The sequence below is a fragment of the Cupriavidus sp. 291-E7 genome (assembly GCF_057798835.1).
The window spans coordinates 335,727-448,391 of sequence record NZ_JBYOJV010000003.1; the positions used below are offsets into that span (position 1 = coordinate 335,727).

Here is a 112,665-nt window from a genome sequence, read left to right on the forward strand (position 1 = left end):
GCCCGAGCGTGACGTGGCGAATCGCCAGCCGGTTGTCGGCGCCCACTACCGCCACGGCAGGGCCGCCGGCCGGGAACATCAGCGTATTGGCTGGCAGGTCCAGGCCCGTATGCGCGCTGCCGATCTCCAGATGCACCTGCGCGTAGGCGCCGGGCAGAATGTGGCCGTCCTGGCTGTCGACATCGAGTTCGACGCGCAGGCTGCGCGTGACGGGATCGATGGCGCCGGCGGTGCGCGCCACGGTGGCTGGATAGCGTTGCGCGGGCGCCTGCGGCAGCGTCAGCCAGGCGCGGGTGCCGGGCTCCAGTGCGGAACTGATGTCCTGCGGCACCTGGGCGTAGACGCGCAGGCGCGTGCCGGCCGAGATGTGAAACAGCTCGCGGCCCTGATTGGGCGCGCTGCCGGCGTCGATCAGCGCGCCGGTGTCGACATTGCGTGCGGTAATCACGCCATCGAACGGCGCGCGGATCTGCGTGTAGCTCGAAAGCTGGGCCAGCCGCGACGTATTCGAGCGCGCCGCCGCCAACAGCGCGGCCTTGGCGTTCATGTCGGCCACCTTCTGGTCGGTTTCCTGCTGGGCCACCGAGTTCGTCGCCTGCAAGTCCTGCCAGCGCCGCGCCGTGGTGTGTGCCAGCGCATAGTTGGCGGCGGCCGTTGCCTCGTCGGCGCGAGCCTGGCGCAACTGGTCGGCCACTTCGGGTGCATCGATCTCCGCCAGCAACTGGCCGGCCTTGACCGGCGTGCCGATATCGACGTACCAGCGGCGCAGGTAGCCACTCACGCGCGCGTGGATGGCGGCATCCTCATAGGCGCGCACGTCGGCCGGCAGCGTGACGTCACGCGCGGCCGCCGCGGCGTGCGGCTGGACCACGCTGACGATCGGCGTTTGTGCCGCCGCCGCGCGTTGCTGCAGGACGCCGTGGCTATGCCAGCGCGGCACGATGCCGGCGGTCAGGGCCAGCGCCGTCAACGCGCCGGCCATCGCCAGTGCCATGAGGCGTGGATGACGGCGCGGGTCCTGCCGGGTATCGGGCTGCACGCGCGGGTTGTCGGGTAGGTTCGGGGTCATGCCAGGCCTTCGTGAAGGGTGGAGTGGTTGTCAGGGCGGGCGCGGCGGGCCATCCAGCCGTGCAGGACGGCAAAGAACACCGGTACCAGCACCAGCGTTGCAGTGGTGCCGAAGGCCAGGCCGCCGATCACGGTGCGGCCCAACGGGGCGTTCTGTGCACCGGCGCCGCCTGATCCGAGCGCCATCGGCACCATGCCGAACAGCATGGCCAGCGCGGTCATCGCCACGGGGCGGAAGCGGCTGAAGCCGGCTTCCCATGCGGCTTCGAGAGGGGGCTTGCCGGCGGTCAGCCCGTCGCGCGCATGGCTGACCACCAGGATGCTGTTGGCCGTGGCGATCCCCACGCAGATGATGGCGCCCGTGAGCGCGGGCACGCTGATCGTCGTGTCGGTGGCAAACAGCATCCATGCCATACCGGCGAGCGCCACGGGCAACGCGCCGACAATGGCCAGCGGGTCGAGCCACGACTGGAAGTTCACCACCATCAGCAGGTAGACCAGCACGATGGCGGCAGCCAGCCCGGTAAGCAGGCCCGCGAACGACGCATGCATGGTCTGCACCTGCCCGCGCACCACGATGTCCGATCCGGCCGGCAGTTGCGTGCGCGCCTGATCGACGATGCGCTGCACGTCGCCGGCCACCGCGCCAAGGTCGCGGCCGCGCACCGCGCCGAACAGGTCGAGCACTGGCTGCACGTTGTAGTGCGAAACCACGCCTTGCTGGCTGGAGCGCGCGATGGTGCCGAACTGGCCAAGCTGGCCGGCGCCACCCTGTTGCGCGGTGTCCGCGCCCAGCCCGAGCGGAATATTCGACAGCGTTTGCAGCGAGTTCATCGCGTATTGCGGCACCGACACGGCCAGCGGATAGCTGACGCCGTTCTTCGGGTTGAGCCAGAAGTTCGGCGCGGTCTGCCCGCTGCCCGACAGCGCGATCAGCAGGTTCTGCGCCACTTCGCGCTGAGACAGCCCGGCCTGCAGCGCGCGCGTGCGGTCCACATTGACGGTCAGCGCGGGCTGGTCGGCCGGTTGCTGAAGGTGCAGGTCGGCGAGTCCCGGCACACCGGCCAGGTTGCGCAGCAACTGGTCGGCCACCTTGCGATTGCCATCGGCATCCTTGCCGACGATCTGGATGTCGATCGGTGCGGGCAGCCCGAAGTTGAGGATCTGGCTGACCATGTCCGCCGGCAGGAACGAGAAGCTCACGCCAGGAAATGCTTTCTGCAGCGCGGCGTCAAGGCGTTCGATCAGCACGCCGGAGCGGCCGGCATCGGGCTTCAGGGAGACCAGGATCTCCGCGTCGCCGGTGCCGATCGGCAGCGCGGAATCGTAGGTCAGGTTGATGCCGCTGACCGGCAGGCCGATGTTGTCGACGACGCCAGCCACATGCGCCGGTCCCACGACCCGGCGGATCTCGCCCTCGACTTCATCGACGATGCGGGCGGTTTCCTCGATGCGTGTGCCGGTTCGCACGCGCATATGCAGCCGGATTTCGCCACTGTCCACCGCCGGGAAGAAATCCTGGCCCAGGAACGGCACCAGCGTCATCGATCCCGCGCAGACCAGCGCAAAGAGCACGACGGTGCGGCGTGGCGCGGCCAGCGAGGCGGACAGCAAGCGCGCGTATGCGCCGCGCACGCGCTCGAATGCCGCCTCGAAGCGCGCATGGCCCGTGGCAAACCAGCGGGCCACGCGGCCAGCGGCGGGGCGCTGTGCGTTTTCGCCGCGCAGCAGGTAGTGCGCCAGTGTCGGAATCAGCGTGCGGGACAGAAAGTACGAGGCCATCATGGCGAACACCACCGCTTCGGCCAGCGGCACGAACAGGTAGCGCGCCACGCCGCTGAGCAGGAACATCGGCAGGAACACGATGCAGATGCACATCGTGGAAACGAGCGTGGGCAACGCGATCTCGCCCGACCCATCGAGAATGGCTTGTTCCAGCGGCTTGCCTGTTTCGCGGTGGTGGGCGATGTTTTCGATTGCCACGGTGGCGTCGTCCACGAGCACGCCAACCGCCAGCGCCAGCCCGCCGAGCGTCATGATGTTCAGCGTCTGGCCCAGCGCCGCCAGCGCGATCAGCGCGGCCAGCACCGACAGCGGGATCGTGATGGCGATGATCAGCGTGGCCCGCCAGCTGCCCAGGAACAGCAGGATCATCGCGGCCGTCAGGCAGGCCGCGACCAGCGCCTCGTGCAGCACGCCGTCGATGGCCGAGGTCACGAACACGGACTGGTCCGAAAGCGGTTGCACCTGGAGCGACTTCGGCAACCCGGCCATGATGTGCGGCAGCAGCGTCTTGATCTGCGAGACGACGGCCAGCGTGGACGCGCTGCCGGTCTTTTCGATCTCCAGCAGTGCGGCGCGCTTGCCGTCGTGCCGCACGACATTGGTTTGCGGCGCATAGCCATCACGCACCTGCGCCACGTCGCGCACGTAGACCGTGCCGTCGGGACCGCTGCGCACCGGCAGGTCATTGAGCGCGGCCACGGTCTGCGTGCTGCCGTTAAGGTCCACGCGGTATTCCAGCGCGCCGATCTTGGCGGTGCCGCCGGGCAACACAAGGTTCTGGGCATTGATGGCGTTGACGACGTCGAGCGGAGACAGACCGCGCGCCTGCATCGCGGGCACGTTCAGATCCACCATCACCTGGCGCACCTTGCCGCCATAAGGCAGCGGCACGGAAGCACCCTGTACCGTGGCCAGCTGCGTGCGGATAAAGCTGTTGCCGAGGTCGTACAGTTCCTGTTCCGGCAGTTTGTCGCTGCCCAGCGCCAGCCGCAGAATCGGCACGGTCGATGCGTTGTAGCTCAGGATCAGCGGTGGCGTGGCGCCGGGCGGCATCTGCTTGAGAATCGACTGCGCGCCGGCGGTGGCTTGCGAAATCGCACGATTGATGTCGGCGCCGGGGTGAAAGAAGACCTTGATCACGGCCACGCCCGCCAGCGACTGCGACTCGATGTGCTCGATATTGTCGACATCGGTGGTCAGCGAGCGCTCGTACCCGGTGACGATACGTTGCGCCATGTCCTGGGCCGACAGGCCGTTGTAGTTCCAGACGACGCTGACCACGGGGATATCGATCGACGGAAAGATATCCGTGGGCATGCGCAGAATGGCGACCGGTCCACCCAGCAACAGCAGGATGGCGAGTACGACGAAGGTATAGGGCCGGCGCAGGGCGAGCCTGACAATCCACATGCTTTGCTCCCAGGCGCCCCTTGGCGCGGCAGACGTTCAGGAATGGAGCCGATTCTAAAAACCGGCCACCCTGTGCAATCCGGTCAAAACGATTACAGTCTTGTCATCCCAACCGGTTGCGCCGCTCGCTACCATCCTGCTGGCAGTGCGGCGGGAGGCGCCGCTGGTGGTAAAGGACTGGACCCATGAAGATCCTGGTGATCGAAGACGAGCCCAAGACGGGCGAATACCTGCGCAAGGGGCTGACCGAATCGGCCTTTGTGGTGGACCTCGCCCGCACGGGCGCCGATGGCCTGCACCATGCAATGGAGGCCGACTACGATCTGGTGATCCTCGATGTGATGTTGCCCGGCATGAATGGCTGGGATGTGCTGAGCCGCCTGCGCGAACGCAAGTCAACGCCGGTGCTGTTCCTGACCGCGCGCGACGAGGTGGAGGATCGCGTGCGCGGGCTTGAGCTGGGCGGGGACGACTACCTGGCCAAGCCGTTCGCGTTCGTCGAACTGCTGGCGCGCGTGCGTTCGCTGCTGCGGCGCGGCCCCGTGCGCGAGGCCGACCGCATCGAGGTGAGCGACCTGGAAATCGATCTGATCCGGCACCGCGTGATGCGCGCGGGCCAGCGCATCGATCTGACACCACGGGAATTTGCGCTGCTGCATTTTCTGGCGCGCCGCAGCGGCGAGGTGCTGAGCCGCACGCAGATTGCCTCGCACGTATGGGATATGAATTTCGACAGCGACACCAATGTGGTGGATGTGGCCATCCGCCGCCTGCGTGCCAAGATGGACGACAAGTTCGCGCCCAAGCTGATTCATAGCGTGCGCGGTATCGGCTACGTGCTGGAACAGCGAAAATCGTGACCGTGCGCCGCCTTACCCGTTCATTGACGGCGCGGCTGGCGCTAGCCTTCGCGCTGATCGCGGGCTGCGCGTTTGCCGGTGTCGGCCTCTATCTCTATCGTGCACTGGCCACGCAGATCATCGAGCGCGACGATTCCGAGCTGCTGCGCAAGGCCGTGCGCGCCAGGGCTGAACTGGCGGAACTGCCCGCGACGGATGTGCGCACGGGCCAGTGGCAGGAGATTCGTGGCGTCGTCTCCGGCAACGAGGAATTTGGCATCCGGCTCCGCACCGTGGATGGCACGCTGCTGACCAGCGCGGGTGCGCAGCCCGGTGCCATGCCGACGATGCCGTTGGTCGACCTCGACGCGGCGCCGTCGGAGGCCGCGATCGTCACCTGGCAGACGCTCGGCGAGATTCCCGTGCGCGGGCTGACGATGCTGGTGCGCGCCGGTGGCGGGGCGTCCACGGTGAAGGTCGACCTCTATCAGGTGGCCGCGTCGCGCGCCGTCCTGCTGCGCGACTATCGGCTCAAGCTCAGCCTCGCGGTCTTCCTGGGTGCGCTGGGCGCGGGTTTGCTTGGCTATGCGGCCCTGCACGCGGGCATTGCGCCGCTGCGGCGTATTGCGGCCGGCACGGCATCGGTCACGTTTGCAAGCGGCGTGCTGCCCGTCGATCCATCCCGGCTGCCTGCCGAGCTTGACGAGCTGGCGCGGGCGTTGCAACGGATGATCGACCGCTTGCGGGAGCGCTATGACCGTCTGTCGCAATTCTCCGCCGACCTTGCGCATGATTTCCGCACGCCGATCGGCAACCTGCTGGGCCAGTCCCAGGTGGCGCTGTCGAGCGAGCGTTCGGTGGAGGAATATCAGGCGTTGCTCGCTTCGAATGTGGAGGAGTACGAGCGGCTGTCGCGCATGATCGAGAACATGCTGTTTCTGGCGCGTGCCGACAACGCCCAGGTGGCGCTCAAGAAATCGGCGCTGGACCTCGGCGACGAACTGGCGCGGCAGGCCGATTACTTCGAACTGCTGGCCGATGCGCGCGGCATTGCAATCCGGGTGGATGCGCAGGGGACGCTGCACGCCGATGCCACGCTGTTCCGGCGCGCGCTGGGCAACCTGCTGTCGAATGCCGTCAACCATTCGCCCGAATCGGCGGTGATCGCGCTCCGCAGCCGGCAGGAAGCCGGCATGGTGGTGGTCGAGGTTGCCAACCCCGGCGCCGGCATCGCGCCGGATCATCTGCCCAGGCTGTTCGACCGATTCTTTCGCGGCGACCCGGCCCGTGCGAATTCGGGCGAGTCGTCGGGTATCGGGCTGGCCATCGTCAAAACCATCATGGAACTGCACGACGGCACTGTGCAGGTGGAGTCGGTGCCGGGCGAGCTGACGACGTTCCGGCTGGTGTTTCCGTCAGGCTGAGCTGCGTCAGTGGCCGGTGTAGCGCGTATGGTCGAGCATCCGCGCGCTAATCGCGGCAAGGTGCTCGCGCAGGGCGGCATGCAGATATCGCACTGCCGGCGAGAATTGCTTGCGGTGCGGACAGACCAGGTTCAGCGGCACCGGTTCGCCGGGCTGGTCCGGCAGCAGCAGCTCCAGCCGGCCGTGCTCGACGTCGTCGCACACATCAATCCACGATTTGTAGGCGATGCCGCGTCCATCCAGTGCCCAGCGCCGGGCAATCTCCGCGTCATCGCATAGCAGCGTGCCCTTGACCGTGATCTGGCGACGCATGCCCGCGGTGGGAAAAATCCAGCGGTCGTAGACCCTGCCGCCCAGCACATACGGCAGGCAGCGGTGCATGAGCAGGTCGTCGAGCATGGCCGGGCGGCCGTGACGCTTGAGGTAGTCCGGCGACGCCACCAGCACGCGCCGGTTGTTTTCCGCAAGCGGCAGTGCCACGTAGGTGGCGCCTTCATTGACGCCATAGCGGATGGCGATGTCCACGGGGTCGCGGAACACATCGGTGACCTGGTCGGACAGCGACAGCCTCAGCACCAGCTTTGGATGGGATTCCTGAAAATTCGTCAGCAGGGGCAGCAGCACGTTGCGGCCCAGATCGGAGGGTGCGGCAATCTTGAGCGTCCCCTGCAACGCGGTTTGCTCGCCGTGCATGCGCTCACGGCCTTCCTTCAGCACCGAAAGCACTTCATTGGCGTAAGGCAGGTATTGCTCGCCTTCGGCGGTAAGCCGCAGGCTGCGCGTGGACCGCGCGAACAGGCGGATGTCGAGTTCCTTTTCCAGGCGCTGGATGGCGGCGCTGACCTGTCCGGGCAGCAGATCGGCCTCGCGGGCAGCATTCGAGAAGCTGCCTAGCGCCGCGGTACGTACAAAGAGGTGCAGATCGTCGAGTCTGATCATTTTCACTCTGATAGTGAAAGTCCTGCCGGATTCTCCCAGTTTTTCGAAAGCGCCGCAGTGGCGATCATGCCACTCATGCGCCGGCCGCCGCTGTATGGATTGGGTAGCAGGTATAAAACTATCGGAGTTAAAGCTATGAAAGCCGTTGTCTATAGCCAGCATGGGCTGCCAATCTCGGACGCGAAGTCGCTGTACGACGCGCAGATCGACAAGCCGACGCCGGGCCGGCGCGACCTGCTCGTGAAGATCCGGGCCATCTCGGTGAATCCGGTCGATACCAAGGTGCGCAAGGGCTCGCCCACCGACACGCCGCGCGTGCTGGGCTGGGACGCGGTTGGGACCGTCGAATCGGTCGGTGGCGACGTCACGCTGTTCCAGCCGGGCGACACGGTCTTTTACGCGGGCTCGATCACGCGCCCTGGCGCGTATGCCGAATATGGACTGGTTGATGAGCGGATTGCCGGCCGCAAGCCGGCAACGCTGTCCGACGCCGATGCCGCGGCGCTGCCGCTCACGTCGCTGACGGCGTGGGAGCTGTTGTTCGATCGCCTGGGCGTTGCCGAGGGCGGCGGCGAGGGCCAGTCGCTGCTGATCACCGGCGCCGCCGGTGGAGTGGGTTCGATCCTGACGCAGCTGGCGCGACGCCTGACGAAACTGCGGGTCATCGGTACTGCCTCGCGCCCGGAGACCGATGCGTGGATTCGGGAGCTTGGCGCGCACGATGTCATCGATCATTCGCGCCCGCTGCTCGAAGGGCTGCGCGGCATTGGTGCGCCGCAGGTGGACTACGTGGCCAGCCTGACCCATACCGACGAGCACTATGCGCAGATCATTGAAGCGCTGGCGCCGCAGGGGCGCCTGGGTGTGATCGACGACCCCGAGACACTGGACGTGGTGCCGCTCAAGCGCAAGGCCGTGTCGTTGCACTGGGAACTGATGTTCACGCGCTCGCTGTTCGAGACGAAAGACATGGCGCGGCAGCACGAGATTCTGAACCGGGTCAGCGGCCTCATCGACGAAGGTGTGCTGCGCACGACCACGGGCGAGCATTTCGGCACGATCAACGCGGAAAACCTGCGGCGCGCCCATGCGCTGATCGAAAGCGGGCGTTCGCGCGGCAAGATCGTACTCGAAGGCTTCTGAGGCACGGTCCACCACTCTGGCACGCACCGGCACACACCGCGTGCCTGCACGATTTATTGCACGACTTCTTCCTATCCCAACTTCAATATCGGAGCCCAGTATGAATTTCACAGACGCCGTTCTGTCCCGCCATACCGTCAAGGCATATGAAGGCGGCCAGACGCTGCCGCAGGAACAGATCGATACGCTGCTGACGTGGCTGCACAACAGCCCGTCATCGGTCAACTCGCAGCCGTGGCACTTTGTGGTGGCGTCCACGCCAGAAGGCCGCGAGACGATCGCGAAAGCCGCGGCGGGATCGTTTGCCTACAACCATCCGAAGATCGTCGATGCGTCGCACGTGATCGCCTTGTGCATGCGGTCCGATCTCGATGAGGCGCATCTGCACGCCATTCTGGCGCAGGAGGACAGCGACGGCCGGTTCAAGGTCGACGGCGCGCGCGAAGGGCAGGACAAGAGCCGCCGTTCCTATGTGGACCTGCATCGCTACGTGCTGCGCGATGTGCCGCAATGGATGGAGAAGCAGGTCTACCTGGCACTGGGCGGCCTGCTGCTGGGCGCGGCCATGCTCGGCATCGACGCAACGCCGATGGAAGGTTTCGATGCCTCGGCGCTGGACCAGGCGCTGAATCTGCGCGAACGCGGACTGACCGGCGTGGTGCTGGTATCGCTGGGCCGCCGTAGCGACAAGGACTTCAACGCCGCGCTGCCGAAGTCGCGCCTGCCGAAGGAAGCGGTGTTCACGCACATCTAAGCAGGCCGGAGATCGGTCACCGGCTTGAGGCGAGGGGGGCGACGGGCTGCCATTGTCCCGATTCGGGATGCACGCCGACCCTTTCTCCATCGAGGCGAACCTGGCCTTCGTCGATGTTCATCGCGGACGGCGTTTCGCCGAGGAACGTGATGTCGAGGGCCTGCGCAACGCGGGGGTCTTCGATCGGCAATTCCCAGGTCAGGAATAGCTGCGTGCAATCCTCGTCTTCGGGGAAGTCCGTGGGGACGAAGCCACTGCCGCCGCGCCGAATCACGCCATGCGGCTGACAGGTATCGAACAGCAGGACGGTGCCCCGGCGCAGGGGAATGCGCAGGTCCAGCGCCGAAAAATGGACGTCCTGCCCCTTGTCTTCGCTCAGAAAGAGATTGCAGAAGGCGGCGCCGCCATACTGTTCGCCGTCATGGTGATACCGCGCGCCACGGCACACCATTAGCGCGACGTCGCTTTCAGCCAGCAGGCCGGGCAGGCCAAGCGTGCCGATCCAGTCGGACACGGCCTGGACGCAGCGCGAATAGTCCGGCCAGCGCATCCTCGCGCGCGCCAGGGGCATGACCTCGACGTCGCCCGGTTCCAGTGTCATGCGGGTGGAGATTTCCCTGGTCCAGTCCGCAAGCAGACGCGCGGGCGGCGCGGGAATATCGACCGTGCCAGTGGCAACGATGTCACTGACGCGGCGGCTATGCAGCGAATCATCGCCCCAGTAGCTGACAGTGAGGGCGGCCTGGGCCGGGGAGGAGTTGGTGCGGTCGCGCATGCCCGGCAGTGTAGCGCGGGTCCTCAGCGTGTGTTCTGTTGAACCGCGCGATTTCGCTGCTCCTGGGCGTCTCTGAGCAATCGATAGGATGCGTAGTATTTGTAGATGTTCCGGACGTACGTGGTGGTCTCGACGCCGATCTTCTCCGCCACCACGATCTCGACGTTGTTGAACCAGACATCAGGATTGAGACCGCGCTCGGCCGCCAGCTTGCGCATTTTCGCAATGTTGCCCGGCCCCGCGTTGTAACTGGCGAAGGCGAACAGTGGCCGGTCCATGTCGGAGAATTTGGCATCCTGGAAGTACCGGGTCATCAGTTGATCCAGATACTTTGCTCCGGCGTGAATGTTCGATTGCGCGACCTTGATGTCGCCGACGTTGAGTTCCTTTCCCGTGGCGGGCATCAGCTGCATGATCCCGATGGCGCCGACCCGGCTCTTGGCGTCCTGTTTGAGCTGGGATTCCTGAAAGCCCTGCGCCGCCAGCATCAACGGGTCGAAGTTGTACTGCTGGCCATATTTCTCAAAGAGCACCACGGTCTGTTCAAACCGCTTGATTTCAGCGCTTTCGGCGTTGTTGTGGATCTGCTTGATGTTCTGCATGTATTGCTTCAGGCGGACCTCCGCAACACTCTGCTTTCTGATGAAGTTCTCGTAGAAATTGCTGATGACCGACTGCAACTGGGGACTCTGCTTGCGGATCGCCCAGCCGATATAGCCACCCTCGCGCACGGCGATGTTCTCGTTCACCTTGACCTTCGGCAGCAACTGCGCCCACATGCGGGCCTTCCAGTCGTCGACGACCAGGATCTGGAGGAGGCCGACGTTCATCATCTCCATTGCGTCTTCGTCCTCCAGCGCGTCCGGCAGCATCACGAGCTTTGCCGGAGGCTTGCCAGCCTGCTGGAACTTGTTGTTCAGCGCGGTCAGGCTTTCGTAGTAGCTGCTGTAGCGGCGCACGTGGATGGTCTTGCCGCTCAGATCATCGACCGACGACAGCGCCGGTGACTTGGGCCCGGTGAGAATCAGCTCGCGGGTCGGCTTGAGCGCGTGCGCCGTGACGAAGTCCACCAGCTTCTTGCGGTCTTCCGTCACGGTCAGATTGCCGGCGGCAATGTCTCCCCGGCCTTCCACGAGGCCGGAAAGCAGCTTGTCGCGCGTCGTGGGAATGATAACGACCGTGATTGGGCGCTTGCCGAGCCGGTCGGCGTACGTCTTGTTCACGAACTTTTCGAAGTCGCGCACGAAATCGGCGGCCAGCCCGCGCTCATGGCCACGGTCGTTGAAATAGAGGGTACGGCTGAAAGGAACCAGCACGCGGATCATCCGGCGCTCGACCATCGCGTCGAAATCGCCGCGCCACGATTTGATGGTCAAGTCCAGCTGCCGCGCCCCCTTTGCCGTAGTTGGGGCAGCCGGGGTTGGTGCTGGCGCCGATGCGCTGGTTGCGGGCGACACCGCGGTGAACAATGCGCTGGACATCCACAGCGCTACTCCGAAGAGGCCCACCACGAGCCGTGTGCGCGCTGATTGCATGGCATCCACCGTTCCCTTCCGCGAAACCGTGCCGTTCAGCATTCTTCTGGCGGGGCCATTGCAGCCCCCGCGGGCCACGACACGCTTAAAGCATAGGTGTCCGTGCCGGTGGTTCAAGGTCACGGGCAGTTGGACCAAGGTCCAACGCCAAGCGCGCGGTAGCCATCCAGACTGAAAGATTGGCACTGCCGAAAGCTGCGGCGGCCAGCGGCACACGCAGTGGGCGCGGGTGATTCGAAATCCTCAAATCCGGCAGTTCGGGTGCCGCGCGGTTGCCGGCTTCAGCGAGCCGCCGGGCATCTTCAAAAAACCGGCGACGTGGCTACGCTCCGGTCGGAGACAGCATGCCGAGCCACGCAACCAGTGCAAGGATCAGCGTGGCCGCAAGCGTCTCGGTGAGCAGGCTGCGTCGCAGCGCACCAACCGCCACGGCGTGGTCACCGTTCCGCACTGCCAGCGCAATCCGTGGACTCAGATGAAACCGGTTTGCCGCGGCCAGCAGCAGCATGCCCGCAAACAGCGCGAGCTTGAGAAGCAGCCATGCGCCATATGAGCCCGCCGAAAGCTCGGGCAGGACCGGGCCGGCAATCATCCAGTAGTTGACGGCTCCCGTCACGGCCAGCGTGGCGACGATGATCGTTCCCACACGGGCAAAACCATTGGCGGTGCGGCTGAGCCGCTCGACGTCGGCCTGCGTCGTGGCGGCGCGGGACAGTACGACGAACGCCGAAAGCGCGCCTACCCACGCCCCGGCAGCCAGCAGGTGGGCGATGTCGGAAGCCAGGTGGATGTATCGCAGCGATCCGTCATGCATCGCACCATGACCACCCCACGCCAGCGTGGACAGCGCCACGGCGCCGGCCAGCATCAGCAACGGAATACGCAGGCGAGCGCTGGCTGGCGTGATGGCCGCGATGATCGTGCACAGCAGCAAGGCCGCCATGCGCACGACCCACGCCGCGCCGAAGTCGGTTCCCGTCACGACCATCTCGAACATGTGGCTTTGCAGCGCTGCAAAAGACTCGGCGCCGGTCATCGCCCTGGCCATCACGACCATATTGGCAAGCGACAACACGATACCCAGCGCCGCCGCGACCCCGCTTGCCGTGACAAGGTGCTTCCCGATACCGGATGACCTTTCGGCCCGGTTCAATGCGTACAGACAGAACAGGGGGATGCCAAACAGCAGGGTCAGGTCCAGATAGAGCGCAAAACGTACCGCGACGGTAGTCCAGTCCATCTGCCTTACTTGACCGAGAACGAGATATTGCCGTTGACGGGGTGGGTGTCCGACGACACCGCGCGCCATTCCACGCGGTAGCTGCCGGGAGGCAACGGCTGCGACGGCGTGATCACCATCGTTTTGGGATCGCCGCCGCCGGAAACGCTGGCGGCCATCTTCATCGGCGCATGGTCGGCCATGCCCGGCATGCCGACCATGACGAGCTTGGCGGCGGAAAACTGCGTGACCAGGTTTTCCGAGAAATTCAGTTCAATCTTCGGCGGAGCGCCGGTCAGCTCGGCCTTGTCGGCCGGAGTTGAGGAGAGCAGCTTCGGGTGGGCGAGGGCGGCAGCGCTCACGGCGAAGGCTGCTACGGCAAAGGTGGCGCGGATCATGGAGAGGGGCGCTTGCATGGATAGTCTCGATTCCGGATTGTAGAGGTTGGTTGGTTTGGAATGGGCCGTGCTCAGAACCACATACGCACGCCTGCGACAAAACGGGTTTCGCCGCTACGGCCGCCGGAGGCGCGCACCATATCGGCGGAATTGCCGAACGTCTGGTAACGCTCGACACCGATATACGGCGCGAACTGGCGGCTGATTTCATAGCGCAGGCGCAGGCCGACGGTGCCGTTCGACAGCCCGCTGCCGGTGCCGGTTTCAGGATCGTTCTTGCCGTAAAGGTTCGCTTCGATGCGCGGCTGCAGAATCAGGCGCTGGGTGATGAGCATCTCATACTCCGCCGATAGCCGAAGCGCGGTGCGTCCTTCCGTCCCGACATATCCGGTGGCATCGACTTCAAACCAGTATGGCGCCAGCCCCTGAACGCCGAAGGCGAGCCAGTTGCGGGCGGGGCGCCCGTATCCGGCATCGTTTCGCATACCGAGCTGGGTGTCCCAATAGCTTGCCACCGCATGGCCCCACAGCAACTCCGTACGCGCTTCAGAAAAGCGGCCCTTCTCGACATGGCCTTCGGCCTTGATCACGAACTTGTCGAAGCTGTTGCCAATCCACGCCTGTGCCTCGTACGCAGCGGCGTTGCTGCCGTTTCCGTGCGTCCACTCCAGCCGGTCGACCAGCACCGACGTAAAGAGATGCTCGTCCGCCATATGCAGCGAGCGATGCGGACCCAGCGCGTACTTGCCCACGCCAAGCTGATAGCCGCCCGAATAGGCGTTCGGGTCGCGCGCGTCGGGCGGGGCGCTGCCACCCTGCATGCGCATCGCGCCGTGGTCCATGCCTTGCGTCTGGCTTTGGGTCTGGCTCTGGTCCGATCCCTGCATCGGCGTCATGCCGTCCATCTGGCTGTGGTCCATGCCCTGCATCGCGTCCATGCCGTCGGCCTGGCCGGGCGCCGTGCCCTGCATCGGCGTCATGTCGTCCATCTGGCTATGGTCCATGCCCTGCATCGTGGCGGGGCCTGGCGTCGAGGTAGCACCGGCGTCATGCGCCCCATGAGAATGCTGGGCCCATGCGCCGGTCGTCACCGTGGCGGCGATCAGTGCGGCCGTGAGGTGGCTGAAGGATAGGGACATCGTACTTGTGCGGAGAGTCATGCCACCACCACTTCGCGGAACATGCCGGCATCCATATGCAGCATCAGGTGGCAATGCCAGGCCCATCGGCCCAGGGCATCGGCGGTGACCAGGAAGCTGATGCGCTGCGCAGGTTGCACGCCGAAGGTGTGGCGGCGGGCCAGGAAACTGCCGTCAGGCGATTCCAGCTCGCTCCACATGCCATGCAGGTGCATCGGGTGCGTCATCATCGTGTCGTTGTGCAGGATGACCCTGAGGCGCTCGCCATATTGAAAGTGAATCGGCGTGGATTTGCCGAACTCGACGCCATCGATGGACCACGAGTACCGCTCCATATTGCCGGTCAGGTGCAGCTCGACTTCACGGCCGGGCCCGCGCCGATCCATCGGGCCGCCGATCGTGTGCTGGTCGGCGAGCGTCAGCACACGTCGACCGTTGTTGCGTAGCCCGATGCCGGGGTCGTCGAGATTGGTCCGTGCCATGTCGACGCGCATGTCGGTGCCCGCGCCGTATTCGGTCCGGGCGTGGCGCGCCACGGTGCTGGGTACCTTCAGCGGGTCTGTGCCGTGGGTGGCATGAGCGGCATGGGCTGCATGGGCACTGTGGTCCATGCCGTGCATCGCCATGCCACCCTCCATGCCCCCCATGCTGCCCATCATGTCCGTCATGCTCAGCCATTCGACGGCGTCGAGCTTGGGATCCGCGGCGGACAGGCCCGGACGGACGGCGAGGGTGCCGCGCGCATAACCGGTGCGGTCCATCGACTGCGAGAAGATCGTATAGGCGTCGTCGCGTGGCTCGACCAATACGTCGCAGGTCTCCCCCGGACCAAAGCGGAACTCGTCGACGGTAACCGGATCGATGTTCTGCCCATCGACCTGGAACACCTTCAGCTTCAGGCCGGGAATGCGAACATCGTAGAAGGTATTGCCGGCGCCATTGATAAAGCGCAGCCGCACCTTTTCTCCGGGTTTGAACAGGCCGGTCCAGTTGCCCGCCGGCGTTGTGCCATTGGTCAGATAAGTCAGTGTCGCGCCGGACAGATCCGCCAGATCGGTCGGATTCATCCGCATTTCATTCCACATCTTCCGCTTCTCAAGGGCCTTGCTCAGGCCATCGTTGGATACGTCGCGGAAGAAATCGATGACGGTCGGCTGGTTGTAGTTGTAGTAGTCGCTCTGGGTTTTCAGCTTGGACAGAATCCGCATCGGATCTTCGTCCGTCCAGTCCGACAGCAGCACCGTGTAGTCGCGGTCGGCTTGCATGCCGTCGGCGCCAGCGGGCGGGTCGATGATCAGGCCGCCGTAGACGCCGGTCATCTCCTGAAAGCCGGAATGGGAGTGGTACCAGTAGCTGCCGGACTGCTCGACCTTGAAGCGGTAGGTAAACGTCTCGCCTGGCGCGATACCGGCAAAGCTGATGCCCGGCACGCCGTCCATCCCGAACGGCAGGATGATGCCGTGCCAATGGATGGACGTAGGTTCGCGCAGCCGGTTCGTTACGCGAATGGTGACGGTGTCGCCCTGGCGCCAACGGAGTGTCGGCCCTGGCAGCATGCCATTGATGGTGGTGGCAACTTGCGGCGATCCCGTGTAGTTGACGACCGATTCGCCAATGACCAGGTCGAATTCGGTTCCGGTGAGGACGGGCGCGCTGCCCAACGCAGCCGCCGAGGCGCGCTCCGGCGCCTGGGCCAGGGCCGGGATGCCCACGCCAGACAATCCGGCAACGACGCCGCCCGCGGCCAGCCCTTGCACGAAGCGGCGGCGTGGAAGACTCGGTAGTACAAGGCGCGGCGATCTATCGCGTCGCATCGATTTTTCCTTTTTTGCTGGTTTTCGTGCCGCATGGAAAGTCGGCCGTGTGCAGAGTAACGATGACGGACTCTCCGCCAACTGACTTGAACATTACATTCCGGTAAGGTTGCTGTCATGTTGGCGGAGGTGTCGGTAGACTGCGGCCGAAAGCGTGCCCTGGGGGAGATCGAAGATGAAGTTGCTGGTCGTGGAAGACGAGCTGAAGACTGGCGAGTATCTGCGTCAGGGCCTGACGGAGGCCGGATTCGTGGTGGACCTGGTTCGCAATGGTGTCGATGGCAGGCACCTGGCCCTGAACGAGGCTTACGACCTGATCGTCCTGGACGTCATGTTGCCCGATCTGGATGGCTGGCGAATCCTGCAGTCGATTCGCGCCGCGGAGAAATCAGTGCCCGTGTTGTTCCTGACCGCGCGCGACAGCGTGGTGGATCGGGTCAAGGGCCTTGAGCTTGGGGCGGACGACTATCTTGTGAAGCCGTTCGCGTTCTCCGAACTGCTGGCAAGGGTCCGGACGCTGCTGCGGCGGGGCAATGCGCAACTGACGCTGGAGCATATCCAGATTGGCGACCTGGTGCTGGACCTGCCGCGCCGCCGCGCCACGCGCGCCGGCCGGCGCATCGTGCTGACGAGCAAGGAATTTGCGCTGCTCGAACTGTTTGCGCGCAGGCGTGGGGAGGTGCTGCCCCGGTCGCTGATCGCCTCCCAGGTCTGGGACATGAACTTCGACAGCGACAGCAATGTGATCGACGTCGCCATCCGCCGGCTGCGGGCCAAGATCGACGATGACTTCGAGGTGAAGCTGCTCCAGACCGTGCGCGGCATGGGCTATGTGCTGGAAGAACCGGAGGAGGGGCAAGCATGACGCGCCGCCTGTCATTGACGCTGCGCCTGACCATCCTGTTCTCGCTCTCGTCGGCGGTTGTGCTGCTGGGTCTGGGCGTGCTGATCTGGCTGGCGATGGATCGGCATTTCGTCACTGAGGATTACGTGAACCTCAGGGACAACATCCACCTGATCGAAAAGGTGTCGCGCGAGACGCCGGCCGGGCAGCTGCGGGATCGGCTCGGCGAACTGGTGGGCCACCATCCAGGTTTCGTCGCCCAGGTGCGCGCCGCCGATGGCAGCATCGTCTACGCCACCGACAGCTTCGACTTTGACGGTGCGCGGAAGGCGATCGGCGAGCAGGCCACGGGCGAGGGGACATTCACATGGCACCAGGGTGAGCGCGGGTATCGCGGATTGAGTGCCCGGCTGGAGTTGCCCGGCTCCGCGCTGAGTCCGCTGAACGTGGTGGTGGCGCTGGACACGGAGATCCACGGGCACTTCATGCACGCATTCCGGCAGTCGCTTGGCCTGTATATCGCGCTGGCCGTCATGGCGAGCGGATTGCTGGGATGGTGGGCCGCAAGGCGCGGCTTGTCGCCGTTGCGCATGATGGCGTCACGCGCCAAGGGCGTGACCGCCAACAAACTCGACGCGCGCATGCCCGTCGATGCCGTTCCCGTCGAAATGGGCGACCTGGCGGCAACGCTGAATGCCATGCTGGAGCGCCTGCAGGCCGCCTTCCAGCGGCTCTCCGAGTTCTCGTCGGACCTTGCCCACGAGCTGCGCACGCCGATCACCAATCTTCTTACGCAGACGCAAGTCGTCTTGTCGCAGCCGCGTCAGGACGTGAAGTACCGCGAGGTGCTGGCATCGAATGCCGAGGAACTGCAGCGCCTGGGCCGCATGGTGTCCGACATGCTGGACCTGGCCAAGATGGAGCACGGCATCACGCCACCCAACGAGGAAGTCATCCAGGTCGATGACGAGGTGCGGGCGCTATTCGACTTCTACGATGCCTTGGCCGAGGACCAGGGCGTCAGGCTGAACGAGGAAGGCGCGGGCAGCATCATCGGCGATCGCCTGATGCTGCGCCGGGCATTGAGCAACGTCCTGTCCAATGCGATTCGCCACACGCCGCGCGGCAAGCAGATCGTGGTCCGGACAAGCGAAACCGGCGGCGGTACCGTCATCGTGGTGGAGAACGAAGGCGAAGCGATCAGCGCGGAAGCGCTGCCGCTGCTGTTCGACAGATTCTTTCGTGAAGACAAGTCGAGGACGAGGGCAGGGTCGGAATCCACGGGGCTGGGGCTTGCCATCACCAAAGCCATCATGGGCGCGCACGGCGGCGATATTTCGGCGGAATCGGCATCGGGACGGACGCGGTTTACGCTGACGTTTCCTGCGCGATGAGTGTTGGCGCATGGGGCTGTGTCTTCCGGCACGGGACCCTCGCAGTCTGAAAAAAATGGCCACCCGAAGGTGGCCATCCCGTTTCCAGCAGGGCGATCGCTCAGCCCTTCAGCACTTCTCCGATGGCATTCGCCACGACGCCGACATTGCGCTCGTTCAGCCCGGCCACGCACATGCGGCCCGAGCGCAGCACGTACACGCCGTGCTCGTTCTTCAGCCGGTCGACCTGATCGGCCGACAGTCCGGTGTACGTGAACATGCCGCGTTGCTTGATGTAGCGCGAGAGCTTTTCGCCGCTCACGTGCTCACGCAGCTGGTCGTGGATGGCCTGGCGCATGCGCGTGATGCGCTGGCACATCGCGGCCAGTTCTTCTTCCCAGCTCTTGCGCAGAGCCGGCGTGGTCAGCACACGGGCTACCACGCGGGCGCCGTGGGTGGGCGGGTTGCTGTAGTTGGCGCGCACGGCGCCAGTCAGCTGGCCCAGCACGCGGCTGGCTTCGTCGGCGCTCTGGCAGACCACGGAGAGACCGCCGCAGCGCTCGCCGTACAGCGAGAAGTTCTTCGAGAACGAATTGGCAACCAGGCACGGAACGTTCTGGCGAGCCAGTTCGCGCACGGCGAAGGCATCGTCGTCCAGACCCGAGCCAAAGCCCTGGTAGGCCATGTCGACGAAAGGCAGCAGCTTGCGGGCTTTCAGCACGGCAATGACCTGGCGCCACTGGTCTTCGTTCAGGTCCACGCCGGTCGGGTTGTGGCAACAGGCGTGCAGCAGCACGATGCCACCCTGCGGAATCGCCTCGATCGCCGCGAGCATCGCGTCGAACTTCAGGCCGCCGGTTTCAGCGTCGTAGTAGGGATACGTGTTGACCTTGAAGCCTGCACGCTCGAACACCACGCGGTGGTTTTCCCAGCTCGGGTCGCTGATCCACATTTCCGCGGTGGGGAAGTAGCGCTTCAGGAAGTCGGCGCCCACGCGCAGCGCGCCGGAACCGCCCAGCGTCTGCAGCGTGGCGATGCGCCCTTCGGCGCGCGCGATGCAGTCCTCGCCGAACACCAGTGCCTGCACGGCCTGGCGGTAGGCGGCGATGCCGGCCATCGGCAGGTACGGGCGCGGACCCATGTCCGACAGCAGCGCGGTCTCGGCTTCGGCCACGGCCTGCATGACCGGCAGTCGGCCCTCGTCGTCAAAGTAGATACCGATGCTCAGGTTGACCTTGTTGGTACGCGGGTCCTGCTGGAAATCCTCGTTGAGCGAGAGGATCGGATCACCGGGAAAGGCTTCGATGTGTTCGAACATGGGATGCGTCTGGCTACGGGTTCAGGGGGACGGCGGCCCTTGGTTCACGCGGGCCGCACAGGCAGATTACTGGATCTGGGCCGTCGCGGCGGGCAGGGCCGAACCGGCGTTCTTCTGCCGGAGGCGATAGCTTACGCCAAGAATGACCAGCCAGACCGGAATCAGGTACACCGACATGCGCAGGCCCGGCGTCAGGAACATGACCACCAGGATGCCAGCCAGGAAGACAAGCGTCAGGTAGTTGGTCAGCGGATAGCCCAGGCTCTGGAACGCGGTGGACTTGCCTTCAGCACGCTTGGCGCGGCGGAACATCAGGTGAATGATGCTGATCATCGCCCAGTTGATGATCAGCGCCGACACCACCAGGCCCATCAGCAACTCGAATGCTTCGCCGGGCATGAAATAGTTGACCAGCACGCAGATGCCGGTGGCGACGGCGGAGACAGCCAGCGCGGTCAGCGGAATGCCGCGGCGGTTCACCTTCAGCAGCGCGCGCGGGGCATTGCCCTGTTGCGCCAGGCCCAGCAGCATGCGGCTGTTGCAGTAGACGCCACTGTTGTAGACGGACAGCGCGGCAGTCAGCACCACGATATTGAGCACGGTCGCCACGATGTCGCTGTTCATCGCATGGAAGATCAGCACGAACGGGCTGCCGCCGGTGACAACGTTCTGCCACGGATACAGCGACAGCAGCACGGCCAGCGCGCCAACGTAGAAAATCAGGATGCGGTAGATCACCTGGTTGGTGGCCTTGGGAATGCTCTTGCCGGGGTTGTCGGCTTCCGCCGCGGTGATGCCCACCAGCTCAAGCCCGCCGAACGAGAACATGATCACGGCCATCGCCATCACCAGTCCGCCAAATCCATTCGGGAAGAAGCCGCCGTGCTGCCACAGGTTGGCTACGCTGGCTTCAGGGCCGGCATTGCCGGAGACCAGCAGGTAACCGCCAAAGCCGATCATGCCGATGATGGCCGCGACCTTGATGATCGAGAACCAGAACTCCATCTCGCCGAACGACTTCACGCTGGCCAGGTTGATGGCGTTGATGATCAGGAAGAAAGCGAGCGCGGAAATCCAGGTTGGAATGCCGGGCCACCAGTACTGGACGTAGATGCCCACGGCCGACAGTTCGGCCATGCTGACCAGGATATAGAGCACCCAGTAGTTCCAGCCGGACATGAAGCCGGCAAAGTGGCCGCAGTATTTGTTGGCGAAGTAGCTGAACGAGCCGGCTACCGGTTCGTCGACGACCATCTCGCCAAGCTGGCGCATGATGAAGAACGCGACAATGCCGGCGAGCGCGTAGCCCAGCAGCACGGAAGGGCCAGCCAGCTTGATGGTCTGGGCGATACCCAGGAACAGGCCGGTGCCGATGGCGCCCCCTAGGGCAATCAGCTGGATGTGACGATTCTTCAGGCCACGCTGTAGCGTGCCTTGGCTGTCGGGTGCATGCATTGGAGTTGTCTGTCCTCTACCCATTCTTGTGGAATGGAGAGCGCCTCTTTGGGGATGGGCGCTTTGAAAAAAGCGCCGGCGCGGGTAACGCCGGACGCAGGGGTGCGCGCCGGCGAAAACCCGAGAGTTTACCGGCACACGCTTGGAAAAGCAGGGAAATCAGCTTGGCCCGGATCAGATCCAGGCCGGTCGATCACTTTCGGGTCACACCTTCAGCGTGCCACGCTCGATCTGGTCGCGCTCGAGTGATTCGAACAGCGCCTTGAAGTTGCCTTCGCCAAATCCGTCGTCGCCGGAGCGCTGGATGTACTCGAAGAACACCGGGCCGAGCACGGTCTTCGAGAAGATCTGCAGCAGCAGGCGGGGCTTGCCGCCTTCGGTAGTGCCGTCCAGCAGGATGCCGCGGGCCTTGAGCTGGTCCACCGGCTGGCCGTGGCCGGGCAGGCGGGTGCCCAGGGCCTCGTAGTAGTAGTCGTTCGGCGCCGTCATCAGTTCCACGCCGGCCAGTTGCAGGCTGTCGATGACTTCGAGCAGGTTGTCCACCGAGAAGGCGATGTGCTGGATGCCTTCGCCGTTGAACGCCATCAGGAATTCCTCGATCTGGCCGGCGCCCTTCGACGATTCCTCGTTCAGCGGAATGCGGATCTTGCCGTCCGGCGCGGTCATCGCCTTCGAGGTCAGGCCCGTGTACTCGCCCTGAATGTCGAAGTAGCGAATTTCGCGGAAGTTGAACAGGCGTTCGTAGAAGTTCGCCCAGTAAGCCATGCGGCCACGGTAGACGTTGTGCGTCAGGTGGTCGATCAGCTTCAGGCCGTGGCCCTTCGGGTGGCGGTCCACGCCCTCGATGTATTCGAAGTCGATGTCATAGATCGACTTGCCGTCCTCGAAACGGTCGATCAGGTACAGCGGCGCGCCGCCGATGCCCTTGATGGCCGGCAGGCGCAGTTCCATCGGGCCCGTGGCGATCTCGATCGGCTGGGCGCCCAGCATCAGCGCGCGGTTGTACGCCTTGTGCGAATCCTTGACGCGGAAGGCCATGCCGCAGGCGCTGGGGCCATGCTCGGCGGCGAAATAGGCGGCTTCGCTATGCGGCTCGTTGTTGACGATGAAGTTGATGTCGCCCTGGCGGTACAACACCACGTCCTTCGAGCGATGGCGCGCCACCAGCGTGAAACCCATCTTTTCGAACAGCGGTTCCAGCACGTTGGGCGTGGGCGAGGCGAATTCAACGAACTCGAAGCCCATCAGTTGCATCGGGTTTTCAAACAGGTCGGCCATGATCTGAGCGCTCGGGGGCGGGAAGGGGGAAGGAAATAATATTTCGATGAGGCTGCGGCGCGAGTGGCTTGGGGGACGCTTGGCGCGCTGCACAACTTGGAGAAATTGTAGAACCCGGCCCGCTAAATAGGATTTCGTAAGGTACGCAGGGAAACCCTGAAATATGAGATAAGATTTCGCCGATTGGCCATTTGAGGAAACGGCAATGCAAAAAACGGAGCTGGATCGCATTGACCGCCGCTTGCTGGCGGAACTGCAGGAACATGGGCGCGCATCCAATCTGGAACTGTCCGAGGCGATCAATCTGTCCCCGGCGCAGACCTTGCGGCGTCATCGCCGCCTGGAGGAAGGCGGGATCATCAAGCGCTATGAGGCACGGCTGGACAGCACGGCACTGGGATTTGGTGTGACGGCCTTCATCCACGTGACGATGGAGCGCGGCCACATTCGAGATCTATCCAAATTCAAGGGACTCGTGGCCGAACTGGCGCAGATCCAGGAGTGCTTCTCCGTGACCGGCGATATCGACTACGTGCTGAAGGTGGTGGCGAAGGACCTGAAGTCGCTGTCGGACTTCCTGCTCGACACGCTGATGCGGATCCCGGGCGTTAGCGGGGTCAAGTCCAGCGTGTGCCTGGACGAGATCAAATGCACGAGCGCGATGCCGCTGGATTTGTGAATGCCCAGGGATTGCCGGCTTGCCGTGCGTCCGGCGCCGCATAGATCCTATGCGCGGATGCAAGCCGGCGGACCAACCACGATGTCTTTACGGCAAACCTCTCTCCCACGTCGTGGGAGAGAGCAGGGCGGCGCTTACTTGGCCATGCCCGGCGCCGGGGCGGGCGCAGCCGGGGTGGCCGGGGTTTCGGGCTTGGCGGATGCGTCCGGCTTAGCAGGTGCCTCCGGCTTGGCGGACGAATCCGGCTTGGCCGAGCCATCGGGCGTCTTCGGCGCTTCCTTGCCTGCCGGGGCGGGCGCCGACGATTCCTCGTCTTCCTCATACGACGGCAGCGCATCGCCGCCGCCGCTCAGCAGATACTGGCGGCGTTGGGTGTAGGCGTCGCGCACGAACGCATACTTATCCAGCGCGGCCTGCGACAGCAGGTCGGTGGCGCCCAGCATGTTCGTTCGGGTGTTGACGACGTTGACGCCGAACATCGAAAAGCGCCAGGCCGTATCGAAGTAGTGTGCCGGGTCCAGGAAGATGCTGCCTGCCACACCCACGCCGTCGCGGAACGAGCTGGGGCCGAACAGCGGCAGCACCAGGTAAGGACCGGATGGAATCCCCCAGGTACCCAGCGTCAAGCCGAAGTCCGTCGAATGGCGAGGCATGCCGGCCGCCGTGGCTATGTCGATCAGGCCGCCAATGCCAAGCACGGTGTTGACCGCCACCCGCATCATCGTCTCCACCGCTTCCACGGGCTTGCCCTGGAGCAGGTTGTTGGCGAAGTTGCCGACGTCCGAGAAGTTGTTGAAGAAGTTCGTCACCGCGATACGCGCCGGCTCCGGCGTCACCGCCTTGTAGCCCTTGGCCAGCGGCTGGGCCACGTACGTGTCGGCCTTGTCATTGACCGTGAAGACCGCCCGGTTCATCGGTTCGAGCGGGTCCGCCGGATTGGCGTTGGGGCCGGTGGCGCAACCGGTGGCCAGCAGGGTCAGCGAAGCCGCGGACAGCACAGTGGCGAGCCGGGACGGAAAAGGCGCCACGGCGCGCAAGGACGAAAGGCGGGAGAGCATGGTGAGACGATCGGTCTTTCTCGGTTTTTGTCGTGGAGGACGTCAGCCCCGGCAACACCGGGCCTGACCGTCTTGCGTGCGGCGGTTAGCCGCCAAGTCTAGCGCCGGGAATTGCCAGAATCCGACCCTGAAGATTTATCGGCAGATTGTGCCACGGTCGTAGCCACCGTAAGTGGGGGCAGTGACGGTCCCAGCGGTTCCGCACGGCCGGCCAGCTCGCGGCGCGGGCGTCCCATCAGGATCGGCTGGAAGAACACCGCGCCAGCCAGCGTGCACACCAGGGCCAGCGCCAGCAGCTTGCCCATGCTGGCGGTGCCGGGATGGTGCGACAGCCAGAGGCTGCCGAACGCCGTGGCGGTGGTGGCGGCGCTGTACAGCACGGCGTGGGTCAGGCTCGATTGCAGCAGCTTGGTCTTGCCGTGACGCCAGGCGATCACGTAGTAGATCTTGAACGCGACGCCGATGCCCAGCAGCAGCGGCAGCGCAATGATGTTGGCAAAGTTCAGCGAGATACCGAATACCACGCACAGTTCCAGCGTGATCAGCCCCGACACGAGCAGCGGAATCAGCGTGCGCAGCACGTCGCCCATGCGGCGCAGCGTGATCCACAGCAGTACCGTGACCGAGATCACCGCCCAGATGCCGGCGTGGATGAACGCCGTCATGATCGTGTCCGCCGAACCCTTGATCGCGATGGGGCCGCCGGTGGCGTCAGGTTGCACGCTCGCCATCACCGCGATGAAGTGATCCAGCGCGGCTTGTCGCGCGGCTTCGTTCTTCGCGCCGGGAGGCGGCAGTTTCGGGCTGATGTTGACCAGTGCCTGGCCGTCCGGGGCCAGCCAGTCGCGTGCCAGCTCCGGCGGCAGCGTCTGCTGTGTGATCGTCTGCGGCTGCAGGGCGCGTTGCAGCGAGCCAAGGGCCAGGCGCAAGGGCAGGGCCACGGCCAGCTCGGCCCGGTCCCGCATGGCGGGCGGGGCGTCGGCCAGTTGCTTGAGCGCGCGCGACAGGTGTTCCGCGGACTCGGCGCCAGCGCCCGGATGGTCCAGTGCGGCCAGCGACAGTTGCCGCGACGCATTGCGCAGCGAAGCCACGCGCAGGGCGTCAGTGGCCGGCGATGCGGTCTGCTGCGTCAACACCGGCATCAGGCTCTTGGCCATCCCGGCGATCACGGGCAGCTTGGACGCCTGGTCGTCCGGAATGAAGGTCTTCAACGTGACCACGCGCTCGACTTCCGGCAGTGCCTTGAGCCGGGTCGCGGTCGCTTCGGCATCCTTCAGTGACGGGGCCAGTACCTTGATGTCGTCGGTGCCCGCCTGCGGGGCGTCCTTGAGCGCCAGCAGCGTGGACATCGATTCGGAGTGCGGGTCCTTCAGGTGCAGCGGGTCGAAGTCGAAACGCAGATGGGGCAGCAGCGGGGCGCCTGCGATCAGTACGGTCAGCACGCCCACCAGCGTGCCCTTGCGATGGCGCTCAAAAAACGCATCGGCCGGGGCCAGCCAGCCAAAGCCTGGCATTTCTTCCTCGCCAGCGGGCGCCAGCACGCGAATCAGCGCCGGCAGCATCGTGAACGTGGTGGCAAACGCGATGATCATGCCGACGCCGGCGATCTTGCCCAGTTCGGCCACGCCACGGTAATCGGTGGGCAGGAAGCAGAAGAACGCGGCGGCCGTGGCGGCTGCCGCGAGCGTCAGCGGGCCGGCCACGTCGCGGGCGGCCAGCGTCAGCGACTCGTTCAGGTCGCCGTGGTCATGGCGCTCGGCACGGTAGCGCACGCCGAACTGGATGCCGAAGTCCACGCCCAGGCCCACGAACAGCACGGCGAAAGCCACCGAGATCATGTTCAGCGCGCCCACCATCATCAGGCCAAGCGCGGCCGTGATGATCAGGCCCGAGATCAGGCTGACCAGCACCGCGGTGATCAGGCGCGCGGAACGCAGCGCCATCCACAGAATGCCGATCACCACGACCAGTGTCAGCACGCCATTGAGCACGGCGCCTTCGCTGACCGATGCAAATTCGTCGTCGGCCAGCGGCTGCGGGCCGGTCAGCCGCACCACCGCGTTATAGCGCTGGTCCAGCTTCAGTTGCGTGGCGGCGGCGCGGACCGCATCGCTTGCGCCGGAGCCGGCCTTCAGGTCGCTGAAGTCCAGCACCGGAGACAGCGTGATAAAGCTGAACGCGCGCCCGTCGGCGTTGGGCTTCAGGCTGTCGTCGACCAGCCCTGCCCACGACAGCGCCACGGGTTTGTTGGCCAGCACGCCGTCGATGGTTTTTGCGCTTTCCCCAAGCAGCTTGTCCATGTCGGACAGCTTGATCTGGCCCAGCTGCAGCGGCAGGTTCAGCGTGGTGGTGAGCAGGTCGGACAGGCCGCGCAGCGTGGGGTCGTGCGCCAGGTTGTTCAGCAGGGGACGCGCCTGGCCAAGCTTGTCGGCCATGTCGTGGACACTGGCCGTATCGGCGAACAGCAGGCCGTTGCGCTCGAAGAACGGGCCCGAGCCGGGCTGGCCCACGGCCTTGAAGCGGTTGGGCTGGCCACGCAGCGCGTCGGCCAGTTCGTTGGCGGCGGCATCGGCCAGTTCCTTGGCAGGCGCCTGCACGACCGCAAGGATCATCTTGTCGCGTTGCGGAAATGCGGCGCTGATGGCTTCATCGTTCTTCGCCCACGGCGCATCCGATTCCAGCAGCTTGCTGATATCGGTGTTGATGGCGAAATTGCGGGCTACATAGACACCACTGCCGATGGTGAGCAGCAGGGCGATGCCGATCACGAGCCAGGCGTGAACGGTGGCGAATTTGACGGTGCGAACCAGCAGCGGTCTGATCATGAGTCCTGTATCTTCTACGCCCGTTGCGGCGGGGCGCGTGGGCGGCACCCGGAGTATAGCGGTTGAAGCGGGGCATGCCGCACCTGCCAGCGTGCGCGGCGTTCCTCCGGGCCATTTGGCGTTCCGCTATATACTGGCCCGACTGGCCAATCCGGCCGTGTTGCTTCGATGAGTCATGAACCGTTACGGAATCCTCCCCGCCGCCATCATCGCGCCCATCGCCGCGGTGGTTGTCATGTCCACCGCGCATGCGCAGGTCAATACCAGCGCCGCGCCCGACAAGCTCGTGCAGTCCGCCGTCGAAGGCGTGATCACGAAGATCAAGACCGATCCTGAAACCCGCGCCGGCGACCTTGCAAAAATTACCGCCGTCGTCCGCCGCGAATTCCTGCCTTACACCGATTTCGGCCGTACCACGCGGCTGGCGGTGGGCAATGCCTGGAAGCAGGCCACCCCTGACCAGCAAAAAACGCTCCAGGAACAGTTCACGTCCCTGCTGGTGCGCAGCTATGCCGTGTCGTTGTCGCAACTGCGCGAGCAAAGCCCGAAATTCACGTACAAGCCCGCCAAGGCTGGCAACAATGCCAACGATGCGGTCGTAGCGACGCGGGTGCTGAACAATGGCGATGAGATGCTGATCGACTACCGTCTGCAAAAGGGTGCCGACGGCTGGAAAATCTACGACATCAACATGATGGGCGCGTGGCTGATCGAGGTATATCGCAAACAGTTCGCTGACATCGTGGCGCGCGATGGTATCGACGGGCTGATCAAGTACCTGAACAATCACAACGCGCGGGCCTAAGCCGGCGCGCCAGCCATAAAAAAACCGGGCTGGTCTCCCAGTCCCGGTTTTTCCAGAACGGCCGTCGAACGGCCGTTTTTCATTGTGCTTAGTGCACCTGCGCGGCTTGCACGGACTCGGCGCGGCTGCCCTGGGCCTTCTTCAGGTTGCCGATCTCGGCCAGCTTGATCTCCACGTGGCGCGAGAACACGTATTCGGCGGGACGTTGCTTGTCCAGCGGAATGTCCGGAGCCATCGGGCCATCGGTCTTCACGCCGCGCAGGCTCACGCCCAGGGCCTTGAGCGGGTGCGCAAACGTGTCGGCCACGGCAGTGGCTTCGAAACCGCTGTGGACCATGCAGTTGGCGCACTTTTCATAGTTGCCAACGCCGTAGGCGTCCCAGTCGGTACTTTCCATCAGTTCCTTGAAGGTCTTCACGTAGCCTTCGCCAACCAGGTAGCACGGACGCTGCCAGCCGAACACGGTACGCGCCGGGTTGCCCCACGGCGTGCACTTGTAGGTCTGGTTGCCGGCCAGGAAGTCCAGGAACATCGTCGACTGGCTGAACGCCCAGTTCTTGCCGGCGTTGCCGCGAGCCAGGATGTCACGGAACAGTTGCTTGGTCTTGCCGCGGTGCAGGAAGTGCTGCTGGTCCGGCGCGCGCTCGTAGGCATAGCCCGGCGACACGGTGATGCCGTCCACGCCCATCGCCTTGACCGAGTCGAAGAACTTCGCCACGCGATCGGGCTTGGCGTCGTTGAACAGCGTGCAGTTGATGTTCACGCGGAAGCCACGTTCCTTGGCCATGCGGATCGCTTCCACGCAGCGGTCATACACGCCTTCCTGGTTGACCGAGTGGTCATGCATCTCGCGGTCGCCGTCCAGGTGAATCGACCACACGAAGTACGGGCTGGGCTCGTACTGGTCGATCTTCTTTTCCATCAGCAGCGCGTTGGTGCACAGGTAGACGAAACGCTTGCGGGCGATGATGCCGCGCACGATTTCCGGCATGTCCTTGTGCAGCAGCGGTTCGCCGCCGGCGATGGACACCACGGGCGCGCCGCATTCGTCCACCGCTTCCAGACATTCCGCCACCGACAGGCGCTGGTTCAGGATGGGGTCCGGATAGTCGATCTTGCCGCAACCGGAACAGGCCAGATTGCAGCGGAACAGGGGTTCAAGCATCAGGGCCAGCGGGTAGCGCTTTTGCCCGGACAGATGCTTGCGTACGATGTAGGCGCCTACGCGGGCGACCTGGAGAAACGGGATGGCCAAGGGGGTGCTTCCTTCAGGTTCAGTGTGGTCGATCAGCCTGCAGCCGTATGGTCGGCAAGCTGGGCGTCACTGATTTCAGTTGTTCTTCTGGCCCCTGGGGCCAGCGTTGCGTCGGCTAATTCAGCCGGCAGGCGGAATTCGGCATGTTCCTCGATGCCTTCCATGACCGATACATCGACCGGACCAAGGCGTCGCAGGGCGGCAATGACGTCTTCCACCATGTCTTCGGGTGCCGAGGCGCCCGCGGTAATGCCCACGACGTTTGCGTTGCGAACCCATTCCGGGTCAAGCTCGCTGCCGTCGGCGATAAGGTAACTCGGCACACCACTTTCCGTGCCGATCTCGCGCAGCCGGTTCGAATTCGAACTGTTGGTGGCCCCGATCACGAGAATGACATCCACGCGCGCCGATAATTCCCGAACCGCACTTTGCCGATTTTGCGTGGCATAGCAGATATCGCGCGTATTCGGCCCAACCAGATTGGAAAATCGCCGGCCGAGCGCCGCAATGATATTACGGGTGTCGTCCACGGACAACGTGGTCTGGGTGATATATGCCACAGGCGCGTCGGCGGGCAGGTCCAGTCGTGCCACGTCCGCTTCGCTCTGGACCAGGATCACCTTGCCAGGGATCTGCCCCATCGTGCCTTCCACCTCGGGGTGGCCGGCATGGCCGATCAGCAGCACGTGGCGGCCCGCGGCCGCGTACTGGCGTCCCTGGTTGTGCACCTTGATGACGAGCGGGCAGGTGGCATCAATGGCGTGAAGCTCACGCCTTTGTGCTTCTTTGATCACGTCCCGCGAGACGCCGTGGGCGCTGAAAATGGTTACCGCGTCGCCCGGCACTTCGTCGAGTTCCTCGACGAAACGGGCACCTTTTTTCCGCAACCCTTCCACGACGTGCTTGTTGTGGACAATCTCGTGCCGTACGTACACGGGGGCGCCGTGTTTGATCAGGGCTCGGTCGACGATCTCGATCGCTCTAACCACGCCGGCGCAAAAGCCCCTGGGTTGGGCAAGTATCACCTGCATGGAGACGGCCCCCCGACCCTCTTGTGAAGATTCGAAGACATCAGTTATTTTGGTATTCCGGCATCACTTTTCCGGTTCACGGTAGGTACTATATACCGGCTCGGATTTTCATGCCGCCGCGTTGGCTGTTGCCAACAGGGTCATTCCGGTGAAAATGCGGCGCTGCACACTGGTATAACGGCGGATTCTCGCTCAACGTGCGCACATCGCCGACAAGGGGATTTGAAATTCACAATTGCATTCTCGTGACAGGGGCTTCGGGCTTCCTGGGTTCTTCGGTCATGCGCCAGGCGCTGGAACGCGGCTTCCAGGTGCGGGTGCTGGTGCGGCCGACCAGTCCACGCGCCAATCTGGCTGGACTGCCGGTGGAAGTGGTGGAAGGCGACATGCGCGACGCGGCGTCGATGGCGCGCGCCATGAGCGGCGTGCGCTATCTGTTCCACGTGGCCGCCGATTACCGGCTGTGGGCGCCGGACCCCGAGGAAATCGTCCGTTCCAACGTGGACGGGACGGTTACCACCATGAATGCGGCGCGGGATGCCGGCGTCGAGCGCATCGTCTATACGAGCAGCGTGGCCACGCTGCGGGTGGCGGGCGCCACCGGGCCGGTCGACGAGACCGCGGCGATGGCCGGCCACGAAGCGATCGGGGCCTACAAGCGCAGCAAGGTGCTGGCCGAACGCGAGGTGGAGCGGCTGGTATCGGAGGGGCTGCCGGCCGTGATCGTGAACCCGTCCACGCCCATCGGGCCACGCGACGTGCGTCCCACTCCCACGGGCCGGATCATCGTGGAGGCCGCGACGGGCAAGATTCCGGCGTTCGTCGACACGGGCCTGAACCTCGCCCATGTGGACGACGTGGCGAACGGTCATTTTCTGGCGCTGGACAAAGGGCGCATCGGCGAGCGCTACATCCTGGGTGGCCAGGATGTGCTGTTGCGGCAGATGCTGGCCGACATCGCCGGCATGGCCGGCCGCAAGGCGCCGACCATCGAATTGCCGCGCTGGCCGCTGTACCCGATCGCCCGGGTGGCCGAGGCCGTGGCCCAGTTCACGAAAAAGGAGCCGTTCGTGACCGTTGACGGCCTGGAGATGTCGCAATACCGGATGTTCTTCACATCGGCCAAGGCGGAGCGCGAGCTGGGCTACACCGCTCGTCCCTATCAGGAGGCGCTGCGCGACGCGCTGAACTGGTTCCGCGACAACGGCTATCTGAAGTAGCCCGAGGGGCCGCTGCTCAGGAGCGCACGGGCGCCTGGGTACGGCCCTTCCACTGGCCGCCGCGCCGCAGGTAGTAACGCCGTGCCGAATCGAGCGTGGCGCCCAGATAGAACAACGCCGTGACCGGCAGCAGCGGCGCCAGCCAGGCGGGCTGCCGGTATTCGCGCAGCATCGGGCGGTAGCTGACCGCCATCAGAATCCACGCCAGCCAGGCAGGCCATGCCGCAGCGCCGCCGATCAAGGCCAGCACCGGCGGGGCCAGGTAGGTGAGGATCATGCCCAGCGTGGCCCCGGCCAGCATGGCCGGCGAGTAGTGCAGCTGGGTGTAGGCACTGCGGGCGATCATGTTCCACAGGCTTTGCCAGTCGTCGTAAGGACGCAGCGACACACTGTCGTCCGCCAGGTCCAGGCGGATCGATCCTCCTGCCTTGATCTTTGCCGCCAGGCTGCAATCGTCGATCAACTCGCCGCGAATCGCTTCGAACCCACCAATCCGTGCCAATGCCGAGCGGCGCGCCAGCATGCAGCCACCGGCCGCGCCGGCGACCTTGCTACGCGGGTCGGCAACGCTTTTGAATGGATAGAGTTTGGCGAAGTAGAAGACAAAGGCGGGCACGATCATGCGCTCCCACCACGATTCGCAGCGCAGGCGCACCATCAGCGATGTCAGGTCCCGCTGCTCGTGTTCGGCGCGCGCCACCAGGTCGCGTACCGTTTGCGGGCCGTGCCAGATGTCCGCGTCGGTCAGAAAGACGAATCCGGCGTCAGTCATGCGCAGGTCGGCCGCGGCCAGCCCTTCGGACTGTGCCCAGACCTTGCCGCTCCATCCGGCGGGCAGATCGCGTGCCGTGACGACGGTCAGCGCATCGCCCTTGCCGATGGAGACAGCCGCGGCGCGCGCAATATCCGCCGTGCCATCGGTGCTGTGGTCGTCCACAACCACCAGCTCCAGGCGGCCGGGATATTGCTGGCTCAGCACACCGGTCACGGCGCGGGCGATCACATCGGCCTCGTTGCGGGCCGGAATCACGCCGATCACGGGCGGCCAGTCGGCGGGTTGGGGGGAGGGCGCGGGCTTTTGCACGCGCCAGAATCCGGCGCGCGCGAATACGAGTACGCACCAGACCACGAGAGTCAGCAGGGACAATCCAAACAGCAGCATGAGATTTACTTAAGAAAACGTCGCGCCAGGCGGGCCAGTTTTGGCACCGTGGTTGGTCGTACAAGGCGCGCATCATACCCTGCCATGCGTCGTTCGTTCTCGACCAGGCACAGGTCGATCATGGCGCCGGCGGATAGTGTCTGGCCCAGCGATTCCGCGGCGTTCATCGGAAAATTGGCGTCTTGCGCCGTGCCATCGGCCTTGACGTCGATGCCCTTGGCCAGGCCGATGCGCTCGCGGATCAGAAACAGCCAGACGCGCGCGACCTTAAGCGCGAAGGCCGGGCGGCGCCACCACGGCAGGCTGGCGCGATACCAGGCCACCCAGTTGGCAAAAAACAGGATGTGGCGGCCTTCTTCCTGGATCACCGGCTCAAATGTATCGACCAGTTCGGCCGGGAAGAAGCCCGAGTTCTTGGCCGCGGCAAACAGGCCGAACGCGGCGAAGCTGTCGATGCATTCGCTGTAGCCGGTCACGAGCCAGCCCCATTCCGCATCGGCCGGCGGCAGGTATTCCGGCTCCGGCGCCAGCGTGATGCCATACGCCGCGACCAGCTTCGACAGCACCACCTTGTGGCGTGCTTCTTCGTCGGCATCCATTTCCAGCGCGCTGCGCAGCAGCGCGTCGGCCTGGCGGCTGGCAAAGCTGTGGACCCGCACCGAGGCTCGCCCCTCGGTCTGGACGGCAATGTCCCAGATCGGCAGCGAGGTCACGCGCTTGAGCGCGTCGGGTGCGAGCCTGGGCCAGTCGATGATCGACGGCTTGTAGGGGTTGTGGGTCTGCAGGAGCATGTTGCAGAACATGCGCAGGTGTTCGGCGGAGCCGATGCGGACGGGGCCGTCGAGCGGGTCAGTCCAGTTGCGCATGGCATGGTCTGCCTGGTCGATCGCCGCGCGGGCTACGGTGGCGGCCACCGCGATGGCTCGGGCCTCACTGGATTCCGCGATCGATGGGGGGCGGGGTGCGGCCAGGCCGTCTACCTCGCCATCGATTTCGAATGCTTTCTTCATGGGCGCTCCGGGCAGGGATAGCGGCAGTCATTGTATCCAGCCGGAGCGATTGATGCAGGAGGATTGTGTCGGAAAAGACAGTCCGGCAGCCGGGCCGAGGCAGACCGGCGCACGTAGCGCCGGTCACGGCATGATTTGCTGCCTGGGCCGCTTCAGCGCGCGTGGTGCTCGCGCGCCGTCTGGCCCGGTTGGTGATGCCAGTCCTGCGCGATGTCCGGAAAGACATCGCACTCGCCGCGCACGATGTTTTCGATCGTGGCGCAGATGCCCTCGGTTCCACGTGGTCCCACGCATACCAGGCTGCGCGGGTGGTCCGAATGGGCCGGAATGGCGTAGACGTGCATGCCCTCTCGATACAAGGGATGCTGGGTTAGCCGCTCGTTCAGGATTTCAACAAAGCGGCTGGGGCTTACGGTCGGCTTGTCCATCGCTTTTCTCCCTACAGGTTTTCAGCCTATGGCGGGGACCGGCCAGGATCAAGATGCACTGCGGCGCTTCAAGCGCACTTTGGGTCGCATCGTCACCTAATGTCACGCATGTTCGCGGATTGCTACCGTTCAGTGCGGCAGGCTTGTGGTGCGAACTTCGCTCGTGGTGCGGGGGCCATCGAGCATGCCATTGCCGGCAGCCCAGCAGGCCGCCTCGGCTTCGGCGTGGGAGGGGTAATCGGTATGGGCTTCGATCATGCTGTCACAATCGGCGCCGCCGCATTTTTCCTCGACGACGATGCGCCATGTGTAGCGTCCTGGCGGATCTTCCATGACGTGCATGACCAGTGTGCGGTGATGATCGGACAGGGACATCGGATGGGTGGGCATGGCGTTCTCCCGTGGGCAGGCGGCCCGGTGGACTTTCACCATAGACACCCGGACACGGCAATTCCAGCAGGAATTGATGCAGTGCGGCGTCCACGGCCTTTGCATGCCCCGTTCGTCCTGCTATCGTGTGTGGCCTTGGGTTTCCGGGTCGACATTTGCCCCGGCAGCGGCCCGAACCGGACCAGACCAGACGCCCCCACGTATTCCCTGTCGCGTATTCTCTGACCATGCCCGTCCCTACCACTCTCATCGATCGCGTTGCCTCGTTGCTGGTGCACTTTGACACCGCCATCCTGCCGGCCTGGACCGGTCCGGGGTGGAATGCATCGATGCAGCTTGCCCACGAGGCACTGGACGGCGTCTCCCGCCAGCCACTGCCGGACAAGCGGTATCGGGCGATGGCCTGCGCGCGGCAGCTCTATGTATTTGCGACGATGGGCGACCTGGCACACGCCGGCACGCTCTTCGACTCGCTGGTTCGTCATTTCGGAGACGGCGCGGGCGGCTGGGTCTACAGCATCGACGCGCAGGGCGCACCGCTGGATACCACGCGCGATCTCTATACCCACGCCTTTGTGGTCTACGCCTGCGCGCACTACTACCGCGCCAGCCGCAATCCAGCCGCGCTGGAGGCGCTGCACCGTACCGTCGCCGTCATTGAAGCGCGCTTTGCCGACGGCAACGGTCTCTATCACGCGGCACTGGCGGCCAATTTCGGCCCGAACGACAGTGGGGTGCTGCAGAACCCGATCATGCATCTGACCGAAGCCTACCTTGCGGCGCTGGACGTCACGGGCGAGGCATGGATGGCGCAGCGCCTGAAGACGCTCGCCGATGCGGTGCATGGCTGCTTCGTCGATCCCGCCGACGGCTGCGTGGCCGAACTGCCGCAAGGCACGACCGGCAACCGGATCGAGCCCGGTCACCAGTTCGAATGGTATTCGCTGGTCATGACGGCACCGACGCTGTTTGAAGGCGGGCCGCTTGCCGAATCGTTGCCGCGTGCCTATGCATTCGCGCGGCGTCATGGCGTGGCCGCCGACACACTGGGTGTGTGCGCCGCGCTGGGCGGGCAGGGCGCGATGCAGGACGCCAGCGAGCGGATCTGGGCGCAGACCGAGTTTGCGCGTGCGCTGGTGGTCAACGCGGCGGTCAACAACGATGCCGCCCCGCTGGCGGAACTCGAAACATGGATCGACCGCTTTGGCGCTCGCTTTCTCCATGCCAATGGCTGGCACGAGTGCATTGCGCCGGACGGTAGTGTCGTGCGGGCCGAGATGCCGTCGACCACGCCATATCACTTGCTGACGGCCTGGCAGGCCCTGCGCACGCTGCTGCCGGGCAACTGAGCCCGGGCCACCAGAGCGTCGCGTCAGTCCACGCGGGTTGCGCGCAGGTCGCTCTTGCGGATTAGCTGTAGCAGGGTCTCGGCGGGTTTGGAGAGCCGCCGCGCGGCCAGCGTGATGAATTCCACATCGGGCAGCGCGGGCAGGGTGTCCACGTTGATCGGCGGGACCAGACCGCCGCCCGTCAGATTCTGAGCCCGTACTGTGATGCCAAGGCCGCCGCGCGCGGCAGCGATGCAGCCCGAATGGCTGCTGCTGGTGCAGACCACGCGCCAGCGCCAGCCAGCCGTGGCCAGCGTGTCCAGTACCACCGAGCGGGTCACGCTGGGTTCGTTGACGAGTATCAGCGGCAGCGGCTGACCGACATCGACCACCGTGCCGGGCCGGGCCAGCCATTCGAGCTGCCCTCGAAACAGCGGCACGCCGCGCCGCTCGCCTTCCCGCCGCTTGCCGACGATCAGATCGAGCGTGCCGGCTTCGATCCATTCGTAGAGCTTGCTCGTCATGCCGATTGTGATCTCGAGTTCCACGTCCGGGTGAGTGGCGCGGAACGCGGCAAGCACATTCGGCAGCGGACCCTGCGCCAGGTCTTCGGAAGTCCCCAGCCGGACGCGGCCCTGTAGCCGTGGTGCGCTGAACTGCTGCTCGGCGCGGGTCAGCGATTCCAGGATCAGGCGCGCGTGCACCAGCAGCGCCTCGCCATCGGGCGTCAGCGACAGTGAGTGGGTATCGCGCACGAACAGCCGCCGGTTGACGCTTTGTTCGAGCCGCCGGATATGGTCGCTGACCGACGATTGCGACAGGCCAAGCTGGCGCCCCGCGTCAGTGAAACTGCGTGCGGTGGCCACGGTGGCGAAGGTCTGGATCCATACGGGATTGAGCATCGGGGCATTGTCATCGGATTTTTCGATGACAGTCAATAAATCCAGAGGGGTTCCCGATGGGGTGCGGGGTGCGTACCATGAACGCCAGATGTTCGCGGTATCCCTGATGGACACCGCCCCTGGAATCACAGTAATGCACACCGCCTCCGCCCCCGCCGCCAACCAGGCCTTCTCCCAGAAGGCCATGCTGTGGATCGTCTTCGCCGGCTTTTTCATGCAGACGCTGGACACCACGATCGTCAATACCGCCCTGCCATCGATGGCTCACAGCCTGGGCGAGAAACCACTCGACCTCAAACCGGTAGTCGTGGCCTATACGCTCACGATGGCGATGCTGACACCGGCATCGGGCTGGCTGGCCGACAAGTTCGGCACGCGCCGCGTCTATTTCTGCGCCATCCTGATCTTCGTGCTTGGATCGGTGTTCTGCGCCACGGCCCATACGCTCACGCAGCTCGTGATTGCACGGGTGCTGCAGGGCGTGGGCGGGTCGATGCTGCTGCCGATCGGCCGGTTGGCCGTGTTGCGCAATATTCCGGGAGAGCAGTACATCGCCGCGCTGGCCTTTGTCTCGATTGCCGGACAGGTTGGTCCGATCTTTGGCCCGGTCCTGGGCGGCTGGCTGGTGCAGAGTGCGTCGTGGCACTGGATCTTTCTGATCAACGTGCCGGTGGGCATGATCGGCCTGTTCGCGGTGCGCCGCTACCTGCCAGCGGGAGAAGCGGGCGTGGCGCCGCCGTTCGACTGGATTGGCTGCGGCCTGCTTTCCCTGTGCATGGTCACGTTCTCGCTGGCGCTGGAAAACGGCGCGCATAGTCCGTGGAGCGCCTTGCTGGCCGCCATCAGCATTGGCAGCGCGCTGCTCTACATTCCCCATGCGCGCCGCCACGCCACGCCGCTGTTCCGTCTGGCGCTGTTTCGTGAGCCAAACTTCAGTGTCGGCCTGATCGGCAACCTGGTCTGCCGCATCGGATCGGGTGCGGTGCCGTTTCTGCTGCCGCTGCTGTTCCAGCTGCAACTGGGATATTCGCCACTGCACTCGGGAATGATGCTGTTGCCGGTGGCCATCGCGGGCACGGTGTCCAAGCGCTGGATCGTGCCGCTGGTGAACCGCTTCGGCTACGACACGTTTCTGCTGGTCAATACGGTGATCGTCGGGGCATCGATCGCATCGTTTTCCGCGATGTCGCCCGGTTGGCCGCTGGCATTGTCGATCGTGCAGCTTGCGACCTTCGGTGCGGCCAATTCGATGCAGTTCGCGGCGATGAACAGCGTGACGCTGAAGGGTTTGACCCGTGAGGACGCGGGCAGCGGCAACAGCCTGTTCTCGATGGTGCAGATGCTGGCGATCGGCCTGGGCGTGACCATCGGTGGCGGCCTGGTCAGTCTGTTCTCGGTGAAGCTCGGTGCCGCCGCGCCTGCCTACCGCCTGGCGTTCCTGACGGTGGGCATCATCACGCTGCTGTCGGCGCTGGTCTTCCGCCGGCTAGACGCGGAGCAGCTGAATCCCAAGAGCGTAAAAAGGGCGACTGTATAGGCGACGTGGGGGTGCGGTGGGGGCGAGCTACGGAAGCCTCAGGCTTCTTAGCGAAGCCGGGACAAAAGCCAGCAACCAGCCGCGGAGATTATTCCGTCACCCCGTTTTCCCGCAACCTGCGCTCGCATTCGTCGAGCATGTCGTGCGCAAAGGCCGATTGGTAGTTGGGGTCGAGCGCTTCCATCATTTCGTGGGACGCATAGAGGCCGGCCTCGCGGGACAGGGTCTCGGCCAGCTCCCGCGCCAGTTGGTCGCTCAGTTCCGACAACAGACGGCGTTCGGACAGCGCGAGTTGCAGCTTGGAGCGCGAAAGCCAGCTGCCAGCCAGCGTGGCGCCCTGCGCATCGGTGATCCATTTGCCGTGTTCGTAGTAGGCGGACAACCGTTCGGCGGTCAGCGCGAACATCAGCGCCTTGCGCGTGTTGAAGTCGATGCGGGGCAGGGGCGATGCGGGAATCATGGGCAATCGTGCGGAATGGCGAGGCGCGTCATGGTAGCGCAATCCACGATACCGGCGCTCAGCCGAACCGCGCCCGCAGCCACGAACCGATGTCGGCGATCTCTTCCAGGCATACCGAGTGCGGCATGTTGGCGTACGCCTGCCAGGTAACCGGCTGGCCGCGCGCAGTGAGGAAGTCGCGCGCGCGGGTGCCCAGTGCCAGCGGCACCACTTCATCCGCCGTGCCGTGCGCGGCAAAGACCGGCGTGGCCGCGTTGGCGGTGGCCGCCTCGGCCTCGATCAGCTCGGTGGAGGGGATATAGGTAGACAGTGCGATGACGCCGGCGAGCGTTTGCGGATGGGTCAGGGCGGTGGTGTAGGCAATGGCGCCGCCCTGCGAAAACCCGGCCAGAACGATCCGCTCGGTCGGCACGCCCCGGTCATTCTCACGGGCGATCAGCGCGCGGATGGCCGCGCGTGATTGCTCGATGCCCGCCACGTCGGCTTTGCGGCCCGCTTCGTCCAGCGAATAGATGTCGTACCAGGCCGGCATGACGTAGCCGCCGTTGCAGGTGACGGGGATGGCCGGAGCATGCGGGAAGATGAAGCGGATCGCGATGTCGTCGGGCAGGCCCAGCTCGGGTACCACGGGGACGAAGTCGCTGCCGTCCGCGCCCAGCCCATGCATCCAGATCACGGCATGGGTCGGATTGGGCGCGGTTTCGATTTCAATGGCGGGCAACAGGCTCATGGCCGCTCCAGTGGATGCCGGAAAGCGGCCAGTATCGCACAGGCGCTTGCGCGCCCATGCGGGTTGCTGGTGTCACGCTATGGTTCTGGGTCAGGCTGCCGAGGGGACGATCGGAATGGTCGACAGCCCCGGCGTGCTGCGAGAGGGGGTCGATTGCAGCACAGGCGTTTCGGGCTTCGGCGCTACAAAACGCCGGTCGGCCACGCCTTCGACACCGGTGGCGCCTACCTCTTCGAGGAAGGCGATCATGTTGCGGTAGTACTCGACTTGCATCTGCGCTTCAAGCAGGCGACGTTCTGCCTGGAAAAGCGTCAGCCTCATATCTTGCAGTTCCTTCTCGGCGATTTTCTCTGGCGTCGGCGGACTGAACAAGTTTGCAAGCGAACGCATGGCAGTTACCTCCCGGGGCTGTCTTACGGCTGGTGAGTCATTTCGGTTGTGCGCGCCATGCCGTCAAATATAGACGATCCGGCGCAAGGTACACGATGGGTCACCATCGCCGATGTGGGATCCCCCACAAGAATGATTGCCGTCACCCAGGTGGTGCGGTAGATTTACCGCCCATCAGCCGGGATTCGCCAGCAAGCGGGTCCCGGCTTTGTCTTTTTTACATCACCATGTGATGCGGACTTGCCGATTGTGGCGAAAGCTGCCGTTTTGAAAACGTTCTCGGCGTCAGGGGAATTTCGCATGGCAAAAATCTGCCGTCGGTAAAAAAACCACATGCGTCGGCATCCGGCAACGGTGCAACCGGGGGAGAGTCCCCGGCGATGACACCGGCAGCCGTGGCGGTCTCGGACAGGCGGGTAGAATGCTGCGCCGGCGTCCCTTTTCACGCCATTTCGCCCCGCTTCCAGTCCACTCCCGACGTGTCCGTACTTCTCGCCGCGATTCCAGCCGTTGGCAGGCGTCTGCTCCTGTATTTCGCATGCGTTTGCCTGATCGTGCCAGCCCTTGCATGGGCGGCCCCGACGCGCGTGCTGGTGGTGTCATCGCAGACGCATCTGCTACCGGCTGCTGCGGCGGCGTTCCGTGCCGCGCATGGTGCCGATATCGCCGAGTTCACTTTCACAAGCCAGGCACCGGACGCCGCCATGCTGGCGCGTGCCGATGTCGTCGAAGCGTGGTTCGTTCCCGCAGCGGTGTTGCGGCAGATGGCGCCGGGCGTCAGGCAGGCGCACGCGCGCGGCGCACTGGTGCTGGCCGCACCGGCCGAGACGGCGGAATCGGCATGGCAGATCCGGATGGATGCCGCGCTGAATGCCGGCGCGCAGCAGTATTGGGACGCCGGCGGCGCCGACAATCTGGCGGGGTTGCTTGCCTTCGTCGTGGCGGCACGCCAGCGCGCCGCGGGCGTGGCGACGATCACCGTGCCACCGGTGCGGCCCGCGCCGGCCGCCGGTATCTACCATCCGCGCGCGCCACAGCCGTTTGCATCACTGGGCGACTACCTGCGCTGGTATCGAAGCAATGGCAGGTTGCGCGGCGATGCGCCGCTGGTCGGCATTTCGTTTTATGCCACGAACTATCGCCAGCGGGACCTGGCCCATGTCGATGCGCTGATCGATGCGCTGGAGCGCCAGGGCATCGGCGCCGTACCCGTGTTCGGCTGGCCGATTTCCGGACTGGATGCCTTGCTGACGCAGGACGGCGTTACGCCGTTGCGCGCGTTGCTGGCGCTGAACCTGACGATTCCGCGCGCCGAGGACAAGGACTGGCTGGCACGCCACGGCTTGCACACCATCAACCTGATTGCCACGCGCGATGCGGCGGCGACGTGGCGCGCCGATGTGCGCGGCATTGCTGGCGAGCGCCTGCCGCTGCTGCTCACCGCGCCCGAGCGTAGCGGTGCCACCGAGCCGATGCTATTCGCCACGCAGGAAGATCGCGATGGCGCCAAGGCGAGTACCGCGGTGCCGGAACGTGTGGAAGCGATCGTCGCGCGCGTGCGGAAATGGATCGCGCTGCAGGACAAGCCCGCCGCGCGCAAGCATGTCGCGGTGCTCTACTACAACAATCCGCCGGGGCGCGGCAACATCGGCGCGAGCTACCTGGCCACGCTGCCTTCGTTGACGCAGATTCTGCAGCGCCTGCGGACGGCCGGATACGACACCGGCAACGACCTGCCCGACACCGCCACGTTGACGGCGATGCTGGAGGCCAATGGCCGCAACGTCGAGACATGGTCGCCGGGCGAACTCGACACGATGGTCCGCGCGGGACACGTCACGCTCGTGCCGATGGCGCAATACCTGCGCTGGTTCGATGCCTTGCCCGCGCCATTCCGGCAATCGGTATTGCGTGCCTGGGGGCCGCCCGAACGCAATCCGCTGATGCTGGTGCGCGACGCGCGCGGTGAACCGGCCTTCGTGTTGCCGGGACTGCGCTTCGGCAACGTCTTCATCGGCCCGCAGCCTCTGCGCTCGACGTTTGCCAGGGCGATGGATGTCTCGCATGACACCATCACGCCGCCTCCGCATTCCTATCTGGCCGCCTACTTCTGGTACCGCCATGCTTTCGGCGCCGATGCCGTCGTGCATGTGGGCCGCCACGGCACGCTCGAATGGCTGCCGGGCAAGCAGGTGGGGCAGTCCGGCGACGATGCATCGGAAGTGCTGCTCGGCGATCTGCCGAATGCCTACGTCTATATCCAGGATGGCGGTGGCGAGGCCATCCAGGCCAAACGGCGCAGCGCCGCCGTGCTGGTGAGCCATCTTGCGCCGCTGCTGGCCACGGCGGGGCAGCCGCCGGTGCTTGCATCGCTGGACCAAGCGATCGAACAGGCCGAGGCCACGCACGACAGCGCGCCCGAACTCTCGGCGCAATACCGCAAGCAGGCGCTGGAACAGATCCGCGCACTGAAGCTCGACCGGCAACTGGGCCTGGACGCCAACGCGCCGTGGGACACCATCGAGCCAGTCGTGCACGCTTTCCTGCACAAGGTGGAGGCCGAACCGATGCCGCTGGGCATCCACACGCTGGGGCAGTTGCCGCCCGATGCCGATCAGGCCGATGCGCTGGCCATGATGCTGGGCGCGCAGGTCAAGGCCGACACCGCAAGATTGCACGCGTGGGCCGCGGATCTGGTGGCCGGACGCGAACCGGCCGCCGCCAACGATGCGGAGCGCCGCGCGCTGACCACCGGCCGGCAGTGGCTGGCGGACCTGCGCGCGTCCCCCCAGGCCGAACTGGATGGACTGGTCACCGTGCTGGCCGGCCGATACCTGCCGAGCGGGCCATTGGGAGATCCCGTGCGCGTGCCCGATAGCTTGCCAACGGGCCGCAACCTGCATGCATTCGATGGCGCCCGCATTCCGACGCAGGCGGCCTGGGAACTGGGCAAGAAGATGGCCGCCCAGACGCTGGAGCGCTTTCGGCAGGCAAATGGCAACTGGCCGGAGTCGGTCTCGATGGTGCTCTGGTATGGCGAAACGGAACGGCATCAGGGCGCGATGGAGGCCGAGGCGCTGTATCTGATGGGCGTGGAGCCGGTGTGGAATGCACGTGGCAACGTGGAGGACGTAAGGCTGATTCCCGACGCCGATCTGGGGCGGCCCCGCGTCAACGTGCTGCTGACCACGTCGGGCATTTATCGCGATGGCTTTGGCGACAAGATCGCTTTGCTGGACAAGGCCGCGCGCCTGGCCGCCGCTGCCGGAGAAAATGCAATTAGCCGCCATGATCGGGATGTCGCCGCAGAGTTGAGCCGGCAGGGCGTGGACCCTGTCCAGGCCGCCAGACTGGCTCGGGCGCGTGTGTTTGCGGCCAGGCCCGGCAACTATGCGATTGGGGTGCAGCAGATGGTCGAGCAGAGCCGGGACGCCCAGGGGCCGCCCGATGCACTGGCGCGCCAGTACCTGCGCTACATGAATTTCGCGTACTCGGCCGATGGCTGGGGCGATTCCGCGCCGGGTGCATTGGCAAGCCATCTGAAGTCGAACCAGGTCGTGCTGTTCTCGCGCGCCAGCACGCTCTACGGGGCGCTGGACAACGACGATACCTACCAGTACGCGGGCGGGCTTGCCGCAGCCACGCGCGCGGTCAGCGGCACGGCGCCGCCGCTATGGCTGCACAACCTGCGCCGCGCGGGGGAAACGCAGACCGTGGACGCGCGCACGTGGCTGGCCACTGAGCTCAATGTGCGGCAGTGGAACCCGAAGTGGATTGCGGCGATGCAGCGCTCGGGCTATGCGGGCGCACGCGAGATGTACAAGGAGGTGGAGCACCTCTACGGCTTCCAGGCCACGGTGCCCGAGCAGATGCCGGGGGAATTCTGGCAGCGCACTTACGACGTGTACGTGGCCGACAAGCTCGGCATGGGCATGGACGCGTTCTTCCGCTCCGCCAATCCGCACGCGCAACAGGGCATCGTGGCGCGCTTGCTGGAGGTAGACCGGCAGGGCAGTTACCGCTTCACCGATGCGGAGCGCCGCGAACTGCTGCGCCAGTACGCGGCGAGCGTGCAGCGCGACGGGCTGTCGTGCACGGCCAATACCTGCGGCAATCCGGTGCTGATGGCGCATATTGCCCGCCAGGGCAAGGACGCGCACATCGACATGAAGGCGCTGGGGCGGGCACTGGCCAACGCGGTGGTGCGGCCGGCGGTGGCAGTGCAAGACGTGAAGGAAGTGGGCGCCGCAAGGCCCGATCGGGAGGCAGCGCCGGTGCCCGTCGCGCCGCAAGTCGCCGGGCCAGTGCCGCAGACCGGCGCCGAACACGTGACCGGACAGCGGCTGGCGCCACAATCCGTACCGTTGACGTCCGCCGCAGCCGATCGCTCCCGGCACCTGGTGCTCGCGCTCATGCTGGCGGCGCTGACGATTGGCGCCGGTGCCTATGCGGGGTGGCGCAGGGCAAGGCGGTGATGGCTGCCTGACTCGCCGTTTCCCGCAGGCGGGGGGGACCCCATTGCGATTTTCGATTGTCGCGGGTTTGCTTCGCCCACAGCCAAATAGACAGCCCCCACGTATGTCCGTATCCTGATCGCCTTTGCAAATCCCGCCCGAACTTCGCATGCAAGCGTCCAAAATCCCGGCCACCATCGTCACGGGCTTCCTCGGTAGCGGCAAGACCACCTTGCTGCGTCACATCCTCGACAACGCCAACGGCCGCCGCATTGCGGTGATCGTCAACGAGTTCGGCGAGCTGGGCATCGATGGCGAAATCCTGAAGGGCTGCGGCATCGGTTGCGACGAATCGGGCGAGCCGACGGGCCAGCTTTACGAGCTGGCCAATGGCTGCCTTTGCTGCACGGTGCAGGAAGAGTTCTTCCCGGTCATGGAGCAACTGCTGGAGCGTCGCGGCCAGATCGACCATGTGCTGATCGAAACGTCGGGGCTGGCGTTGCCCAAGCCGCTGGTGCAGGCTTTCCATTGGCCCAGCATCCGCAATGCGTTCACGGTGGATTCGGTGGTGACCGTTGTCGACGGTCCCGCCGCCGCGGCGGGCCAGTTCGCGGCCAACCCGGTGGCGGTCGACGCCCAGCGCCGTGCCGATCCGAATCTCGATCACGAATCGCCGCTGCACGAACTGTTCGAAGACCAGCTGGCCAGCGCGGACCTGGTGATCCTGAACAAGACCGATTTGATGGACGCGGCGCAGATCGCCAGCGTGGAGGCGCTGGTGCGCCCCGAGATTCCCGCCGAGGTCAAGATCGTACCCGCGCAGGCTGGCAAGCTCGACGTGAGCATGCTGCTGGGCCTGCGGCGTGCATCGGAAGAGACGATCCACCTGCGTTCCGATCATCACGGCAGTGCCGATGATCCTGACCATGCAGACCATCATCACGACGAGTTCGACTCGGTGGTGGTGCAGGCAGGTGCTGTCGACCGCGACGCGCTGGTCGCCGCGCTGCAGAAACTCGTGGCCAGCCACACGATCTATCGCGTGAAAGGGTTTGCCACGTTGCCCGGCAAGGCCATGCGCCTGGTGCTGCATGGCGTGGGCCAGCGCTTCGACAGCTATTTCGATCGCGCATGGCGTGCTGGCGAGCCGCAGGGCACGCGCGTGGTGCTGATTGGCCAGGACCTCGACGGTGCCGCGCTGCAGGCGGCGCTGGATGCGGCGCTAGGCCGCTGACGCGATGCACCTGCTGTCCACCCGGCCCGGCGGCTTTGTCGAAGACGACGCCGTCGTACTGCGCATCGAGCAGACACCGGGTGACATCGTCATCCTGAGCGCGGCCGACACCACGCTGTCGCTGCTGGCCGCCGCCGTACCGAGGCTCGGTTCCGGTTATCCGTCCGTGCGACTGGCCAACCAGATGTACCTGCGCCAGCCCGCATCGCTCGATCTCTATATCGACGAAGTGCTGCAACATGCGCGCGTGGTGGTGGTGGATCATCTTGGCGGTGCCAGCGATTGGGCCTACGGGCTGGAACGCCTGCCCGAACTGGCACGCGCACGCGGGCAGTTGCTGGTGATGTTCTCCGGCGACCTGGCCGAGGATGCCAACCTGGCACGGCATGGCAACGCCCCGCCCGAACTTTCGCATCAACTGTGGCGCTACCTGCGCGAGGGTGGCGCGGGCAACGCCGAACAGTTTTTCCGCTGCCTGGGACACCATGCATTCGACCACGCAACGCCGGTGCTGCCCGCCCAGGTGCTGCCGCAGGCTGCGCTCTACCATCGTGATCATGGGGTGGCGACAGTGCAGGACTGGCAGCGCGTGTGGGCCGCGCGAGGACTCGATGGCGCGCCCGTCGTGGCGCTGCTGTTCTACCGCTCGCACCTGCAGGCCGGCAATACCGAAGTCTTCGATGCGGTGACCGACGCGCTGCTCGACGCAGGGCTGTGTCCGCTGCCGCTGGCGGTCAGCTCGCTCAAGGAGCCGATCTGCCGCGAGGTGCTGCAGCGGCTGTGCGACGACCACGACGTGTCCCTGGTGCTCAATACCACGGCGTTCTCGGCGGCCTCGCTCGACAGCGAGGGCGAAGCCAGCGCACCGCTTGCCAACGATGCGCCGGTCCTGCAGGTGATCCTGAGCGGGGGCAATCGCGAGGACTGGCTGGCCGACAGCCAGGGGCTGGGCACGCGCGACGTGGCCATGCATGTGGCGATGCCCGAAGTCGACGGCCGGATCATCACGCGCGCCATCAGCTTCAAAGGGCTGGCATACCGCTGTCCCCATACCGAAGTCGATGTGGTGCGTTACCGGCCGGATGTGGAGCGCGTTCGCTTTGTGGCGGAACTTGCCCGGCGTTGGTGCCGATTGCGCATGCTGCCGGCGGCCAGCAAGCGGCTGGCACTGGTGCTGGCCAACTATCCGGCCAGCGAAGGACGCATCGGTAACGGTGTCGGCCTCGACACGCCGGAGTCGGTCGTGCGAATCCTGGCCATGCTGCGCGATGCGGGGTATGGCGTCGGACCGCTTCCTGCCGATGGCGATGCGTTGATGCAGGGGCTGACGCGCGGCGTCACCAACGATCTCGAACAGCATGCGTGGCGTCCCGCGCTGCAGAGCCTGGCGATGGCCGACTACAAGGCATGGCTGGCGCGGTTGCCGCAGGCGGGGCAGGATGCCATCGCGGCGCGGTGGGGCAGTCCAGAAGACGATCCGATGGTCCGCGACGGCCGCTTCATGATTGCCGGTGTGCGTACGGGTAACGTCTTCGTCGGCATACAGCCGGCGCGCGCGTATGGCGTGGACGACTACGCGAGCTATCACGACGCCGAGCTGGTGCCGCCGCATGGCTACCTGGCGTTCTATTTCTGGCTGCGCCATGTGTTCGGGATCGATGCTGTGGTGCACGTGGGCAAGCACGGCAACCTTGAATGGCTGCCGGGCAAGAGCGTGGCACTGTCGGCGGATTGCTGGCCCGATGCGATCCTGGGGCCGTTGCCGCATCTCTATCCGTTCATCGTCAACGATCCCGGCGAAGGGGCGCAGGCCAAGCGGCGCGCGCAGGCCGTGATCATCGACCATCTGATGCCGCCGCTCACGCGCGCCGAGAACTACGGGCCGCTGCAGGATCTGGAACGGCAGGTTGACGAATACTACGAGGCACTGACCGTGGACCCGCGCCGCGCGAAGCTGCTGCGCAAGGACATTCTGAAATCGATCGTCGGCCAGCAGTTGCACCGCGAGCTTGGCATCGAGGCACCGGCCAGCGGCGCGGATGAAGACGCGCTGCTCAACCGCACCGACGCCTGGCTCTGCGAGCTGAAGGAGTCGCAGATACGGGATGGCCTGCACGTGTTTGGCACTTCGCCGCAGGGCCGCCAGCGGCGCGATACGTTGGCGGCGCTCGGCCGTTTTCCGGTCGGCGACGGCCTTGACGGCCAGGCCGGCCTGCTGACCGCGCTGGCGGCGGACCTGTCGCTCGGCGATGGCTTCGATCCGCTCGACGCCGACTGGGCCGCCCCGTGGACCGGCCCGCGCCCCGACGCGCTGGCCGGCATCGACACCGCGCCGTGGCGTCACCACGGCGATACGCGCGAGCGGCTGGAAATGCTGGCGCTCCGGATGCTCGATGAGGGCGTTGCCATCGGCCCGCATTCGGGCGCCGTGCTTGCGCGCCTGCGTGAGCAGATTGCACCGCGCCTGGATGCCTGCGGCGAGCAGGAGCTTCGTCAGCTCGAACGCGGGCTGGCTGGCCGCTTCGTGCCGGCTGGACCGAGCGGCGCGCCATCTCGTGGGCGGCCCGATGTGCTGCCCACCGGACGCAACTTCTATTCGGTCGACACACGCGCCGTGCCCACGCGGACGGCGTGGACGCTCGGGTTGCGCGCGGCAAACCAGTTGATCGAGCGCCATGTGCAGGAGCACGGCGAGTATCCGCGCGCCGTGGGTTTATCGGTGTGGGGCACGGCGACCATGCGCACCGGCGGCGATGATATCGCGCAGGCGCTGGCACTGCTTGGCGTGCGGCCAAAATGGGCGCATGGCAGCCATCGCGTGGTCGACTTCGAGATCCTGCCGATGACGGTGTTCGACCGTCCGCGCGTGGACGTCACGCTGCGCATTTCGGGCTTCTTCCGCGATGCCTTCGCCAATCTGGTGGCGCTGTTCGATGCCGCCGTGCGTGCGGTGGCGGCCCTCGACGAGCCGGACGATGTCAATCCGGTCCGTGCCCGCGTGCTGGCCGAGCAACGCGCTCTGGAGGCCCAGGGCATGGATGCCGATGCGGCGCGGGAGCGTGCCAGCTGGCGCGTGTTCGGCGCGCGTCCGGGCGACTACGGCACGGGGTTGCAGGCGCTGATCGACGGGCGGCGCTGGCAGGCCGACGCGGATCTGGCGCACGCCTATTTGCACGCGGGCGGGTATGCCTATGGCCAGCGCACCGATGGCGTGGAGGCGCACGACACATTCGCAACGCGGTTGGCCGGCATCGACGCGGTGGTTCAGAACCAGGACAACCGCGAGCACGACATCCTCGACGCGAACGACTACTACCAGTTCCAGGGCGGCATGGTGGCGGCCGTGCGCCACCTGGGTGGCGCGCAGCCCGCGATCTATCATGGCGACCATGCCAACCCCGCGGCACCGCGCGTACGTACGCTGCAGGAAGAGATTTCGCGCGTGATCCGCTCGCGCGTGATCAATCCAAAGTGGATCGATGGCGTGAAGCGGCACGGCTACAAGGGCGCATTCGAGATGGCCGCGACCGTGGACTACCTGTTCGGCTACGATGCCACCACGCGCGTGGTGGGCGATCACCAGTACGCGCTGGTGGCCGATGCCTATCTGCATGACCCGGCCACGCGCGAATTTCTGGCGCGGCACAACCCGCGCGCGCTGCAGGGTATCTGCGAGCGGCTGCTGGAAGCGATGGAGCGCGGCCTCTGGCAAGCGCCCGGCGACCAGAAAGACCGGATCGAACACCTCTTGCTCGACAACGAGCAGCATCTGGAAGGGATGCAATGACGAGTATGGCCATGCGCCCGATTTTTCCGTTCAGTGCCCTGGTGGGGCAGGAATCGCTACAGCAGGCGCTGTTGCTGGCGGCAGTGGACCCAGGCATCGGCGGCGTGCTGGTGACTGGCCCGCGTGGCACGGCCAAGTCCACGGCGGCTCGCGCTTTGGCCGAACTGCTGCCGCATGGGCAATTCGTGACACTGCCGCTTGGCGCCAGCGAGGAGCAACTGACCGGCACGCTGGACCTGGGGCACGTGCTGCAACAGGGCGAGGTACGGTTTCAGCCCGGCCTGCTGGCGCGGGCGCACGACGGCGTGCTGTACGTCGACGAGGTCAATCTGTTGCCCGATCCGCTGGTCGACCAGTTGCTCGACGTGGCAGCGAGCGGTGTCAATGTGGTGGAGCGCGATGGCGTCTCGCATCAGCATCCGGCCCGTTTCGTTCTGGTTGGCACGATGAATCCGGAAGAGGGCGAGTTGCGGCCGCAATTGCTGGACCGATTCGGTCTGGCGCTGGCCCTGTCGAACTATGAAGACCCGGCCGCCCGGCAGGCCATCGTGCGTGCGCGTCTGGCATTCGACGCCGATCCCGAAGCGTTCCGCGCGGCGGTGGCGCCGCAGCAGGCTGCGCTGGCCAGCCAGGTCGCACGTGCACGCGCGGCGCTTGGCGCGCTGGTTTTTGGCGACGCCGTGCACGACCGCGTTAGCGCGTTGTGCCTTGAGGCCGCCGTCGATGGCGTGCGGGCGGACCTGGTCATGCTTCGTGCCGCGCGGGCACTGGCTGCGTGGCAGGATGCGGCGGCGATCGATACCGGCCATGTCGATGCCGTGGCCGAACTCGTGCTGCATCATCGCCGTCACGCGGACTCGCCAGCGCAGGCAGACGACGCACCTTCACCCGCATCGCAGCCGACGCAACCCAACGATCCCTGGGGAGCGTTGCCTCCTCCGCAAGCGGCTGGCATTGCCGAAGTCAAGCCGTTGAAGCCCTTCGGGAAGCTCCCGCCAAAAAAAGCCTGAGCCACCGGCGGCCGTCTGCGCAGGACCGGCACGGCGGCCATCGGTGGCAAGCACCCCGACCCCTGGCACCCAGGCAGTCGGCGCAAGCCGGCAAGCCCGGTACCCGCGTGCATTGGCCGCGCACGTTGGCGGCCGGGCGCGGTGCGTCGCTCGATGCCAGTCATCTGCGGTTCCGGCATGCCGATGCGCGCGCCGGCGTGCTGCACTGCTTTGTGCTCGATTGTTCTGGATCGATGGTCCGTGGCGAGCAACTGGCGCTGGCCAAGGGCGTGCTGGCGCGCCTGGTCGAGCGGGCCTATCAGGCGCGCGCGGACGTGGCGCTGATCTGCTTTGCGGCGCGGCACGCCGAGGTACGGCTCGCGCCGCGCCGGGCGCGTTCATGGAATGACGACTGGATCCGGCCGATCGCAGGGGGTGGCGGCACGCCACTGGCGCTGGGCGCGGCACGCGCTGACCAGCTGCTGGCCACCCAGGCCCGGCGGCGGCCGGCGCAGCAGCGCTGGCTCTGGCTGCTGACCGACGGCCGGAGCGCCGAATCACCGGCGCGGCCGGCCTGGGCCGATCACATCGTGGTTGTCGACGTGGAGCGCCATGCGCTGCCGGTGGGCCGCTGCCGTCAGTTGGCGCAGGCCTGGGAGGCCGAATATCGCACGGCCGGGTCGCTGATGATCCAGCGCTAAAGTTTGCAGGCCATCGACCGTTAGCCCATCGATAGCCCCGGAGAACGCGGGGCGGAAACGAGGAGCGGAACGGATCATGGCCTGGGACAACTTGAGTATGCGCACCCGGTTGGGCGCGGCATTTGGCGTAAATCTGCTGCTGGTGGCAGCCATCCTGGTGCTGGCGCAGGGCCAGGTTGCCGACAGCAGCACGCGCAGCTGGCTCTGGACGCTGGGAATCGTCGTGGTGGTATTCAGCGTGGTCTGCTGGTTCCGGCTCACACACGCGATCGAAGAACCGCTCAAGGAGGCGGAATTCATCGCCGAGACCGTGGCGGCGGGCGACCTGAGCAAGGATTTCGAAACCGAACGCGGTGGCGACTTCGGCCGCCTGCTGGGCGGGCTGGGCGAAATGGAAGACATGCTCACCGAGCTGGTGACGCGCATCAAGGCGGCCAGCGATTCGATCTCGTCGGCGTCGCAGCAGATCGCCGTGGGTAATACGGACCTGTCGCAGCGGACCGAAGAACAGGCCGCCACGCTGGAGGAAACGGCGTCGAGCATGGGCGAGCTGACATCGATGGTGAAGCAGAACACCGAGCGCGCCCGCACGGCGAACGGCCTGGCGGCATCGGCATCGGGCATTGCCGAACGTGGCGGCACGATCGTCAGCGACGTGGTGCAGACGATGGACGCCATCAGCGCCAGCTCGCGCAAGGTGACCGACATCATCGCCGTGATCGAAGGCATCGCCTTCCAGACCAATATCCTGGCGCTGAACGCGGCCGTGGAGGCAGCCCGCGCGGGCGAGCAGGGGCGCGGCTTTGCGGTGGTGGCGGGCGAGGTGCGCACGCTGGCGCAGCGCAGCGCGGCGGCCGCAAAGGAAATCAATGTGCTGATCAGTGATTCCGCGCGGCAGGTGGAAAGCGGATCGGCGCTGGTCGGGCAGGCTGGCCAGACGATGGAGGAAATCGTGCAGGCGGTGCGTCGTGTGACGCAGATCCTGGGCGAAATCGCCGTGGCATCGGAACACCAGAGCGAAGGCATCGAGCAGGTGAACGTCGCCGTGACGCAGATGGACGATGTGACGCAGCAAAACGCCGCACTGGTGGAGCAGGCCGCGGCGGCATCGTCCGCGCTGGCCGATCAGGCCCAGGCGCTGCAGAAGGTGGTGGGCGAATTCAAGCTGTAATCGGGCGCGGGCGGCTATAACCGGCCGCCCTGCAGCCAGGCAATCACCGGCGCCCAGAACGTTTTCATGAAGGGTGTTTCGATGGCTGCGTTATGCGGCAGGTTTTCGAACACCACCAGCCGGCTTGGACCCTGCGTGGCGCGGGCCAGATGCTCGGCGTGCCGGAAGGGGATGGTCTCGTCGCGCCGGCTGTGCACGAGCATGACCGGCAGCTTCAGCGCGCGCAGTCGCGCAATGTTGTCCCACGGATTTGGCAGCGCCCACGCCAACCACCCCGGCACCAGGCCGGTAGCCACGGCGGCGGAGCGCGCCGAACAGAATCCCGCACCAATCACCAGGCCATCCGGCAGTGGCCGCAGGTCGGCCAGCACATCGAGCAGCACGCCGCTGCCCAGTGAATACCCCATCACGAAGTGACGGGCCGCCTGCGGGGCGGCCGCGCGGAACTGCGCAAAAGCGGCCAGCGCATCTTCACGCAGATGGCTCACGGTGGGAGTGCCGGAGCTGGTGCCATAGCCGCTGTAGTCGAACACGAACGAACTGATGCCGGCCGCGTGCAGCAGCACCTGGACGGGTGCCCAGTCGGCCAGACATTCCTCGTCGCCGTGAAAGACGGCCAGTGCCGGCCCCGCCGGATTGGCGGCCGCCACCCAGGATGCGTGCAGGGTGCGAGTGCCGCTTTCGAACATGAATTGCCGGGAGGTGACGCCAAGATCGTCTGGCTTGAGCGTGCCACCCTGGCCCGGTACGAACGCCTCGCGCTCGATCGCTCTATATAGCAGCAGCCGGCCGACGCCGGCCACCACAGCCAGGCTTGCCAGGCCCAGAGCGCCGACAAACCAGCGCCGGAATTTGAGAGGAGCAATGCGTCCGGTCGGGATGGGCATGAAGCGTCGGCATCAGGGCGGGTGTGTGATAACCGTAGCACTTGCGAGGCGGATGGGAAGGCCGATCTGGCGTCGGGGCGATGTTTCGGCTTACAAGAATCTATAAAAATCAATCACATATCAGCGAAATTGAAGTCTTCTATCGGCCTGATAGAAAAGTTTTTGACCAAGATCGCAATTCTGTTCTTGATTATCTATCTACAGGTAGATAGTATTCGGGTCATGGACAGCGACGCACCGGCCGGATCGGCAAAGCAGAGCGAAACGGCCAGGCGGAAACGGTCCAGATAACACAGCAGTTTCAGTACCCGGAGGCGGTCTTTTTTTTAGCCCTGGTCCTCTATCTAGCAGTAGATAGCAAGATGCAAGACAGGACCAAAAAGAAGGCCGCTGAAATTGCAGCACAGACCCATCGCCCCGCGATCGACCACCGAACCGAGATCGCCTGGCCTTAGCAAGGAGAGCATCATGAACGCCAAGACCATCCTGACCGCCGCCGCCCTCGCAGCCGCTTTCGTAACCGGTGCAGCCCAGGCAGCACAACCGCGCGGTGAAGCCTACGGCTATACGTACCGCGTCAATGATCAACGCAGCGCCTTCACCGACGGTGCCCGCATCGGTAACCGCGATGCCTTCACCGACGGCGCCCGCATCGGCAACCGCGACGCCTTTACCGACGGTGCCCGTGTGACCAACCGCGACGGCCTGGTGGCCAGCATCGGTAACCGCGATGCCTACACCGACGGTGCGCGCATCGGCAACCGCGACGCCTTTACCGACGGTGCCCGCGTGAGCAACCGCGACGGCCTGGTAGCCAGCATCGGTAACCGCGATGCATACACCGATGGCGCCCGCATCAGCAATCGCGATGGTTACACCGATGGTGCCCGCACCGCCGATCCGTACCTGGACGGTGCCCGGTTTGTCGCCGGCCTGGATACCAAGGGTGTATCGGCCAGCCCGGCCCGCAAGGTCGATCCGTACCTGGACGGCGCCCGTGGCAACGGTCCGCGCAACCCGTACTTCGACGGTGCCCGTTCGACTGACGTGTACACCGACGGCGCCCTGGTCTGAACCGGGCGGCAACTGAATGAATCGCCATTACCTGGCGATCACTGCGAAGCAGGCGGCACCCCACAAGGGTGTCCGCCTGCTTTTTCACGGGCGAACTACCATGAAAACGATTGGACACGATGCCCTGCTGCTGGGCGGATGGCTGGCACTCTGTGCCGCCAGTGGTGCAGCCATCACAGTGGTGGTGCAGGCTTTGGCCTGAGCCGACAGCAGGTTGACTCCGGGAAAATCCCGGTTGAGTATCTATCTTCGTGTAGATAAAGTTCCAGCCATGAAAACCCAACCCGTCCGCGAGCAACTGCTCGAACATACGCTGGTCCTGATCCGCAGCCGCGGCGTCAACGGCTTCAGCTATCGCGATCTGGCCGAGCTGGTGGGCGTGAAGACGTCCAGCATCCACTATTACTTTCCGTCCAAGGACGACCTGGTCCTGGAAGCGGTGAAGGAGTACAGCCGGCGCATTTCCGAGCGGTTGGCTGGCATCAATTCGGACCTGCCCGTGCTGGAGCAGGCCCGCCAGTACCTGGAGCCGTTGCGCCAGACTTGCGGTTCGGGGCAAATCTGCCTGGCCGGCATGCTGTCCACGGAAATCCTGAGCCTGCCAGAGTCCGTGCACCCAGTGCTCAAGGAGTTCTACCACATCAACGAATCGTGGTTGACCAAGCTGCTGGAACGCGGCCAGAAAGAACGTGAAACGCCGTATCCGGTGCCGCCGGCGATGCTGGCGCAGGTGATCTACGGTTCGCTGCAGAGCGGGCTGATCGCGGCGCGGCTGTTCGGCACGCAGGAGCGTCTGGAGTCGGCGGCCGAAACGCTGCTCGGCGCGCTGTGCAACCAGCGGGCAAAGGCGCTGCTTGAGTCCCAGGTTACCTGCGGATCGCTGTAAGAGACGAATTGGCAAGACGCAGGAAAAACCGCCCGGTGGCAGGACGCCACCGGGCGGTTTTTTATTGGCAAGCCGTGGAGGCGCCCACGGTTTCGCACAGCCATTGCGGGTCGTCATGGGGCAGGTCGTGGCCAGCCCAGGGGTGGCGTGCGTGCGCCGTATTCCAGGCAAGCGCCAGGCGCGCGGAGCAGGAAGGATTGACCAGCCGGTCGGCATCGGACGATACGATCAGCGTGGGGCAGGCGGGTGCCGGGCGCTGGGCGCGGAAGCGGGCGGCGGCCATCAACTGCCGCCATGCCGCTTCGCGGGACACCGGTGCGCTCTGGCCGATTTCCACCCAGCGTGCCAGATCGGCGTCACGGGTATCCAGCCGCTCGCAGGTCAGCCGGTGGATCGTGCGCTCGCAGCGTGCGCGATCGTGCCAATGATGGGCCATTCCGGCGATGGCGGCCCAGTTGCGCGGGAGTAACCGCTCCGTCGCATGGCTGAACGGCCGCATGCTCGTATTGATCAACACCAGGCCGGCAATTTCATCGGGCCAGGTCTGGGCCCAGTCGGTGACGACCATCGCCCCGAGCGACATCGCCAGGACCCGCCACGGCCCGCCCCGGTTTGCCGCGAGCGCGGCGGCGCGCACTGCATCGGTCATGCCGCGCACGCTGGCGGGCACCGGCTGATGGCACGCGGTACCGTTCCCCGGCAGGTCGATCATCAACGGCGGCGGCAGGCCGTGGGCGACCCATCGCTCGGGCAGGCCGTCCCAGTGGCGCGACTCCCGCGTCAGACCCCGCAGGAAGATCCATCCACTCATGGTGCGGCCTTGCCGTTCTGCCAGTGCGCGCGCGCCTGGTCGAGCAGAAGCTGCCGGTGCGTGCCCTGTGGCAGCCAACGCTCCGGCGCCACGGCCACGCGGCCCAGGAAATCGAACAGGCTTACGTGCCGGCGCAACACGCGCGCGGTGCGGTGCGCCTTGATGGGATTGAAGATGCCCGCGCGCGAAAAAATCTGGCGCGGATTCTTCTTGATCCACATCCAGGAGCCGAGTTCGAGCGTCATCGGCAGGAACAGGCAGGCCGGCGGCGTGCGGTCATAGGCGAAATCCCACAGGTCGCCATGCAGCAGGTATTGGTGGCTTTGCGGTTCGAACGCATAACCGTGATGGGGGTGAGCCTGTTCGAACATGGTTTTGAGCAGGTACATCTCTGGCAGGTGCTGCATCGGCGTGTGCGTGCGCGCGTACGGAAACCAGATGCTATCGCGCCAGCCGTAGCCAGAATGACAATCCACGGCAAAGCTCAACGGCCGCGGCAGCAGTTCGGATTCCACCACGCGCAGCAGCGCCATGCTTTCGGCTTCCATCGGCGACCCCGCGCGGCCCCGGTACCAGGGCAGCCATTTGCCGATGCGCTGGCCGCCCGCCAGGAACGGTACCCTGGCATCGGCATTCTGCGGGGCATTGCGCATCAGGTCCACGCCATTCGGGTTCGCGCGCGTGGCGATGAACATGCCGCCCGGATTGACGATCGGCATGAATACCAGCCGCACGGTTTCGAGCTGCCGGTGAAGCAGCTCGTCCCAGCTGAGCCGGCATAGCAGCGACCGCATGTAGTCGAGCACGAGTTGCGTGCCAATGCGTTCGAGTCCGTGGATGCCGCCGAATATGCCGATGGCCGGCGCGTCGGGCGAGTGCGTGCCAAGCGTGGCGACGGGGACCGAAAACCTGCGGTCGAGCACGGTCACATCGCACGCAGTGCGGGTCTCGAACCACGGTGCTCCCAGCTCCAGCAGCGTCAGCAACTGATCGTATTCGGGAAAGCTGAGAGGGACCGGACCGGTCATCGACGGAGGATTTTGGGGGCGGGTCAGTTCAATATAGGCGCTGGCGGCGGCGCCTCACAACGCTGCGCGGCGGATTCGGCGGACGCCTCCAGACATTCGAGCAGGGCGCCCACCAGCCGCGTATGGCGACGGCCGTTCAGGCAGTACAGGTATTCGTGGATGACCGGCGCCTGGCTGGCAAATGGCACCACCACCAGCGCCGGATCGCGCGGCACCTCGCCGACGGGCATCACGCTCGCGCCGAGATTGTGGCGAATCGCTTCGCAGATGGCCTCGCGGCTGCCGATGACCGTATGCGATGGCATGCCCGCACCCGCCGCCAGCAGCGACGCCTCGGTGGCCTCGCGCGTCATCGACCCCTGCTCGCGCACCAGCAGGTGGCAGGCCGCCAGCTCCGAGACCTCTACCCGGGGGCGGCGCGCCAGCGGATGCACCGGATGCACCACCAGCACCATCGGGTCCGCGGCCAGCGTGACGCGGTGCAGGCGGTCGTCGTCGAGCGCGTGCGACGAGACGGCGGCGTCGATGCGGTATTCGTAAAGTGCCTCGATCATCTGCTTCGAGTTGCCGATCTCGATGCTGATCTCGATGGCCGGATAGCGCTGCCGGAAAACCGCCACGCTGCGCAGGATGTAGTAGGGGCCGGTCGCGCCGATCCGAAGATTGCCAAAGCGCAGGTTGCCCGCGTTGCGCAGCAGAAAGTCGGCGTTGCTCTCCTGCTGCATGATCTGCTCGGCCAGCGGCATCAGCGCCACGCCGACATCGCTCAGGTCCACCCGGCTGGCACGGCGATGAAACAACTCCACGCCATAGAGTTCCTCAAGCTGCCGGATGCGACCGGTGACCGTGGGCTGGCTCACGCGCAGCTGGCGCGCGGCCGTCGTGATGCTGCCCTGTCGTGCTACCTCGTAGAACGTCGTCAGCAGGTCGCCAAGCATGGAAATTTCCGAAAGACAAAACGCGATAGAGGCGGACTATAAGACGGAAATATGACAGCGTGACGAATCCGTGCGCAGGGTCAAGCCACTTCAGGGGGCGGCTGGCAATAATGCCGCCTCACGGCGCGAAAGCGGTTCATACAACAGCGCCGGTGCCGAGGGGGTTCACACTCAGGAGTCAACACGATGCACAGGAAGTTACTGATCGCGGCTGCCATCACCGCCGCGATGATGTGTTCAGGCTGTTCCGACGGCGTCGCCTCTATCCCCACCTACGACAGCGCGCTCGATACCGCGTCGAAGGGGCAGCAGGGCGCAACGCTTTCCACGCTGGAAGCGCTCGTCAACATCGAAACCGGCCCCGGCGATGCCGTGGGCATGAAGGCCCTGGGCGATCTTCTTGCGGTGCGGCTTGGCGATCTCGGCGCCGCCGTGGCACGGCATCCGGCCGATGCGGGAGGTGTGGGCGAAAACATCGTAGGTACATTCCGGGGCACCGGCGGCGCAAGGATCTTGCTGATGGCCCATATGGATACCGTGTACCCACGCGGCTTTCTGGCCAAGGCGCCATTCCGGATCGACGGTAACCGGGCCTACGGGCCGGGCATCGCCGACGGCAAGAGCGGCATCGCGGTGATCCTGAACGCGCTGGCGATACTGCAGGCGCGCGGTTTCAGGGAATATGGCACGCTGACCGTGCTGTTCAATACGGACGAGGAAACCGGGTCGTTTGGCTCGCGTGACTTGATCCAGCGCTTGTCCGCCGCGCATGACTACGTGCTGTCGCACGAGCCCGCGCTTGCCACCAATGAGAGCTTTGGCCTGGCGACTTCGGGCATCGCCCACGCGGAAGTCAGCATCCGAGGCGTGGCGTCGCATGCGGGGGTGGCACCGGAGCTTGGCGTGAACGCGCTGACCGAAGCCGCCGACCTGATCCTGCGCACGCAGGATATCGACGACAAGGGCCGCGAAATTCGCTTCAACTGGACGCTCGCTTCCGCGGGATCGGCATCGAACGCGATTCCCGCCAGTGCCACGTTGACCGCCGACATGCGGTATGGCCGCAACGACGACTACGACGCGATCGTCTCGATGCTCAATGAGCGCGCGCAGCGCAAGCGCCTGCCGGCGGCGGAAATTGTCGTCGACATGAAGCGCGGGCGTCCGGCCTTCAATGCGACTGACGATGGCAAGGTGCTGGCGGCCAAAGGACAGGCCATATACCGGGAGGTGGGCGGCAAGATAGGGATCGCCAGCGAGCGCACCGGAGGCGGCAGCGATGCCGCATACGCGGCGTTGTCGGGCAAGCCGGTGCTGGAAGGCATGGGGCTGCCAGGCTTCGGTTATCACACGAACGCCGACGAGTACATCCTGATCGACGCGATTCCGCGTCGCCTGTACCTGGAAACAAGATTGATCATGGACCTGAGCCTGGGGCGGTAGCGCAAGACCGCTTGCCAGGAGGACGAGGTTTTCACTCGTCTGCCGGTTGTTGCCCCTCTCCCGTCCGTGGGAGAGGGGCAACGGCATCCACCGCAATTACCGGATCAACCGAAACTTCAGCCACCCATCGCCGGGTCCGATGTCGTGTGGGTGCCATTCTCCAGCCGGCCCGCAAAGCGGCGGATGAAACCGCCTTGCTGCGTGGTCACCGTGAAGTCGTACCAGTTGGCTTGCGAACCTACCGGCCAATGCTGGTCCAGCTCCTTGCCCGCGGGCAATTCGAACGTCCAGGGGCCGTCCTTGCGGTAGGCGTTCGGCTTGACCGTGAACGTGCATGCGGCCGTGCCACGGTTGATCAGCGTGAGCCAGACCTGGGCATTCGCCTCGTCGTAGCAGACGCGGATCTCGGGTGCGGCGCCGCCGCCGGCGGCCTTTTGCGCGCCGATGTCGCCCACGAACGAACGGAGGAAGCCGTTCGGTCCCATCACCCAGAAGTCGTAACGGCCACCGTTCTTGCTGACGTCGATCTTGGCTTCATGGAAATCGCCCGCGTCGATTGCATAGCGGCGCGGCACATCGCCCAGTTGCAGGCGATCGTAGACGTGGAACACCGCGGCCTGCTTACCGTCATTCTTGAAGAGCAGCGAGAACGTGTTGGTAGCCGGATTTTCCAGTCCGCTCGTATGCAGCGTGTACGGCAGCGCGCGTGACGGCCGCGTGCCGGCCTTCTGCTTCGGCATGGACTGGGCCGCGATGCTTGGCGCAGGGATCTGTGCCTTGGCATCCTGCGCGGCGCGGTCGGCGTCCGCGCCGGTCTTGGTCAGCGGCGTGACACCCAGGGCAGCGTTGCCGTTCGGGTTGACGAAGTCGAACGCCGAGGTCAGGTCGCCCATGACGGCGCGGCGGTAAGCGCTGATATTGGTTTCCGCCACGCCGAAGCGTTGCTCAAGGAAGCGTAGCACCGACGTATGGTCGAATACCTGCGAGTTCACCCAGCCGCCACGGCTCCAGGGCGATACCACGTACATCGGCACGCGCGGGCCAGGGCCGAACGGCGTTTTGTCCACGCTGTAGTACTCGGTCTTCGGGTCCAGCGACGTGGATGTATGGCCGATCGGTTCGCCCTTGGCATCGAGTGCCGGCGCGCACGGCGGGGGCACGTGGTCGAAGAAGCCGTCGTTCTCGTCGAAGTTGATCAGCAGGACCGTACGGCTCCAGATATCGGGGTTGGCGGTCAGCGCGTCCAGTACCTGCTGCGTGTACCACGCGCCTTGCACGGGGCTGGACGGTCCGGGGTGCTCCGAGTACGTGGCCGGTGCCACGATCCACGACACCTGGGGCAGCGTGCCAGCCGCGATGTCGTCGCGCAGCGCCTGCAGGAAGCCACCATCGGGCATGGTGTTGGCGATGCCCTTGAACAGCGGGTTGGTCGCGTCATCGGCCGGCGTGTAGGCCGGGTACGGCGAGCCGTCGATCGCATTGCCCCGCGCGGCGTTGGCTGCGCGGTACTGCTGGAAGCCGGCGAGCGGATTGTCGGTGAAGTTGTCCGGCATGTTCTGGTAGAGCTTCCAGGTCACGCCGGCTGCCTGCAGCCGTTCGGGATACGTGGTCCACGTGTAGTTGATACCCGTGGCATCGAGTGAATCGCCGCTGTTGTCGATGACCGGACCACCATGCGTGCCGAACGGATCGTTGGTACCGGTCCAGTGGAACAGGCGATTGGTGTTGGTGCCGCCGTGGAAGCTGCAGTGATAGGCGTCGCAGAGCGTGAAGGCGTTGGCCAGCGCAAACTGGAAGCCCAGCTCCTGCTCGGTGTAATACCCCATCGATTGCGTCTTCTTCGACGTAGGCCAGGCGCTCATGCGGCCCAGGTCGTACGCGGCCTGTGCATCGGGCTGGCTGTGCGGGGTGCCGCTTACACGCTGCGCGTTGCCGGCGGTCTGGTCGAGGTGATAGGGCAGCACGATGCGGTTCGTGTTGCCGCTGGCGTAGGTCTGCTCGAATACGTTGCGGCCGCCGGGCAACGGAATCGTGATGCGGTCGCCAAAACCACGCACGCCGTTCATCGTGCCGAAGTAGTTATCGAACGAGCGGTTTTCCTGCATCAGCACCACGACGTATTCCACGTCGCGGATGGACTTGGTGGCGTTATTGGCCGGAATGGCCAGGGCGCGGCGGATGGCGGGCGGAAAGGCGGCAAGGGCGGCGGTGGCGGCTGCGCTGCCACCTGCCATCTTGAGGAAGTTACGTCGGCTGCTGGATGTCATTGTCGGAGTGCCCTGAATTGTCGGATGCGCGGGTCTGCGGATTGGCGATGGATCGTGGCGCGACAATCAGGGCGCGCACTTCATTTGCGGTTTGACTTCGGGAGCACCGGTGCTTGGGGTGCCATTGGTCGGAGGACTGCCGTTGTCGCTGTCCCCGCCACAGGCGGTCAGCGCCGCGCTTAGCAGCAGGGCGGCCAGCATGCCCAGGCTGCAGCGCCGGGCAAGGTTTCGGATGGCTTCGGTCATGGTCTGTTGTCTCGTGCAGGGAGGAACGGACCGCAGCGTAAGCATCCGGCAGGTCACCCCGGTGACATACAAGGCAAGATTTCCGATACCGCCATTCAGGTTTTTTGTGCTCCATGTATGGACATTGCAAACATGGGTGCGACGCTGGAATGTGCGTCGCCGGGCGCTCGGCCACGGCATGCTGCCCTGCAATTTGTGCTGCGATGCACCACGCGCTGTGCTATGGTTTTAGACGTTTCGCTCAAAAAGAAGAGGGTGTCGCCAGAGCAGCAGCACCCGCGGATTTCCGGGAAGTGGCGCCAGATATGGGCTGCAGGGAAATCACGCGAAATCGGAGACTATTTGCACCATTTTTGTTGCGGTCGCAACACGCCGTGACCTTGCTTGTAAACGGGGCATATCGCCACCACAGTGGAGGGCGGAAGGGCTCGTTTGCAGGAGCTGCACATGGAAAACGAAAACGGTTACGTCTGGCACTACACGGTGGGAACGCCCCTGGTTGCTATCGCACGCTCAGGGCGGCTGATGCCGGCTGTCGCGCACACGGCGGCGCCCCGTTCTGGCGATGAAATTCTGTGGTTCTCGCGCAACCAGCAGTGGGACCCGTCCGCCACCCGCGATGACGGATTGAGCGAAGCCAGGCAAACGCTGTCGCGTGCCGCGCTGCACGCGCGATTTGGCCTGTACCGGTTTGGCTTGCCCGAGCGGGACATGCGCCTGTTGCCCTGGCCGACGGTGACGCGCGTGGCCGACATCGATGTACCGGAAGCGATGACGATGGTTGCCAGCGGCCTGCGCTGCGGCGCGGCGCCGACCGACTGGGTCGGCACCCTGACCGCGATTCCGCTATCGGACCTGAATTTTGAAAAATGGACCGGCGCCGCCTGGGTGCCGGCCGATCTGGACGAAATGGTCGCCCAGTTCGCCTGACAGCCTTGGCCGCGCGCGGCGCGCCGGCGTCAGCGGCTCAGGCCCCGTGCCGATATCGGCCACACGCATTCCACCACGCCCTCGCGGACACCCACGATCTCGTCATAGAGGTTCAGCGTGGGGTCGCAGTGGCCGGGCACCAGCATCATGCGGCTGCCCAGCGCGGGCAGCTTTCGCACCAGATCCTCATGCTTTGGCATCACAATGCCGTGCTCGTCGTTGGCCGCCACATAGTCCAGCTTGTCCGACCGCGCGCCGTTGGCCCAGATCCACGGTAGCCCCGAGTCGACGGCCATCGACTTCAGGCCCGCGTCGACCACCACCCGGTCGCCGGCCGCCACACTCATCACGGACGTGGCAATGAACAGGCTGTGCTCGAAATTCACGGAGCCTGGGCCGTTGTCGATCATGTATTCGTTGGCGCCGTAGTCCGCATCCATGAAGACGTACGAGCCAGGCTGGATTTCGGTATAGACGCCGCTGCCCAGATCGAATTCCACGCTGCCGCTGCCACCGCCCGTGACTACGTCGTAGCGCACGCCGGCGGCATCGAGCCGGGCCATGAAACTGCCGGTGCGATCGGCCGCGCGCGCCGCGGCATCGCGCCGCTCCTCCCAGTCGCGCACGTGCTGGACGCCACCGTGATAGGCCTGCAGACCACGCATCGTCAGCGTTCCGTGGCTGGCAATGCGTTCCACCAGTTTCAGCATCGCGCCAGCATCGGTGACGCCGCAGCGCCCCTGCCCAACGTTGACTTCGACAAAGACATCGAGCCGGGAGCCGGCTTCCAGTGCGGCGGCGGCCAGGGTATCCACCTGCGTCAGGTCGTCCACGCACACGCTGATCCGCGCGTGCCGGGCCAGGTCCGCCAACAGCGCTGCCTTGGCCGTCCCGACAACTTCATTGCTGATATGGACGTCGCGCACACCCGCACGCACGAACGGAATGGCTTCGCTGACCTTCTGGCAGCAGATGCCCACGGCGCCGCGCGCGATCTGCGCCAGCGAAATATCGGGACACTTGTGGGCCTTGGCATGCGGTCGCAGCTTGATTCCCGCCCGGTTGGCAGCGCTCTGCATGCGGTCGACGTTGCGAGCGAAGATGTCGAGGTCCAGGACCAGGGAAGGGGTGTCGATGGTGTCGGCGGATTGGCCGGGACGCGCGGCCGGCGGCAGATCGAATGCGATGGACATGACGGTGATGGCTCGGCAACAGGGGGTGGAAGGCGCGCACAGCGTAACACGTGGCGCAGGCGCCACGCCTTGCGCTCCGGCGCCGGTCATCTACGATGGGTTGGGTGCCCCTGCTTGCAGATACAAGGAGTCCGGTCATGATCGCCTTGCGTACCATTGCTTCCCGTCTTGCCCTGTGCCTGTCGGCCGCCGCCGCGCTGGCCAGCCTGCCTGCCATCGCCCACCACGGCTGGTCCACCTATGACGAAACCAAGCCGCTGACGGTGACCGGCAAGATCGTTGAGACGCACTACGAAAACCCGCATGCCACGATCCGCGTCGACGTACAGGGCAAGCGCTGGCTCGCGGTGCTGGCCCCGGTGTCGCGCATGGAATCGCGCGGCGCCACCGCTGAAAAGGTCGCCGTCGGCAAACAGGTGACGATGGTCGGCTACGCCAGCAAGGAAAAGGCCGACGAAATGCGCGTGGAGCGCATTACGTTCGACGGTGGCCAGACGGTGGAACTGCGCTGACCGATGACGTCGCTGGATGCCTGGGCCGGCCAACTCGCGGCGACGCCGTTCGCGGTATGGCTGCGTGCGTCGGCGTGGGCCTATCCGGCTTGCGAAATCCTGCATCTGGCGGGCATGGCCTTGCTGTTCGGATCGATCGTAGTGGTAGACCTGCGCCTGGCCGGCCTGGGCCGCCAGTTGCCGGTGACGCTGCTGCTGCGGCATGCCTTACCTGCCTCGGTGGTCGGCTTTCTGGTGATCGTGGGTAGCGGCGTGCTGCTGTTCGTGGCCCATGCCGATGATCTGGTCGGCAATCGCGCATTCCTGGTCAAGCTCGCCCTGATCGCGTTTGGCCTGGCAAACGCCGCGTGGTTTCACGCCGGTCCCTACCGGCAACTGCACGCGAGCGCGGGCAGCTGGGAAATCCAGCGCACACCGCCGCCGCTGGCCCGCATCTGCGCGGTACTGTCGCTGGTGACATGGGCGCTCGTAATTTGCGCCGGGCGCCTCATTGCCTACGTCTAGCGCCCCTCGGATTAGCCAGTTGTGCCTGATGCGTCGCTTGTCTAGTCCTGGAATTGATGTAACGCAAAGGCTGTGCATCAAAAGTCTCAAGCTTTCAGGTAGGGCGACGTTAAGGCGGGCTGAAGCCATACGTGTAGAGCCCCCTGATGAACAACCTGAGTATTCGCCACGGCCTGCTGGCGACGCTGGTGATTTTTGGACTGATGATCGTTTTTGGCGCGGTGCTCGGCGTCAGCCAGCTGAGCGCCAGCAGTGATTCCGCGGACCGTATCCACGTCATCTCGTCGCGGGCGCTGCTGCTCAACGACGCGTACAAGGACATGACCCGCGCCCGTTCCGCCTTGACACGCGCATACAGTTCCGCCAAGGCCGCTGGCCAGGTCAATGGTGACGCGCTGGCCAGCGCGCAGAAGTCGATCAGCAAGTCGAAGGACGAACTCGATGCCTTCGAAAAGGCACCGGCCTTCAAGGAGCAGGATGCCTCGACGCGCGACGATATCGTCGCCGCTGGCCGCGCCCACATGGAAGTGGTTCAGCGTGGCCTGGACGCGCTGCGCAACGGGGACCCCGATGGCTACGCGGCCATCAACGACAAGGACATCACGTCGTCCGGCGCCAAATACTCGACCGGCGTGGAGCGCTTCCAGCAGTTTGCCGCCAAGCTCAATGACGACGAGATGGCCGAAGGCCGCACGCGCCTGAATCGTGTGATCGTGCTGGTATGCGTCGGGCTGGCCATGTCCGCCGGCCTGATCGTCGTGGTGCACCTGGCGCTGCGCAAGCTGGTTGTGACGCCGCTGTACCTGGCGCGCGACCTGATCATGCGCGTGGCCGACGGCGACCTGACGATCAAGGTGCCGCAGGCGGGCCGCAACGAGATTGGCCAGTTGCTGGACGCGCTGTCGCGCATGCAGACGGGCCTGACGCAGACCGTGTCGAAGGTTCGCGCGGGTTCCGATGCGGTGACCACCGGCGCGCGCGAGATTGCCGCGGGCAATACGGATCTGTCGTCGCGTACCGAGGAGCAGTCGTCGGCGCTGGAAGAGACTGCCGCCAGCATGGAACAGCTGACGTCGACGGTCGGCAACAACGCCGAAAGCGCCACGCACGCCAGCGAACTGGCACGCAATGCGGCAGACCTGGCCGCGCGCGGCGGCGAGGTGGTGCGCGGCGTGGTGCACACCATGAGCGAAATCAACACGAGCTCGCAGAAGATCGTCGACATCATCGGCGTGATCGACGGCATCGCATTCCAGACCAACATCCTGGCCCTGAACGCCGCGGTGGAAGCCGCGCGAGCGGGCGAGCAGGGTCGCGGGTTTGCCGTGGTGGCAGGCGAGGTGCGCAGCCTGGCGCAGCGCAGCGCCAACGCAGCCAAGGAAATCAAGGGGCTGATCGACTCGTCGGTCGACAAGGTCGATGCGGGCAGCCAGCAGGTGGAGCAGGCCGGCAGCACGATCGAGGAAATCGTGGCCGCGGTGAAGCGGCTGGCCGATACCGTGAGCGAAATCTCGGCGGCATCGATCGAGCAGTCCAGCGGCATCACGCAGGTCAGCGAAGCCGTGTCGCAAATGGAGCAGGTCAACCAGCAGAACGCCGCACTGGTAGAGCAGGCGGCCGCCGCCGCCGACTCGCTCGAATCGCAGGCCAATCAGCTGGCCTCCGCAGTGGCCACGTTCCGACTGGCCTGATTGTCGGCCGGGGCGATCAACCGGCCAGCTGTTCCTCGACGAACAGCAGCCGGTCATTGCCCCAGTACAGCTTGTCATCGACGATGAAGCTCGGCGCGCCAAAGATACCGCGCGCCACGGCCTGCTCGGTGGCATGCTTGAGCTCGCCCTTCACTTCGGGGTCGTCGAGCATCGCCAGCGCCTCGCGCGGGTCCAGTCCCGCCTCCATCAGCACCTTGCCGATCTCGTTCGGATCGTTCAGGTTCCGGCCCGTTTCCCACATCGCCGCATAGATCGCTTCCACGTAGCGGTGGAAGTCGGCTTGCCCCTTGCGCTGGTAGCCGATGGCGCCGCGCATCAGCGCCAGCGTGTTGACCGGGAAATGCGGGTTGTGCCGGAACGGCGCGCCATAGCGCCTGGCCCAGCAGTCGAGATCGCCGTCCGACCATTGCCGCTTGGCGGGAATCTCCATCGGGCTGTGGTTGCCAGTGGCCTTGAAGACACCGCCCAGCAGCATCGGCCGCCAGACGATGGTGGCGCCCGTGCGCGCCGCTACGCGCGGCAGTTCCTTGTAGGCCAGATAGGAGTAGGGGCTGCCGAAGTCGAAGAAGAACTCCACCTGCTTGGTCATCGAATGTCTCCGTCGTGGTTGTAGTCCCAGCGTATGCGGGCTGGGTGACTTGCATTGTGACAGGAACCCCGCCGTTCACGCATCCTCGGATTTCACCTTGACTTTATATCGTACGATATATATCTTACGATACGTCTTACGACATAACGGAGTGCAATATGCGACATCTCTTTGGTCATCGGGGTCATCACCCTCACGGATTTGGCGGACATCACGCCGGCTTTGGCCGCGTGATGATGGCGGCGATGGGGCGGGGCGGTTTCTGGTCTGGCGGTGGCGGTGGCGATTTCGGCGGTGACGATGGCTTCGACGGCGACAACCTGCGCCGTGGCCGCAAGTTCAGCGCCGAGGATCTGCAATTGCTGCTGCTGTCGTTGCTCGACGAAAAGCCGTCGCATGGCTACGAATTGATCAAGGCGCTGGAAACACGTACCGGCGGCTTCTACAAGCCTAGCCCTGGCGTGGTGTATCCCGCGCTGACCTTCCTTGAGGACGTGGGTTATGCCACGGTGGATCTGGAGGGCAACAAGAAGCGCTACCAGCTATCCGAAGCTGGCCGCGCATACCTGGACCAGCATCGTGCGCGTCTGGAGCAGATGGTGGCAAGGCTGCAGCACGTGGCGCGCAAGATGGACTTCATGCGCCGGGCCATGAGTGGCCAGCCACAGCGCGATGTGGACGAGGGCGGCTGGGCGCCGGAACTCGTGCAGGCTCGCGGACGCCTGAAGCAGATCCTGATGATGCGCAGCGGCGCACCGGCCGGCGAGCAGCGCCGTATCGCGGCCATCCTCGAACGCGCGGTCGATGAGATCGAGCGCGGCGGCAACCAGGCGGAGGCTTGAGTATGAGCGAAACCCGCGACCTTACCGTGCAGCGTGTGCGCCATCCGCTGAAGATGCGCCTGGTCAAGGTGCTGCGCACCCACAAGGTGTCGCCACAGTTGCTGCGCGTGACGCTGGGCGGCGAAGGCCTGGCCGATTTCGTTTCCGGATCGTTCGATGACCACGTGAAAGTCTTCTTTCCGGAGCGCGCCGCTGACAAGCCCGTGCTGCCGCAGGTCGGCCCGGATGGCATCACGTTTCCGGAAGGCCAACCCCGGCCGCAGGCGCGCGACTACACGCCGCGTCGCTACGACAATGCGGCATGCGAACTCGACATCGAGTTCGTGTTGCATGGCGATGGCCCCGCGTCGACCTGGGCCGCGCAGGCGCAACCGGGCCAGTACATCGGCGTAGGCGGTCCGCGCGGGTCGTTTGTGATTCCGCGCGAATTCGACTGGCATCTGCTGATCGGCGACGATACCGCGTTGCCGGCCATCGGCCGCCGCATCGAGGAACTGGGTCCGCATGCACGCGTGATCGTCGTGGCCGAAGTGTCGGATCAATCGGCGCGTATTCCGCTGGCAACCGGCCCGCACGGCGAGGTGCACTGGATCCATCGTGACGAGCATGGCGATGACACACCCGAAGGCAGCCAGCTCACGCCGACGCTGCGCTGGCTGAGCCTGCCCGAGGGCGAGGGCTATGTGTGGGCCGCCGGCGAGGCCGCCGCGATGCGCGAGGTGCGCCAGTACCTGGTGAACGAGCGCGGCATCCACAAGACGCGCATTCGTGCATCGGCGTACTGGAAGCGGGGCAATGCCGCCGTTCACGAAACGATCGACGACTGATCTGAAAAATTGCGGAGCGGCGAGCCGCGGCGATGCGGTGCGGCTACACTGGATGCCACGCCCATCGCCACGGAAACTCCACCATGCCGCGCCTTAGCCTGCTGCCGCTGACTGCTGTCGTGACTGCTTCGATCGGACTCGCGGCCTGCGCGCCGGATTCCTTCCGCAATTACGAGGCGCGCGGCCTCAACAATTACCTCGACAAGGTCCAGGCCGTCTGTGCCAATACGCGCCTGGGCAACCAGCCGCTTGGCGAATGGCTGCGCAGCGGCTCGGATGAAAGCGACAGCAACTACGTCTACTGGCTCGACCAGACGTCGCGCCTCTACTACAACCGCATCACCGTGCCCGAGTATCGCGGTTCGATCGCCGGCACCTTCGGTGGCGACAAGTCCAATGCCGACGCGCTGGACTGCATCGTGCGCAATCTTCCGGCGGATCGCCCGACCAGCCCGCCTGGCGGCATGTTCTGATTTTTTTGAATTGCCAGGTTGTGCGAATCGGCACGGCTGGCTATGATCAGTCCCCAGTGGCCGAGACAACGGCCACGACGTCGCTCGGACGGTTCCGGGCGCTTACGTATAGGACTCCTCCATGACTGCCGAATCCGGCAAGCGCCGCTTTGCGCGCATCGATCGTCTTCCCCCCTACGTTTTCAATATCACCGCCGAGCTCAAGATGGCCGCCCGCCGCCGTGGCGAGGACATCATCGACATGAGCATGGGCAACCCCGACGGTGCCACGCCGCCTCATATCGTGGCCAAGCTCGTGGAAGCCGCGCAGCGGCCCGATACTCATGGCTATTCGGCGTCAAAGGGCATTCCGCGCCTGCGCAGGGCCATTTCTCACTGGTATCGGGACCGCTATGACGTGGAGATCGATCCGGACCGCGAAGCCATCGTCACGATTGGCTCGAAGGAGGGGCTGGCGCACCTGATGCTGGCCACGCTCGATCGCGGCGATACCGTGCTGGTGCCCGATCCGAGCTATCCGATCCATATCTACGGTGCGGTGATTGCGGGGGCCGACATCCGCTCGGTGCCGCTGACGCCGGACATCGACTTCTTTGCCGAGCTCGAACGCGCGATTCGCGGCAGTTATCCGAAGCCCAAGATGATCGTGCTCGGGTTCCCGTCGAATCCGACGGCGGCATGCGTGGAACTCGATTTCTTCGAGCGCGTGATCGCGCTGGCGCGCAAGCACGACATCTTCGTGGTGCATGACCTGGCCTATGCGGACATCGTGTTCGATGGCTGGAAGGCGCCATCGATCATGCAGGTGCCCGGCGCCAAGGATATTGCGGTGGAGTTCTTCACGCTATCGAAGAGCTACAACATGGCTGGCTGGCGCATTGGCTTCATGGTCGGCAACCCCGATCTCGTGGCCGCGCTGACCCGCATCAAGAGCTATCACGACTACGGTACCTTCACGCCGCTGCAGGTGGCGGCGATTGCCGCGCTGGAAGGCGACCAGCAGTGCGTAAAGGAGATCGCCGCCGAGTATCAGGCGCGCCGCGACGTGCTGGCGCGCGGGCTGATCGAGGCGGGCTGGCAGGTGGATATTCCGAAAGCGTCGATGTATATCTGGGCGCGGATTCCCGAACCGTATCGCGCACTGGGCGCGCTCGAATTCTCGAAGCAGCTGCTGGCCAAAGCCAAGGTATCGGTATCGCCGGGCATCGGCTTTGGCGACTTCGGCGATGAGTACGTGCGGTTTGCGCTGATCGAGAACGAATCGCGGATTCGGCAGGCCGTGCGTGGCATCAAGTCGATGTTCCGCGCGGATGGGCTGGTGAAGCCGGCGGTGGTTTGAGTCTGCTTCGTATTTAAAACCCGGTTGGTGTTCTCCCCTCTCCCGCCTTGCGGGAGAGGGGCCGGGGGAGAGGGCTCAGCGGTTCAAATCGCGGCATGTCGGCAAGCAGAGCCGCATGGCCCTCTCCCCCAACCCCTCTCCCGCAAGGCGGGAGAGGGGAGCAAACCGAGCGTATTTGAAACGCTGTCGGTGTTCTCCCCCCTCAGAAATACCCCAGAAACCGCTTCATGATCGGCGACAGTGCTTCGGCGCGGTGCGCCATCAGGATGCGGCTCGCGGCGTCCGGTCCGGCGATCGATCGATACGCTACGCCCGGAATGCCCGTTCGCGCATAGATCTCCGGTAGCACCGACACCCCAGCGCCACTGGCAACCAGGCCGATGATCGTAGTAGCCTCGCGCGCTTCCTGCGCGACGTTCGGCGCAAAGCCGGAACGGTTGCACAACGTCGTCACATGGTCGAACAATCCACAGCCAAGCCCGCGCGGAAAGAGCAGAAAGCGCTCCGGTGAGAGCGCGCTGATGTCGATATCGTCATTGCCGTCCGCCAGCGTATGGGCAACCGGCAACACCGCCACCAGCCGGTCGGTCAGCACCTCGCGCACCGCAATGCTTGCCGGGGGACGAAACTGTGGCGATGGCCGCAGGAATGCGATGTCGATCTCGCCGTTTTCCAGTTGCTGCAACTGCTGCCCCGTCGACATATGCACAAGCTCAAGCTTGGCATGGCGATGGGCTTCCCGAAACGCGTGCACCGCGCGCGGAAAAATATCCTGCATCGGCACGGAAGCCGTGAAGCCGACGCGGATTTCTCCGGCCTCGCCCGAGGCCACCTGCCTGACCACTTCGCGCGCCTGGTCCAGATTGGCCAGCGCGGCACGTGCCTTGTCCAGGAACAGTTCGCCAGCGGGCGTCAGCGCCACGTGATGGCGCGAGCGTTCCAGCAGTGTGCTGCCAAGTTCATCCTCCAGTGCCTTGATCTGCACGCTCAGCGGAGGCTGGCTGACATGCAGCCGGCGAGCGGCCTCGCTGAAGCTCAGTGCCTCGGCAACGGCCACGAAATAGCGGAGTTGGCGGAAGTCCATTGATAGTGAATCGAAATAACGAGCTATCTGAAAACGTATTGGACAGTATCACGAGCGGCCCCGAGAATGCGAGCACATCCTCACAACATCTGGAGACTTGCATGCTGCGCGGGCTCGCTCGTATTCGTTTTTCGCAGGGCGGGAGCCGCCCGGTCATGGCAACGCTGCTGACGGCGGCGATGGCAACGCTGGCAATGGGTGCGTCGGTGGCGCATGCCGATGCCTACCCCGACAAGCCGATCCGTCTGGTGGTGCCGTATGCCGCAGGCGGCGCGGTCGACATCGTGGCCCGCTCGGTGGGCCAGCGCATGAGCCAGTTGCTCAAGCAGCCGATCATCGTCGACAACCGTCCCGGTGCCAGCACCAATATCGGCATGGATTTCGTCGCCAAGGCGCCGGCCGATGGCTACACGATCATGATGGCGTCGAACAGCCTGGCCACCAACGCGGCACTGTTCAACAAGCTCAGCTTCAATCCGACCACCGATTTCGCGCCCGTGGCACGCATCGGCGAGGCATCGCTGGTGGTGGTGGTGCCGGCCAAGTCGCCGTTCAAGTCGCTGAAGGATCTGGTTGCCCAGGCCAAGGCCCAGCCGGGCAAGCTCAACTATGCGTCGGCGGGTAATGGCAGCTCGGGCCACCTGGCTGGCGAACTGCTCAAGGACACCGCCAGCATCGACGTGCTGCACGTGCCCTACAAGGGCGGCGCACCGGCCATCACCGACTTGATCGGCGAGCGCATCACGTTCATGCCGATCAATCCGCTCGAAGTGATTTCGCATATCAAGGCCGGCACGCTGCGCCCGCTGGCAGTGGCCAGCGCCCAGCATTCGGCGCAATTGCCGAACGTGCCGACGTCGAAGGAAGAGGGCCTGCCCAACTTCACCGCATCGGTGTGGTGGGGCCTGGTCGCGCCCGCCAAGACGCCCGCGCCCATCGTCAAGCAACTGAACGCGGCCGCCAACACGGCGCTGGCCGATCCCGAGGTCAAGAAGCAGCTTGGCCAGCTTGGCGTCACGATCGTCTCCGGTACGCCGGAACAGTTCGGCCAGTTCGTGAAGACCGAAACCACGACGTGGAACAACGTGATCCACAAGGCCGGCATTACCGCGGACTAACGTCCCGACACGCTCAAAGATTTCAGGAAGCAAAGATGTCCCAGCAACAAGCAAACAAGCCCTCCATCCTGGTCGTCAGCGCGCATGCGGCCGACTTTGTCTGGCGCGCGGGCGGCGCCATTGCGCTGTACGCCGAGCGCGGCTACCACGTGCGCATCGTGTGCCTGTCCTTTGGCGAGCGTGGGGAGTCGGCCAAGATGTGGCGGCAACCCGGCATGACGATCGAGCGCGTCAAGGCGGCTCGTCTGGAAGAAGCGCAACGCGCCGCCGAAATTCTGGGCGGCACGCTCGAATGTTTCGATCTGGGCGACTATCCGCTGCGCGTGCCCGACGAAGCGCTGCTGCGTCTGGCGGACATCTACCGCGACATCCGCCCGGAACTGGTGCTGAGCCATTCGCGCGAAGACATCTACAACTTCGACCACCCGCTGGCCACGCACGTGGCGCAGGAGGCGAGGGTCATTGCCCAGGCGCACGGCTACAAGCCGGACGTGCCCGTGATCGGCGCGCCGCCGGTGTTCCTGTTCGAGCCGCACCAGCCGGAGCAGTGCAACTGGAAGCCCGACGTGCTGCTCGATATCTCGTCGGTGTGGGAGAAGAAGCAGCGCGCGTTCACGACGATGGCCGCGCAGGAACACCTGTGGGAGTACTACACCCGCGTGGCGCTGCAGCGCGGCGCACAGGCGACGCGCAATTCGGACAAGAAGATTCAGTACGGGGAAGGATATGCCCGTGTGTTTCCGCAAGTGACGGAGGAGCTGGCATGAGAACGGTTGCCTATCGCAACATCCTGCGCGCCGATGCGCAAGACATCGAATCGCTGGCCAGGTCCGGCGTGGCCACGGTGCACGAGGCGCAGCGCCGCACGGGCCTGATGAAGCCCTATCTGCGCCCGATCCAGAACGGGACGGCCATCGCCGGCAGTGCCGTGACGGCGCTGATGCATCCGGGCGACAACTGGATGATCCACGTGGCCGTGGAGATGATCCGCCCCGGCGATGTGCTGGTCGTGGCGCTGACCAGCGACTGCACGGACGGCGTGTTCGGTGACCTGCTGGCCACCTCCCTGAAGGCGCGCGGCGCGCGTGGCCTGATCCTGGACGCTGGCTGCCGCGATGTGGCCACGCTCAATGCGATGGGATTTCCGGTGTGGTCGCGCGCGGTATCCGCGCAGGGCGCCGTGAAGGAAACCGTGGGCGCCGTGAATGTTCCGGTGGTGTGCGCCGGTGCGCAGGTGCGGCCGGGCGACGTGATCGTCGCGGACGACGACGGCGTGGTTGTCGTTGCGCGGCCGCATGCCGGAGAGGTTGCGCGCAAGGCGGCCGAACGTGAAGCGCTGGAGGCGGCCAAGCGCGACAAGCTGGCTTCGGGCGTGCTGGGCGTCGACATGTACAACATGCGCCCGGCACTGGCCGACAAGGGCCTGGAGTACCTGGACCAGACCGTGGACTGGTACAGCGGCGCCGCGGAAGCCTGATCCGCACCCCGGCCGTATCTGGTATAAGACCCCCGAGAACATTGAAGCCGATCCCCGCTGGCGCGGGCGGGTCGGCCCAGCGGGGGGAGCCAGATGGAATTGCGCCAGCTTCAGTATTTCGTGCGGGTGGTCGAGCTTGGCAGCATGAGCCGTGCCGCGCTTGAACTCGACATGGTGCAATCGGCGGTCAGCCAGCAGATCAGCCGGCTGGAAAGCGAACTCGCCACCCGTCTGCTGCGCCGCACGCCGCAAGGCGTGACGCCGACCGAGGCCGGCCTTGCATTCTTTCACGAAGCCCAGCTGACGCTGCGCCACGCGGAGCAGGCACGCCGCGCGGCGCATCAGGCGCGCCTGTCCGGCGCCGTGAGCGTGGGGCTGGCGCCGACCACGGCGTCGGTCATCGGTGTGCCGCTGATCCGCGCCATGCGCGAGCGCTATCCCGATGTGCGCCTGCATATCGTCGAAAGCCTGTCGGGACACCTGACTGCCATGCTCAACGCGCGCCAGCTCGATCTCGCCGTGCTGTTCGGCACCCACGCGGCGCGCCGTTGGACAGTGATGCCGTTGCTCGAAGAAACGCTGTTCCTGATCCAGTCCCGGCAGATGCTGCCGCAAGGCCGCGCCGATCCGCCCACGCAGCGGACCATGACCGATCTTGCCGATGTGCCGCTGATCTTGCCAAGCGGCGTGCACGGCCTGCGCAGCACGCTCGATGCCGCGTTCGCGCGTGCCAAGGTCACGCCGCATGTGGTTCAGGAGGTGGATTCGCTGGCCATGCTGATGGATGCCGTCGACATGGGCTTTGGCGCCACGCTGCAGCCGTGGGCGGCGGTGGGCCGCTATCCCGACGCGGAAACCCGCTTTCATCTGGCGCAGATCGACGATCCTCAAGTCGGGCGGCGCAACCTGCTTTGCAGCCTTTCGGACGATGAACTGTCGCCAGCCGCGCTGGCGTTGCGCGTCGTGCTGGCCGATACCGCACGCGGGCTGGTGCGGTCCGGCGAATGGCGCGGGGCACGCTTGCTGGAGGGCTGATCCCGGCGCGGCCCGTGCTGGTGCAATGCATGGCCGCTTCCTATCCTTGCAGTGAAAGGGCGATGAACCCGTTGACCATAGGGCAGGGTGGCCGGCATGCGCGCATTGATTCTATGTTCCGTGCAGTTCCTGCTAGCGGTGACGTGGACGCTCTACGTGGCGTTTCTTCCGCAACTGGCTGCACAGGCGGGTCTTGCGCGCGCACAGGTGGCGTGGATCCTGATGATGGATCAGGTCATCTTCGTCGTCATGGACATGGCGCTGGGCATGGCGGCCGATCGCGCGGCGAATGCCATGCGCCGCCTGGGCGGGTGGATGCTTGCCTTGTCCGTGCTGTCGGCGCTGGCCTTTGTGCTGATGCCCGGCGTTGCATCGCCGGCATGGCTCTTTGCGCTGACCGCGATCTGGGCGGCGACATCGTCGGCACTGCGCGCGCCGCCGATGGTCATGATGGCGCGTCACCTCCAGGGTAGCGCGCCATCGTTCCTGGTGGCCTGTTCGCTGGTGGGTGTTGGCCTTGCCGGGGCGCTCGGGCCGATGCTGACCGCCTGGTTGCGCGGCGCATCGCCACTGTTGCCGTTTGCCGTGGCCAGTGCGGCTCTGGTGATCGCGGTGGTCGCATTGCGATGGGCGGAGTCATCCACGGCGGCGGGTCTGCCTGCCGTGTCGCCAGCCGGTAAGGGGGCATCGGCGGCTGGCTATCGACCGCCACTGTCGCGTGCGTGGCTGCTCTTCGTCGCGTTCTGGTTGCTCGCACTGGGGTTCCAGATCCATACATCCATCAACTCCGCGCCGGCCTATCTGCGCTTTGTATCGCCTGCCCAGCTGGTGCAGGTATCCCCATCGTTCTGGATCGGCTTTGCGCTGTGTGTGCTGCTGCCGCAAGCCGCATTGTTGCGGCGCTATTCCACTTATGTCGTGCTGCTGGCCGCGGCGGCGGCGGGCGCGCTGGCCCTGTTCGGATTTGCCGCCGCCGGATCGCTGCAGGCCGTGCTGGTGGCGCAATGCGTGGCGGGCGGACTCTGGGGAATTCTGTTCGGCTCGGCCCTCAATGCGGCGCTGGAAGCCGGCCACGTTGGCCGCGAGGGCGTATTTACCGGACTGGTGTTTGCGGTCGCCGCGACGGCGGCATTCGCGCGTATCGCCACGGTGTCGTCGGGTGCGAGCAAGGCCGCGCCCCTGGCGGGCTGGCTGCCGTGGGTGCCCGGCCTGGCGTGGAGTGCGGCCGCATTGCTGCTGGCGGCGTTCGTCGTTGGACATCTGCGCGACCGGAGGAGCCGCTCCGAAGCGCTCGCCGATCCCATCGGCAATAAGCTGACGCCACGTTGATGACTACGGATCGCCGCCAGGCGCGGCGGCGATCCGTTCGGTGCCTCGGCTACCGCTGCGTCAGCGCTCAGTCAGCGGCGATGTTCGATTCCTTGATGACCTTGGACCACCGCGCAACCTCGGCGGCGATCTGCGAGCGGGCTTCGTCAGGCGTGGTGTAGACAGGCATGGCGCCCTGGGAGGTGAGCGCGTTCTTCACTTCCTGCTGGGCCATGATGTCCTTGAGTGCCGCGCTCAACTTGCTGATGATGGGCGCGGGCGTGCCTGCCGGCGCCAGCAAGCCGAACATCGAACTGACTTCGAATCCGGCGAGGCCGGCTTCGCTGGCCGTCGGCACATCGGGCAACACGCGCTGCGGCGTGGCCGATGCCAGTGCGCGCAGACGGCCGCCCTTGATGAACGACTGCGTGGCCGGCAGCGTGTCGAAGACGACGTCCACCTGTCCACCCATCAGGTCGTTCAGCGCGGGGCTGCTGCCCTTGTACGGAACGTGCGTGAGGTCCACGCCGGCCTGGCGCTTGAACAACTCCGCGGCCAGGTGTTGCGGCGAACCGTTCCCCGACGATCCATAGTTCATGCCGCCCGGCTTGCCTTTGGCCGTGGCGATGAAGTCGGCGAGCGTTTTTCCCTTGAACGATGGACCGACCGCGACCACCAGCGGCACGCGTCCCACCACCGCAACCGGCGCGAAGCTCTTGTCCATCGTGAAACCGGCCGCCGATGGCAGCAGCACGCTGTTGATCGAATGGCTGGTGAGTGCGCCCAGCAGCAACGTGTAGCCGTCAGGCTTTTCCTTGGCCACGTAGGCGGCGCCAAGGTTGCCTGCCGCGCCGGCCTTGTTTTCCACGACCACTGGCTGGCCCAGGGACACCGAGAGCTTCTGGGCAATGACGCGGCCGATCACGTCCGTCGCGCCGCCAGGGGTGTAGGGCACAACCAGCTTGACGGGTTTGTCCGGGTAGTCCGCCCTGGCCAGTGCCGGAAACGCGCCGTTGACGGCCATGATGGCAGCCGCCATGAGCAGATATCGGCGCCTGGCGCCGGGTGGTCTGAGTGACAGATTCACGCAAGTCTCCTTCCATGTGTTTTGAACAGGCGCATGCCTGGCGCCTTTGCCAGGCGCTAGCCCGCACTCTAGTCAATCATATTATTAATAATATAGGTGATAGCCCTGACGACAATCGCCGGATGATTGGGCTATGCTCACGTCCAACGTGGCAACAAGGTGCGATGCATCAGGCCCCCCCGATCCAGCAGGAAGAATCCATGTCCGACAAAGAACAGAACCCGAAGGGCGCCGCGCCGCGCCATGACATCGCCCCCGAAGCCGCCGCCACCGGGATTTCCAAAGGCCTGACCAACTACGGGGACCGGGGTTTTTCGCTGTTCCTGCGCAAGGCATTCATCAAGGGGGCGGGCTACACCGATTCGGCGCTCGATCGTCCGGTGATCGGCATCGTCAACACGGGCAGCGCGTACAACCCGTGTCATGGCAATGCCCCGCAACTGATCGAGGCCGTGAAGCGCGGGATCATGCTGGCGGGTGGCCTGCCGATGGACTTTCCGACCATCTCGATCCACGAGAGCTTTTCGGCGCCGACCAGCATGTATCTGCGAAACCTCATGTCGATGGACACCGAGGAGATGATCCGGGCGCAGCCGATGGACGCCGTCGTGCTGATCGGCGGTTGCGACAAGACCGTGCCCGCGCAACTGATGGGTGCCGCGTCGGCGGCCATTCCCGCCATCCAGCTGATCACCGGCTCGATGCTGACCGGCTCGCACCGCAGCGAACGTGTTGGCGCCTGTACCGATTGCCGCCGCTACTGGGGCAAGTTCCGCGCGGAGGAGATCGATGCCGAGGAGATTGCCGACGTCAACAATCAGCTCGTGGCCAGCGTCGGCACCTGTTCGGTCATGGGCACGGCCAGCACGATGGCGTGCATTGCCGAGGCACTCGGCATGACCGTGCCTGGCGGTGCATCGCCGCCCGCCGTGACGGCGGACCGCATCCGCGTGGCCGAGCAGACCGGCACGGAAGCGGTGCGGATTGCCAAGGAGCGGCTGACGATCGACAAAATCCTGACGCCCGCCGCCTTCGAAAACGCCATGCGGGTGCTGCTGGCGATTGGTGGATCGACCAACGGCATCGTGCATCTGGCCGCTATCGCCGGGCGTATGGGTTACGACATCGACCTCGCCGCGCTGGACCGCATGGGCCGCGATACCCCGGTGCTGCTGGATCTGAAGCCGTCCGGCGACCACTACATGGAAGACTTCCACCACGCCGGGGGCATGGCCACGCTGTTGCGCGAACTGAAGCCGCTGCTGAACCTCGACGCCATGACGGTCACCGGCCGCACGCTCGGGGAAGAGATCGAGCGCGCGGGTCCGGGCTTTGCGCAGGACGTAGTGCGTTCGCGCGAGAACCCCATCTATCCGCAAGGCGGCATCGCGGTGTTGCAGGGCAACCTGGCACCGGGCGGCGCGATCATCAAGCAGTCGGCGGCCCATCCGAAGCTGATGGAGCATGAGGGGCGCGCCGTGGTGTTCGAAAACGCCGAGGATCTGGCCAACCGCATCGACAGCGACGACCTTGACGTCACGGCGGATGACATCCTGGTGTTGAAGAACATCGGTCCCAAGGGGGCGCCCGGCATGCCCGAGGCCGGCTATATCCCGATTCCGCGCAAACTGGCCCGCGCCGGGGTAAAGGACATCGTCCGGATTTCCGACGGGCGCATGAGCGGCACGGCGTTCGGCACAATCGTGCTGCACGTCACGCCGGAAGCGGCGATTGGCGGCCCGCTGGCCCATGTGCGCAACGGCGACCGCATCAGCCTGTCGGTATCGGGCCGTTCACTGCAACTGCATGTCAGCGACGAAGAACTGGCACGGCGCGCGGCGGAGCGGCCGGTGGTGGAGCCGACCGCCGACCGTGGCTACCGGAAGCTGTTCCTGACCACGGTGAATCAGGCGGACCAGGGCGTGGACTTCGACTTCCTGCGCGCCGTGGAAAACCGGGGCAAGGTGCCCGGCAGCGGCGCGTAAGTGCCGAGGGGCGTCCTGGGCATCAGAAAATGGGTCAAAATGACGGCTTTCATTCCGACTAGTCACCACGCGCCCGACGCTCGTTCCGGCGCGAATTCCCTGATGCCCAGCCCCGACCTGCCTAGCGCGGCCCCTGAAACCGGCGACGACATCGCCTTCGCATCCCAGGACTCCCTGAGCGGCATGGTCGCCGCGCTGGAAGAGGACATCGTCTTCGGCCGGCTTCATCCGCGTGAGCGGCTGGTTGAAGATGACCTGATGGTCCGCTTCAACGTGAAGCGGCACGTCGTCAGAGACGCGCTGGCCGTGCTCGATCGCATGGGGCTTATCGAGCGGCGCAAGAATGTGGGCGCGCTGGTGCGCTCGTTCTCGGTGCAGGAGGTCAAGGAGCTGTACGAGGTGCGCACGATGCTGGAGACGGAAGCGGCGCGGCGCATCGATCTGCAGCTCGTGCCATCCCGTCTGGAGCACCTGATCGCCATTCAACGGCAGCACGACGCCGCCGTGGCGGCGGGCGACGCCCGCACGGTGTTTCGCGTCAACCTGGCATTCCATCGCGAACTGTTTAGCCTCTGCAGCAACCAGACGCTCCAGAAAGCCATTGCGGAGTTTGCGCGGCAGACGCACCCGATCCGCTTTGCTTCGCTGGTCTCGGCCGAATATCGTGAACGCGCGCGGAACGAGCACTGGCAGATGATCGAAGCGCTGCGCAATGGCGATGTCGACGCGCTGGTGAGGCTATGCGCCGATCACTTGCAGCCATCGCGCGATGCCTACCTGAACGCGCAGCAATTCCGGCTGTAGCGCCGCATGGGCGCGGTGCTTACAAGGTCCCCTTGGCCTGGTCCTTGAGCCACTGCCGGAAGACCTGCAGCGCCGGCAGTTGTGCCGATTCATCGGGATACACCAGGTAGTAGCCCTTCGGGTGCCGCCATGTCCGGCGGGAAAGCCGTTTCAATCGTCCGAGCGCAAGCATGTCGTCGGCCATATAGGGCGGCAGCAGCGCAACACCCATCCCAGCGACCGATGCGTTCAGCGCCATCGACATGATCTCGTAGCGCGGACCCTCGCGCGTGGCGTCGCCGTCAATGCCTTCGAGCTTGAACCATTCATCCCATGCGTCTGGCAAGGTTTGATGGTGAATCAGCGCCGCGCGAGGCGTATCGGGGCCGATCGTCTTGCCATGCCTGCGGATCCATTCCGGTGCGGCGTAGGGCGACAGCATCAACGGCAGCACGAATTCATTGTGGAGTCCTTCGCGCTGGCCGTCGCCAAACTCCAGCGATGCGTCCACGGCCGTGGTGCGGAAGTCCACCGGCCCGACGCGCGTGCCGAGATTCAGCGTGATTTCACCGTGGTCTCTCGTGAAACCGGGCAGGCGCGGAATCAGCCAATAGGTGCCGACCGATGCGCCGGCCGATAGCGAAAGCGTTCCGCCTCGGCCCTTCAGCGCCATCACGTTGGCCGTCGCGCGTTCCAGCCGTTGCAGCAGCGGCGCAATCTCGTTCAGGTAATAGCGGCCGGCGTCGGTCAACACCAGCGCGTCGCGCCGGCGCGTGAACAGCTTGACGCCGAGCCTGTCTTCCAGCGTCTGGATCTGCCGGCTGACCGCCCCCTGCGTGAGCCGCAGCTCCCTGGCAGCCGCCGTGAACGAATGCAGCCGGGCGCTGGCTTCCAGGCACAGCAGGGACATCGTGGAGGGGGCGCGTACGTGGAAGTTCATGGGGCAGGGGCGCTGGTCAGCTGGATCTCGGGGGCGGATATCCATGAGGAAACCTCATGCTAGCCCCAGGAAACATGGTTTGTCCAACGGCGCTTGCGAATCTACGATCTTTCGGACACAGGGGTATTTCCCACGACAAAAGAGAGGCAGGAGAAAGGCCAATGACCACGAGACGCATCACACGGCGCGAGATGATGAAGCTGGGGCTCGCCGCCGCATCACTGGGCCTGCCGGGCCTGTCACGGGCCGCCGCCTGGCCCGCGCGGCCGGTCCGGCTCGTCGTGCCGTCCGCCGCCGGCGGCTCGCCGGACGCCGTATGCCGAATTCTGGCCGAAGAGCTTTCGGTGTCCCTGGGGCAGTCGTTCATCGTCGATAACAAGCCGGGCGGGGCTGGCAACGTCGGCATGGTCGATCTGGTCAACGCCGCCGCGGATGGCTACACGATCGGTTACGGCAACGTCGGCACGCTCGCCATCAACAAGTCGCTGTTCCGGAAGCTGCCCTACGATCCGGACAAGCAGCTCGTACCGGTGGCCTTGCTTGGCTATGTCCAAAACGCATTGGTGGTGCGCAAGGACCTGGGCGTGAACAGTGTCCAGGCGCTGATCGCGCTGGCCAAGGCCAAGCCCGGCACGCTGACGATGGGGTCGGCCGGCAATGGCACGACCGGGCACCTGAGCGGGGAACTGTTCAAGAGCATGACCGGCACGTCGATGACCCACGTGCCCTATCGCGGCAGTCCGCAAGCAATTCAGGACCTGATGGGCGGACAGGTCGACCTGATGTTCGACAACCTCAGCTCGATTTCGCCGCACATCAAGGCGGGCCGGCTCAAGGCACTGGCGGTGACCGGTGCGCAGCGCAGCGGCTTGTTCCCCGATATTCCGACGCTGGCCGAATCGGGCGTGCCCGGTTACGACATCGTGGCCTGGGGCGGCATCGTGGCACCCGCCAAAACGCCGCCCGAAATCATCGCGCGGCTGAACAGCGCCATCAATGCCAGTCTGGCCAAGGCGGCGGTGCGCGACCGCTACGCCGCCATCGGCTTCGAGACGCTGACCGGCCCGCCCGCACGGCTGACCGAGCGCGTGGCGCGCGAAACCCCGCTTTGGGCTGGCGTCATCAAGCGCTCCGGCGCGCAAGTGGACTGACCTTTCAAACTTCCCCCTCAGAAACGCATCATGAAGACTTCCATTCGCGCATGCCTGGTGTGGCTCGCACTGACGCCGCTGTTCGCACTGCCCGTATCCGCCCAACAGGCCAAAGGCCAGCCTGAGCCGTCCGGCAATGCCCGCAAGCCTGGCGTTGTCATCCTCGCCACCGGTGGCACGATCGTCAGTGCCACGCGCTCACCTACGGACATGGCCAACTACAGCGGCGCACTGGCGGGCGTCGATTCGCTCCTGAAGGCAGTGCCGCAGATTCATGACTACGCCAACGTGCGGGCCGAGCAGATCGTCAACGTCGGCAGCAACGTCATTACCAGCGAAAACATTCTCAACCTTGCCAAACGGGTGAACGCCGTGCTGGCGGAACCCGATGTGGCGGGCGTCGTCGTCACGCACGGCACCGACACGATGGAGGAAACGGCCTATTTCCTGAGCCTCGCCACGCGGTCGAGCAAGCCGATTGTCATCACCGGATCGATGCGGCCTGCCACTTCGCTCAGCGCGGATGGCCCGGTCAACCTGCTAGACGCCGTCATGGTGGCGGCCGATCCAGGCTCGCGCGACCGTGGCGTGATGGTCGTGATGAACGACCGCATCAGCGCGGCACGGTACGTGACCAAGATGAACACGCTGAACGTCGACACGATGGGCGCGCTGGAGCAAGGCTACCTTGGTGTCATTGCCGGCGAGCGCGTGCTTTATTACTTCGAGCCGGCACGCGCCAAGGGCGAGCTGTACTTCGACGTGTCCTCGGTTACCAAGCTGCCGCAGGTGGAACTGGTCTATCGCTACCAGGGGCAGGAAATGCAGCTCGTGCGCGATGCGGTGAAGGAGGGCGCGCAGGGCGTGGTCATCGGGTTCACCGGCAACGGCAACGCCAGTCCCGATCATGAGGCGCTGATTCGGGAGTTCGGCAGCAAGGGGATTCCAGTCGTCCGAAGCTCGCGCGCGGTGAGCGGCATCGTGACGCCGAAGGTATCGGGCAGCATGGCCACGGGCAGCCTGTCGGCGCAGAAGGCACGCATCCTGTTGATGCTGGCGCTGACCCGGACCAAAGACCTGGGGCAGATATCCGAGTTCTTCGCGCAACAATGAACGCCGGAGCAAGCGTATGACAACGACTACGACGCTGGATCTGATTATCGAAGGCGGCACCGTCATCGACGGCACTGGCGCACCCCGTCGCCGCATGGACGTGGGTATCGCCGGAGACCGCATCGTTCGGCTTGGCGACCTGGCGGATGTTCCCGCCGCCAGACGCTTCGATGCGTCCGGCCACGTCGTCGCCCCCGGCTTTATCGACGTGCATACGCACGATGACCGGCTTCTGCTTGATGCACCGGAGGGGCCGCATCCAAAGCTGTCGCAAGGCGTGACGACGGTCATCACCGGCAATTGCGGGATCAGCCTGGCGCCACTGCAATCGGCCGGGACGCCGCCCGCGCCGCTCGACCTGCTTGGGACAGGCGCCTGGCGATACGAGCGTTTTGGCGACTATCTGGACGATCTGGAGGCGTCCGGCCCGGCGGTCAATGCCGCCTGCCTCGTCGGGCATTCGACGCTGCGGGTAAGGCGCATGGACCGGCTCGACCGGGCCGCCACGGCGAGCGAGCAGCGGCTGATGGCGGCCGATCTTGCCGAGGCGCTGGCGGCGGGCGCCATCGGCATGTCCACCGGGCTTTACTACCCGCCGGCAAGGGCGGCGGACACCGCCGAAGTGATCGCGGTGGGTGCGCCGCTGACCGATGCCCAGGGCATCATCACGATGCATATCCGGGATGAGGGCGACGCCATCGTCGACGCATTGACCGAGGCGCTGCGGATCGGCCACGCGCTCGGCATCGAGACGGTGCTGTCCCATCACAAGCTGGTCGGCAAGGCCAATCACGGGCGATCCGTGGAAACGCTGGCCATGATCGAAGCCGCTGGCAGGAACCAGTCGGTCTGCCTGGACTGCTACCCGTACAACGCATCGTCGACCATGCTGCTGCCGGCGCGTATCGCCCAGTCCGACGACGTTCGCGTGACGTGGTCGAAGGCCGATCCCAGCGCGGCCGGCCAGTCGCTGTTTGCATTGGCCCGGGAGCGGGGCATGTCGCCCGAGGCGCTTGCCGAGGCGCTGCAGCCGGCGGGTGCCATCTACTTCGCCATGAACGAAGACGACGTGAGCCGCATCCTGCAGTATCCGGCGACGATGGTCGGCTCCGATGGCCTGGCGCACGATGTGAGTCCGCATCCACGGCTCTGGGGCACCTTTCCGCGCGTGCTCGGACACTATGCGCGCGATCGCGGGCTGTTCCCGCTCGAAACGGCCGTGCACAAGATGACCGGGTTGAGCGCTGGCCGCTTTGGCCTGGCCGGGCGGGGCGTCGTCGCCGAAAATCATTTCGCCGATATCGTCGTGTTCGACGCACAGACGGTGAGCGATTCCGCCACGTTTGACCACCCGACGGCGGTGAGCACCGGCATCAAGGCGGTGTTCGTCAACGGCCAGCTCGCCTGCCAGGACGGCCAGTCCATGAACGTGCACGCGGGCAGCGTGCTACGCCACCGGCGCGCCACTTAACGCCGCGCGCGGCCAGGGTCCGGGGAGCCTCTCCCGGACCCCATCACAAATCGTGATACCCCCATTCCAGTCAAGGGCTTAGCAGCGTTCCACCCTGCGGATAGAGTGCCGGACAGACTACAGAAGGCATAGAAAGTCGTGTCCATCCCCACTCATCATCCCAGCAGGCAGGGCGCTCGCGCATGATCGACGTCCTGGTAATCGGTGGCGGCAATGCCGCCCTCTGCGCAGCGCTGATGGCCCGCGAAGCCGGGGCCAGCGTGATGCTGCTCGAAGCCGCGCCGCGCGAATGGCGCGGCGGCAATTCTTCCCATACCCGCAACCTGCGCTGCATGCATGACGCGCCGCAGGACGTGCTGGTCGATGCGTATCCCGAAGAGGAATACTGGCAAGACCTGCTCAAGGTCACCGGTGGCCTGACCGACGAAAAGCTCGCGCGCCTGGCCATTCGCGCGTCGTCGACCTGCCGCGACTGGATGCGCAGCCACGGCGTTCATTTCCAGCCGCCGCTGTCCGGCGCGCTGCACGTGGCGCGTACCAATGCGTTCTTCATGGGCGGCGGCAAGGCGCTGGTCAATGCGTACTTCCGCAGCGCCGAGCGCCTGGGCGTGCAGATCCGCTACAACGCACCGGTCGACGCGATCGAACTGGACGGCGGCCGCTTTGTGGCGGCGCGTATCGGCAGCGAACGTATCGAGGCGCGCGCCTGCGTGCTGGCCGCTGGCGGGTTCGAATCGAACCGCGAATGGCTGCGCGATGCCTGGGGCCAGAACGAGCGCGGCGAATGGCCGGCTGACAACTTCCTGATTCGTGGCACGCGCTACAACATGGGCGTGCTGCTCAAGTACATGATCGACGCGGGCGCCGATGCAATCGGTGATCCGTCGCAGTCGCACTGCGTGGCCATCGACGCGCGCGCGCCGCTCTATGACGGCGGCATCTGCACGCGCATCGACTGTGTATCGCTGGGCGTGGTGCTCAATGCCAATGCCGAGCGCTTCTACGACGAAGGCGAAGACTTCTGGCCCAAGCGCTACGCCATCTGGGGCCGGCTGGTGGCGCAGCAGCCGCAGCAGATCGGCTACTCGATCATCGACGCCAAGGCCGTCGGCCGTTTCATGCCGCCGGTGTTTCCGGGCGTCAAGGCCGACACGCTGCCTGAACTGGCGCGCAAGCTTGGGCTGGACGAGGCCACGTTCATGCGCACGATCAACGAATACAACGCCGCATGCCGCGTCGGCAAGTTCGACCATACGGTGCTCGATGACTGCCACACCGAGGGCGTGACGCCGGGCAAGACGCACTGGGCGCGGCCGATCGACACGGCGCCGTTCTACGGCTATGCGCTGCGTCCCGGCATCACCTTCACCTACCTGGGCCTGAAGGTGAACGACGAATCGGCGGTGCATTTTGACGGCGAGCCGAGCCCGAACCTGTACGTGGCCGGCGAAATGATGGCCGGTAACGTGCTGGGCAAGGGCTACACCGCCGGCGTGGGGATGGCCATCGGCACGGCGTTCGGCCGCATCGCGGGCACCCAGGCGGCAAAGGCTGCCGTTCGCATGGCAGCGGCACCAAAGGCATCACGGGAAAAGGAATATGCAACATCTTGAAGCGCTGACGCGCGAGGCGGCGGCGCTGGCCAATGGCGCGCTGCCGTTGACCACCGACGAGGCCGAAGTGGCCCGCACCCTGCAGATCTGCAACGCCTGCCGCTATTGCGAGGGCTTCTGTGCCGTGTTTCCGGCGATGACGCGCCGCCTGGAATTCCCCAAGGCGGACATTCATTACCTGGCCAACCTGTGCCACAACTGCGGCGCCTGTTATCACGCCTGCCAGTACGCGCCGCCGCACGAGTTCGCGGTGAATATCCCGCAGGCGATGGCCAAGGTCCGTGTGCAGACCTACGGCGACTACGCATTCCCGGCGGCATTGGGCGGACTGTACCGGCGCGCGGGCACCACGATGGCACTGGCGCTGGCCGGCGGCCTCGCGCTGTTCCTGCTGATGGTGCTGGCCATGCGCGGCACGCTCTTGCATGAGCCGCTGGCTGGCAACTTCTACGCGATCTTCCCGCACAACCTGCTGGCGGCGATGTTCGGCGTGGTCTTCCTGTTTGCCTGCGGGGCGCTTGGGATTGGCGTGACGCGCTTCTGGCGCCGCGTCACGCCCGGCACGCGCAATGGCGACGAGCGCGGCGCCGCAACCGGCAGCGCGGTACACGATGCGCTGAAGCTGAAGTACCTGGACGGTGGTCATGGCCAGGGCTGCAACAACGATGACGATGCATTCACGCTGCTGCGCCGCCGCTTCCACCATTTCACGTTCTATGGCTTCATGCTGTGCTTTGCGGCAACGGCCGTGGCCACTCTTTACCACTACCTGCTGGACCTGCATGCGCCGTATCCGGTGACCAGCCTGCCGGTGCTGCTGGGTATCGCGGGCGGCATCGGCCTGCTCGTGGGGCCGGCTGGCCTGCTCTGGCTGAACCTCAAGCGCGACGAACGGACGACGGACACCAGCCAGAAGCCGATGGACCGTGGCTTTATCGCGCTGCTGTTCCTGACCAGCGCCAGTGGGCTGTTGCTGCTGGGCTTCCGCGATACCGGCGCGATGGCGGCATTGCTGGCCGTGCACCTGGGTATCGTGATGGCGCTGTTCCTGACGCTGCCCTACGGCAAGTTCGCGCACGGCATCTATCGCAGCGCGGCATTGCTGAAGTACCACATCGAAAAACGCCGGCCCAGCGATCTCGCGCTCGGCTCGGACTGAATTGAATTGAATCGAAACACGGAATCCACCAAGGAGACAGATCATGACGAAACCCGGTGTGCTGAACATCCCGTCGATGCGCAGCCAGTGCAGCGAGGCGGAATGGCAGGCGCGCGTGGACCTGGCTGCGTGCTACCGGCTGGTCGAGCTGTACGGTATGGCGGACATGATGGCCAACCACATCTCCGTGCGCGTGCCCGACGAGGAGGACGCCTTCCTGATCAACCCGTACGGCATGATGTACGAGGAGATCACGGCATCGTGCCTGATCAAGGTGGACCACGACGGCAAGATTTTGTCGAAGCCCGATTTCGGCGCGCTGAACTACGGCATCAACAAGGCCGGCTACGTGATTCACAGCGCCGTGCACCATGCGCGCCCCGAAGTGGCCTGTGTGATTCACACCCATAGCTGGGCATCGATGGCCGTGTCGTCGCTGGAATGCGGACTGCTGCCAATCACGCAGACGGCCATGCGCTTTCTCAAGATCGGCTACCACGACTATCAGGGCGTGGTGCTGGATACGGCCGAGCAAGAGTCGCTGATCGCGGACCTGGGCCGTGGCGAGGCGCTGATCCTGCGTAACCACGGCGCGCTGACCGTCGGCAATTCCGTCGGCGAAGCCTTCAACTGGATGCACCGGCTGGAACTGGCCTGCCGCTCGCAGGTGGCGGCCATGTCGTGCAACACGCCGCTGCAGAAGGTGTCGGCCGATGTGCTCGAAGAAACCTGGAATAACTACCAGCCCGGCACGCGCCGTCCGTATGGCCTGATGGAATGGCCCGCGTTGCTGCGCAAGCTGGACCGGCTGGACCCGAGTTATCGGGACTGAAGCGCCCGACGAGACCGGCGACAAAGACGGCGCTGACCGTTCCGCCGGTTCTCTCCCTTCTCCCGCGTGCGGAAGAAGGGCGGGGGAGAGCGCAGGGCCATTCCATTCGAGATTTGCGGCAAGCAGAACCTCGGGCCCTCTTCCCCAACCCTTTCCCACGAGTGGGCAAGGGGAGCAAAAAAGCAAGAAAGCAAGAAAGCAAAAATCCAATACCGAAGAAAGCCCCCGATTTTGCAGGTTGGAGTAGACAAATGAATCGCAGACGTATGCTGGCGCAGGTCCTTGCGCTTGGCGCCGCCCCCTATGTCATCGGCGCCCGCGCCCAGGGGCTGTCCAACAAGCCCGTGACACTGATCGTGCCGTTCGCCCCCGGCGGCAATCTCGATGTGGTGGCGCGCGCCATCGCCCCCGCGCTGGAACAGAATCTTGGCCGCAACGTGATCGTCGATAACCGCCCCGGCGCCGGTGGTGTGATCGGCGCTTCGGCGGTGGCACGAGCCGAACCCGATGGCAGCACGTTGCTGGTGACCACGCCCAACGCGGTGGTGGTGCTGCCGAAGATGACGCGCACGAACTTCAAGCTGGCGAGCTTCAGCCCGGTGGGGCTGGTGTCGACGACCGCGCTGGTAATCGTCGTCAAAGGCGGCGATACGCGCTTCAAGGATGTCGGGGCGCTGCTGAGCTATGCGCGCGCCAATCCCGGCAAGCTGGCGGCGGGCCACGCCGGACCCGGCACGACCAATCACATGGCGCTGCTGCAACTTGAGGATGCCGCGAAGATCCGGCTCAACCAGGTGCCATACAAGGGCTCGGCCCCGGCGCTGGTGGACCTGATGGGCGGGCAGATCGATATGGTGGTGGACCAGTTGACCAGCTCCGCGCCGCATATCCAGTCCGGCGCGCTGCGCGCACTGGCGGTGATGTCGCGCGAGCGCGATGCGGCACTGCCGAAGGTGCCGACGCTGCGCGAGTCGGGCCTGGCAAATTTCGAAGCCACCACGGCCACGGGCCTGCTGGCGCCGGCCGGCACACCGGCCAAGGTCGTGGATGCGATCAACGCCGCGCTGCGCAAGGCGCTGGCAGAAGGCAGCGTCAAGAGCCGCCTGCAGAACGTTGGCAGCGTGGCACAGGCGTCGTCGCCGCAGGAGCTGTTGTCTTCGCTGCAGAAGGAAGATGAACGCGCGCAGGCGCTGGCTGCGGCAGGCCGGCTCAAGGCCGCGGAATAAGGGGGAAACATGACACGTCCTTGCCTGCCGCCGCTCGCATCCATCACGCCTGTCACGTTCCGTGCGCCAGCGGGCGCCTGTGACAGCCACGCCCACGTGTTCGGCCCGTTTGCGCGGTATCCGCTGGCCGGTGATCGCAGCTACACGCCCGCCGAACATCCGGCCGACGCCTTTATCGCCCATCTCGACGAACTGGGGCTGACGCGCGGCGTGCTCGTCACGGCCAGCGCCAGTGGCACCGACAACAGCGTGGTGACCGACGCGCTGCGCCAGTACCCGACGCGCCTGCGCGGCATCGCGGTGCCGGCACCCGATACGACCGATGCCGAGCTCGATGCATGGCACGAGGCCGGCGTGCGCGGCGTGCGCATCAACCTGTACCAGCTCGACGGCCATGCGGTGTATCGCAATGGCGTAGGCATCGACGTGCTCGAAGCGCTGGCGCCGCGCCTGAAGGCTCGCGGCTGGCATGCGCAGATCTGGATCCATGCGCCGGACCTCGTGACGCTTGGACCGCGTCTGAGGGCGCTCGGCTTGCCGCTGGTCATCGACCATATGGGTCGCATGGCCACGTCGCGCGGCGTGGGCGATGCGGGGTTTCAGGCGCTATGCGCGCTGCTGGCCGATGGCGTGGCCTGGACCAAGATCTCTGGCGCGGATCGTCTGCAGCCGGCCGGTGCGCCATACCGCGACGTCGATCCCTTTGTGGCGGCGCTGCTGAAAGCCAATCCCGAGCAGATCGTCTGGGGATCGGACTGGCCGCACATCAACTACTTCGAGGCGGCGCAGATGCCCGACGACGGCGTGCTGTTCAACCTGCTGGCGCGCTGGCTGCCCGACGAAGCCGATCGTCAGCGTGTGCTGGTGGCGAATCCCGCCAGACTGTACGACTTCGGGTGACGCCCCGACGGCGCACGCCAAAAACGAAAAATACAACAACTGGAACGGAGAGAGACCTTGAACCCCATCGCCCCCAAATTTGCGTTGCGAATCGCCGCCCGTAAAAGTGCCGCGCCCTGGCTGTTGGCGTGCGCGCTGACGGCCGGCCTGATGCTGGCACCCGCCGCGAAAGCGGAAGACTATCCCGCCAAGCCTGTGCGCGTGGTGGTGGCTTTCACCGCCGGGGGCACCACCGACATGCTGGCGCGCAGCGTGAGTCAGCAACTGGCGCAGCGCTTCAAGCAATCGTTCGTGGTGGACAACCGTCCCGGTGCCGGTGGCAACATCGGCACGGAGTTCGTGGTGCGTGCGCCGGCCGACGGATACACGCTGCTGGTGAATTCGGTAGGCCCGATCTCCATCAACCAGACGCTCTACAAGAAGCTCAATTACGATCCGCTGACGGACCTCGTGCCCGTCGTGCAGATCGCCGATGTACCCAACGTGCTGGTGGTGCATCCGTCGCTGCCGGTGAAGAACTTCGAAGAGTTCGTGGCGTACGCCAAGGCGAATCCGGGCAAGCTCAACTACAGCTCCACGGGCGTGGGCACGTCGTCGCATCTGTCGGGCTTCATGCTGACCGAACGTATCGGCACGCAGGCCACGCATATTCCGTACAAGGGTGCCGATGCGCTGAATGACTTGCTGTCCGGACGCATCCAGTTCATGTTCGCGACGATCCCGTCGGTGATGTCTCATATCCAGGCCGGCAAGCTGCGCGCCCTGGCCGTATCGAGTGCCAAGCGCTCACGTTCGCTGCCGGACCTGCCCACCGTGGCGGAGAAGGGGTTTCCGGGCTTCGAGGCCGGCTCGTGGTTCGGTTTCTTCGCGCCCAAGGGCACGCCGCAGGATGTGATCACGAAGGTCAACCAGGCCGTCAACGACGCACTGCCGTCGCTGCAGGCGCAGATGATCCGCGAAGGGGCGGACCCGGTCGGGGGATCGCCGAAACAGTTTGGTGACTTCGCGCGCAAGGAATACGTCAAGTGGAAGGCCGTGGTGAAAGCCTCCGGCGCCACCGTGGATTGAACACCCTCATGGCTCAAGAGACCCTGCGTATCCTGCTGTCCGCCGCCGCATTGCAGGCGCACCGCGCGGCCATCGATGCGGTGATCGATGCCGCAAAGACCGGCCGCGCCTGGCAGCCGGTGGTGGTGCCCGATATCGACGATCCACGTGCCGTGGATGCCGACGTGGCTTTTGTGTCGCGCGATGTGACCGGGCTTTCCACCAAGCACGAGATCCTGCCCGCCACGCAGCGCTTCTACACGGCGATGCTGGAGGCGCCGTCGCTACGCTGGGCGCACGCGCATTCGGCGGGTGCGGATCGGGCGATATATGGGCAACTGCGTCAGCGCGGCGTGACGGTGACCACATCGTCGGGCGCCAACGCGGGCGTGGTGGCACAAACTGCGCTGGCAGGGCTGCTGGCCCTGGCACGCCATCTGCCGCAGTTGATCGACGCGCAGCGCGAATGCCGTTGGGCGCCGCTGATCGGCAGCGGCCTGCCACGCGATCTGCAGGGGCAGCGTGCCACGATTGTCGGATGGGGGCCGATCGGGCAACAGATCGGCGCGGTGCTTCAGGTGCTGGGCCTGACGGTGAGCGTCGTCCGGCAGCGTGCCGCGGCGGCGGAGGCCGGGATCGAAATGTTGACGTTCGACCAGTTCGATGCGGTGTTGCCGCGCACCGACTGGCTGATCCTGGCATGTCCGCTGACCGACCTCACGCGCGGGCTGGTGAGCCGGGCGGCGCTGCAGCGGCTGCCTGCGGGCGCACGGCTGGTGAACGTGGCGCGTGGCGAGGTGGTGGATGAGCCGGCATTGATCGACGCCTTGCAGGCGGGCCACCTGGGCGGTGCCTACCTGGACGTGTTCGCGCATGAGCCACTGGCCGCCACGTCGCCGATCTGGTCGCTGCCCAACGTCATCGCAACGCCCCATAGCGCGGGCTTTTCGGATGGCAACGCCATGCGCGTGGTCGACATCTTTCTGGACAACCTGCGGCGCTGGACCGGTGGTGAAGTGCTGCGGAACAAGTCAGAGTGATCGATAGATAACCCGGTTGCGGAAATTTCCGCATGCAATTGCTGAACTTTCCGTAGCCCGATCGCAGGTCATCGTGGGGACAATAAACACCCCAGAGTCCTGACCGTTCATCGCCGTGCCCGACGTCACCGCCGCCTTGCCGACATTGCCACGCATCGTCGTCGCCGAAGATCATCCCGTGTATCTGATGGTCCTGCGGGAGCAGTTGCAACGCATCGGCGGTTGCCAGGTGGTGACTTGCGAACGCGGTGACGATGCGTGGGCTGCGCTGCAGCAGGGCGGAGCCGCCTTGCTGCTGACCGATATCGAGTTGCCCGGCATGGACGGCCTGGCCCTGGCCCGCGCCGTGCGTGACGCGGAGCAGGGCACGGACCGTCATCTTTGGATCGTGGTCGTCACGGCAACCGACGACCGCAAGGTGCACCGGGCGTGCATGGCTGCCGGCGTCGACGAGGTCCTGGTGAAGCCCGTCGGCATCGGCGTGCTCGGCGACCTGGTGCGCCGATATGCGCCGTTGCCGGCTTGAACGCCGCTAGCGGCTTCAGCCCTTCCAGGCCGAGCAGCGAATCACGCTGCAGAAGTTGCCGCGATGAAAGTGCGGGTCCTTGTCGGCCAGTACATCGGCCTTGACGTTGCCGAACGTGGTGTCCGGCTTGTGGCGAATGCCGTTGTAGAACGCCTCGATGATGTCTTCCTTGAAGTTCCCGCTGCGCGGATGCGCGTGCACCACCGTCTCGCGGTCGGCATCGGCAAACGTCTCGTAGCGGATGCCGAGCACATCCATCTCGACGCCTGCCGTCACCAATGCAATCTCGGGCGCCATGAATTCGGGGACGCCCGGCGTGGTGTGCAGCGCGATGGCGGTCCAGACCTTTTCCACTTCACGTTCACCAATGCCGCGGCTGCGCAGGAAATCGGCCGCGGCGTTGGCGCCATCGACCTCGAACCGCTTGTCCGGGCTGCTGTGTGCGTGAGTCAGCCCCATGTCATGGAACATCGCGCCAGCGTAGAGCAGTTCGCGGTCGTACTCGAGGCCACGGTGCAGACCGGCCAGCGCCGCCCAGTAGTAGACGCGGCTTGAGTGATGGAACAGCAACGGCGACTCGGTGTCGCGCACGAGTTCGGTGATTTCGCGGGCCAGCTTGCTGTCGGGAATGGCGATGTCGCCTACGGTGAAGTGCATCGTTTGACTCCAGTTCGGTGAGGGTTGCCTGGAGTCTAGGAGTGCGGGTAGTATGTCTTCAATCGTCTTGTTGCGACGAATTGGGACATAGCCGGGATTTCCGGACGATCGGCGCACCATCAACCTTTTCTCGCCATGCCTGCTACCCGAACCATCGGCCTGTTGGCCACTGAAGGCGTTCAGCTGCTGGACGTATCAGGCCCGCTCGATGTCTTTGCCGAAGCCAACGCCCAGGCCGGGGCCAGGGTCTATCAGATGCAGGTAGTGGCGGTGCGGCGCGGGCCGGTCACGGCATCGTCGGGTGCCCGGTTGCTGCCCGATATCGTGATCGAGGACGACCCGGCGGGCGCGCGGTTGCCGCGTTTCCATACGCTGCTGGTGGCGGGCGCGCCGCATGCCGGCGATGCGCCTGCCGAACCACTGGTGCTGGACTGGCTGCGCCATGCCGCCCCGGCGGCACGACGCTACGGCTCGGTATGCAGTGGCGCGTTCCTGCTGGCGGAAGCGGGATTGCTCGATGGCCGTCGCGTCACCACGCACTGGGCGGCGGCGGATGCGCTGGCGGCCCGCTTTCCGAAGGTGTCCGTGGATGCTGATGCGATTCACGTGCGCGACGGCAAGCTGCGGACGGCGGCTGGCGTCACGGCGGGCATGGACCTGGCGCTGGCCCTGGTGGAAGAAGATCTGGGCCGCGATATCGCGCTGAAAGTGGCCAGCCAACTGGTGATGTTTTTCAAGCGACCCGGCGGGCAGGGCCAGTTCAGCCGCCGCGAAGCACCGGCCGCCGCCAATCGTTCGGCGCTCCAGGAATTGCAGCGATGGGTCGCCGCGCATCCGGCGGCGGCGCATGACGTGCCCAGCCTGGCCGCGAGGATCGGTGTCAGCGCCAGGCACCTGTCGCGCCTGTTTCAAGAAGAGGTGGGCGTGACACCGGCGAACTGGGTGGAAGCGGCGCGTGTGACGGCGGCGCGCCAGTTGCTGGAGGAGGGCAACATCGTGCCCAAGCAGGTGGCGGCCGAGTGTGGGTTTTCCAGCGTCGACACGCTGCGGCGCGCGTTCCTGCGCGTGGTGGGCGTGACCCCCGCTGAGTATCGCAAGCGGTTTGTGTCGGCGGTGGATTGACCGGCGCCCCACGGATTGCCGTGGAGGGCGCCAGACATCCACCATCCCATCACATATTCAACGCTCGCTTCTGCACCGCCAGCGCGGCTTCGCGCATGACTTCCGACAGCGACGGGTGAGGGTGGCTGATGATGCCGATGTCTTCGGACGCCGCCTTGAATTCCAGCGCCGCCACGCCTTCGGCAATCAGATCCGAGGCATTGGCCGAGATGATATGCACGCCCAGCAGCTCGTCGGTCTTCGCGTCGGCAATCATCTTGATAAAGCCATCGGGGCGGCCCATGCCCATTGCGCGGCCGTTGGCCTGCATCGGGAACTGGCCCGTCCGGTATTCGCGGCCTTCGGCCTTGAGCTGCGCCTCGGTCTTGCCCACCCAGGCAATCTCCGGCTCGGTGTAGATCACCCAGGGAATGCAGTTGTAATCGATGTGTGGCTTCTGGCCGTCGATGACTTCGGCCACCATCACCCCTTCGTCTTCGGCCTTGTGCGCCAGCATCGGCCCGCGTACCACATCGCCGATGGCATAGACACCGGGCACCGAGGTGCGGCACTGGTCATCGACCGGGATAAAGCCACGCGCGTCCGTGGCCAGCCCCACGGCGTCGAGGCCCAGGTCGTCGGTATTCGGCACGCGGCCGATCGACACGATCAGGCGGTCCGCATCGAGCTTCTGGTCGGCGCCGTCCTTGTCCTTGTAGCTGATGGTCACGCCCTTGGCCTTGGCCTTCACCTCGCCGATGTTGACGCCCAGGTGAATCGTCAGCCCCTGCTTCTTGAACAGCTTGGCGGCTTCCCTGGCGATTGCTTCATCGACGGTGCCCAGGAAAGCGGGCAGCGCCTCAAGGATGGTCACTTCGGCACCGAGCCGGCGCCAGACCGAACCGAGTTCCAGGCCGATGACGCCCGCACCGATCACCGCGAGCTTTTTCGGGACGGAATCGAAGGACAGGGCGCCCTCGTTGTCGGACACGATCTTGTTGTCGACCGGCACCCCGGGAAGGTGGCGCGCCTTGGAACCGGTGGCGATGATGACGTTGCGCGCGGTGTAGGGCTTGGTCTCGCCACCTTCACCAGCCTCCACGGTGATCACGCCATCGGCCGCGCGACCCTTGAGCTTGCCGTGCCCCTTGATCCACGTGACCTTGTTCTTGCGGAACAGGAATTCCACGCCGCCCGTGAACTTGTCGACGATGGCCGCCTTGCGGCTGATCATCTGCGCCAGATCGAGCGTCACGCCCTTGATCTGCACGCCGTGCTCGGCCATGCCGTGCTGGGAGTACTCGAAGTGTTCGGATGACGCCAGCAGGGCCTTGCTGGGAATGCAGCCGACATTGAGGCAGGTGCCACCCAGCCGGGGTTTGCCGGCGTCGTCCTTCCATTCCTCGATGCAGGCCACGGTCTTGCCCAGCTGCGCGGCACGGATGGCGGCGATATAACCGCCCGGACCCGAACCGATCACGAGCACGTCGAAGTCCGCCTTGGCGGATGCACTGGCGCCGCCAGTTGTGGGGGCTGAAGCCGTGACAGCGGCCGGGGCTGGCGGAGGCGCGGCTGCGGCAGCCGGGGCGGGCGCCGGAGCAGGTGCGGCGGCCGGGGCCGCGGCAGTGGCCTTGCCCTCGGTATCGACCACCGCAATCACTTCGTCGGCGTGCACGATTGCGCCGTCCGGCTTGACGATCTGCGCCAGGACGCCGTTGTCCGGACTGGGCACTTCCAGCGTGACCTTGTCGGTTTCCAGTTCCACGAGGATTTCGTCGCGCTGGACGGCCTCGCCGGGCTTCTTCTTCCACTGGATCAGCGTGGCTTCCGAAACAGATTCGGAAAGCTGGGGCACCTTCACTTCGATCGTGGCCATGATCTTCCTTGGGGTTTTCCGTGTGGCGAAAGCTTCCAGTCTAGGAGAGCACGCGTGCGGCCATGCGATGCGAGATTAAGGGTTTACCCTTGATTTCAATGCAAACGGCCCGCCGGAAGGGCGGGCCGTTGTCAGGGCGGCCAGGATTGGCCGCCGTCAGCGCAGGTATCAGTGGCCGGCGCTCTGGCCGCCGTCGACGTGCAGGATCTCGCCGGTTACGAACGGTGCCGATTCCAGGAACAGCACGGCTTCGGCGATATCGCTCATCTCGCCCATATGGCCCATCGGATGCAGTGCACCGAGCGCTTCATGGGTTTCCGGCGCATGCATCGGCGACTTGATGATGCCGGGAGATACGGCGTTCACGCGGATGCCACGCTTGGCATATTCCACGGCCAGCGACTTGGTGGCCGAGTTGATGCCGCCCTTGGTCAGCGATGCCAGCACCGAAGGCACGCCCTGGATCGCATGGTCGACCAGGCTCGTGGTGATGCTTACCACGTGGCCGCTGCCTTGCTTTTCCATCTGGGCGATTGCCAGCTGCGTGATGAAGAAGAAGCCGGCCAGGTTCACACCGGTCTTGGTGGCGAAGTCTTCCGCCGTGTAGCTCGTGAACGGCTTGGCGATGAAGATGCCTGCGTTGTTGACCAGTGCGTCGACGCGGCCGAACTTCTCGATGGCCTGCGAAACCACCCGGCGTGCCGTCTCGGGATCGGCGATGTCGCCCGGCACGGCCAGGATATTCGCGTCATCGGACTGCTGGATGCTGCGTGCCGTTGCCACGACGCGATAGCCGCGCTGGCGATAGGCCTTGACCAGCTCTGCGCCGATGCCTTGCGATGCGCCAGTAATAATGGCGACCTTTTGTGCTGCCTGGGTGTTTTGCGTGGTGCTCATGCTTTGCCTCATTTATCTGGGATGACCTTGGCGTCTTGCCAATCGAACCGACGTGGTCGATGTCAGGAAATGTAGGTGAGGCAAGCCGGGGATTGAACGGCACCGGCGCACAAACAGTTATGCGCGTCGGTAACAAGTGCGCTGGCGTGGCATGATGCGGCAGGCTGACGGGCGGAGGACACGATGACTGCGCTGGACGAACATGCGGCGGGCAACCGGCCCATCGAGACGACGGTATTCCGGCAGGACGCGCTGTCCATCGGGCTGGTGTTGCCGCTGCTGCGCAAAGGCGAGATCGCGCCGGATTTTCATGCGCAGCTCGATCTCGCGGCGCGCGCCGACGCGCTCGGATTCCGCGCGCTCTGGGTGCGCGACGTGCCGCTCAACAGCGCGGAATATCCCGATCCGGTCGGTCATCTGGACCCGTGGGTGCTGCTCGGTGCGCTGGCCACGCGGACGCGACGGATTGCGCTGGCCAGTGGCGCCATCGTACTGACGTTGCGTCATCCCCTGCATATCGCCAAGGCGGCGATTTCCGTGAATGCACTGTCGGGGCAGCGCTTTATCCTGGGACTTGGCTCGGGTGATCGCCCGCCCGAATACGCGGCGTTTGGCCGCGACACCGAAGCACGGCGCGACCTGTTCCGCGATCATTGGGAAACGGTGAGTGCATCGGTGGGGTTGCCGTCGCGTGTGATGCCCGATCTGCGCCCGGAAGGTGCGCCGGACTTCTACCTACTGCCTCGCCAGGCGCGTGCCGTGCCGCTACTTGCCGTGGGCTCGGGCGGGCAAAGCGTCGACTGGATCGCGCGCCATGCGATTGGCTGGATGACGTATCACCGCGACCCCGAAACGCAGCGAGACCGGCACCGGCTCTGGCGCATTGCCGTGGAACGGGGTGCGCCCGAGCAGTTTCGTGCATTCGGCGCTGCCATGCGCATCGAACTATCGGATCGGGCGGATGAAGCACCATCGCCGCTGAACCTGGGCTATCGCACTGGTGCGCGTGCGCTGGTGGACCTGCTGGGCGAGATGCGCCAGGCCGGTACCCATCATGTGGCGCTGAACATCACGGACTCTCCAAGGCCGCCGGCGGAAGTGCTGGAGGAACTGGCCATGTCGGTGCTGCCCCACTTCCACGGCATCCCGACGGTGACGTCATAGCGCGCACAGCGTGGCGGCGATCACCAGGGCGGTTGCGGCAACGCCAAGGGGTTCGCTGAAATCGCTGCCACCGTGCATCAGTGCCGATGACACCAGCGGGCCGACGATCTGCCCCACGCCGTAGGCCGCGGTCATCACGGCAAACAGGTTGAAGCTGACCTTGTGCGCCAACCGGCGCGCAGCCGGTGCGGCAATCGTGACCGTACCCATGAAGGTGCCGCCGACCAGCACGGCACTGGCCAGATAAGCCACCGCGGAGTGGCTCAGCGCGGGCAGGATGACGCCCAGCGCCTGTACGCCAAGATTCCACTGCATCGCACGCCGCGTACCCAGACGCTCGTGCACGGCATGCCACAAGAAACACGACGGCGCCGCGCCGAGGCCGAATACGGCCCACACATGGATCGGATCGACGTGGCCCAGTGCATCGCGCACGAACAGCGGCAGATAGGTGGCGGTGATGATGTAGCCAAAGCCGGCCAGGCCGTAGCTCGCGATCAGCGGCGCTGGTCCGAGCAGCCCTTGGGGAGCGACGGCCGTGGTGCGGACATCGCCATCGCGCCCGCGCAGCCGCAGCGCCTGCCAGGCCAGTCCGCTCAGCACCAGTGCGCCAACGGCGAGTGCGAGCCACAGCGCCAGGCTGTGCCAATCCGCGAGGTTGCCCACGGCAATCAGTTCGGCGGACACCACGATGCCGATGCCGACGCCCGAGAACATCAGCGGTGCGCCATCGTGCCGGGCACGCACGTGCAGCAGCCAGGACGCCGCACTGACCAGCGCCAGCGCACTCAGCACACCCGAGGCAAAGCGCACGGCAATCAACAGACTGTCTGGCAGCGGCAAGGCCAGTGCCGCAAGTGACGCCACCGTGCCAGCCAGTGCGATGCGGGACCAAAGCCCCGCGCTGGCATGCGGAATACGTGCCGCGAGCAGCGCGCCGAGCAGATACCCGGCGTAGTTGGCGGAAGCGGCGAGAGAACCCGTGGCTACGCTCATCGTGCCATCGCGCACCATCAGCGGATACATGCCGGTGAATGCAAAGCGGCCGAACCCCATTGCCACGGCCAGGACCAGGGCCGCGGCAATCGCTTCACCCAGCGATGCGCGGGGGCTGGCATCGCGCCGCAGCCGCGCCGCCGATGCTGATGTCGATGCCGTTAGAGAGGGTGCACTGGAATCCGCCATGATCTTCTCGCGCCGTATCTATGATTTCTGTAATTCTCAAAAAGAGATAGATAAATTAATAAATATCTCAATATGGGAATCATAGAAGATGCCGCGTCCCTGGATTGTTCCGCCATGTATCAAGTGATGTTCCGGCTGCGCAATACAGGGATGGGCCGATCAGGCCGAGAACTTCTCGACAAGAAAGTCGACGAGAGTCCGCACCCGGCGCGATATGTGGCGCGCGTGCGGATAGAGCAGGACGAAGGGGCGCGTGCTGCCGCCGAATTCCTGCAGGACCTGCACCAGCGTGCCATCGCGCAGATCCTGCTCGACAACGAAGCGGTAGGTCTGGAACAGCCCGGCACCGGCACGCGCAAGCGTGGCGCCGCCGAGTGCATCTTCGGACGTGGCATAGGAGCCGGTTGTCACCACATCGAGGTCTTCGCCATCGACGCGGAAGGTCCACGGAATGCGCCGTCCGCTGCTTGGCCGCTCGAACTGGATGCATTCATGCGCCAGCAGGTCGTCAAGGGTCTTGGGCGTGCCGTGCCGCTTCAGATACGCGGGCGTGGCGACCACGACCATTTCCGCGTCTTCGAGCTTGCGGGCGATCAGCGTGGAATCGTCGGGCGCGCGGCCACGCACGGACAGGTCGTAGGTGTCATCGGCAAAATCCACGTTGCGGTTGCTGATATGGACGTCGATGTCCACCTCGGGGAATCGCTCGCGGAATTCCGGCAGCACGGGCAGCACGCGATAGTGCGCGTAGGGCGTGGGCAGGCTGATGCGCAGGAGACCCGCCGGCGTGGCGTGCTGGCCGCTGATCTGGCGCTCGGCGTCCACCAGTTGGGCCAGCGCCTGGCGGGTTTCCTCGAAATAGGTCTTGCCTTCGTCGGTCAGCCGGATCTGGCGCGTGGTGCGCACGAACAGCCGGACGCCGAGCCGCTCTTCCAGCCGCGACACACTGCGGCTGACGGCGGCCGGTGTGACGCCAGCCGCCACCGCGGCGGCCGTGAAGCTGCTGAGTTCGGCTGCCAGGCAGAAGAGTTCGATGCTGCCCAGTTGTAGGTCGTCGAATTGGCGCTTCATGATCGGTGAGTGTGGAGGCGGTACGCAACGGGAGTGTATGCGATGCCACACCGTTGCGCCGGTCTTCCACTCACGGCCAATGTCGGGTCCGGCTGAAGCTGATGTGCCGCCGGTCAGCCTCCGACCAGACTGTTTCCCGCCGTGGTCGCACGGTCTGGTGACGCTTGACGGCAGTGCGCGCAGTGGCCCACCAGGGCCAGGTCGACGTTGGCCGGCTGCAGGGCTTGCCTGTGAAAGCGTCTGAGCATTGCACGCTCCAGTTCGGCGTCGAAGATCTCGGTCAGGCTGCCGCAGCGAGTGCAGTAAAAGTGCCGGTGAATCGCCTGGTCGGCCAGTTCGTAGAACGTCGTCGTCCTGTTTTTGCCGTCCGGCACCACGACGCGCGAGAGCAGGCCGTCCGCCGCAAGATCGTAGATAGCGCGCCGGAAACTGGAAATGGCAAGGCCGTCCTGCTGCTTCAGCATGGCGGCGCAAAGCTGCTCGGCACTGAGATGCCGCTGCGGGCTTTGGCGCAGGATATCCAGAACCGCAACGCGCGAGGCACTGGCTGGAAGCTGACGCTGCGCCAGCAGCTGGGTGGATGTTTGTTGCGTGTCGCTAGGCATTGCCGGGATTCAGGACCTCGGGATTGGACTGGCGGCCGGCACTGCCACCAGGCGCCCGCAAGACTAGCCAATCTTCCTTAGCCGGAGATTAATTCCTGCCCAAGGCGCCGGTTGCCTGCCGTGGCGCATGGTCGACTTGTTCCGCCGTGTATCAATTCATGTTCTCCCCGGCACGTTTATTGGCCGTTGGGTGGCTCCTATATTCGGTTCCAAGCGAACGGCGGACTGTGCCGCCCGCAGCAGGAACCCAATGACCCGAGGAGTCACTATGTCCGTCGAATCGAAACTCGCCGCCCGCGGCCTGACCTTGCCGCTGCCGCCCAAGCCGCTCGGCAGCTACACCGCTGTCAGCCAGGCGGGCGACCTGCTGTTTATCTCCGGGCAACTGCCGCTGCAGGACGGCAAGGTGGTTTGGCAGGGGCAGGTCGGCCGCGAGCTGACCGTGGAGCAGGGCAAGCAGGCCGCGCAGCTTGCGGCGCTGAACGTGCTGGCGCAAATCCACGCGCACCTGGGCGGATTCGAAAGGCTCGATCACATCGTGCGGGTAGAGGGATACGTCACCAGTGCCCCAGGCGTGCTCGACCAGCCCGCCGTGGTGGACGGTGCATCGGACCTGTTCGCCGATGTGCTGGGAGAGAAGGCCGGTCACGCACGGGCCGTCTATGCGCAAAGCCAGCAGCCCGGCAATGCAGCCGTGATCCTGGTGGTCATCGCCCAGGTCAAGCCTGAGTGAGGGCGGTCACGCATCGCGGGCAATTTGCAAAACGGATCGGCTGGCTTGCCATCGCGGCGGCCATGCTTGGCGCCGGTCCGGTTCACGCCGAAGACGATCCGCGCCAGAAGTAGGAAATCCCCATTTCATCACGCACCGTCGGGCGACACATGGCCGGCGGTGCGCCTTTACGCGAGAAAGAACATGGAACTGATTTATATCGCCGACCCGATGTGCTCCTGGTGCTACGGATTCGGCAAGGAAATGACGGCGCTGCAGCAGCGCTTTCCGGATGTACCGCTGCGCATCGTCGTGGGCGGCATTCGTGCGGGTGCCACCGATGTGCTGGACGAAGCCGGCAAGCGCTTCCGTCTGCAGCACTGGACCCGCGTGGAGGCGGCCAGCGGTCTGCCGTTCAACCGCGAGGCATTTCGCGCGCGGGAGGGTTTTGTCTACGACACCGAGCCGATCTGCCGCGCCGTGGTGACGGCCCGGCGCCTGGCGCCCGCTGCCGATCTGCTGGCCGTGTTTCGCGCGCTCCAGCATGCGTTCTATGTCGACGGACTGGATACCACCGACGGCAACGTGCTTGCCTCGGTGGCCACCGAGGCATTGGCGCGGCAGCAGCATGACGTGGCATCGGCGGATTTTCTGGCCGCCTGGAACAGCCAGCCGGTCATCGAGGAAACGGCGCAGGACTTCCGCACGGCGCGGCAGTGGGGCGTGAGCAGCTTCCCGACGCTGGCGCTTCGTGTTGGCGAGAAGCTCTATCAGGTGTCGGGTGGCTACGCCTCGGCGGACACCGTGGCCGCGCAGATCGAGCAGACGCTCGAAGCGGTGCGCGCGGCGGCATAAGCGGGGCGGGCCGCCATTGCGTGCGGCCCGCCATTCGCAAAAACGGCGCGCCTGCGTTTGGCGCGCCGTTTCGCATCGGGCAGACAGGTTCAGCCTTGGGTCAGCGCCGGAAAGCGCGGCACCACGTGCATGGCCAGTTCCTCCAGTACCGCTTCCGCCGGGCGGCTGCCGTACTTGAGATTGAACAGCACATGGTTGGCGCCTGCGCGTTCCAGTGTTTCGAGATGACGCATCAGCCAGCTACGTCCCAGCCGATGCCCGCCGTGGATCGGCGTCGGCGATACGTTGGGATCGGCAACGAGGTCGATGTGATAGGGCTGCGCAAACGGTTTGAAGACACCGGGTGCGACCGATTCGACAGTGTCGTGCCACTGGCGGATCAGCTCGACCTGGAAGTCCATGCGGCGCGGATACGTGATCCAGCCATCGGCCTTGCGTGCGATCCAGTCCACCGATTGCTGGCTGTTGCCGGTCACGATCAACGGAACGCGCCGCGCCACGGGCTTGGGCACGAGGTCTGCGCCTTCGAGCGTGCCGTACGTGCTTTGCACCGTCGGCCAGGATTGACCCCATACGGTATCCAGATACGCCACCTGCTCGCGGAACAGCGTGCCTCGCTCGGCGTGGTCCACGCCAAAGGCGGGAAACTCGATGGCGCGGTCGCCGGAGGCAATGCCCAGTACCAGACGGCCATTGGTGAGGTTGTCGATGCTGGCGGCAGCCTTGGCCGTATGCAGCGGATGCCGCAGCGGCAACACGATGGCCGCGGTGAACAGCGCGACCGACGATGTCTGGCCGGCAACATAGCCGAGCCATGTCCAGGGATCGTAAATCTGGCCGAGATCGCCGAAGTTCGGATCGCGCAGCGGAACGTCGCGCACGCCGAGCGCGGCAAAGCCGGCCGATTCCGCGAGCCGCGCGATGCGGATCTGGTCGGTCATGGACGGCGCATCTCCGGCGTACGACTCGATGGCGAACAGCACGCCGAGCGTCAGCTTGCCGGGCGCGAACATCCGCGCGAAGCCAGGGTTCGATTGCGGCAGGGCGTGGGAGGCGGGGGCCAGCATCATTGCCCCCGCTTGGTCACGTCGTGCGGGGCGCTTAGTGGCAGGCCAAGGAACGTGTACGGCAAGTCGTCGAGCTCTGCGGCTTCGAGCCACATGCCTTGCGGCAATTCGTCAGCCCAATGGCTTTGCAATGGGCGCGTGGTGCTCGCGGTGTCTGATGGGTCGGACTTCATGGCAACTCCTGATGTGTGAAGCAGGTGATCCCATTCTGGTCAAACCTTCGCGCGAGATCATCGGGGTCGGCCGCAAATCATTTGTTCCCCCGCATTGACAGTGCCGTGGTGCGTCGTCCGTGCCCGGCGCGCTTGTTACACGGTGTATGCACTCATGTTCCACAGGCGCTGTTTATCGGCCGTACGCGCGCGCCTACATTGCATTCGGACGATGCGAATGACGGCGCGGCCCACCCCAATACTCCATTCCCTATTGCCTATTGCACGGAGATCATCATGACTGTGACCCAGAGGCAGGCGCCGGTCGATTGCGCGCATCAGCATGTCTTGCAGCAGCTGCAGACTTACCTCGATGGCATCTACGACGGTGATGTCGACGCGCTGCGATCCACCTTTCATCCGGACGCGCTGCTGTTTGCCGAAGTGCGCGGCGAGATCGTGCAGAAGACGGTCGACGCCTATCTGCGGGGCGTGGCAAGCCGTGAAAGCCCGGCGTCACTCTGCGAGCCGTACGGGATGTCGATCCTGTCGGTGGACGTGCTGGGCAAGACCGCGTCGGCCAAGGTTCGTGTGAAGGTGGCGGCCAACAACTACTACAACTTCCTGTCGCTGCTGAGGATCGGCAAGGAATGGCTGATCGTCAACAAGCTCTATACCCATATCGAAGAGTGAGCCGCTGCCCGGTTATGGGCGATAGCGCGGGAAGGCAGCCTGGCACGGCTGCCTCCCGCGTAGGCATCACCGCGCCAGCACCTCGATGATCCGCCGGCCGATGTACTCACCGTGTGTTTCCAGCGCGAAGTGTCCCGTGTCCAGCAACTCCACCACGGCATTCGGGTTATCGCGCTTGTACGCCTCCGCACCGGGCGGGATGAAGAACGGATCGTTCTTTCCCCAGATGGCCAGCGTAGGCACCTGGGCCTGGCGGAAGAACGCCTGGAAGGCGGGATACAGCTTCAGGTTGTTGGCGTAGTCCAGGAACAGGTCGAGTTGGATGTCCTTGTTGCCGGGCCGCTCCAGCAGCGCGGCATCGAGCATGTACGACTCGGGCGCCACGCTTTCGGGGTTTGCCACGCCGTGCACGTACTGCCACTTGGTGCCTTCCAGATGCAACATCGCGTCGTGGATGACCTGCCGGTTGGCCGCGCTCGGGTCTGCCCAGTAGGCGCGGATCGGCGCCCAGGAGTCACCCAGCCCTTCCAGATAGGCATTGCCGTTCTGCGACACCAATCCCGTCACCCGCTCAGGATGTGCCAGCGCCAGGCGTAGGCCGGTGGGTGCGCCGTAGTCGAATACATACATCGCGTACCGCTCCAGGCCGATCGCATCGACGAACGCGCCGATGGTCTGTGCGAGGTTATCGAACGTATAACGATAGTTACGCGCGGCGGGTACTTCGGTAAAGCCGAAGCCGGGCAGATCGGGGGCGATCACGCGGAAGCGCTTGGCGAGCTGGGGAATCAGATTGCGGAACTGGTGCGACGAGGTCGGAAAGCCGTGTAGCAAAAGCATCACGGGAGCCTGGGCATCGCCAGCCTCGCGGTAAAACACGTGCACGCCGTCGGCGTCGGCAAATCGGTACTGCACGGTGGAATCCGGGGTGGGGGTCGCGCTCATCGCTGGCTCCTGACAGGTTCGGTTGCGGATCGGGGTGCTGCCGTGAAGCGAATTCTAGTCGCAATTAGTAACCTGTCAAGTGTATTTATAACGGTTACGTCGACGGGGCGAAAAAAAATGGACCGATCCGGCTGGAGGTCCAGGCTTTTTGGATGTGCCAACCATTAGTGGCTGACCGACCCTATCCGAACGGATGAGTTGGATAAGCACCCGGCTGAGCTGGCCAAGCCTCTTGTACAGCAGTCAGACGTCGGCGCAACCGATACGATCGACGCTATTGGTGACGGCCCGTTCGGGTACGCCATCGTTCCCCAATATTTCGAGGTATTGGCATGACGCTCCCCTTGGTTGCCCCTTTGCAGTTCATGGAAATCAGCCGCCGCTATCTGCTGCCGGCGGCCGGCCTTGCTGGTTCAGTGGGTCAAGTGCCAGACGTCGAGCGCCATTTTCGAGGCGAGCACGGTCAGAATGACGCCCACCACCAGGCGCTGGGCAAGCAGCCATTGAGGCCGTCCGGCCAGTAGCGCCGCGGCGCGGCCCGATGACAACGCGACGAGTGCGTTGACGCCGGCGAACGCCACGGTCAGCGCCAGTCCAAGCATCAGGGTTTGCCCAAGCACCCCGCCCGCCGGGTAATCGATGAACTGCGGCAGGATCGACAGGAAAATCAGCGCGAGCTTGGGATTGAGCAGGCTCGTCATGGCACCCATCGCAAACAGCCGGCGCGGCGGCGCGGCCGGTACGGCCTGGACCTGCAAGGGCGACCGGCCACCGGGACGCAGCATTTGCCAGGCCATGTAGAGCAGATAGAGCGCACCCGCCAGCCCGAGCATTCGCGCGGCACCGGGGATGGCCAGGAACAGCGCACTGATGCCGAACGCCGCGCTGAGCATATAGGTCAGGTATCCCAGCATCACGCCGGCCAGCGAGATCAGGCCGGCCCGGGTGCCCTGCGAAACCGAGCGTGCCATCACGTAGACCATGTTCGGCCCGGGCGTCACGGCCAGCAGTCCGCCTACGGCCATGAACTCGACCATTGCTCTCATCGCATCCACCCATCCCGTTTGATCGCCAATGCGGGCAGTATCGGATTGCCCAATAGATAAGTAAAACGGGATATATTGATCGCATTGTTCAGATTTTCTGATGCGATGAAAAAGCTCGATCTCGACGTACTGGAAATGGTCGTGGCCGTGGCGGAGGCCGGGTCCTTCGCGCGCGCGGCTGAAGCGCTGCATCGTTCGCCATCGGCGGTCAGCATGCAGATCAAGACGATTGAAGACGTGCTCGGCAAGCCGCTGTTCGTGCGGACCACGCGCAATGTCGCGCTGACCGAGGACGGCAGGACACTGGTTGATTACGGACGGCGCATGTTGTCGATGCGTGAGGAAGCCTGGGCGGCGGTGGTGCGTCCGGAAATCCGTGGCCGCGTCACGATCGGCGTGCCCGATGACTACGCGCCGTCGTTGCTGCCTCCCGTGCTGCGCAAGTTCGCGGCCGCGCATCCGCGCGTGGAGATCCGCGTCATCGGCATGCCCAGCAACGCATTGGTCCCGCTGCTCAAGGACAACACACTCGATCTGGCCTGCCTGACAAAGACCCGGGGCGTTTCCGGAGAACGGCTCCGGAAGGAACCGATCGAGTGGGTTGCGGCACGCGGCGGCAAGCCGGTCTGGCACGAGCGCCCGCTGCCGATTGCGCTGTTCGCACCGGGCAGCGCGGCGCGCGCGCATGCCATTGCCGCGCTCCAGCGCGCCAATATCCGCTATCGGACTTCCTATGAAAGCCCAAGCCTGCTGGGGCTGATCAGTATGGTCGAGGCGGGCTTGGCTGTCGCGCCGCTGGCGCGATGCAGTATCCCGGCGCATCTGGCGATTCTGGGCGAGTCCGAAGGGCTGCCACCGCTCGATGCGCTCGACGTGATACTGGCGCGCAGCGCCGGATCGGACCGCCCCCCGTGCGATTTCCTTGCCGAGCAGATGCTGGCCGACCTGCGCGCCTGATTCTGCCGGTGCGTGACGCCTCGGCCGCATGGGCGTGCACGCGAATAATAGATTTCACTCATCATTAAAACTGGTGTAGAGTCAAAGCTATCTTTATGCAAGTAACTGCATGCGAGGTAGCGATGAGTGCAAGGGACGTAGTGCTGTGTCACCCGGTTCGGACCGCGATCGGGGCTTTCAATGGATCGCTCAAGGGCACCCCCGCCAGCGAGCTTGGCGCGACGGTGATTCGGGAATCCGTGCGCCGTGCCGGTATCGATCCGGCGGAAGTCGGCAGTGTGGTGTTTGGCAACGTGGTACAGGCCGGCAACCGGATGAACCCGGCGCGGCAGGCTGCCGTCGGTGGAGGGGTGCCGGTGGCGGTCCCCGCAATGACGGTCAACCGGGTATGCGGGTCCGGCGCACAGGCCATCGCCACGGCGGCTGACGAGGTGCGGCTGGGCTATACCGATGTGGCAATCGCGGGCGGCATGGAGAACATGGACCGTGCCCCGTACCTGCTGCCGAGTGGCCGCTGGGGTAGTCGCATGGGTGATGCCACGATGCATGACAGCATGCTGTACGACGGCCTGCAGGACGCATTCTCGGGCCAGCATTCCGGCTGGCATACCGAAGACCTGGTAGCCCGATATGAGCTGAGCCGCGAGGTGCAGGACCGCTGGGCCGAGCGCTCGCAGGCGCGCTTTGCGCGGGCGCAGAAGGGCGGCCGCTTTGCCACGCAGATTGTCGACGTACCGCTGAAGACGAAGCAGGGCACCGTCGCGTTCAATGTGGACGAAGCCGCCCGCCATGACACCACGCTTGAGACGCTGGCGCGGCTGAAGCCCGCCTTCCGTCCTGACGGCACCATCACCGCCGGCAACGCACCGGGCATCAATAGCGGAGCCGCCGCGGTGCTGGTCGCGGAGCGCGCTTTCGCCGAGCGGCGCGGCCTGGCGCCAATGGCACGACTGGTGGCGTATGGCGTGGGCGCGGTCGAGCCGGGCATGTTCGGCCTTGGGCCGGTGCCGGCCGTGCGGCAGGCGCTGCAGCGCGCGGGCTGGTCGCTCGGCGACGTCGAGCGCTTTGAAATCAACGAAGCATTCGCGGCGGTGCCGCTTGCCGTGGCGGCCGAGCTTGGCCTGCCGCATGACATCATCAACGTCGATGGCGGCGCCATCGCGCATGGCCATCCGATTGGGGCAACCGGCGCGGTGCTGACCACGCGGCTGCTGTACGCGATGCAGGCCGACGGCATTCGGCGCGGCATCGTCACCTTGTGCATCGGCGGCGGGCAAGGCATCGCGCTGGCGCTGGAAGCGCTTTCCTGAGGGCCGCGACGATGAAGATCCTGGTATTGGGTGCCGGTGGCATGGGCGGGTACTACGGGGCGCGGCTGATCGAGGCTGGGGCCGATGTCACATTCCTTGTGCGGCCACAGCGCGCCGATGCGCTGGCGCGGCACGGCCTGCGCATGCGCAGCGAACTGGGCGATTTCGAAGGGCCGGTGCGGACGGTGATGGCCGGGGATACGGGCCACGGCTACGACCTCGTGCTGCTGGCGTGCAAGACTTACGACCTCGATGCGGCGATGGATGCGATTGCGCCGGCGGTTACCGGTCATGCGGCGGTGTTGCCGTTGCTCAATGGGCTGTCCGCCTACGATGCGCTGGACCGGCGCTTTGGCCGGGCGCGCGTGCTCGGTGGCGTGTCGTACATCGCCACGACGCTCGCATCGGATGGCGCGATCTCGCACGCGGGGCGCATGGATAAATTGATCGTAGGCGCGCGCTCGGCGGATACCGAGGCGTTGGCCCGCGATTTCCACGCGCTGATGTCCCGCACGCCCGGTGTGCGGGCGCTGTCGGCGGACATCGATCAGGCGCTCTGGAACAAGTGGGCGATGATTGCCGCCGGTGCGTTGATGACCTGCCTGATGCGTGGCACGGTGGGCGACATCGTGAAAACCCGCGACGGCCGCGCGCTGATGGAGCAGGCCATCGAAGAATGCCGTAGCGTGGCGGAACTTGCCGGCCATGCCTTGCCGGAGGACGTGCTGGCCGATGTGCGCGGCCGTCTGCTCGACGATTCGTCGACCTGGGCGGCATCGATGATGCGCGATATCGCACAGGGCGCGCCTCGCATCGAAGCCGATGCCATCGTTGGCGACCTGATCGCGCGGGCCGCAGAGGCCGGCATCGATCTGCCGCTGAGTCGCATTGCGTACTGCCACCTTCAGGTCTACGAAGGCAGGCAGCGCGCGTAACGATCGGCGCCTCACTCCTCTCCGGATATCGATCCGGGCGAGGAGTGAGGCGTGGGGTGCATCACCAGCGTTCCATATACGGCCGCAGGTCGAGTTCGAACGTCCAGGCATCGCGCGGCTGCGCATGCAGATACCAGTAGTTGTCCGCGATGTGCTCCGGATTCAGGATGCCATCCTGTTCCTTCAGCGCGTAGCGCTCGGGAAAGGTGTCGCGGATAAACGCGGTGTCGATCGCGCCATCGACCACCACATGGGCGACGTGAATGTTCCGCGGCCCCAGCTCTCGTGCCATGCTCTGGGCCAGCGCGCGCAAGGCGTGCTTGGCACCGGAGAACGCCGCGAAGTTCGCGCTGCCACGCAATGCCGCCGTGGCGCCGGTGAACAGGATCGTGCCCCGGCCACGCGCCACCATCCTGCGCGCCGCGGCCTGCGCATTGAGAAATCCGCTGAAACAGGCCATTTCCCAGATCTTGAAGTACTTGCGCGGCGTTTCCTCCAGGATGCTGCACGGCACATTGGCACCGATGTTGAAGACGAGCACCTCGACCGGGCCGTGATCCGCTTCGATCTGTTCGAATAGCTGCGTCACGTCTTCTTCCTTGCGCGCATCGCTGCTGTATCCAAACGCCTGGCCGCCTGCGGCGCGGATGCTGTCGACCAGCGGCTGCAATTTATCCGCGCTGCGCCGCGTGACGCAGGCGATATACCCTTCGCGGGCGAAGCGTCGGGCGATGGCTCCGCCGGTGGCGTCACCCGCGCCGATGACCAGGGCAACCTTCTGCCGGGATTGAGTGGTTGTCATGTTGTCTCCGTTGATCGTCGATAGTGTAGTGGCACTGCGTTGTCTTCGCCGGACCTTGCTGGATCGGGCGTCCTGCAATACTGGTTGTCGGCGCGCCCGCAGGCCACGGACGTGTCGCGCGGTGGCCGGCCGGCGGCGTATGCGGCCGGCACGACGTTAGCGGTGGCCAGCATGGCCAGCACGAGCAGACGGAGTGTGGAGCGAATCATGGCGGTCTTCCTGTTCGTCAGTGCGCATCGGCGGACGGCGCCTTTGGCGGTGCGATCTTGCGCATCAACGGCACCAGCGGTATGGCGACGACGAAGCACACCAGGATCACCAGGAACGCATCGGCGTAGGTGAGCGTGTGGGCTTCGCGCATCACCAGTGCCCACAGTTGGCGGATGGCGGCGGTCTGGCCGTCGTTGACCTCGTTGCTCAAGGCGGACAGGTGTGCCGTGCTGTTGCCAAGAAACTCGGTCATGGCTTCGTTGCGGATGTTCAGATGCTCGGCCAGCCGCAGGAAGTGGAGGTTGGTGCGGTCGTTCAGGATCGTCGCGCAGGCAGCAATGCCGATGGCGCCGCCGAGATTGCGCATCAGATTGAACAGGCCGGACGCGAGCTTGAGCCGCGCGGGCGGCAAGGCCCCGAGTGTCAGTGTCACCGTGGGTGCCACGGCAAACTGCTGTCCCATGCCGCGCAGGGCCTGGGGCAGCATCAGCTCGGCGCTGCCCCAGTCATGCGTGATCGGCGCGAAGGACCACATCGACAGCGCGAACAGCGCCAGACCAAACATCAGCAGCCAGCGCAGATCCACCCGGTTCGCCAGGAACGAATAGATCGGGATCGACATGACCTGGAACAGGCCGGTGGAGAAGATGGCCAGGCCCGTTTGCAGCGCGCTGTAGCCGCGCACCTGCCCAAGGAACAGCGGAGTCAGATAGATGGTGGCGAAAATGCCGATGCCGGTGACGAACGAAAAGAAGCATCCAAGCGCGAAATTGCGGTCCTTGAGCGCGCGCAGATCGACCACCGGGTTGGCGAACGTCAGCGAACGCCACAGAAAGGCGATGCCCGAGATGCCCGAGATCCATGCCGTCGTCAGGATGGTCTGGTCGCCAAACCAGTCCCAGCGCGGGCCTTCTTCCAGCGTGTATTCCAGGCACCCGAGGAACAGCGCCAGCAACACCATGCCGGTATAGTC

At 65.2% G+C, this 112,665-nt stretch carries 102 protein-coding genes (2 of these 102 running past the window's edge); 54 read left to right on the forward strand and 48 right to left on the reverse strand.

Annotated elements, in window-relative coordinates:
• Nucleotides 1-1,069: the 5' portion of an efflux RND transporter periplasmic adaptor subunit gene (locus tag AC3FLX_RS07530; RefSeq protein ID WP_488695260.1), read on the reverse strand. Its footprint begins 134 nt before the window's first position; only the first 1,069 of its 1,203 coding nucleotides appear in the window; it begins with the start codon at nt 1,067-1,069; its stop codon lies beyond the left edge, outside the window.
• Nucleotides 1,066-4,263, reverse strand: coding sequence for an efflux RND transporter permease subunit (locus AC3FLX_RS07535; RefSeq protein ID WP_488695262.1), 3,198 nt, complete (start codon nt 4,261-4,263; stop codon nt 1,066-1,068). Before AC3FLX_RS07535 ends, AC3FLX_RS07530 begins: the two co-directional genes overlap by 4 nt.
• Before the next feature lie 185 nt (nt 4,264-4,448).
• Between AC3FLX_RS07535 and AC3FLX_RS07540 the strand changes: the two genes are divergently transcribed.
• Together AC3FLX_RS07540 and AC3FLX_RS07545 are read left to right on the forward strand one after the other, a co-directional pair.
• A complete protein-coding gene (locus AC3FLX_RS07540) occupies nt 4,449-5,123 on the forward strand; it encodes a heavy metal response regulator transcription factor (protein WP_488695264.1) in 675 nt (224 codons plus the stop codon).
• A 2-nt stretch (nt 5,124-5,125) separates the two neighbouring features.
• A complete protein-coding gene (locus AC3FLX_RS07545; protein WP_488695604.1) occupies nt 5,126-6,526 on the forward strand; it encodes a heavy metal sensor histidine kinase in 1,401 nt (466 codons plus the stop codon).
• A 6-nt stretch (nt 6,527-6,532) separates the two neighbouring features.
• On the opposite strand, the gene AC3FLX_RS07550 is transcribed toward AC3FLX_RS07545, so the two are convergent.
• On the reverse strand, nt 6,533-7,465 hold the full coding sequence (locus AC3FLX_RS07550; protein ID WP_488695265.1) for a LysR family transcriptional regulator: 933 nt from the start codon (nt 7,463-7,465) through the stop codon (nt 6,533-6,535).
• A gap of 135 nt (nt 7,466-7,600) precedes the next feature.
• Between AC3FLX_RS07550 and AC3FLX_RS07555 the strand changes: the two genes are divergently transcribed.
• Together AC3FLX_RS07555 and nfsB are read left to right on the forward strand one after the other, a co-directional pair.
• A complete protein-coding gene (locus tag AC3FLX_RS07555) occupies nt 7,601-8,608 on the forward strand; it encodes a zinc-binding alcohol dehydrogenase family protein (protein WP_488695266.1) in 1,008 nt (335 codons plus the stop codon).
• Nucleotides 8,609-8,708: 100 nt separating this feature from the next.
• On the forward strand, nt 8,709-9,362 hold the full coding sequence (gene nfsB / locus AC3FLX_RS07560; protein ID WP_488695268.1) for an oxygen-insensitive NAD(P)H nitroreductase: 654 nt from the start codon (nt 8,709-8,711) through the stop codon (nt 9,360-9,362).
• A 16-nt stretch (nt 9,363-9,378) separates the two neighbouring features.
• On the opposite strand, the gene AC3FLX_RS07565 is transcribed toward nfsB, so the two are convergent.
• The 6 genes from AC3FLX_RS07565 to AC3FLX_RS07590 all read right to left on the reverse strand — a co-directional run bounded on the left by AC3FLX_RS07565 (nt 9,379) and on the right by AC3FLX_RS07590 (nt 16,242).
• Complete coding sequence (locus tag AC3FLX_RS07565) at nt 9,379-10,137, reverse strand: hypothetical protein (RefSeq protein WP_488695269.1); 759 nt, start codon at nt 10,135-10,137, stop codon at nt 9,379-9,381.
• Between the two features lie 23 nt (nt 10,138-10,160).
• The gene (locus AC3FLX_RS07570) at nt 10,161-11,672 is read right to left on the reverse strand and encodes an MltF family protein (RefSeq protein WP_488695606.1); all 1,512 of its coding nucleotides are present in this window, start codon (nt 11,670-11,672) and stop codon (nt 10,161-10,163) included.
• 322 nt (nt 11,673-11,994) lie between these two features.
• On the reverse strand, nt 11,995-12,912 hold the full coding sequence (gene copD / locus AC3FLX_RS07575) for a copper homeostasis membrane protein CopD (RefSeq protein WP_488695270.1): 918 nt from the start codon (nt 12,910-12,912) through the stop codon (nt 11,995-11,997).
• A 5-nt stretch (nt 12,913-12,917) separates the two neighbouring features.
• The gene (gene copC, locus AC3FLX_RS07580) at nt 12,918-13,289 is read right to left on the reverse strand and encodes a copper homeostasis periplasmic binding protein CopC (RefSeq protein ID WP_488695607.1); all 372 of its coding nucleotides are present in this window, start codon (nt 13,287-13,289) and stop codon (nt 12,918-12,920) included.
• A gap of 71 nt (nt 13,290-13,360) precedes the next feature.
• A complete protein-coding gene (locus AC3FLX_RS07585; RefSeq protein WP_488695272.1) occupies nt 13,361-14,428 on the reverse strand; it encodes a copper resistance protein B in 1,068 nt (355 codons plus the stop codon).
• A gap of 17 nt (nt 14,429-14,445) precedes the next feature.
• Nucleotides 14,446-16,242, reverse strand: coding sequence for a copper resistance system multicopper oxidase (locus AC3FLX_RS07590; RefSeq protein WP_488695274.1), 1,797 nt, complete (start codon nt 16,240-16,242; stop codon nt 14,446-14,448).
• A gap of 175 nt (nt 16,243-16,417) precedes the next feature.
• Here AC3FLX_RS07590 and AC3FLX_RS07595 point away from each other — a divergent pair, with 175 nt between their 5' ends.
• On the forward strand, nt 16,418-17,107 hold the full coding sequence (locus AC3FLX_RS07595) for a heavy metal response regulator transcription factor (RefSeq protein WP_488695275.1): 690 nt from the start codon (nt 16,418-16,420) through the stop codon (nt 17,105-17,107).
• A complete protein-coding gene (locus AC3FLX_RS07600) occupies nt 17,104-18,480 on the forward strand; it encodes a heavy metal sensor histidine kinase (RefSeq protein ID WP_488695276.1) in 1,377 nt (458 codons plus the stop codon). The genes AC3FLX_RS07595 and AC3FLX_RS07600 overlap by 4 nt, the downstream gene beginning before the upstream one ends.
• Before the next feature lie 100 nt (nt 18,481-18,580).
• Here AC3FLX_RS07600 and AC3FLX_RS07605 read toward each other — a convergent pair whose 3' ends face one another.
• From AC3FLX_RS07605 to hppD, 3 genes are all read right to left on the reverse strand, one after another.
• Nucleotides 18,581-19,777, reverse strand: coding sequence for an amino acid aminotransferase (locus AC3FLX_RS07605; protein ID WP_488695278.1), 1,197 nt, complete (start codon nt 19,775-19,777; stop codon nt 18,581-18,583).
• Nucleotides 19,778-19,843: 66 nt separating this feature from the next.
• Entirely contained in the window at nt 19,844-21,232 is a 1,389-nt protein-coding gene (locus AC3FLX_RS07610; protein ID WP_488695280.1) for an amino acid permease, read from the reverse strand.
• 204 nt (nt 21,233-21,436) lie between these two features.
• Entirely contained in the window at nt 21,437-22,510 is a 1,074-nt protein-coding gene (hppD, locus tag AC3FLX_RS07615; RefSeq protein WP_488695281.1) for a 4-hydroxyphenylpyruvate dioxygenase, read from the reverse strand.
• A 205-nt stretch (nt 22,511-22,715) separates the two neighbouring features.
• Between hppD and AC3FLX_RS07620 the strand changes: the two genes are divergently transcribed.
• Nucleotides 22,716-23,189 (forward strand): Lrp/AsnC family transcriptional regulator, encoded by a 474-nt coding sequence (locus AC3FLX_RS07620; protein ID WP_488695283.1) that lies wholly within the window; start codon nt 22,716-22,718, stop codon nt 23,187-23,189.
• A 134-nt stretch (nt 23,190-23,323) separates the two neighbouring features.
• Here AC3FLX_RS07620 and AC3FLX_RS07625 read toward each other — a convergent pair whose 3' ends face one another.
• Nucleotides 23,324-24,247, reverse strand: coding sequence for an MlaA family lipoprotein (locus AC3FLX_RS07625; RefSeq protein WP_488695285.1), 924 nt, complete (start codon nt 24,245-24,247; stop codon nt 23,324-23,326).
• A gap of 98 nt (nt 24,248-24,345) precedes the next feature.
• Nucleotides 24,346-27,072: a hopanoid transporter HpnN gene (hpnN, locus tag AC3FLX_RS07630; RefSeq protein ID WP_488695286.1), complete on the reverse strand. Its 2,727-nt coding sequence runs from the start codon at nt 27,070-27,072 to the stop codon at nt 24,346-24,348.
• Between the two features lie 175 nt (nt 27,073-27,247).
• On the opposite strand from hpnN, the gene AC3FLX_RS07635 reads away from it, so the two are divergent.
• Nucleotides 27,248-27,877 (forward strand): MlaC/ttg2D family ABC transporter substrate-binding protein, encoded by a 630-nt coding sequence (locus AC3FLX_RS07635; RefSeq protein ID WP_488695287.1) that lies wholly within the window; start codon nt 27,248-27,250, stop codon nt 27,875-27,877.
• 88 nt (nt 27,878-27,965) lie between these two features.
• Here the strand turns inward: AC3FLX_RS07635 and hpnH are convergent, their stop codons facing one another.
• Nucleotides 27,966-29,132, reverse strand: coding sequence for an adenosyl-hopene transferase HpnH (hpnH, locus tag AC3FLX_RS07640; protein WP_488695289.1), 1,167 nt, complete (start codon nt 29,130-29,132; stop codon nt 27,966-27,968).
• 32 nt (nt 29,133-29,164) lie between these two features.
• Nucleotides 29,165-30,163 (reverse strand): 4-hydroxy-3-methylbut-2-enyl diphosphate reductase, encoded by a 999-nt coding sequence (gene ispH / locus AC3FLX_RS07645; RefSeq protein WP_488695290.1) that lies wholly within the window; start codon nt 30,161-30,163, stop codon nt 29,165-29,167.
• A 239-nt stretch (nt 30,164-30,402) separates the two neighbouring features.
• Here ispH and hpnA point away from each other — a divergent pair, with 239 nt between their 5' ends.
• The gene (gene hpnA, locus AC3FLX_RS07650; protein WP_488695608.1) at nt 30,403-31,383 is read left to right on the forward strand and encodes a hopanoid-associated sugar epimerase; all 981 of its coding nucleotides are present in this window, start codon (nt 30,403-30,405) and stop codon (nt 31,381-31,383) included.
• A gap of 16 nt (nt 31,384-31,399) precedes the next feature.
• Here hpnA and AC3FLX_RS07655 read toward each other — a convergent pair whose 3' ends face one another.
• From AC3FLX_RS07655 to AC3FLX_RS07670, 4 genes are all read right to left on the reverse strand, one after another.
• Nucleotides 31,400-32,545, reverse strand: a complete 1,146-nt coding sequence (locus AC3FLX_RS07655; RefSeq protein ID WP_488695292.1) for a glycosyltransferase — start codon at nt 32,543-32,545, stop codon at nt 31,400-31,402.
• A 5-nt stretch (nt 32,546-32,550) separates the two neighbouring features.
• Nucleotides 32,551-33,555: a ferritin-like domain-containing protein gene (locus AC3FLX_RS07660; protein ID WP_488695293.1), complete on the reverse strand. Its 1,005-nt coding sequence runs from the start codon at nt 33,553-33,555 to the stop codon at nt 32,551-32,553.
• Between the two features lie 152 nt (nt 33,556-33,707).
• On the reverse strand, nt 33,708-33,983 hold the full coding sequence (locus AC3FLX_RS07665; RefSeq protein WP_488695295.1) for a hypothetical protein: 276 nt from the start codon (nt 33,981-33,983) through the stop codon (nt 33,708-33,710).
• Between the two features lie 129 nt (nt 33,984-34,112).
• Nucleotides 34,113-34,373 carry a hypothetical protein gene (locus AC3FLX_RS07670; RefSeq protein ID WP_488695297.1) on the reverse strand — a complete coding sequence of 87 codons (261 nt, stop codon included), beginning with the start codon at nt 34,371-34,373 and terminating at the stop codon, nt 34,113-34,115.
• Nucleotides 34,374-34,600: 227 nt separating this feature from the next.
• On the opposite strand from AC3FLX_RS07670, the gene AC3FLX_RS07675 reads away from it, so the two are divergent.
• The gene (locus AC3FLX_RS07675) at nt 34,601-35,722 is read left to right on the forward strand and encodes an AGE family epimerase/isomerase (protein WP_488695299.1); all 1,122 of its coding nucleotides are present in this window, start codon (nt 34,601-34,603) and stop codon (nt 35,720-35,722) included.
• A 23-nt stretch (nt 35,723-35,745) separates the two neighbouring features.
• Here AC3FLX_RS07675 and AC3FLX_RS07680 read toward each other — a convergent pair whose 3' ends face one another.
• Nucleotides 35,746-36,603, reverse strand: a complete 858-nt coding sequence (locus AC3FLX_RS07680; protein WP_488695300.1) for a LysR family transcriptional regulator — start codon at nt 36,601-36,603, stop codon at nt 35,746-35,748.
• 133 nt (nt 36,604-36,736) lie between these two features.
• Here AC3FLX_RS07680 and mdtD point away from each other — a divergent pair, with 133 nt between their 5' ends.
• Nucleotides 36,737-38,140, forward strand: a complete 1,404-nt coding sequence (mdtD, locus tag AC3FLX_RS07685) for a multidrug transporter subunit MdtD (RefSeq protein WP_488695302.1) — start codon at nt 36,737-36,739, stop codon at nt 38,138-38,140.
• Nucleotides 38,141-38,228: 88 nt separating this feature from the next.
• Here the strand turns inward: mdtD and AC3FLX_RS07690 are convergent, their stop codons facing one another.
• From AC3FLX_RS07690 to AC3FLX_RS07700, 3 genes are all read right to left on the reverse strand, one after another.
• Complete coding sequence (locus AC3FLX_RS07690; protein ID WP_488695304.1) at nt 38,229-38,600, reverse strand: hypothetical protein; 372 nt, start codon at nt 38,598-38,600, stop codon at nt 38,229-38,231.
• A 58-nt stretch (nt 38,601-38,658) separates the two neighbouring features.
• A complete protein-coding gene (locus AC3FLX_RS07695; protein ID WP_488695306.1) occupies nt 38,659-39,330 on the reverse strand; it encodes an alpha/beta hydrolase in 672 nt (223 codons plus the stop codon).
• Nucleotides 39,331-39,420: 90 nt separating this feature from the next.
• A complete protein-coding gene (locus AC3FLX_RS07700; protein WP_488695307.1) occupies nt 39,421-39,720 on the reverse strand; it encodes a hypothetical protein in 300 nt (99 codons plus the stop codon).
• 554 nt (nt 39,721-40,274) lie between these two features.
• Between AC3FLX_RS07700 and AC3FLX_RS07705 the strand changes: the two genes are divergently transcribed.
• The 6 genes from AC3FLX_RS07705 to AC3FLX_RS07730 all read left to right on the forward strand — a co-directional run bounded on the left by AC3FLX_RS07705 (nt 40,275) and on the right by AC3FLX_RS07730 (nt 52,056).
• Nucleotides 40,275-44,195 (forward strand): cobaltochelatase subunit CobN, encoded by a 3,921-nt coding sequence (locus AC3FLX_RS07705; protein ID WP_488695309.1) that lies wholly within the window; start codon nt 40,275-40,277, stop codon nt 44,193-44,195.
• Nucleotides 44,196-44,343: 148 nt separating this feature from the next.
• Nucleotides 44,344-45,408, forward strand: a complete 1,065-nt coding sequence (gene cobW / locus AC3FLX_RS07710) for a cobalamin biosynthesis protein CobW (RefSeq protein WP_488695311.1) — start codon at nt 44,344-44,346, stop codon at nt 45,406-45,408.
• A gap of 4 nt (nt 45,409-45,412) precedes the next feature.
• A complete protein-coding gene (gene cobN / locus AC3FLX_RS07715) occupies nt 45,413-49,195 on the forward strand; it encodes a cobaltochelatase subunit CobN (RefSeq protein WP_488695313.1) in 3,783 nt (1,260 codons plus the stop codon).
• On the forward strand, nt 49,192-50,205 hold the full coding sequence (locus AC3FLX_RS07720; RefSeq protein WP_488695314.1) for a magnesium chelatase ATPase subunit I: 1,014 nt from the start codon (nt 49,192-49,194) through the stop codon (nt 50,203-50,205). The genes cobN and AC3FLX_RS07720 overlap by 4 nt, the downstream gene beginning before the upstream one ends.
• Before the next feature lie 107 nt (nt 50,206-50,312).
• A complete protein-coding gene (locus AC3FLX_RS07725; protein ID WP_488695315.1) occupies nt 50,313-50,885 on the forward strand; it encodes a vWA domain-containing protein in 573 nt (190 codons plus the stop codon).
• Nucleotides 50,886-50,982: 97 nt separating this feature from the next.
• Complete coding sequence (locus AC3FLX_RS07730) at nt 50,983-52,056, forward strand: methyl-accepting chemotaxis protein (RefSeq protein ID WP_488695610.1); 1,074 nt, start codon at nt 50,983-50,985, stop codon at nt 52,054-52,056.
• A 14-nt stretch (nt 52,057-52,070) separates the two neighbouring features.
• Here AC3FLX_RS07730 and AC3FLX_RS07735 read toward each other — a convergent pair whose 3' ends face one another.
• On the reverse strand, nt 52,071-52,943 hold the full coding sequence (locus AC3FLX_RS07735) for an alpha/beta hydrolase (protein WP_488695316.1): 873 nt from the start codon (nt 52,941-52,943) through the stop codon (nt 52,071-52,073).
• Nucleotides 52,944-53,411: 468 nt separating this feature from the next.
• Here AC3FLX_RS07735 and AC3FLX_RS07740 point away from each other — a divergent pair, with 468 nt between their 5' ends.
• The gene (locus AC3FLX_RS07740) at nt 53,412-54,017 is read left to right on the forward strand and encodes a copper resistance protein CopQ (RefSeq protein ID WP_488695317.1); all 606 of its coding nucleotides are present in this window, start codon (nt 53,412-53,414) and stop codon (nt 54,015-54,017) included.
• Nucleotides 54,018-54,288: 271 nt separating this feature from the next.
• Nucleotides 54,289-54,903 carry a TetR/AcrR family transcriptional regulator gene (locus AC3FLX_RS07745; RefSeq protein WP_488695318.1) on the forward strand — a complete coding sequence of 205 codons (615 nt, stop codon included), beginning with the start codon at nt 54,289-54,291 and terminating at the stop codon, nt 54,901-54,903.
• Between the two features lie 61 nt (nt 54,904-54,964).
• Here AC3FLX_RS07745 and AC3FLX_RS07750 read toward each other — a convergent pair whose 3' ends face one another.
• Genes AC3FLX_RS07750 through AC3FLX_RS07760 form a run of 3 tightly spaced genes read right to left on the reverse strand, consistent with a single transcriptional unit; the run spans nt 54,965 to nt 57,680 of the window.
• Nucleotides 54,965-55,714, reverse strand: a complete 750-nt coding sequence (locus tag AC3FLX_RS07750; RefSeq protein ID WP_488695320.1) for an alpha/beta fold hydrolase — start codon at nt 55,712-55,714, stop codon at nt 54,965-54,967.
• The gene (locus tag AC3FLX_RS07755; RefSeq protein WP_488695321.1) at nt 55,711-56,742 is read right to left on the reverse strand and encodes a M14 family zinc carboxypeptidase; all 1,032 of its coding nucleotides are present in this window, start codon (nt 56,740-56,742) and stop codon (nt 55,711-55,713) included. Before AC3FLX_RS07755 ends, AC3FLX_RS07750 begins: the two co-directional genes overlap by 4 nt.
• Nucleotides 56,743-56,765: 23 nt before the next feature.
• Nucleotides 56,766-57,680, reverse strand: coding sequence for a LysR substrate-binding domain-containing protein (locus AC3FLX_RS07760; RefSeq protein ID WP_488695323.1), 915 nt, complete (start codon nt 57,678-57,680; stop codon nt 56,766-56,768).
• 186 nt (nt 57,681-57,866) lie between these two features.
• Here AC3FLX_RS07760 and AC3FLX_RS07765 point away from each other — a divergent pair, with 186 nt between their 5' ends.
• The gene (locus AC3FLX_RS07765; RefSeq protein ID WP_488695325.1) at nt 57,867-59,123 is read left to right on the forward strand and encodes a glutamate carboxypeptidase; all 1,257 of its coding nucleotides are present in this window, start codon (nt 57,867-57,869) and stop codon (nt 59,121-59,123) included.
• Between the two features lie 116 nt (nt 59,124-59,239).
• Here the strand turns inward: AC3FLX_RS07765 and AC3FLX_RS07770 are convergent, their stop codons facing one another.
• Together AC3FLX_RS07770 and AC3FLX_RS07775 are read right to left on the reverse strand one after the other, a co-directional pair.
• Nucleotides 59,240-61,390, reverse strand: a complete 2,151-nt coding sequence (locus tag AC3FLX_RS07770; RefSeq protein WP_488695327.1) for a phosphocholine-specific phospholipase C — start codon at nt 61,388-61,390, stop codon at nt 59,240-59,242.
• 66 nt (nt 61,391-61,456) lie between these two features.
• Complete coding sequence (locus tag AC3FLX_RS07775; RefSeq protein ID WP_488695329.1) at nt 61,457-61,636, reverse strand: hypothetical protein; 180 nt, start codon at nt 61,634-61,636, stop codon at nt 61,457-61,459.
• 447 nt (nt 61,637-62,083) lie between these two features.
• Between AC3FLX_RS07775 and AC3FLX_RS07780 the strand changes: the two genes are divergently transcribed.
• Complete coding sequence (locus AC3FLX_RS07780; protein WP_488695331.1) at nt 62,084-62,566, forward strand: hypothetical protein; 483 nt, start codon at nt 62,084-62,086, stop codon at nt 62,564-62,566.
• Nucleotides 62,567-62,595: 29 nt separating this feature from the next.
• Here the strand turns inward: AC3FLX_RS07780 and AC3FLX_RS07785 are convergent, their stop codons facing one another.
• Nucleotides 62,596-63,759, reverse strand: coding sequence for a DSD1 family PLP-dependent enzyme (locus tag AC3FLX_RS07785; RefSeq protein WP_488695333.1), 1,164 nt, complete (start codon nt 63,757-63,759; stop codon nt 62,596-62,598).
• A gap of 137 nt (nt 63,760-63,896) precedes the next feature.
• Between AC3FLX_RS07785 and AC3FLX_RS07790 the strand changes: the two genes are divergently transcribed.
• The 3 genes from AC3FLX_RS07790 (at nt 63,897) to AC3FLX_RS07800 (ending at nt 66,466) form a co-directional block, all read left to right on the forward strand.
• Nucleotides 63,897-64,271: a DUF6152 family protein gene (locus AC3FLX_RS07790; protein ID WP_488695335.1), complete on the forward strand. Its 375-nt coding sequence runs from the start codon at nt 63,897-63,899 to the stop codon at nt 64,269-64,271.
• A 3-nt stretch (nt 64,272-64,274) separates the two neighbouring features.
• Nucleotides 64,275-64,775 (forward strand): DUF6644 family protein, encoded by a 501-nt coding sequence (locus AC3FLX_RS07795; protein WP_488695337.1) that lies wholly within the window; start codon nt 64,275-64,277, stop codon nt 64,773-64,775.
• Between the two features lie 146 nt (nt 64,776-64,921).
• Nucleotides 64,922-66,466, forward strand: coding sequence for a methyl-accepting chemotaxis protein (locus AC3FLX_RS07800; RefSeq protein WP_488695339.1), 1,545 nt, complete (start codon nt 64,922-64,924; stop codon nt 66,464-66,466).
• A 16-nt stretch (nt 66,467-66,482) separates the two neighbouring features.
• Here the strand turns inward: AC3FLX_RS07800 and AC3FLX_RS07805 are convergent, their stop codons facing one another.
• Complete coding sequence (locus AC3FLX_RS07805) at nt 66,483-67,076, reverse strand: 2-hydroxychromene-2-carboxylate isomerase (protein WP_488695340.1); 594 nt, start codon at nt 67,074-67,076, stop codon at nt 66,483-66,485.
• 158 nt (nt 67,077-67,234) lie between these two features.
• Between AC3FLX_RS07805 and AC3FLX_RS07810 the strand changes: the two genes are divergently transcribed.
• The 4 genes from AC3FLX_RS07810 (at nt 67,235) to alaC (ending at nt 70,557) form a co-directional block, all read left to right on the forward strand.
• On the forward strand, nt 67,235-67,918 hold the full coding sequence (locus tag AC3FLX_RS07810) for a PadR family transcriptional regulator (protein ID WP_488695342.1): 684 nt from the start codon (nt 67,235-67,237) through the stop codon (nt 67,916-67,918).
• Between the two features lie 2 nt (nt 67,919-67,920).
• Complete coding sequence (locus AC3FLX_RS07815; RefSeq protein WP_488695343.1) at nt 67,921-68,745, forward strand: siderophore-interacting protein; 825 nt, start codon at nt 67,921-67,923, stop codon at nt 68,743-68,745.
• An 83-nt stretch (nt 68,746-68,828) separates the two neighbouring features.
• Nucleotides 68,829-69,218, forward strand: coding sequence for a hypothetical protein (locus AC3FLX_RS07820; protein WP_488695345.1), 390 nt, complete (start codon nt 68,829-68,831; stop codon nt 69,216-69,218).
• A gap of 121 nt (nt 69,219-69,339) precedes the next feature.
• Nucleotides 69,340-70,557, forward strand: coding sequence for an alanine transaminase (alaC, locus tag AC3FLX_RS07825; protein ID WP_488695346.1), 1,218 nt, complete (start codon nt 69,340-69,342; stop codon nt 70,555-70,557).
• 202 nt (nt 70,558-70,759) lie between these two features.
• Here the strand turns inward: alaC and AC3FLX_RS07830 are convergent, their stop codons facing one another.
• Nucleotides 70,760-71,641: a LysR substrate-binding domain-containing protein gene (locus AC3FLX_RS07830; protein ID WP_488695348.1), complete on the reverse strand. Its 882-nt coding sequence runs from the start codon at nt 71,639-71,641 to the stop codon at nt 70,760-70,762.
• A gap of 101 nt (nt 71,642-71,742) precedes the next feature.
• Between AC3FLX_RS07830 and AC3FLX_RS07835 the strand changes: the two genes are divergently transcribed.
• The 5 genes from AC3FLX_RS07835 (at nt 71,743) to AC3FLX_RS07855 (ending at nt 76,600) form a co-directional block, all read left to right on the forward strand.
• Nucleotides 71,743-72,759 carry a Bug family tripartite tricarboxylate transporter substrate binding protein gene (locus tag AC3FLX_RS07835; RefSeq protein WP_488695350.1) on the forward strand — a complete coding sequence of 339 codons (1,017 nt, stop codon included), beginning with the start codon at nt 71,743-71,745 and terminating at the stop codon, nt 72,757-72,759.
• Between the two features lie 35 nt (nt 72,760-72,794).
• The gene (locus tag AC3FLX_RS07840; protein WP_488695351.1) at nt 72,795-73,526 is read left to right on the forward strand and encodes a PIG-L deacetylase family protein; all 732 of its coding nucleotides are present in this window, start codon (nt 72,795-72,797) and stop codon (nt 73,524-73,526) included.
• Nucleotides 73,523-74,236 (forward strand): 4-carboxy-4-hydroxy-2-oxoadipate aldolase/oxaloacetate decarboxylase, encoded by a 714-nt coding sequence (locus AC3FLX_RS07845; RefSeq protein WP_488695352.1) that lies wholly within the window; start codon nt 73,523-73,525, stop codon nt 74,234-74,236. The genes AC3FLX_RS07840 and AC3FLX_RS07845 overlap by 4 nt, the downstream gene beginning before the upstream one ends.
• Before the next feature lie 93 nt (nt 74,237-74,329).
• Entirely contained in the window at nt 74,330-75,271 is a 942-nt protein-coding gene (locus tag AC3FLX_RS07850; RefSeq protein ID WP_488695354.1) for a LysR family transcriptional regulator, read from the forward strand.
• 96 nt (nt 75,272-75,367) lie between these two features.
• Nucleotides 75,368-76,600 carry an MFS transporter gene (locus AC3FLX_RS07855; protein ID WP_488695356.1) on the forward strand — a complete coding sequence of 411 codons (1,233 nt, stop codon included), beginning with the start codon at nt 75,368-75,370 and terminating at the stop codon, nt 76,598-76,600.
• Between the two features lie 67 nt (nt 76,601-76,667).
• Here AC3FLX_RS07855 and AC3FLX_RS07860 read toward each other — a convergent pair whose 3' ends face one another.
• Nucleotides 76,668-77,618, reverse strand: coding sequence for a Bug family tripartite tricarboxylate transporter substrate binding protein (locus AC3FLX_RS07860; protein ID WP_488695612.1), 951 nt, complete (start codon nt 77,616-77,618; stop codon nt 76,668-76,670).
• 248 nt (nt 77,619-77,866) lie between these two features.
• Between AC3FLX_RS07860 and AC3FLX_RS07865 the strand changes: the two genes are divergently transcribed.
• Both AC3FLX_RS07865 and AC3FLX_RS07870 read left to right on the forward strand, forming a co-directional pair.
• Nucleotides 77,867-79,651: an IlvD/Edd family dehydratase gene (locus AC3FLX_RS07865; protein WP_488695358.1), complete on the forward strand. Its 1,785-nt coding sequence runs from the start codon at nt 77,867-77,869 to the stop codon at nt 79,649-79,651.
• 183 nt (nt 79,652-79,834) lie between these two features.
• Nucleotides 79,835-80,455, forward strand: coding sequence for a GntR family transcriptional regulator (locus tag AC3FLX_RS07870; RefSeq protein WP_488695614.1), 621 nt, complete (start codon nt 79,835-79,837; stop codon nt 80,453-80,455).
• Nucleotides 80,456-80,474: 19 nt separating this feature from the next.
• Here the strand turns inward: AC3FLX_RS07870 and AC3FLX_RS07875 are convergent, their stop codons facing one another.
• Entirely contained in the window at nt 80,475-81,374 is a 900-nt protein-coding gene (locus tag AC3FLX_RS07875; RefSeq protein WP_488695360.1) for a LysR substrate-binding domain-containing protein, read from the reverse strand.
• Between the two features lie 161 nt (nt 81,375-81,535).
• Between AC3FLX_RS07875 and AC3FLX_RS07880 the strand changes: the two genes are divergently transcribed.
• The 11 genes from AC3FLX_RS07880 (at nt 81,536) to AC3FLX_RS07930 (ending at nt 93,452) form a co-directional block, all read left to right on the forward strand.
• Entirely contained in the window at nt 81,536-82,525 is a 990-nt protein-coding gene (locus AC3FLX_RS07880) for a Bug family tripartite tricarboxylate transporter substrate binding protein (RefSeq protein ID WP_488695362.1), read from the forward strand.
• 30 nt (nt 82,526-82,555) lie between these two features.
• Nucleotides 82,556-83,638, forward strand: coding sequence for an asparaginase (locus AC3FLX_RS07885; RefSeq protein WP_488695364.1), 1,083 nt, complete (start codon nt 82,556-82,558; stop codon nt 83,636-83,638).
• Nucleotides 83,639-83,654: 16 nt separating this feature from the next.
• Nucleotides 83,655-85,109 carry an N-acyl-D-amino-acid deacylase family protein gene (locus AC3FLX_RS07890; RefSeq protein ID WP_488695366.1) on the forward strand — a complete coding sequence of 485 codons (1,455 nt, stop codon included), beginning with the start codon at nt 83,655-83,657 and terminating at the stop codon, nt 85,107-85,109.
• 182 nt (nt 85,110-85,291) lie between these two features.
• On the forward strand, nt 85,292-86,722 hold the full coding sequence (gene tcuA, locus AC3FLX_RS07895) for an FAD-dependent tricarballylate dehydrogenase TcuA (protein ID WP_488695368.1): 1,431 nt from the start codon (nt 85,292-85,294) through the stop codon (nt 86,720-86,722).
• The gene (gene tcuB / locus AC3FLX_RS07900; protein ID WP_488695370.1) at nt 86,709-87,881 is read left to right on the forward strand and encodes a tricarballylate utilization 4Fe-4S protein TcuB; all 1,173 of its coding nucleotides are present in this window, start codon (nt 86,709-86,711) and stop codon (nt 87,879-87,881) included. The genes tcuA and tcuB overlap by 14 nt, the downstream gene beginning before the upstream one ends.
• Before the next feature lie 43 nt (nt 87,882-87,924).
• Nucleotides 87,925-88,713, forward strand: a complete 789-nt coding sequence (locus tag AC3FLX_RS07905; RefSeq protein WP_488695372.1) for a class II aldolase/adducin family protein — start codon at nt 87,925-87,927, stop codon at nt 88,711-88,713.
• 251 nt (nt 88,714-88,964) lie between these two features.
• Complete coding sequence (locus tag AC3FLX_RS07910) at nt 88,965-89,939, forward strand: Bug family tripartite tricarboxylate transporter substrate binding protein (protein WP_488695373.1); 975 nt, start codon at nt 88,965-88,967, stop codon at nt 89,937-89,939.
• A 9-nt stretch (nt 89,940-89,948) separates the two neighbouring features.
• The gene (locus AC3FLX_RS07915; protein WP_488695375.1) at nt 89,949-90,839 is read left to right on the forward strand and encodes an amidohydrolase family protein; all 891 of its coding nucleotides are present in this window, start codon (nt 89,949-89,951) and stop codon (nt 90,837-90,839) included.
• A 150-nt stretch (nt 90,840-90,989) separates the two neighbouring features.
• Nucleotides 90,990-91,907, forward strand: coding sequence for a Bug family tripartite tricarboxylate transporter substrate binding protein (locus AC3FLX_RS07920; RefSeq protein WP_488695615.1), 918 nt, complete (start codon nt 90,990-90,992; stop codon nt 91,905-91,907).
• Nucleotides 91,908-91,915: 8 nt separating this feature from the next.
• Entirely contained in the window at nt 91,916-92,926 is a 1,011-nt protein-coding gene (locus AC3FLX_RS07925; RefSeq protein ID WP_488695377.1) for a D-2-hydroxyacid dehydrogenase, read from the forward strand.
• A 115-nt stretch (nt 92,927-93,041) separates the two neighbouring features.
• Nucleotides 93,042-93,452 carry a response regulator gene (locus AC3FLX_RS07930; RefSeq protein ID WP_488695378.1) on the forward strand — a complete coding sequence of 137 codons (411 nt, stop codon included), beginning with the start codon at nt 93,042-93,044 and terminating at the stop codon, nt 93,450-93,452.
• A 15-nt stretch (nt 93,453-93,467) separates the two neighbouring features.
• On the opposite strand, the gene AC3FLX_RS07935 is transcribed toward AC3FLX_RS07930, so the two are convergent.
• The gene (locus AC3FLX_RS07935; protein WP_488695380.1) at nt 93,468-94,109 is read right to left on the reverse strand and encodes an HD domain-containing protein; all 642 of its coding nucleotides are present in this window, start codon (nt 94,107-94,109) and stop codon (nt 93,468-93,470) included.
• 135 nt (nt 94,110-94,244) lie between these two features.
• Here AC3FLX_RS07935 and AC3FLX_RS07940 point away from each other — a divergent pair, with 135 nt between their 5' ends.
• Nucleotides 94,245-95,231, forward strand: coding sequence for a GlxA family transcriptional regulator (locus tag AC3FLX_RS07940; protein ID WP_488695382.1), 987 nt, complete (start codon nt 94,245-94,247; stop codon nt 95,229-95,231).
• Between the two features lie 49 nt (nt 95,232-95,280).
• Here the strand turns inward: AC3FLX_RS07940 and lpdA are convergent, their stop codons facing one another.
• Together lpdA and AC3FLX_RS07950 are read right to left on the reverse strand one after the other, a co-directional pair.
• Nucleotides 95,281-97,086: a dihydrolipoyl dehydrogenase gene (gene lpdA, locus AC3FLX_RS07945; RefSeq protein ID WP_488695384.1), complete on the reverse strand. Its 1,806-nt coding sequence runs from the start codon at nt 97,084-97,086 to the stop codon at nt 95,281-95,283.
• 168 nt (nt 97,087-97,254) lie between these two features.
• Complete coding sequence (locus tag AC3FLX_RS07950) at nt 97,255-97,983, reverse strand: SDR family NAD(P)-dependent oxidoreductase (RefSeq protein WP_488695385.1); 729 nt, start codon at nt 97,981-97,983, stop codon at nt 97,255-97,257.
• Nucleotides 97,984-98,166: 183 nt separating this feature from the next.
• Between AC3FLX_RS07950 and AC3FLX_RS07955 the strand changes: the two genes are divergently transcribed.
• Entirely contained in the window at nt 98,167-99,147 is a 981-nt protein-coding gene (locus tag AC3FLX_RS07955) for an LLM class oxidoreductase (protein ID WP_488695387.1), read from the forward strand.
• Here the strand turns inward: AC3FLX_RS07955 and AC3FLX_RS07960 are convergent.
• The 3 genes from AC3FLX_RS07960 to AC3FLX_RS07970 form a co-directional block, all read right to left on the reverse strand.
• Complete coding sequence (locus AC3FLX_RS07960) at nt 99,142-100,332, reverse strand: YbfB/YjiJ family MFS transporter (protein ID WP_488695389.1); 1,191 nt, start codon at nt 100,330-100,332, stop codon at nt 99,142-99,144. The two genes, AC3FLX_RS07955 and AC3FLX_RS07960, sit on opposite strands and share 6 nt — an antisense overlap.
• Before the next feature lie 159 nt (nt 100,333-100,491).
• Nucleotides 100,492-101,403 carry a substrate binding domain-containing protein gene (locus AC3FLX_RS07965; protein ID WP_488695390.1) on the reverse strand — a complete coding sequence of 304 codons (912 nt, stop codon included), beginning with the start codon at nt 101,401-101,403 and terminating at the stop codon, nt 100,492-100,494.
• A 113-nt stretch (nt 101,404-101,516) separates the two neighbouring features.
• Complete coding sequence (locus AC3FLX_RS07970) at nt 101,517-102,008, reverse strand: Fur family transcriptional regulator (protein ID WP_488695392.1); 492 nt, start codon at nt 102,006-102,008, stop codon at nt 101,517-101,519.
• A gap of 268 nt (nt 102,009-102,276) precedes the next feature.
• On the opposite strand from AC3FLX_RS07970, the gene AC3FLX_RS07975 reads away from it, so the two are divergent.
• Both AC3FLX_RS07975 and AC3FLX_RS07980 read left to right on the forward strand, forming a co-directional pair.
• Nucleotides 102,277-102,741 carry a RidA family protein gene (locus tag AC3FLX_RS07975; RefSeq protein WP_488695393.1) on the forward strand — a complete coding sequence of 155 codons (465 nt, stop codon included), beginning with the start codon at nt 102,277-102,279 and terminating at the stop codon, nt 102,739-102,741.
• 183 nt (nt 102,742-102,924) lie between these two features.
• Nucleotides 102,925-103,575, forward strand: coding sequence for a DsbA family protein (locus AC3FLX_RS07980; RefSeq protein WP_488695394.1), 651 nt, complete (start codon nt 102,925-102,927; stop codon nt 103,573-103,575).
• A gap of 89 nt (nt 103,576-103,664) precedes the next feature.
• On the opposite strand, the gene AC3FLX_RS07985 is transcribed toward AC3FLX_RS07980, so the two are convergent.
• A complete protein-coding gene (locus AC3FLX_RS07985) occupies nt 103,665-104,645 on the reverse strand; it encodes an LLM class oxidoreductase (protein ID WP_488695395.1) in 981 nt (326 codons plus the stop codon).
• Entirely contained in the window at nt 104,642-104,815 is a 174-nt protein-coding gene (locus AC3FLX_RS07990) for a hypothetical protein (RefSeq protein ID WP_488695398.1), read from the reverse strand. Before AC3FLX_RS07990 ends, AC3FLX_RS07985 begins: the two co-directional genes overlap by 4 nt.
• A 276-nt stretch (nt 104,816-105,091) precedes the next feature.
• On the opposite strand from AC3FLX_RS07990, the gene AC3FLX_RS07995 reads away from it, so the two are divergent.
• The gene (locus AC3FLX_RS07995) at nt 105,092-105,487 is read left to right on the forward strand and encodes a nuclear transport factor 2 family protein (RefSeq protein ID WP_488695399.1); all 396 of its coding nucleotides are present in this window, start codon (nt 105,092-105,094) and stop codon (nt 105,485-105,487) included.
• A gap of 66 nt (nt 105,488-105,553) precedes the next feature.
• Here AC3FLX_RS07995 and AC3FLX_RS08000 read toward each other — a convergent pair whose 3' ends face one another.
• Complete coding sequence (locus AC3FLX_RS08000) at nt 105,554-106,432, reverse strand: alpha/beta fold hydrolase (RefSeq protein WP_488695400.1); 879 nt, start codon at nt 106,430-106,432, stop codon at nt 105,554-105,556.
• 413 nt (nt 106,433-106,845) lie between these two features.
• Nucleotides 106,846-107,478, reverse strand: coding sequence for a LysE family translocator (locus AC3FLX_RS08005; protein ID WP_488695402.1), 633 nt, complete (start codon nt 107,476-107,478; stop codon nt 106,846-106,848).
• A gap of 105 nt (nt 107,479-107,583) precedes the next feature.
• Here AC3FLX_RS08005 and AC3FLX_RS08010 point away from each other — a divergent pair, with 105 nt between their 5' ends.
• The 3 genes from AC3FLX_RS08010 to AC3FLX_RS08020 all read left to right on the forward strand — a co-directional run bounded on the left by AC3FLX_RS08010 (nt 107,584) and on the right by AC3FLX_RS08020 (nt 110,680).
• Nucleotides 107,584-108,435 (forward strand): LysR substrate-binding domain-containing protein, encoded by an 852-nt coding sequence (locus tag AC3FLX_RS08010; protein WP_488695403.1) that lies wholly within the window; start codon nt 107,584-107,586, stop codon nt 108,433-108,435.
• Nucleotides 108,436-108,557: 122 nt separating this feature from the next.
• Nucleotides 108,558-109,745 carry a thiolase family protein gene (locus AC3FLX_RS08015; protein ID WP_488695405.1) on the forward strand — a complete coding sequence of 396 codons (1,188 nt, stop codon included), beginning with the start codon at nt 108,558-108,560 and terminating at the stop codon, nt 109,743-109,745.
• Between the two features lie 11 nt (nt 109,746-109,756).
• Nucleotides 109,757-110,680 (forward strand): 2-dehydropantoate 2-reductase, encoded by a 924-nt coding sequence (locus AC3FLX_RS08020; RefSeq protein WP_488695407.1) that lies wholly within the window; start codon nt 109,757-109,759, stop codon nt 110,678-110,680.
• A 61-nt stretch (nt 110,681-110,741) separates the two neighbouring features.
• Here the strand turns inward: AC3FLX_RS08020 and AC3FLX_RS08025 are convergent, their stop codons facing one another.
• The 3 genes in view from AC3FLX_RS08025 to AC3FLX_RS08035 are tightly spaced (at most 17 nt apart) and all read right to left on the reverse strand, a layout consistent with a single transcriptional unit that may run on beyond the window.
• Entirely contained in the window at nt 110,742-111,482 is a 741-nt protein-coding gene (locus AC3FLX_RS08025) for an SDR family oxidoreductase (RefSeq protein ID WP_488695409.1), read from the reverse strand.
• Nucleotides 111,479-111,691: a hypothetical protein gene (locus AC3FLX_RS08030; protein ID WP_488695410.1), complete on the reverse strand. Its 213-nt coding sequence runs from the start codon at nt 111,689-111,691 to the stop codon at nt 111,479-111,481. The genes AC3FLX_RS08025 and AC3FLX_RS08030 overlap by 4 nt, the downstream gene beginning before the upstream one ends.
• A gap of 17 nt (nt 111,692-111,708) precedes the next feature.
• Nucleotides 111,709-112,665, reverse strand: the 3' portion of a protein-coding gene (locus tag AC3FLX_RS08035; RefSeq protein ID WP_488695617.1) for a DHA2 family efflux MFS transporter permease subunit. It continues 552 nt past the right edge of the window; only the last 957 of its 1,509 coding nucleotides appear in the window; the start codon falls outside the window, past its right edge — the gene reads right to left on this strand; the stop codon is at nt 111,709-111,711.

Excerpts from the sequence above, each read along its gene's own strand:
- hpnN (WP_488695286.1), bottom strand. The coding sequence starts at position 27,072 with ATGATCAGACCGCTGCTGGTTCGCACCGTCAAATTCGCCACCGTTCAC.
- AC3FLX_RS07795 (WP_488695337.1), top strand. The coding sequence starts at position 64,275 with ATGACGTCGCTGGATGCCTGGGCCGGCCAACTCGCGGCGACGCCGTTC.
- AC3FLX_RS07820 (WP_488695345.1), top strand. The coding sequence starts at position 68,829 with ATGCCGCGCCTTAGCCTGCTGCCGCTGACTGCTGTCGTGACTGCTTCG.
- cobW (WP_488695311.1), top strand. The coding sequence starts at position 44,344 with ATGCAAGCGTCCAAAATCCCGGCCACCATCGTCACGGGCTTCCTCGGT.
- ispH (WP_488695290.1), bottom strand. The coding sequence starts at position 30,163 with ATGCAGGTGATACTTGCCCAACCCAGGGGCTTTTGCGCCGGCGTGGTT.
- AC3FLX_RS07975 (WP_488695393.1), top strand. The coding sequence starts at position 102,277 with ATGTCCGTCGAATCGAAACTCGCCGCCCGCGGCCTGACCTTGCCGCTG.
- AC3FLX_RS07625 (WP_488695285.1), bottom strand. The coding sequence starts at position 24,247 with ATGCTCTCCCGCCTTTCGTCCTTGCGCGCCGTGGCGCCTTTTCCGTCC.
- AC3FLX_RS07555 (WP_488695266.1), top strand. The coding sequence starts at position 7,601 with ATGAAAGCCGTTGTCTATAGCCAGCATGGGCTGCCAATCTCGGACGCG.
- AC3FLX_RS07700 (WP_488695307.1), bottom strand. The coding sequence starts at position 39,720 with ATGCGTTCGCTTGCAAACTTGTTCAGTCCGCCGACGCCAGAGAAAATC.
- AC3FLX_RS07985 (WP_488695395.1), bottom strand. The coding sequence starts at position 104,645 with ATGATGCTGGCCCCCGCCTCCCACGCCCTGCCGCAATCGAACCCTGGC.
- AC3FLX_RS07780 (WP_488695331.1), top strand. The coding sequence starts at position 62,084 with ATGGAAAACGAAAACGGTTACGTCTGGCACTACACGGTGGGAACGCCC.
- hppD (WP_488695281.1), bottom strand. The coding sequence starts at position 22,510 with ATGGCCGACCTGTTTGAAAACCCGATGCAACTGATGGGCTTCGAGTTC.
- AC3FLX_RS07865 (WP_488695358.1), top strand. The coding sequence starts at position 77,867 with ATGTCCGACAAAGAACAGAACCCGAAGGGCGCCGCGCCGCGCCATGAC.
- AC3FLX_RS07880 (WP_488695362.1), top strand. The coding sequence starts at position 81,536 with ATGACCACGAGACGCATCACACGGCGCGAGATGATGAAGCTGGGGCTC.
- AC3FLX_RS07920 (WP_488695615.1), top strand. The coding sequence starts at position 90,990 with ATGCTGGCACCCGCCGCGAAAGCGGAAGACTATCCCGCCAAGCCTGTG.
- AC3FLX_RS07750 (WP_488695320.1), bottom strand. The coding sequence starts at position 55,714 with ATGAGTGGATGGATCTTCCTGCGGGGTCTGACGCGGGAGTCGCGCCAC.
- AC3FLX_RS07675 (WP_488695299.1), top strand. The coding sequence starts at position 34,601 with ATGCCCGTCCCTACCACTCTCATCGATCGCGTTGCCTCGTTGCTGGTG.
- tcuA (WP_488695368.1), top strand. The coding sequence starts at position 85,292 with ATGATCGACGTCCTGGTAATCGGTGGCGGCAATGCCGCCCTCTGCGCA.
- AC3FLX_RS07635 (WP_488695287.1), top strand. The coding sequence starts at position 27,248 with ATGAACCGTTACGGAATCCTCCCCGCCGCCATCATCGCGCCCATCGCC.
- AC3FLX_RS07590 (WP_488695274.1), bottom strand. The coding sequence starts at position 16,242 with ATGCGACGCGATAGATCGCCGCGCCTTGTACTACCGAGTCTTCCACGC.
- AC3FLX_RS07800 (WP_488695339.1), top strand. The coding sequence starts at position 64,922 with ATGAACAACCTGAGTATTCGCCACGGCCTGCTGGCGACGCTGGTGATT.
- AC3FLX_RS07690 (WP_488695304.1), bottom strand. The coding sequence starts at position 38,600 with ATGATTCCCGCATCGCCCCTGCCCCGCATCGACTTCAACACGCGCAAG.
- AC3FLX_RS07870 (WP_488695614.1), top strand. The coding sequence starts at position 79,835 with ATGGTCGCCGCGCTGGAAGAGGACATCGTCTTCGGCCGGCTTCATCCG.
- AC3FLX_RS07965 (WP_488695390.1), bottom strand. The coding sequence starts at position 101,403 with ATGAAGCGCCAATTCGACGACCTACAACTGGGCAGCATCGAACTCTTC.
- AC3FLX_RS07655 (WP_488695292.1), bottom strand. The coding sequence starts at position 32,545 with ATGCTGCTGTTTGGATTGTCCCTGCTGACTCTCGTGGTCTGGTGCGTA.
- AC3FLX_RS07600 (WP_488695276.1), top strand. The coding sequence starts at position 17,104 with ATGACGCGCCGCCTGTCATTGACGCTGCGCCTGACCATCCTGTTCTCG.
- AC3FLX_RS08025 (WP_488695409.1), bottom strand. The coding sequence starts at position 111,482 with ATGACAACCACTCAATCCCGGCAGAAGGTTGCCCTGGTCATCGGCGCG.
- AC3FLX_RS07840 (WP_488695351.1), top strand. The coding sequence starts at position 72,795 with ATGTCCCAGCAACAAGCAAACAAGCCCTCCATCCTGGTCGTCAGCGCG.
- AC3FLX_RS07860 (WP_488695612.1), bottom strand. The coding sequence starts at position 77,618 with ATGGCGGCTGCCATCATGGCCGTCAACGGCGCGTTTCCGGCACTGGCC.
- AC3FLX_RS07745 (WP_488695318.1), top strand. The coding sequence starts at position 54,289 with ATGAAAACCCAACCCGTCCGCGAGCAACTGCTCGAACATACGCTGGTC.
- AC3FLX_RS07955 (WP_488695387.1), top strand. The coding sequence starts at position 98,167 with ATGACTGCGCTGGACGAACATGCGGCGGGCAACCGGCCCATCGAGACG.
- alaC (WP_488695346.1), top strand. The coding sequence starts at position 69,340 with ATGACTGCCGAATCCGGCAAGCGCCGCTTTGCGCGCATCGATCGTCTT.
- AC3FLX_RS07830 (WP_488695348.1), bottom strand. The coding sequence starts at position 71,641 with ATGGACTTCCGCCAACTCCGCTATTTCGTGGCCGTTGCCGAGGCACTG.
- copC (WP_488695607.1), bottom strand. The coding sequence starts at position 13,289 with ATGATCCGCGCCACCTTTGCCGTAGCAGCCTTCGCCGTGAGCGCTGCC.
- AC3FLX_RS07810 (WP_488695342.1), top strand. The coding sequence starts at position 67,235 with ATGCGACATCTCTTTGGTCATCGGGGTCATCACCCTCACGGATTTGGC.
- AC3FLX_RS07785 (WP_488695333.1), bottom strand. The coding sequence starts at position 63,759 with ATGTCCATCGCATTCGATCTGCCGCCGGCCGCGCGTCCCGGCCAATCC.
- AC3FLX_RS07535 (WP_488695262.1), bottom strand. The coding sequence starts at position 4,263 with ATGTGGATTGTCAGGCTCGCCCTGCGCCGGCCCTATACCTTCGTCGTA.
- AC3FLX_RS07850 (WP_488695354.1), top strand. The coding sequence starts at position 74,330 with ATGGAATTGCGCCAGCTTCAGTATTTCGTGCGGGTGGTCGAGCTTGGC.
- AC3FLX_RS07915 (WP_488695375.1), top strand. The coding sequence starts at position 89,949 with ATGACACGTCCTTGCCTGCCGCCGCTCGCATCCATCACGCCTGTCACG.
- copD (WP_488695270.1), bottom strand. The coding sequence starts at position 12,912 with ATGGACTGGACTACCGTCGCGGTACGTTTTGCGCTCTATCTGGACCTG.
- lpdA (WP_488695384.1), bottom strand. The coding sequence starts at position 97,086 with ATGGCCACGATCGAAGTGAAGGTGCCCCAGCTTTCCGAATCTGTTTCG.
- AC3FLX_RS07620 (WP_488695283.1), top strand. The coding sequence starts at position 22,716 with ATGCAAAAAACGGAGCTGGATCGCATTGACCGCCGCTTGCTGGCGGAA.
- AC3FLX_RS07605 (WP_488695278.1), bottom strand. The coding sequence starts at position 19,777 with ATGTTCGAACACATCGAAGCCTTTCCCGGTGATCCGATCCTCTCGCTC.
- AC3FLX_RS07875 (WP_488695360.1), bottom strand. The coding sequence starts at position 81,374 with ATGAACTTCCACGTACGCGCCCCCTCCACGATGTCCCTGCTGTGCCTG.
- AC3FLX_RS07935 (WP_488695380.1), bottom strand. The coding sequence starts at position 94,109 with ATGCACTTCACCGTAGGCGACATCGCCATTCCCGACAGCAAGCTGGCC.
- AC3FLX_RS07570 (WP_488695606.1), bottom strand. The coding sequence starts at position 11,672 with ATGCAATCAGCGCGCACACGGCTCGTGGTGGGCCTCTTCGGAGTAGCG.
- AC3FLX_RS07565 (WP_488695269.1), bottom strand. The coding sequence starts at position 10,137 with ATGCGCGACCGCACCAACTCCTCCCCGGCCCAGGCCGCCCTCACTGTC.
- AC3FLX_RS08030 (WP_488695410.1), bottom strand. The coding sequence starts at position 111,691 with ATGATTCGCTCCACACTCCGTCTGCTCGTGCTGGCCATGCTGGCCACC.
- cobN (WP_488695313.1), top strand. The coding sequence starts at position 45,413 with ATGCACCTGCTGTCCACCCGGCCCGGCGGCTTTGTCGAAGACGACGCC.
- AC3FLX_RS07730 (WP_488695610.1), top strand. The coding sequence starts at position 50,983 with ATGCGCACCCGGTTGGGCGCGGCATTTGGCGTAAATCTGCTGCTGGTG.
- AC3FLX_RS08015 (WP_488695405.1), top strand. The coding sequence starts at position 108,558 with ATGAGTGCAAGGGACGTAGTGCTGTGTCACCCGGTTCGGACCGCGATC.
- AC3FLX_RS07925 (WP_488695377.1), top strand. The coding sequence starts at position 91,916 with ATGGCTCAAGAGACCCTGCGTATCCTGCTGTCCGCCGCCGCATTGCAG.
- AC3FLX_RS07950 (WP_488695385.1), bottom strand. The coding sequence starts at position 97,983 with ATGAGCACCACGCAAAACACCCAGGCAGCACAAAAGGTCGCCATTATT.
- nfsB (WP_488695268.1), top strand. The coding sequence starts at position 8,709 with ATGAATTTCACAGACGCCGTTCTGTCCCGCCATACCGTCAAGGCATAT.
- mdtD (WP_488695302.1), top strand. The coding sequence starts at position 36,737 with ATGCACACCGCCTCCGCCCCCGCCGCCAACCAGGCCTTCTCCCAGAAG.
- AC3FLX_RS08020 (WP_488695407.1), top strand. The coding sequence starts at position 109,757 with ATGAAGATCCTGGTATTGGGTGCCGGTGGCATGGGCGGGTACTACGGG.
- AC3FLX_RS07790 (WP_488695335.1), top strand. The coding sequence starts at position 63,897 with ATGATCGCCTTGCGTACCATTGCTTCCCGTCTTGCCCTGTGCCTGTCG.
- AC3FLX_RS07855 (WP_488695356.1), top strand. The coding sequence starts at position 75,368 with ATGCGCGCATTGATTCTATGTTCCGTGCAGTTCCTGCTAGCGGTGACG.
- AC3FLX_RS07610 (WP_488695280.1), bottom strand. The coding sequence starts at position 21,232 with ATGCATGCACCCGACAGCCAAGGCACGCTACAGCGTGGCCTGAAGAAT.
- AC3FLX_RS07775 (WP_488695329.1), bottom strand. The coding sequence starts at position 61,636 with ATGACCGAAGCCATCCGAAACCTTGCCCGGCGCTGCAGCCTGGGCATG.
- AC3FLX_RS07980 (WP_488695394.1), top strand. The coding sequence starts at position 102,925 with ATGGAACTGATTTATATCGCCGACCCGATGTGCTCCTGGTGCTACGGA.
- AC3FLX_RS07585 (WP_488695272.1), bottom strand. The coding sequence starts at position 14,428 with ATGTCCCTATCCTTCAGCCACCTCACGGCCGCACTGATCGCCGCCACG.
- AC3FLX_RS07910 (WP_488695373.1), top strand. The coding sequence starts at position 88,965 with ATGAATCGCAGACGTATGCTGGCGCAGGTCCTTGCGCTTGGCGCCGCC.
- AC3FLX_RS07755 (WP_488695321.1), bottom strand. The coding sequence starts at position 56,742 with ATGACCGGTCCGGTCCCTCTCAGCTTTCCCGAATACGATCAGTTGCTG.
- AC3FLX_RS07970 (WP_488695392.1), bottom strand. The coding sequence starts at position 102,008 with ATGCCTAGCGACACGCAACAAACATCCACCCAGCTGCTGGCGCAGCGT.
- AC3FLX_RS08010 (WP_488695403.1), top strand. The coding sequence starts at position 107,584 with ATGAAAAAGCTCGATCTCGACGTACTGGAAATGGTCGTGGCCGTGGCG.
- AC3FLX_RS07735 (WP_488695316.1), bottom strand. The coding sequence starts at position 52,943 with ATGCCCATCCCGACCGGACGCATTGCTCCTCTCAAATTCCGGCGCTGG.
- AC3FLX_RS07720 (WP_488695314.1), top strand. The coding sequence starts at position 49,192 with ATGACGAGTATGGCCATGCGCCCGATTTTTCCGTTCAGTGCCCTGGTG.
- AC3FLX_RS07905 (WP_488695372.1), top strand. The coding sequence starts at position 87,925 with ATGACGAAACCCGGTGTGCTGAACATCCCGTCGATGCGCAGCCAGTGC.
- AC3FLX_RS07680 (WP_488695300.1), bottom strand. The coding sequence starts at position 36,603 with ATGCTCAATCCCGTATGGATCCAGACCTTCGCCACCGTGGCCACCGCA.
- AC3FLX_RS07990 (WP_488695398.1), bottom strand. The coding sequence starts at position 104,815 with ATGAAGTCCGACCCATCAGACACCGCGAGCACCACGCGCCCATTGCAA.
- AC3FLX_RS07995 (WP_488695399.1), top strand. The coding sequence starts at position 105,092 with ATGACTGTGACCCAGAGGCAGGCGCCGGTCGATTGCGCGCATCAGCAT.
- AC3FLX_RS07670 (WP_488695297.1), bottom strand. The coding sequence starts at position 34,373 with ATGCCCACCCATCCGATGTCCCTGTCCGATCATCACCGCACACTGGTC.
- AC3FLX_RS07890 (WP_488695366.1), top strand. The coding sequence starts at position 83,655 with ATGACAACGACTACGACGCTGGATCTGATTATCGAAGGCGGCACCGTC.
- AC3FLX_RS07660 (WP_488695293.1), bottom strand. The coding sequence starts at position 33,555 with ATGAAGAAAGCATTCGAAATCGATGGCGAGGTAGACGGCCTGGCCGCA.
- AC3FLX_RS07835 (WP_488695350.1), top strand. The coding sequence starts at position 71,743 with ATGCTGCGCGGGCTCGCTCGTATTCGTTTTTCGCAGGGCGGGAGCCGC.
- AC3FLX_RS07845 (WP_488695352.1), top strand. The coding sequence starts at position 73,523 with ATGAGAACGGTTGCCTATCGCAACATCCTGCGCGCCGATGCGCAAGAC.
- AC3FLX_RS07885 (WP_488695364.1), top strand. The coding sequence starts at position 82,556 with ATGAAGACTTCCATTCGCGCATGCCTGGTGTGGCTCGCACTGACGCCG.
- AC3FLX_RS07740 (WP_488695317.1), top strand. The coding sequence starts at position 53,412 with ATGAACGCCAAGACCATCCTGACCGCCGCCGCCCTCGCAGCCGCTTTC.
- AC3FLX_RS07815 (WP_488695343.1), top strand. The coding sequence starts at position 67,921 with ATGAGCGAAACCCGCGACCTTACCGTGCAGCGTGTGCGCCATCCGCTG.
- AC3FLX_RS07550 (WP_488695265.1), bottom strand. The coding sequence starts at position 7,465 with ATGATCAGACTCGACGATCTGCACCTCTTTGTACGTACCGCGGCGCTA.
- AC3FLX_RS07695 (WP_488695306.1), bottom strand. The coding sequence starts at position 39,330 with ATGAGCCTGTTGCCCGCCATTGAAATCGAAACCGCGCCCAATCCGACC.
- AC3FLX_RS08005 (WP_488695402.1), bottom strand. The coding sequence starts at position 107,478 with ATGAGAGCAATGGTCGAGTTCATGGCCGTAGGCGGACTGCTGGCCGTG.
- AC3FLX_RS07765 (WP_488695325.1), top strand. The coding sequence starts at position 57,867 with ATGCACAGGAAGTTACTGATCGCGGCTGCCATCACCGCCGCGATGATG.
- AC3FLX_RS07595 (WP_488695275.1), top strand. The coding sequence starts at position 16,418 with ATGAAGTTGCTGGTCGTGGAAGACGAGCTGAAGACTGGCGAGTATCTG.
- tcuB (WP_488695370.1), top strand. The coding sequence starts at position 86,709 with ATGCAACATCTTGAAGCGCTGACGCGCGAGGCGGCGGCGCTGGCCAAT.
- AC3FLX_RS07770 (WP_488695327.1), bottom strand. The coding sequence starts at position 61,390 with ATGACATCCAGCAGCCGACGTAACTTCCTCAAGATGGCAGGTGGCAGC.
- AC3FLX_RS07960 (WP_488695389.1), bottom strand. The coding sequence starts at position 100,332 with ATGGCGGATTCCAGTGCACCCTCTCTAACGGCATCGACATCAGCATCG.
- AC3FLX_RS08000 (WP_488695400.1), bottom strand. The coding sequence starts at position 106,432 with ATGAGCGCGACCCCCACCCCGGATTCCACCGTGCAGTACCGATTTGCC.
- AC3FLX_RS07760 (WP_488695323.1), bottom strand. The coding sequence starts at position 57,680 with ATGCTTGGCGACCTGCTGACGACGTTCTACGAGGTAGCACGACAGGGC.
- AC3FLX_RS07805 (WP_488695340.1), bottom strand. The coding sequence starts at position 67,076 with ATGACCAAGCAGGTGGAGTTCTTCTTCGACTTCGGCAGCCCCTACTCC.
- AC3FLX_RS07940 (WP_488695382.1), top strand. The coding sequence starts at position 94,245 with ATGCCTGCTACCCGAACCATCGGCCTGTTGGCCACTGAAGGCGTTCAG.
- AC3FLX_RS07540 (WP_488695264.1), top strand. The coding sequence starts at position 4,449 with ATGAAGATCCTGGTGATCGAAGACGAGCCCAAGACGGGCGAATACCTG.
- AC3FLX_RS07665 (WP_488695295.1), bottom strand. The coding sequence starts at position 33,983 with ATGGACAAGCCGACCGTAAGCCCCAGCCGCTTTGTTGAAATCCTGAAC.